The following is a 111,414-nucleotide window of genomic DNA, read 5'->3' as shown; positions in this document are numbered from 1 at the left end:
CTCGACAGGAAGTACTTGAGGAAGAAATTGGTCTCGGCGCGCGCGAGGTCATGCTGATAAAGCTGAATCGACGACAGCGCCAGCACCGCGATCATTGCGATAAGCAGGCGCACCGGCTTCCAGCGCCAGCCGAGCACGACGAACGTGGGCACCGCGCCGATCAGCACGGCCGTGTCGTACACGTCCATGTACGTGTGATAGCGATTCAGCGCGAAGCCCGCGCCCGCGACCATCGCGAGGGCGAAAAGCCAGTCGACGAGCGTGAGGCGGCGCAGAAAGGGACGGTCGTCGAACGCGGCGACATCGGGCAACCCGACGGGCGCCGGACGCTCCGCCTTGACGGATGCGTGGGAGGAGGTTTGAGAGAGGTCCATGATCTTACCGTGTCGAAACTTCCGAGCGCGTGGCTTCGGATTGCGTTTGCGCCGTGGGTGCGCTGGATGTCGGGGACGGATCAACCGGTTCGGCCGGCTTCACGCCGAGCGCCGCGGCAATCTGCGCCCGCGTGCGCACGAACTCTTTTTCGAAATCGAACGTGCGGCGCGCCGTGGACATTGCCATCAGCACGCTCGCGCCGCCCTGACCCGAATCCTTGAGCCAGAACCAGAGGCGGCGTTCGCGCACGTAAAACATCGCGAAGATGCCGACCACCAGCAGAAGGCTGCCAAGATACACCAGATTTTTACCCGGCGCGCGCGTCAACTGGAATACCGAAGCTTGCACCTGCTTGAAGTTGTCCAGTTGCAGAAAGACCGGCGAGCCGTACAGAAAGCTGTCGGAAAGCGCGTTGATGGCCGACTGCACGAACGCGGAGCTCTTCTCATCCACTTTAGCCGCCGGAAAGCCGTTTTGCTCTCGGGAAATCTGCCATACGTCCCACATCGCGCCTTCCAGCATGCGCATCAGCAAGCCCGCCGCCTTTTCCTGCTCGCCCTTCGGCACGGATTTATCGATGAAAGTCGCGATGCCCTGAAAGCCGCCAATCACCTGAGGATTCGACACGGGCTTGCCCGTTTCGTCCGCGCCCGCGAAGAGGTTCAGCACGCGGATCGCGCTTTCTTCCAGATGCTTCTGCAACTCGCCGTTTTCCGCCGGCACCGAGCGCAACGCGAACCGGTGCGCCGCTTCGACGCGTGTCGCGGGCGTGGCGAGCGCGGCGCGCAAATCCATCCATTGCTTGACGGTACCCTGCTCGTCGGCGGGAATGCGCAGATAGCGGAAGGAATCGTTCGGGCTCAGGCGCATACCCGCGAGGAACATGCGCTGGCCGCTGACATCGACCGGCAGCATGTAGTTGCTGTACTCGCGCGCCTGGCCGTCCGTGCCGCGCACCTTGTATTGCACCGACGGGCCGATATTGCGCAGATCCGTCGGCTTCGAGGTTTTCGCGCCGGAGCCGAGACGCTCGTCGAACGCGTCGCGCAGCGTTTCCTTCTTGCCGACCCCGCGTGCATCCGGCGCACCGCTGCCATCGGTCATGTTTTCGACGTTGATCGCGCGGAAATCGGTGAATTCGATGGTTTCGCCCTGCGCGCCCGTGAACTGCGTGCCGATGGGCGCCGTGCCGCCGATCGCGCCGTTGAAGGGCGCGGTCTTCGCGCTGCCGCCGGTCATCGGCCAGGCGGTCATTTCGAGTTTCGAGCCGCCGTCCTGAAAGCTCGACTGATAAATCGAGATGCCGTCGTAGGTGAAGGGCTTGTTCACCTCGATGCGCGCCGGAATGCGCTTGCCGCTCTTATGATCGATCACGACGATATCGCTCGCGAAGAGCTTCGGCATGCCGGTCGAGTAGTAATCGACGATGAACTTGTTCAGTTCGATCGAAAACGGCAGATCCTGAATGATCGAGCCGTCCTGCTGATTGAGAATCGCCGTGCCGACGTACTGTCCTTCCGGCACCCACGCGTAGCCGCGGAAGGTGGGGTTCGACGTCGAGAGGCGATGCTCCGCCGGAATGTCGTTGATGACGGCGTTGCTGTTGATGGGCGTCTTGTTGAACATCCACATCTGCAGCTTGATGGGCAGATTGCTGTCGAGCAGCCCGCCGATACAGATCACGACGATCGCGATGTGCGCCGAGATATAGCCGATCTTCGTCATCGCGCCGCGTTTGCCCGCGATGAGCGTCGCGCCGTTATCCGTTTGCCGCGTGACGGTGCGGTAGCCCATTTTCACCGCGAGGCGTTCGAGGGTCGCCGCGGTCTGCGCGCGGTTGGCGGAAACCGTGAACTCGCCCTTGTGATGGAACGCGCGCAGGCCGCCTTCATGCACGCGATCCTTCCAGCTCTTGATGTCCGCGATCATCTTCGGACTGTTGCGGATGACGCACAGCGACACCGAAATCACGAGGAAGATCAGGATCAGCATGAACCACCACGCGCTATACACGGTGTAGATGCTGAGGCCGCGGAAGATGTCCGCCCAGAACGGGCCGAACTGATTCACGTAGTTGGGATACGGATCGTCCTGCGTGAGCACCGTGCCGATGATGCTCGCGATCGCCAGAATGACCAGCAGCGCAATGGCGAAGCGCATCGAACTGACGAGTTCGACGAAATGCCTGACGGCGCGGCGGCTCGACTTCGACTGCAAACCCGATGTGGTGACGCTCATTCAAACTCCGGCTGGACAGCAAAAAAGGGTGGAGACGCTAGCGGTCTTATCGACCGACGTCCCACCCTTTTCTTGTTTTCGCGCCGGTCTTCTCGGATCTTCCCGGGACCGGCTTCGTAGTATGGGCGATTCCCGCTTTCGTTGCAGGGAACCGCTGGACGCTGACTGCTGCGTTTTAATGCAAACCGGCGATGTAGTCGGCAACCGCCTTCATCTCCGCTTCATTCAGGCGCGAGGAAATCTGATGCATCGGCTCGCTGTTGGCGCGTTGCCCCGATGCGAAGGCGTTCAACTGCGCCACCGTGTAATCGCCCCACTGCCACGACAACCGCGGATACTGCACCGGAATGCCCATGCCCGTCGCGCCGTGACACGCGGCGCACGCCGGCACGCCCTTGTCCGCGATGCCGCCGCGATAGATCTTCTGCCCCAGCGCGACGTCGTTCTTGTCGCGCGCGTAGCCCTGCTTGGTTTTCTGCGACGCGAAGTACGCCGCGACGTTCACCATGTCCTGATCCGATAGCGCGCCCGCAATGCCCGCCATGATCGGATTGTTGCGCGCCGGCGCTTTCGCGCCCGGCTGCGTCTTGTAATCCTTCAATTGCTTGACGATGTACTCCGCGTGCTGGCCCGCCAGTTTCGGAAACGCCGCGCCGGCGCTGTTGCCGTCCGCCGCGTGACATGCCGCGCACACCTGAGTCGCGATGGCCTGCCCTCTCGCGACATCCGGCTTGGCCGGCTGCGCGGGCTCCGCCGCGTTCACTGACATCGATACCGCTAGTCCACCGAAACCCACACCGAAAGCCGCCGCTGCTCGAATCACCACCAGAGACCTGTACAGTCGGTTCATTCGCGTACCCTGTTTTTCGTCTTGTGAGAATGTGAGGTTCTGCAAAAAACGACGGCGATCGAACTTCGCCGCAAGATACCCGAACTCGCTGAACGAAGAGGCCCAAAAGATGCCTCTGAAAACTGTCTCGCTCCTGTCGATCAGAGTTAGCGCTTCAGCGCCTTACTCTGGTCCCATGCAAAGCTGTGGGTGCCGCCTGCGGCCTGGGTCTTGCGTGCCCGTGCTGATCTTTAAAAATCCGTCGTATTGTACAATAACCCGCTACACGCAAAGACGCCAGTCGGGGCATGCCCAGTATTCGCCGGGTTCTCAAGGCTTCTGGTATTCACCGCGCTTTTCCGCGGTTCACTCGATTGGGCCCGCCCATGTCATTCCTGCTTCACCAATCCCGCTTCTTCACCACCGTCAACCATCTGCGCGATCTGCCGCCTACGCCGCAGCCTGAAATCGCATTTGGCGGCCGCTCGAACGCGGGTAAATCGACGGCCATCAACATCCTGTGCAATCAGAAGCGGCTTGCTTTCGCGAGCAAGACGCCGGGCCGCACCCAGCACATCAATTACTTCTCCGTAGGGCCGCAGGACGCGCCCGTAGGCTATCTCGTCGATCTTCCCGGATACGGTTACGCCGAAGTGCCGGGTGCCGCGAAGGAACACTGGCAACGGCTGCTGTCGACGTATCTGCAAAGCCGCGCGCAACTGTGCGGCATGATCCTGATGATGGATTCGCGCAGGCCGTTGACCGACCTCGATCGCATCATGATCGACTGGTTCGCGCCGACCGGAAAACCGATTCACACGCTGCTCACCAAATGCGACAAATTGACGCGACAGGAGATGACCAACGCCCTGCGCGCGACGAAGAAATCGTTCGCGGAATACAAGGACGCGGGCTATCGCGGTGAACTGACCGTGCAGCTCTTTTCCGCACTCAAGCGCACGGGCATCGAAGAGGCGCACGAACTGATCGAAAGCTGGCTGATGCCCGCGGAAGCGAGCGAAAACGCGCAAGAGGACGCTGCGGAGTAAGCCGTCGCGACGGTGCTCCGGCATAAAAAAACCCGCCGCATGACGGCGGGTTAACAGCCTAATCGAATATCGACAGGCACCCGCTCAGGGAGGAGAAGCGGGGAGTTCGGCGGCAAGCGCCTCGCTCGATCGGTATGATATACCATTGTCTCAAAACGGTTTCAGACACGGCCAAGTGCTTGTTCCGCAAGACTTTATACATAGCTAAACCCGTTTTCGACGCCCCCTGGAAGACCACTCAACTCAGAGTCAAGACATGAGCTTCTATCCTCACCATCGCCCGCGCCGCATGCGCCGCGATGACTTCTCGCGCCGTCTGATGCGCGAAAACATCCTCACTACGAACGACCTCATTTACCCGGTGTTCATCGTCGAAGGGACGAATGTGCGCCAGAGCGTGCCGTCGATGCCCGGCGTCGAGCGCACGTCGGTCGATTTGCTGATGAAAGTCGCCGAACAATGCGTCGAGCTGGGCGTACCGGTGATCTCGCTCTTCCCCGCGATCGAGCCGTCGATCAAGACGCCCGATGGCCGCGAGGCGACCAATCCCGAAGGCCTGATTCCGCGCGCGGTGCGCGAGCTGAAGAAGAACTTTCCGACGCTCGGCGTGCTCACCGACGTCGCGCTCGATCCGTACACGAGCCACGGCCAGGACGGCGTGCTCGACGAAGAAGGCTACGTGAAGAACGACGAAACGAGCGAAATCCTCGTCGAGCAGGCGCGCACGCAGGCCGAGGCGGGCGTGGATATCGTCGCGCCTTCGGACATGATGGACGGCCGCATCGGCGCGATCCGCGAGATGCTCGAAAGCGAAAGCCACATTCACACGCGCATCATGGCGTACGCGGCGAAGTACGCGTCGGCGTTCTATGGCCCGTTCCGCGACGCCGTCGGCTCGGCCGCGAATCTCGGCAAGGGCAACAAGATGACGTATCAGATGGACCCGTCCAACTCCGATGAAGCGATGCGCGAAGTGCGCATGGATATCGAGGAAGGCGCGGACATGGTGATGGTCAAGCCGGGCATGCCGTATCTCGACATCGTGCGACGCGTGAAAGACGAGTTCCGCTTTCCGACGTATGCGTATCAGGTGAGCGGCGAGTACGCGATGATCAAGGCCGCGGCGCAGAACGGCTGGATCGATCACGACAAGGTGATGATGGAAGCGCTGCTCGCGTTCAAGCGCGCGGGCGCGGACGGCGTGCTGACCTACTTCGCGCTGGACGCAGCGCGGATTCTGCGGGCTTCCTGAGTTGTGTCGAAAGCGATGCTTCGGGGCATCGCTCTTTCTTATCCGTTCGACGGGCCGAGCTTTTCGAGGCTCTTCAAAAACGTATCCGCCGATTCATAGCCGACAACGCGCGCGACCTCGTTGCCCTGCGCATCGAAGAAGATGATGCCCGGCGGCCCGAATAACTTGAAGCGCTTGAGAAGCGCCTGATCGTCGGCGTTATTGGCGGTCACGTCCGCGCGCAGGAGATTGAGCTGCGCGAGACGCGCCTGTACGCGGGCGTCGGAGAACGTCAGCTTCTCCATTTCCTTGCAAGACACGCACCAGTCCGCGTAAAAATCGAGCATTGCCGGCTTTGCCGCGGCTTTGAGCGCGTTGTCCAGTTCGGCCGATGAGCGCACCGGCGCGAGTGTCGGTCCTTCGCTCTGCGTGGTCGTGGTTTGCGATCCGCTGCGCGCAGCCAGGACTGCCAGCGGTTTGAGCGGGTCCGTCGAGCCCGCCGCCAGCCCGACGAGCACCGTTGCGGCCCAGATCGCAAACGCGGCGCCGACGCCGCGTCCCAGGCGCTTCCAGATACCGCCCGACTGAGCCGCGCCCGACGAGAACAAACCGAGCGAAGCCGCCGCGATCAACAGCCACAAGGCCGCGAGCAACATTTGCGTGACGCCGCCGATCACCGGCCACACGATCCACAGCGCGGCCGCGAGCAAGGCCACGCCGAAGAACACTTTCACGCCGTCCATCCACGTGCCCGCGCGCGGTAGGACAGAACCCGCGCCCAATCCGATGACGAGCAAGGGCACGCCGAGCCCGATGCCCATTGCGAAGAGCGCCGCGCCACCGAGCACCGCGTTGCCGGTATGCGCGATAAACGCCAGCACCGCGAAGAGCGGCGCGGTCATGCACGCACCGACGACGAGCGCCGAGAGCGCGCCCATCACCGCGACCGCCGCGAACTTGCCGCCGCTGCGTTTTTGCGATGCCTCGTTGACGCCGCTTTGCCAGCGCTGCGGCAACGCGATATCGACGCCCGAAATCAGCGCGATGGCGAACGCAGCCAGCAACGTGCCGAACAAGCCGAGCACCCACGGATTCTGTAACCACGCGCCGAGGCTCTGCCCGACGAGCGCGGCGGCGATCCCGAGCACGGTGTACACGAGCGCCATGCCGATCACGTAGGACACGGACATTGCGAAGCCGCGCGCACGCGTCATGCGCGCGCCTTCGCCCACGATGATCGCGGAGAGGATCGGGATCATCGGATACGAGCATGGCAGCAGGCTCAACACCATGCCTGCGAGAAAATACAGTCCGACGACGGTCAGGAATCCGCCGCCTTCCAGCATCGACTGCGCGTAGTCCGCGCTCGTCGCGCGCTCGAACCAGGAAGCTTGCGAATCACGCGTCGGTGCGCTAGACACGCTCCCGGCCGCTTGGAGAGCGTCGCCGCGCACGCGGTACGTTTTCTCCATCGGCGGATAGCAGATACCGCCATCCGCGCAGCCTTGCGACGTCACCGAAAGCTCGAATGGCCCGTTGGCCTTCGTCACCGGAATGCGGATGATCAACTCCCCGCGATAGGTTTCGACGTCCTTATTGAACGTCTGATCGAAGTGCACTTTGCCCGCCGGCAGTTGCGCCGTGCCGAGGGTCGCGTCGCCGCTCTTCACCGCGAACGCAAAACGCTCGCGATACATGTAATAACCGTCCGCGATCTTGTAGCGCACGTCCACTTCGCCCGGCTTTTCCGTGGCGCTGAATTTGAACGCGACGTTGGGATCGAGGAAGTCGTCGGCCGCGTGCGCGGCGCCCGATAGCAGCGCGAACGCCGCGAGAAACAGAAGCGCGCCGAAAAACCGTCGCGCGACAAGACGAGAAAGCTCAAACATGAAGAGGACGCTGCGTTTCTGCGTTGACCCACTGACCGTAGGCGGGCGATGCGTGCACCTGCCAGACGAGAATTTCGGGCGTTTCATAGGGATGGCGAGCCTCGACGAAGCGCTGCAACTCATCGCAGCGCGCGACGCTCGTCTTGAAAAGCAACTGCACTTCCCGCGACGACTCCACCGCGCCCTTCCAGTGATAGTGCGACGACACCGCGCCGACGTTCGTCACGCACGCGGCGAGCCGTGCTTCGAGCGCGGCTTGCGCGAGCGCATCGGCTGCTGCGGCGTCGGGCAGCGTGGAGAGCATCAAAACGACGGGGACGTTCACTCGAAACTCCGGGAGATGCGACAGGCCAATTGCATATCGTAGCATCGGCCGCGGAGACGCACTTTTACGCTTCGATGCGCTGAAACGTCGCAGCCAGAAAGCAAAAAGGCCAAGCTTCGAGCCTGGCCTTTCTGCTAACAACCGAAAACGGAATTTATTCCGCTTCTTGCACTTCTTCCGTCTCTTCGACTTCCGGGCGATCCATCAACTGGACCAGCGCCATCGGCGCGTTGTCGCCGACGCGGAAACCGAACTTCAGGATGCTCAGGTAGCCACCCGGACGGTTCGCGTAGCGCGGGCCGAGAACGTCGAACAGCTTCGCGACGGAATCACGATCGCGCAGGCGGTTGAACGCCAGACGACGGTTCGCGAGCGACGGCTTCTTGCCCAGCGTGATGAGGGGCTCGACGACCTTACGCAGTTCCTTGGCCTTCGGCAGCGTCGTCTTGATGACTTCGTGCTCGATGAGCGAATTCGACATATTGCGGAGCATTGCCAGACGATGGCTGCTCGTGCGGTTCAGTTTCCGCAGACCGTGCTTATGACGCATTTTTCAGCTTCCTATAACGAGTTTAGAGCCAGCTCTTCTATTGCACCCTGATTCGGGGCACGGGCCGGTCGGAGAAAAAGCAAGACGCGGATTCTAAAGGAAAACCCGCGTCTTTGCCAGTAACGCTTTCGTTCTGCCGTATTACTTGTCGAGACCAGCCGGCGGCCAGTTTTCGAGCTTCATACCGAGCGTCAAACCGCGCGAAGCCAGCACTTCCTTGATTTCGTTCAGCGACTTGCGGCCCAGGTTCGGCGTCTTCAGCAGTTCGTTTTCGGTGCGCTGGATCAGATCGCCGATGTAGTAGATGTTCTCGGCCTTCAGGCAGTTCGCGGAACGAACCGTGAGTTCGAGATCGTCCACCGGGCGCAGCAGGATCGGATCGATCTGCGGCGCACGCGACGGCGCTTCCGCTGCCGCTTCCGTGCCTTCCAGCGCTGCGAACACCGACAACTGGTCGACCAGAATGCGAGCCGACTGGCGGATCGCTTCTTCCGGCGAAATGACGCCGTTGGTCTCGATGTTCATCACGAGCTTGTCGAGGTCGGTACGCTGTTCGACACGCGCGCTTTCCACGGCGTAGCTCACGCGGCGAACCGGCGAGAACGACGCATCCAGCACGATACGGCCGATGATCTTGGCCGACTCTTCACCATAACGACGCACGTTGCCCGGCACATAGCCGCGGCCCTTTTCGATCTTGATCTGAACGTCGAGCTTGCCGCCCTTCGACAGGTGCGCGACCACGTGTTCCGGATTGATGACCTCGCAGTCGTGTGCGAGCTCGATATCGCCGGCCGTGACAAGACCTTCGCCTTCCTTGCGCAGCGTCACCGTGACTTCGTCGCGGTTGTGCAGCTTGAAGACAACGCCCTTCAGGTTCAACAGCAGGTTGACCACATCCTCTTGCACACCGTCGAGCGTCGAGTATTCGTGCACGACGCCTGCGATCGTCACTTCGGTCGGCGCGTAGCCGATCATCGACGACAACAGCACGCGCCGAAGCGCGTTGCCCAAGGTGTGGCCATAGCCGCGTTCGAACGGCTCCATAACCACTTTCGCGTGGTTCTCACCAAGCGATTCAACTGCAATGATCTTGGGCTTCAACAAACTGGTTTGCATAGGTTTTCCTTTTCAATACCCTCGGCTCGTTACACCGATAAGGCTGACCGGTAACAACCTGAAAATAAACAGCCGAGGCCACCCCTTGCCACGAGCAATCAGGCTCCCCGGCTGTCCATCCATTACCGCCGCGAATTAACGCGAATACAATTCGACGATCAGGCTTTCGTTGATGTCGCCGGCGATGTCGCTACGCTCGGGCATCGACTTGAACGTGCCTTCGAACTTCTTCTCGTCGACCGACACCCAGCTCGGCATGCCGCCTTGCTGCGCCAGCGAGAGCGCTTCGACGATACGAGCCTGCTTGCGCGACTGTTCGCGCACGGACACGACGTCGCCCGACTTCACTTGCAGCGACGGGATGTTCGCGACCTGGCCGTTCACGAGGATCGACTTGTGGCTCACGAGCTGACGCGCTTCGGCGCGCGTCGAGCCGAAGCCCATGCGATACACGACGTTGTCGAGACGCGACTCAAGCAACTGCAGCAGGTTTTCGCCCGTCGGGCCCTTGCGGCGGTCGGCTTCAGCGAAGTAACGGCGGAACTGACGCTCCAACACGCCGTAGATACGCTTCACTTTCTGCTTTTCGCGCAACTGGGTACCGTAGTCGGACGTACGCGCGCCCGAGGTGCGGCCATGTTGGCCGGGCTTGCTGTCGAGCTTGCACTTGTCGGCGAGCGAGCGGCGAGCGCTCTTCAGGAACAGATCGGTGCCTTCACGGCGGGACAGTTTTGCTTTGGGACCGGTATAGCGTGCCACTTTGCATCCTTAAATATTGATCACGCAAACTTTCGTCTGCGCTAGTTCGAACCCTTTGGGCCGAACGGTGGGCTTAGTCAAAACTTCATAACGCACGAAACCCGCCGATACTCGCGCATCGACAGGAAACATGCGGCAAGCGTCGGCGTATTAGATACGACGGCGCTTCGGCGGACGGCAGCCGTTGTGCGGGACCGGCGTCACGTCGGAGATCGCGGTGATCTTGATGCCAAGACCATGCAGCGCGCGCACCGCCGATTCACGGCCAGGACCGGGGCCCTTGATCCGCACTTCGAGGTTCTTCACGCCGTATTCCATTGCCACGCGGCCAGCCGATTCGGCTGCCACCTGAGCTGCAAAAGGCGTCGACTTACGCGAGCCCTTGAAGCCCTGACCGCCCGAGGTCGCCCATGCCAGCGCGTTACCTTGACGATCGGTGATCGTGATAATGGTGTTGTTGAACGACGCGTGAACGTGAACCACGCCCTCGGCGACGTTCTTCTTGACCTTCTTGCGAACGCGTTGCGCCGCGGAGTTGTTCGAAGCCTTAGCCATTACGTTTTCCTGTAACTGTCAGTTCCGCTTACTTCTTCAGCGATTGCGCTGCACGACGCGGACCCTTACGCGTACGGGCATTCGTGCGCGTACGCTGGCCGCGCAGGGGCAAGCCCTTGCGATGGCGCATGCCGCGGTAGCAACCCAAGTCCATCAGGCGCTTAATGTTCATCGTCACTTCACGGCGCAGGTCGCCTTCGACGATGAACTTGCCCACTTCGTCACGCAGCTTTTCGAGGTCTGCGTCGGTGAGGTCCTTGACCTTCTTCGAAAATTCCACACCAGCAGCGGTGCAAATGCCGCGCGAGCGCGTGCGTCCGATGCCGAAGATTGCCGTCAGGCCGATCTCGGTATGCTGGTGATTCGGGATGTTAACCCCTGCGATACGAGCCATTGTTTTTCCTCAAACAAAAAGCGCAAGCAAAAGCGCGGCGTTCAGCCTTGACGCTGTTTGTGGCGCGGATCAGAGCTGCAAATCACGCGCACAACGCCCTTGCGCTTGATGATCTTGCAATTGCGGCAAATGCGCTTAACCGATGCCATCACTTTCATGATATTACCCTTTTTTCAAATCACTTCGCCCGGAACACGATCCGTGCACGAGACAGATCGTAAGGCGTCAATTCAACCGTAACCTTGTCGCCCGGCAGAATGCGGATGTAGTGCATCCGCATCTTTCCGGAAATATGCCCCAGGACGACATGGCCATTTTCCAATTTCACCCGGAAAGTAGCGTTGGGGAGGTTTTCGATGACCTCACCCTGCATCTGGATAACATCGTCTTTGGCCATGGTCCTAATTAACGCATCGGGACGTTGCCGCCCTTGAAGTTTGCCTTCTTGAGCAGCGACTCATACTGTTGCGACATAACGTACGACTGCACCTGAGCCATGAAGTCCATCGTGACGACGACAATGATCAGCAGCGACGTTCCACCAAAATAAAACGGCACGTTCCAACGCAACACCAGAAACTCAGGCAGCAGGCACACGAATACGATGTAGATCGCACCAGCCAGCGTCAGACGCGTGAGGATGCGGTCGATATACCGTGCAGTCTGATCGCCCGGACGGATACCCGGAACGAAAGCACCGCTCTTTTTCAAGTTGTCGGCTGTTTCCCGGCTGTTGAACACCAGTGCGGTGTAGAAGAAGCAGAAGAAAACAATCGCCAACGCATACAGCAACACGTACACGGGCTGGCCTGGCTTCAGCGCCTCGGCCACGTTGTGCAGCGTGTTTGCGAACCAGTTGGTGCGCGTACCCGAACTGAACCAGTTCAGGATCGTTGCCGGGAACAAGATGATCGACGACGCGAAGATCGGCGGAATCACACCCGACATGTTCAACTTCAGCGGCAGATGAGACGACTGTCCGCCGTAAATCTTGTTGCCGACCTGGCGCTTCGCATAGTTCACGAGGATCTTGCGCTGACCGCGTTCGATGAACACGACCAGATACGTGACCGCCGCGATCAACACGACGATGATGATCGCCGAGATGATGCTCATCGAGCCCGTGCGAACCAGCTCGAACAGACCGCCGATTGCGTTCGGGAAACCCGCCGCGATACCACCGAAGATGATGATCGAGATGCCGTTTCCGAGACCGCGCTCCGTGATCTGCTCACCGAGCCACATCAGGAACATCGTGCCCGTCACCAGCGTGACGACCGTCGTCAGGCGGAACACCATGCCGGGGTCCAGCACCAGAGCCGGCTGGTTTTCCAGCGCGACCGCGATACCGAAAGCCTGGAAGGTCGCCAGAACCACCGTGAAGATACGCGTGTACTGCGTAATCTTCCGCTGGCCCGCCTGTCCTTCCTTCTTCAGCGCTTCCATCTGCGGCGACACGATCGACAGCAACTGCATGATGATCGACGCCGAAATGTAGGGCATGATGCCCAGCGCAAAGATGGTGAACCGTGACAGCGCGCCACCCGAGAACATGTTGAACATGCCCAGGATGCCGCCCGACTGGCTTTGAAACAGCTTCGCCAGTTGATCCGGATCGATGCCGGGTACCGGAATATGCGCACCAATGCGGTAGACGATCAGCGCCAGCAGCAGGAACACTGCACGCCGACGCAGATCGCCGAATTTCGCCGCGCTTCGACCGGTTTTTGCGAGACTCGGGCTGTTAGCCAAGTACCTTCTCCGATGCTAGTGCTAGTAACGGCGAAGGCGCGTTACTCGGCGAACGAGCCGCCAGCGGCTTCGATTGCCTCGCGGGCGCCCTTCGTTGCCGTCAGGCCCTTCACCGTGACCTTGCGCGTGATCTCGCCGGTCTTGATGATCTTCGCGCTCTTGATGAGCTCGCCGACCAGACCCGCTTGCTTCAACGCCAACAGATCGATTTCGTCGACCGGCAGCTTCTCGAGATCAGCCAGACGCACTTCACCGACGAATTCCTTCGTCAGCGAGGTGAAGCCACGCTTCGGCAGACGACGCTGCAGAGGCATCTGACCGCCTTCGAAGCCGACCTTGTGAAAGCCGCCCGAACGCGATTTCTGACCCTTGTGGCCGCGGCCAGCGGTCTTGCCGAGGCCCGAACCGATACCGCGACCAACGCGACGCTTTGCGTGCTTCGCGCCTTCTGCCGGCTTCAGGTTATTCAATTCCATGTTCAACTCCTTGGATCCTTGGGTCGCGTTTAGGCGATGACCTTAACGAGGTACGAAACCTTGTTGATCATCCCGCGCACTGCCGGCGTGTCCTGCAGCTCGGAAACCGAGTTCAGGCGACGCAGGCCGAGGCCACGCACCGTAGCGCGGTGCGATTCGCGGGTCCCGATCAGGCTCTTGACGAGCTGAACCTTGACAGTTTTTTCAGACATGGTGCCCACCTTAGCCCAGAATGTCTTCGACGGACTTACCACGCTTCGCCGCGATGTCAGCCGGGGTCGACTGCTTGCGCAGACCGTCCAGCGTCGCACGAACGAGGTTGTACGGGTTCGTCGAACCGTGGCTCTTGGCCACAACGTTTTGCACGCCCATCACGTCGAACACTGCGCGCATCGGACCGCCAGCGATCACGCCGGTACCGTCCTTCGCCGGAGCGAGGAGGACCGCCGATGCGCCGTGCTTACCGTGCACTTCGTGTTGCAGCGTGCCGTTCTTCAGGGGCACCTTGAACATGTTGCGGCGGGCTTGTTCCATTGCCTTCTGAACGGCGACGGGAACTTCCTTCGCCTTGCCCTTGCCCATGCCGATACGGCCATCACCGTCGCCAACCACGGTCAGTGCGGCGAAGCCGAGAATACGGCCACCCTTCACGACCTTGGTCACGCGGTTGACCGAAATCATCTTTTCGCGCAGGCCGTCGTCGCGTTCGTCAGCCTGAACTTTCGCTTGCATCTTTGCCATGACGAATTCTTCCCTTAGAACTTGAGCCCGGCTTCACGCGCCGCATCAGCCAGCGCCTTCACGCGGCCGTGGTAGCGGAAACCCGAGCGGTCAAAGGCGACGGATTCGATGCCGGCAGCCTTGGCCTTTTCGGCGATACGCTTGCCGATCAGGGTCGCGGCATTGACGTTGCCGCCCTTACCCGACTTGTCGGCCAGTTCAGCGCGGACTTCGGCTTCCAGCGTCGAGGCGCTTGCCACGACCTTCGTGCCACATGCCGAGAACACTTGCGCGTAGATATGCGTATTCGTGCGATGCACGGCCAGACGCGGAACCTGCAGCTCAGCGATCTTGATACGCGTCTGACGAGCGCGGCGCAGGCGAGATTGAGTCTTATCCATGATTGCGCACCCTTACTTCTTCTTCGTTTCTTTGAGGATCACGACCTCGTCGGAATAACGCACGCCCTTGCCCTTGTACGGCTCAGGCGGACGATAGCCGCGCACTTCTGCTGCGGTCTGTCCGACTTTCTGCTTGTCGATCCCCTTGATCACGATTTCGGTTTGCGACGGAGTTTCAGCCTTGACGCCTTCCGGCATCTGGTGCACCACGGGGTGCGAGAAACCCAGCGACAGGTTCAGCTTGTCGCCTTGCGCTTGCGCACGATAACCAACGCCAACCAGCGTCAGCTTGCGCTCGAAACCCTTGGTGACGCCTTGCACCATGTTCGCCACCAGGGCGCGCATCGTGCCGGACATCGCGTTTGCTTCGCGGCTTTCGTCCGTCGGAGCCAGCTTCAGCGTGCCGTTCTCGTTCGTGACGCTGACCAGCTTGTTCGCCGGTTGCGAGATCGTGCCGAGCGGCCCTTTGACGGTGATGACGTCGCCCTTGATGGCCACTTCGGCGCCTTGCGGCAGCGCGATCGGGCTCTTACCTACTCGAGACATGTTTCTTCTCCTTAGGCGTTAAGCGACGTAGCAGATGACTTCGCCGCCGACGCCGTTCTGGCGCGCCTTGCGGTCGGTCATCACACCCTTCGGCGTCGAAACGATTGCAACGCCCAGGCCGTTCATGACCACGGGGATGTCGTTGCGACCGCGGTACACGCGCAAGCCAGGCTTCGAGACGCGTTCGAGGCGCTCGATGACCGGACGGCCGGCGTAGTACTTCAACGCGATGTTCAATTCGATCTTCGCGCCTTCAGCCTTCACCGCGAAATCGTCGATATAACCTTCGTCCTTCAAAACCTGCGCAATCGCAACCTTGACTTTCGACGAGGGCATAGTCACCGAAACCTTCTCGACCATCTGCGCATTGCGGATGCGAGTCAGCATATCGGCGATAGGATCACTCATGCTCATTTATGTTTCTCCTATTACCAGCTCGCCTTGGTGAGGCCAGGGATTTCGCCGCGGAACGCGATTTCACGAATCTTGCTACGCGCGAGTCCGAACTTGCGGAACGTGCCACGCGGGCGACCCGTGATCGCGCAGCGGTTACGCTTGCGAGTGGGGTTCGAGTTACGCGGCAGTTGTTGCAGCGCCAGACGTGCGAGGTAACGCTCTTCGTCGGACTTGCTTGCGTCGTCGATCACAGCCTTCAGCTCAGCACGCTTCGGAGCGTACTTGGCTGCCAGGCGCGCGCGCTTCTTTTCACGTTCGATCAGTGCCAGTTTAGCCACGGTAACCTCAGTTTCTGAACGGGAACTTGAAGCCGGCGAGCAGCGCCTTTGCTTCTTCGTCGGTCTTCGCGGTTGTCGTGATGCTGATGTTCAGCCCACGCAGCGCGTCGATCTTGTCGTAGTCGATTTCGGGGAAAATGATCTGCTCTTTCACACCGATGTTGTAGTTACCACGGCCGTCGAATGCCTTGCCCGATACGCCGCGGAAGTCGCGCACGCGAGGCAGCGCGACCGTCACGAAACGGTCCAGGAATTCGTACATGGCATTGCCACGCAGGGTAACCATCGTGCCAATCGGGTAGCCTTCGCGGATCTTGAAACCAGCGATTGCCTTACGCGACTTCGTGATAACCGGCTTCTGGCCGGCGATCTTCGTGAGGTCGCCAACAGCGTGCTCAAGAACCTTCTTGTCAGCGACGGCTTCGCCAAGACCCATGTTCAGGGTGATCTTGGTGAGACGCGGCACTTCCATGACCGACTTGTAACCGAACTTTTCAACCAGTTGCGGCACAACCTTTTCTTTATAAATCTCTTGCAGACGAGCCATTTTTTAACTCCGCGTCAGGCGTTCAACGTGGCGCCGGTCGACTTCAAGAAGCGAACCTTCTTGCCGTCTTCGACCTTGATGCCAACGCGCGATGCCTTGCCGTTCGCGTCGACCAATGCGACGTTCGAAATATGCAGCGGCATCGTTTTGGCTTCCACACCGCCCGTCGTACCCTTCATCGGGTTCGGCTTCACGTGCTTCTTGACGAGGTTGATGCCCTCGACAGTGACACGCTCTTCCGCAACGGCCAGCACGGTGCCGCGCTTGCCCTTGTCCTTGCCGGTGATGACGATGACTTCGTCACCCTTGCGAATCTTATTCATCGCGACTCCTTACAGCACTTCCGGCGCGAGCGAAACGATCTTCATGAATCGTTCGCTACGCAGTTCACGCGTCACCGGCCCGAAAATACGCGTGCCGATCGGCTCGAGCTTCGTATTCAGCAGTACGGCGGCATTGCCGTCGAACTTGATGAGCGAGCCATCTTGACGGCGCACGCCCTTGGCCGTACGAACGACCACGGCGTTGTAGATTTCGCCCTTTTTAACGCGTCCGCGCGGCGTCGCTTCCTTGACGGTCACCTTGATGATGTCGCCAATGCTTGCGTAACGACGCTTCGAGCCGCCGAGCACCTTGATGCACATGACTTCACGCGCACCCGTGTTGTCGGCCACTTCAAGCCGAGTTTCGGTCTGGATCATGGTTTATCTTTCCCAACTTAATCCGATTGCACCACCATGGCACAACCGGTCAGTCTTGGTCCCGTCAGCCAAATGGCTGCTTGGGTTAGAACAGGCAGCAATGGCAGACGAAACCCGCCATCGCAATCCGGTGAATCTGTCGACTCAGGCTGGCGCCCGAACCGGCTTCCCCCACCAATTTCGCCCGCGACGGGGCTCCCACAAAGAGGGAAGACCGAGATTATAACAAATAATCTCGGTCTTGCAAGCGAAACTTACTGCGACACTACTTACTGCATCGCCTTACTTCTACTTCGGCTTTAGATCACGCGAGCCGCTTCAACCAGCTTCGACACAACCCAGGCTTTCGTCTTCGAAATCGGACGGGTTTCCTGGATTTCGACGAGATCGCCTTCGTTGTACGTGTTCGCGTCATCGTGCGCGTGATACTTCTTCGAACGCACGACGTACTTGCCGTAGATCGGATGCTTCACGCGGTGCTCGACCAGCACGGTGACCGTCTTGTCCATCTTGTTGCTGACGACCTTGCCGACCAGCGTCCGCTTGAGCGAGGTTTTTACGCTATCGTTCATTTCTGGTTCGCCTTCTCGGTCATGACGGTGCGCACGCGCGCGATGTCGCGACGAACCTTCTTCAGCTGGCTCGTGTTCGTGAGCTGCTGGGTCGCGAGTTGCATGCGCAGGCCAAATTGCGCCTTGAGCAGGTCCGACAACTCCTTGTTGAGCGCGTCCTGGTCTTTCTGGCGAAGTTCAGTTGCCTTCATATTTACTCCTTAGGCGCCGAGCTGACGGACCACGAAGTTCGTCTTGAGCGGCAGTTTGGCTGCAGCCAGACGGAACGCTTCGCGCGCCAGTTCTTCGGTGACACCGTCCATTTCGTACAGCATCTTGCCCGGCTGAATCTCGGCGACGTAGTACTCAGGATTACCCTTGCCGTTACCCATACGCACTTCGGCCGGCTTTTGCGAAATCGGCTTGTCCGGGAAGATACGGATCCAGATCCGGCCGCCACGCTTGATGTGACGCGTCATTGCACGACGCGCCGCTTCGATTTGACGCGCGGTCAAACGGCCGCGACCGATAGCCTTCAGACCGTACTCACCGAACGACACTGCGTTGCCGCGCGTCGCCTTGCCGGTGTTACGACCCTTCTGCTCTTTGCGATACTTTCTGCGTTTCGGTTGCAGCATCGTTATTCTCCAGTCTTCGCGTCACCGCCACGGCGAGGACCGCCACGGCGTGCACCTGCCGGGCCACCGCCTTCACCATCGCGACGCGGACGGCGATCGCCACCCGGACGTGCGTTGCGGCGCGGACGCTTTTCTTCCGCCACTTCTTCCACGACCGGCGCTTCGTTACGGCCGAGGGTGTCGCCCTTATAGACCCACACCTTCACGCCGATGATGCCGTACGTCGTCTTCGCTTCCGAAGTCGCGTAGTCGATATCCGCACGCAGCGTATGGAGGGGCACGCGACCTTCGCGATACCACTCGGTACGAGCGATTTCGATACCGTTCAGGCGGCCCGCGCTCATGATCTTGATGCCTTGGGCGCCAAGACGCATCGCGTTCTGCATCGCACGCTTCATCGCGCGGCGGAACATGATCCGGCGCTCGAGCTGCTGCGTGATGGAGTCAGCGATCAGCTGAGCATCGGTTTCCGGCTTGCGGATTTCTTCGATGTTGACGTGAACCGGAACGCCCATGCGCTTTTGCAGCTCGGACTTCAGCAGTTCGATGTCTTCACCCTTCTTGCCGATGACGACGCCAGGACGCGAGCTGTAAATAGTGATGCGCGCGTTCTTCGCCGGACGCTCGATGACGACGCGACCGACCGAAGCGTTCTTCAGCTTCTTCTTCAGGTATTCACGGACACCGATGTCTTCCTGCAACATCGCCGCGAAATTGTTGTTGTTCGCGTACCAGCGCGAAGCCCAATTGCGGCTGACGGCCAAACGGAAGCCAGTCGGATGAATTTTCTGTCCCATCGTATGGCTCCTTAATTCCCGACCGTCACAGTGATGTGACAGGATTGCTTCTCGATGCGATTACCGCGACCCTTGGCGCGTGCGGTGAAACGCTTCAGCGAAGCAGCCTTGTCGACGTAGATGCTCTTGATCTTGAGCTCGTCGATATCGGCGCCTTCGTTGTGCTCCGCATTCGCGATCGCAGACAGCACGACCTTCTTGACGATACCCGCCGCCTTCTTCGGCGAGAACGTCAGAACGTTCAGCGCCTTGTCGACCGGCAAACCACGAATCTGGTCAGCCACAAGGCGCGTCTTCTGCGCCGAGATGCGGGCACCGCGATGAATTGCTTTCACTTCCATCTTGATTGCCCCTTATTTCTTGGCCTTCTTGTCGGCCGCGTGACCCTTGAACGTACGGGTCAGTGCGAACTCGCCAAGCTTGTGGCCGACCATGTTTTCCGTGACGTACACCGGAACGTGCTGACGGCCGTTATGGACGGCGATCGTCAGACCGATGAAGTCCGGCAGAATCGTCGAACGACGCGACCAGGTCTTGATCGGCTTCTTGTCACGCGTGGACGCAGCCGCCTCAACTTTCTTCAGCAAATGAGCGTCGCAGAACGGACCTTTTTTAGCAGAACGTGTCATTGCCTACTCCTTAACGCTTGTGACGGCGCTGGACGATCATGGTCGTCGTGCGCTTGTTGCTGCGGGTGCGATAGCCCTTCGTCGGCGTGCCCCACGGGCTCACCGGATCGCGACCTGCTGCCGTCTTACCTTCACCACCGCCGTGCGGGTGATCGACCGGGTTCATTGCAACGCCGCGCACCGTCGGACGGATACCGCGCCAGCGGTTCGCGCCAGCCTTACCGATTTGACGGAGGCTGTGCTCTTCGTTACCCACTTCGCCGATCGTCGCGCGGCACTCGACGTGCACGCGGCGGATTTCGCCCGAGCGCAGACGCACTTGAGCGTAGACGCCTTCGCGAGCCAGCAGCATGGCGGACGTACCAGCCGAACGCGCCATTTGCGCGCCCTTGCCCGGCAGCATTTCGATGCAGTGGATCGTCGTACCGACCGGGATGTTGCGGATCGGCAGGGTGTTACCCGCGCGGATCGGCGCTTCCGAACCGGACATGAGCTGCGTACCGACCGTCACGCCCTTCGGCGCGATGATGTAGCGGCGCTCGCCATCTGCGTACAGAACCAGCGCGATGTTCGCGCTACGGTTCGGGTCGTATTCGAGACGCTCGACCTTTGCCGGGATGCCGTCCTTGTTGCGACGGAAATCGACGATACGATAGTGCTGCTTGTGACCACCACCCTGGTGACGCGTGGTGATGCGGCCGTTGTTGTTACGGCCCGCCGACTTGGATTGCGTGTCGAGCAGCGCTGCGTGCGGCTTGCCCTTGTGCAGATCCTTGTTGACGATCTTGACCATCGCGCGGCGACCCGGCGAGGTCGGCTTAACTTTCACGATTGCCATGATTACTTGGCCTCCGCTTCAAAGTTGATTTCCTGGCCGGGCTTCAGGCAGACGTACGCCTTTTTCACGTCCTTGCGCTTGCCGTTGAAGCGGCCAAAGCGCTTTGCTTTGCCCTTCGTGACGAGCACGTTGACGGAATTGACTTCGACCTTGAACAGCAGCTCGACAGCAGCCTTGACTTCCTGCTTCGTGGCGTCCGGTGCGACTTCGAACACAACTTGTTCGTTCTTGTCGGCAACCAGCGTCGCCTTTTCGGAGATCACCGGCGCGAGCAGAACTTGCATCAAACGATGATCGTTTTTGCGGATTTCGCTCATGACAGCAACTCCTCGATCTGAGCAACCGCAGCCTTCGTGATCAGCACTTTCTTGAAGTAGATCAGCGAGAGCGGGTCGGCGTAACGCGGCTCGACAACCGCCACGTGGGCCAGGTTGCGCGACGCGAGGTACAGGTTCTCATCGACCGTATCGGTGATCACCAACACGGAGTCGAGGCCCATTGCCTTGAATTTTTCGGCCAACAGCTTGGTCTTCGGAGCTTCGAGCACGAAGTCTTCGACAACAGCGATGCGGCCTTCGCGAGCCAACTGCGAGAAGATCGAGCGGAGACCCGCGCGATGCATCTTCTTGTTGACCTTGTGCGAGAAGTTTTCTTCCGGCGAATTCGGGAAAATGCGACCACCGCCACGCCACAACGGGCTCGACGACATACCGGCACGAGCGCGACCCGTACCCTTCTGACGCCACGGCTTCTTGGTGGTGTGCTTGACCTGCTCGCGATCCTTCTGAGCGCGGTTGCCGCTGCGTGCATTCGCCTGATAGGCGACGACGACCTGGTGAATCAGGGCTTCGTTGTAATCGCGACCGAACACGACGTCCGATGCGTTCACGCCAGCGCCTTCCTGACCATTGGCATTCAGGAGCTTAAGTTCCATTATTTCGCTCCTTTCACAGCACGCGTCTTGACGGCCGGGGTCACGAAGACCTTGCCGCCCTTCGCACCCGGAACAGCACCGCGGACGAGCAGCAGATTGCGCTCAGCGTCGATGCGGGCGATTTCGAGGTTTTGAACCGTAACGGTGTCATCGCCGAGGTGACCCGTCATGCGCTTGCCCGGGAAAACACGACCCGGATCCTGCGCCATACCGATCGAACCCGGAACGTTGTGCGAACGCGAGTTACCGTGCGATGCGCGGCCCGAAGCGAAGTTGTAGCGCTTGATGGTACCGGCGTAGCCCTTACCGATCGACGTGCCTTGCACATCGACCTTCTGGCCCACTTCGAAAATGTCCGTACCGATGACAGCGCCGTTCGACAGTTCACCTGCCTTGGCCGTATCGATATGGAATTCCTTGAGGATTTCACCGGCTTGAACGCCGGCTTTGGCGAGGTGACCCGCCAACGGCTTCGTCACGCGCGATGCGCGGCGAGCGCCGAATGCAACCTGAACGGCGGTATAACCATCCGTTTCAACGGTCTTGATCTGCGTCACGCGGTTGTCCGACACGTCCAGCACGGTGACGGGGATCGAATCCCCCTCAGGCGTGAAGATACGGGTCATGCCAACCTTGCGACCTACGAGTCCAAGGCTCATCGTTTTCTCCATTCCCAACTGCGATTGGTCGGGGCTGATTTACAAATGCCGGCTTCGTCACGAGAGACTGGGTCGGCTTTCTTGCGTCTTTTTCGTGCGCATAGGCGCGAAAAGCCTTGGAGTATAACAAGGCTTTTCGAATCATGCAAGCAATCAAAGACTTAGCTCCGTCTGCCGGCTTTGTTGCCGCCAGCGGACCTTTGGGACTTACTGCAGCTTGATCTCGACGTCCACGCCAGCCGGCAGGTCGAGCTTCATCAGCGCGTCGACGGTCTTGTCCGTCGGATCGACGATGTCCATCAGGCGCTGATGCGTACGGATTTCGAGCTGGTCGCGCGACGTCTTGTTGACGTGCGGCGAACGCAGGATGTCGAAACGCTGAATACGCGTCGGCAGCGGCACCGGGCCACGGACGATCGCGCCAGTCCGCTTCGCCGTATCGACGATCTCGGCTGCCGATTGATCGATCAGGCGATAGTCGAAAGCCTTCAGACGAATACGGATTTTCTGGTTCTGCATGACGATTCCTTAAAAGAGCGAGGCGGTCTTGCACCGCCGATTGGGCAAAAGAGCGTGGGTTCGGGCGCTTGCGGAGAGCGCACGCCCGAACCCGGTCGGGTGCTGCTACTTCAGATCGAGCGAATCCGAGATTTTACTCGATAATCTTCGCAACGACACCGGCGCCGACGGTACGGCCGCCTTCGCGAATTGCGAAGCGCAGACCTTCTTCCATGGCGATCGGGGCGATCAGCTTCACCGTGATCGACACGTTGTCGCCCGGCATCACCATTTCCTTGTCCTTCGGCAGCTCGATCGAGCCCGTCACGTCCGTCGTACGGAAGTAGAACTGCGGACGGTAGTTGTTGAAGAACGGCGTGTGACGGCCGCCTTCGTCCTTGCTCAGCACGTACACTTCAGCCGTGAAGTGCGTGTGCGGCGTGATCGAACCCGGCTTGGCCAGAACCTGGCCGCGCTCCACGTCTTCACGCTTCGTGCCGCGCAGCAGGATACCGACGTTGTCGCCCGCTTGACCTTGGTCCAGCAGCTTGCGGAACATTTCCACGCCCGTGCAGGTCGTCTTCACCGTCGGCTTGATACCGACGATTTCGATTTCCTCGCCGACCTTCACCAGGCCACGCTCGATACGACCCGTCACCACCGTGCCGCGACCCGAGATCGAGAACACGTCTTCCACCGGCATCAGGAACGAACCGTCAACAGCGCGCTCCGGCGTCGGGATGTACGTGTCCAGTGCGTCGGCCAGGTTCATGATCGCCACTTCGCCCAGCTCGCCCGTGTCGCCTTCCAGCGCCAGCTTCGCCGAACCCTTGATGATCGGGGTGTCGTCGCCCGGGAAGTCGTACTTCGACAGGAGTTCGCGCACTTCCATTTCGACGAGTTCGAGCAGTTCGGCGTCGTCCACCATGTCGCACTTGTTCAGGAACACGATGATGTACGGCACGCCGACCTGACGGGCCAACAGGATGTGTTCACGCGTTTGCGGCATCGGGCCGTCAGCGGCCGAGCACACCAGGATTGCGCCGTCCATCTGCGCTGCGCCCGTGATCATGTTCTTCACGTAGTCGGCGTGGCCCGGACAGTCGACGTGTGCGTAGTGGCGGTTAGCCGTTTCGTACTCGACGTGCGCGGTGTTGATGGTGATACCACGTGCCTTTTCTTCCGGCGCCGCGTCGATCTGGTCGTACGCCTTGGCTTCGCCGCCGAACTTCTTGGTCAGCACCGTCGTGATTGCTGCCGTCAGCGTGGTCTTGCCGTGGTCAACGTGACCGATCGTGCCCACGTTCACGTGCGGCTTGGTCCGCTCGAATTTACCTTTTGCCATGATTACCTTCTTTCAAAGTTTGGTTATCGGTTAAAGCTTGTGGCTTGCGCCGAATTACTTGCCCTTGGCGTTGATGATCGCCTCGGCGACGTTACGCGGAGCTTCAGCGTAGTGCTTGAACTCCATCGTGTACGTTGCACGGCCTTGCGTGGCCGAACGCAGCGACGTCGAGTAGCCGAACATTTCCGACAGCGGAACTTCCGCACGGACGATCTTGCCACCGCCGATCATGTCTTCCATGCCCTGGACGATACCGCGACGGCTGGACAGATCGCCCATCACGTTGCCCATATAGTCTTCAGGCGTTTCGACTTCCACAGCCATCATCGGTTCGAGGATGACCGGGCTTGCCTTGCGCATTGCTTCCTTGAAGGCCATCGAGCCGGCCATACGGAACGCATTTTCGTTCGAGTCCACGTCGTGGTACGAACCGAACGTCAGGTGAACCTTCACGTCGACGACCGGAAAGCCAGCCAGCACGCCCGACTTCAGCGTTTCCTGGATACCCTTGTCCACTGCCGGGATGTACTCGCGCGGGATCACGCCGCCCTTGATTTCGTCCAGGAACTCGTAACCCTTGCCCTGCTCGTTCGGCTCGAGCGTGATGACCGCGTGACCGTACTGGCCGCGACCACCCGACTGCTTGACGAACTTGCCGTCAACGTCCGCAGCCGTACCGCGGATCGTTTCGCGGTACGCAACCTGCGGCTTGCCGACAGTTGCTTCCACGCCGAATTCGCGCTTCATACGGTCCACCAGAATTTCCAGGTGGAGCTCGCCCATGCCCGAAATAATGGTCTGGCCCGATTCTTCGTCAGTCTGAACGCGGAACGACGGATCTTCCTGTGCCAGGCGGTTCAGCGCCAGACCCATCTTTTCCTGGTCGGGCTTCGTCTTCGGCTCAACGGCCTGCGAAATAACCGGCTCCGGGAAAATCATGCGTTCGAGCACGATCGGGCTTTGCGGATCGCACAGCGTGTCGCCCGTGGTTGCTTCCTTCAGGCCAACGGCTGCAGCGATGTCACCCGCGCGCACTTCCTTGATTTCTTCGCGCTGGTTCGCGTGCATCTGCAGAATACGGCCCAGACGCTCCTTCTTGTCCTTGGTCGCATTCAGGATGGTGTCGCCCGAATTGACGATGCCCGAGTACACGCGGAAGAAGATCAGCTGGCCGACGAACGGGTCGGTCATGATCTTGAACGCGAGCGCCGCGAACTTTTCGTCGTCGGCTGCGCGACGCTCACCCTTCTCGCCGCTTTCGAGTTCACCCGTAACCGGGGGAATGTCGACCGGCGACGGCAGGAAGTCGATCACGGCGTCGAGCATGCGCTGCACGCCCTTGTTCTTGAACGCGGTGCCGCACAGCATCGGCTGGATTTCGCACGCGATGGTCCGGTCGCGGATCGCCTTGACGATTTCCGCTTCCGACAGCTCTTCGCCGCCGAGGTACTTTTCCATCAGCTCTTCGCTGGCTTCGGCAGCCGACTCGATCATCTTTTCGCGCCACTCGTTGCACGTATCGACGAGTTCAGCCGGGATGTCGACGTAGTCGAACTTCGTGCCTTGCGACGCTTCGTCCCAAATGATCGCTTTCATCTTCAGGAGGTCGACGACGCCCTTGAAGTTTTCTTCCGCGCCGATCGGCACCACGACCGGAACCGGGTTCGCCTTCAGGCGGTTCTTCAGCTGGTCGTAGACCTTGAAGAAGTTCGCGCCGGTACGGTCCATCTTGTTGACGAACGCGAGACGGGGAACCTTGTACTTGTTCGCCTGACGCCACACCGTTTCCGACTGCGGCTGCACGCCGCCCACTGCGCAATAAACCATGCATGCGCCGTCGAGAACGCGCATCGAGCGTTCCACTTCGATCGTGAAGTCGACGTGTCCCGGGGTGTCGATAATGTTGATGCGGTGCTCGGGATAGTTGCCGCCCATGCCCTTCCAGAAGGCCGTGGTAGCAGCCGACGTGATGGTGATGCCGCGCTCTTGCTCCTGCTCCATCCAGTCCATCGTTGCTGCGCCGTCGTGAACTTCACCAATCTTGTGGTTCACGCCCGTGTAGAACAGGATGCGCTCGGTCGTCGTCGTTTTGCCGGCGTCGATGTGAGCGCTGATACCGATATTGCGGTAGCGCTCGATAGGTGTCTTGCGAGCCACTTTGGATCCTTTTTCGGTCGACGCGCCGGCGAACTGCCGGCCGCGCCCTAACACAAACGGGCGAGGCGCCAAAACTAGCGCACCCGCCCTGATTTTCCGTTTGCCCGGTGAGCGGGAGCTTAGAAACGGAAGTGCGAGAATGCCTTGTTGGCTTCTGCCATGCGGTGAACTTCGTCGCGCTTCTTCATTGCGCCACCACGGCCTTCCGCCGCTTCCTGCAGTTCACCTGCGAGACGCAGGGCCATCGACTTTTCGCTGCGCTTCTTCGCGGCTTCACGCAACCAACGCATCGCCAATGCCATACGACGCGACGGACGCACTTCGACCGGAACCTGATAGTTGGCACCACCAACGCGACGGCTCTTCACTTCGACCACCGGCTTCACGTTGTTGAGCGCAACCGTGAACACTTCCAGCGGGTCCTTGCCACCCTTGGTCTGGATCTGTTCAAAAGCGCCGTACACGATACGCTCGGCAACCGACTTCTTGCCGGAGAGCATCAGCACGTTCATGAACTTGGCTACATCTACGTTGCCGAACTTCGGATCCGGCAACACTTCCCGCTTGGGGACTTCGCGACGACGCGGCATGATTCTTCCTTTGCTTGTTCAGTTGGAGCGTCTTCTGCTCCGCGGTCACCAACTAACCCGATCCACATCTATTCGACTAAACCAGCTTGGCCGGGTGACCACTTACTCGATGACACCGGCATTTCCGGCACCACCGCCTTAACCGCCTTGCGGCGACCTGATTCTTCTACAGCGAACTGGCAGCTTACTTGCCAGCCTTGGCACGCTTCGCACCGTACTTCGAGCGAGCTTGCTTACGGTCCTTGACGCCCTGCGTATCCAGCGAGCCGCGAACCATGTGGTAACGCACACCCGGCAAGTCCTTCACACGGCCGCCGCGAATCAGCACGACCGAGTGTTCTTGCAGGTTGTGGCCTTCACCACCGATGTACGAAATGACTTCGAAGCCGTTCGTCAGGCGAACCTTGGCGACCTTACGGAGTGCCGAGTTCGGCTTCTTCGGCGTCGTCGTGTACACGCGGGTGCACACGCCGCGACGCTGCGGGCAGTCCTGCAGGGCCGGCGACTTGCTCTTCGTCGTTTCCGACGCGCGGCCTTTGCGAACCAGTTGATTGATGGTTGGCATCGTTTATTCCTGAAATTGAACAAAATCCACGCAGTTCTCTCGGGCAAAGCGAAAAGAACTGCGCGTTTGACGATTCTCGCCGATGGATTTCGCTTTCCGTACCCGACACTAGGCCGAGTCCGAATGCGGACCAAGAACGAGAACCAAGCATGATATTCCGAAAATCGCAATCGGGTCAATACGTTGCGACGATTTCGACGAGTTTTCGCCGCGCGGCGTCAATCCGATCCGACGACATCGAGCAATTCATCGCCGAAGCGTTCGAGCTTGCGCACGCCGATACCGGGGATATGGCGCAGATCGTCGATGGTATCGGGATCGCTACGCGCGATTTCCGCGAGGGTGGCATCGTGGAAGATGACATACGCCGGCACGCCGTCGCTTTTCGCAGTTTCGGCACGCCACGCGCGAAGCCGCTCCCAGCGGGACTTTTCGCGCGTCGACATGCCCGCGGTCGGATCGGCGCGTTCGCCCGTGCGACTCGAAGACGACCGGGCCCGCGTTGGCTTCACGTACTTGCGCAGCGTCACGCGCTCTTCGCCTTTGAGCACCGGCTTGCTGGCGTCGGTCAGTACGAGCGAGCCGAAGCCCTCGTGATCGACCGCGAGAAAGCCGAACGCGACGAGTTGCCGAAACACCGCACGCCATTCAGGTTCGGACAGCGCCGCCCCTACACCGAAGGTAGAAATCTTTTCGTGGCCGCGTTGCAGCACTTTTTCGCTGCGCGTGCCGCGAAGAATATCGATGAGATGACCCGCGCCAAAATGGAATCCGCTCGCCCTTTGCGCCCGATAGACGCACGACAGCGCCATCTGCGCCTCGCGCGTGGCATCGAAGGAAGCGGGCGGCTCCAGACACGTATCGCAATTGCCGCACGGCGTGCTGGTCTCGCCGAAGTACGCGAGCAGGCGCACGCGGCGGCATGACGCGACTTCACACAGGCCGAGCAACGCATCGAGCTTGCCGGTCTGCACGCGCTTGTGCGCGTCGTCCGCTTCGGACTCGTCGATCATCTTGCGCTGCTGAACGACGTCGCCCAGCCCATAGGCCATCCACGCGTTCGCCGGCAGACCGTCACGGCCTGCGCGCCCGGTTTCCTGATAGTAGCCCTCGACGCTCTTCGGCAAATCCAGATGCGCGACGAAGCGCACATCCGGCTTGTCGATGCCCATGCCGAAGGCGATCGTCGCGCACATGACGATGCCTTCCTCGCGCTGGAACATTTCCTGGTGCTTCTGGCGCGTCTCGAATTCCATGCCCGCGTGATAAGGCAGCGCGCGGACGCCCTGCCCCTTGAGCCAGTCCGCGGTCTCCTCGACCTTGCGGCGCGACAGGCAATAGACGACGCCCGCATCGGTCGTGCCGTCCTTGTTCGTGTGTTCCGCGCGGATGAAATCGAGCAACTGCGAGCGCGCGTTGTCCTTCTCGACGATTCGATAGCGGATATTCGGCCGGTCGAAGCTCGAAACGAAGATGCGCGCGTCGTCGAGCGCCAAGCGATGCACGATTTCATCGCGCGTGATTGCATCCGCGGTCGCCGTGAGCGCGATGCGCGGCACGTTCGGAAAGCGCTCGTGCAGCACCGAAAGCTGAATGTATTCGGGGCGAAAATCGTGACCCCATTGGGACACGCAATGCGCTTCGTCGATCGCGAAGAGCCCGACCGGCGAGCTGTCGAGTAAATCCAGGAAGCGCGGCGTCATCAGCCGCTCGGGCGCGACGTACAGCAGATCGATTTCGCCATTGCGCAACGCGCGTTCGGTCGCGGCGGCTTCGGCGCCGGAGAGCGTCGAATTGAGGTACGCGGCGCGCACGCCGACTTCCGTCAGTGCGGCGACCTGATCCTGCATCAGTGCGATCAGCGGCGACACGACGATTCCCGCGCCAAGCCCCGCCTCGCGCCGCACGAGCGACGGTATCTGATAGCACAGCGACTTGCCGCCGCCCGTTGGCATGAGAACGAGCGAATCGCCGCCGCCCGCGACGTGCTCGACGATCTCCGCCTGTTGTCCGCGAAACGCGGGATAGCCGAAGATTTCGTTGAGTATTTCGAGCGACCGGGACATGGAGAAAGCGCGCACTGCGACGTGGGAGATAACGAATTCTACCAACGCATTCGCGTGCAAAAGCGGCGTTAGCCATTCGGACGAGGGCGGCGGCGAAACGTACAGGCGAAAAAAAACCGCCCAGCCGAAGCTGAGCGGTTCGATGCTGCTACGAGCGAAGAACGCTTACTCGTTGGTGTGCGGCTGCTGCTGCTCCGCTGCCGGGGTTTCCGGCGTACCGAAATCGAATGCCTCTTCGGCAGCGATCTGGTCGAAGCGTTCGCGATCCGACGATTCCTTCGCCTTGCGCGCCTTGTGGAACGCGAGACCCGTACCGGCCGGAATCAGGCGGCCGACGATCACGTTTTCCTTCAGGCCACGCAGATCGTCGCGCTTGCCCATGATCGCCGCTTCGGTCAGCACGCGAGTCGTTTCCTGGAACGACGCCGCCGAGATGAACGAATCGGTCGAGAGCGATGCCTTCGTGATACCGAGCAGCACGTTTTCGTACGTCGCCGGGCGCTTGTCGTCCGCGGTCATGCTGTCGTTTTCGTCCAGCATGTCCGAACGCTCGACCTGCTCGCCCGGAATGAAGCGCGTATCGCCGTTATCGACGATCTGCACACGACGCAACATCTGACGCACGATGACTTCGATGTGCTTGTCGTTGATCTTCACGCCCTGCAGACGGTACACGTCCTGCACTTCGTCCACGATGTAGCGCGACAGCGCCTCGATACCCTGCAGACGCAGGATGTCGTGCGGATCCGCCGGGCCGTCCACGATCATTTCGCCCTTGTTGACGACCTGACCATCGTGCACCAGCACCTGCTTTTCCTTCGCGATCAGGAACTCGTGCTGATTGCCTTCGAGGTCCGTGATGACGAGACGCTGCTTGCCCTTCGTGTCCTTACCGAACGACGTCGTGCCCGTGACTTCCGCGAGAATACCCGCGTCCTTCGGCGAGCGCGCTTCGAACAGTTCGGCCACGCGCGGCAGACCGCCGGTAATGTCACGCGTCTTCTGCGCTTCAACCGGGATACGTGCCAGCACTTCACCGACCTGCACTTGCTGACCATCCTTCACGGTGATCAGTGCGCCGACCTGGAAGCCGATCTGCACCGAATGCTCGGTGTTCGGGATCTTCACTTCCTCGCCGTTCGCGTCGAGCAGCTTCACCTGCGGACGCACGCTCTTGCCGGCCTGCGAACCACGACGCTTCGCATCGATCACGACGAGCGTCGAAAGACCGGTCACGTCGTCGATCTGCTTGGCGACCGTCACGCCCTCCTCGACGTTTTCGAACTTCACCGTACCGCCCCACTCGGTGATGATCGGACGCGTCAGCGGATCCCATTGCGCCAGTTGCGCACCGGCCTTGATCTGCGCGCCGTCGAGCTGTAGCAGCGTCGCGCCGTACGGCACTTTGTGACGCTCACGCTCGCGACCGAAGTCGTCCGCGATGATCGCTTCGCCCGAACGCGAGATGACGACCTGCTCGCCCTTCGCGTTGGTGACGTAACGCATCGTGGCCGTGAAGCGCACGGTACCGTTCGACTTCGCTTCCACCGTCGAAGCAACCGCCGCACGCGATGCCGCACCACCGATGTGGAAGGTACGCATCGTCAGCTGCGTGCCCGGCTCACCGATCGACTGAGCAGCGATCACGCCGACTGCCTCACCGACGTTCACGCGCGAACCGCGGCCGAGATCGCGGCCGTAGCACGCGGCGCACAGGCCATAACGCGTTTCGCACGTCAGCGGCGTGCGCACGCGCACTTCGTCGATGCCGAGGGCTTCGATCCTTTCCACCGCGTCTTCGTCGAGCAGATCGCCGGACGCGTACAGCGTTTCCTGCGTTTCCGGATTGACGACGTCCGCCACCGCGACGCGGCCGAGAATACGGTCACGCAGCGCTTCGACGACTTCACCGCCTTCGACCAGCGCCTTCATCGCCACGCCGTTCGACGTACCGCAATCATCTTCGACGACGACCAGATCTTGCGTCACGTCGACGAGACGACGCGTCAGGTAACCCGAGTTCGCGGTCTTCAACGCCGTATCCGCCAGACCCTTACGAGCGCCGTGCGTCGAGATGAAGTACTGCAACACGTTCAGGCCTTCGCGGAAGTTCGCGGTAATCGGCGTTTCGATAATCGAACCGTCCGGCTTCGCCATCAGGCCGCGCATACCGGCCAGCTGACGAATCTGCACCGCGGAACCGCGAGCGCCCGAGTCGGCCATCATGTAGATGGAGTTGAACGACTCTTGCTTCGTCTCGTTACCGTCGCGGTCGACGACCGGTTCGGTTGCGAGCTGCTCCATCATCGCCTTGCCGACCGCTTCCGACGTCGCCGACCAGATGTCGACCACGTTGTTGTAGCGTTCCTGCGCGGTGACGAGACCCGACATGTACTGACGGTCGTACTCCTTCACCTTCTTCGCGGCGTCGCCGACGATCGTTTCTTTCTGCGGCGGCACGAGCATGTCGTCCACGCAGATCGAGATGCCGGCGCGCGTGGCGAGACGGAAACCCATCTGCATCAGCTGGTCGGCGAAGATCACCGTTTCGCGCAGGCCGCACTTGCGGAACGCCGTGTTGATCAGCTGCGAAATCTGCTTCTTCTTCAGCGGCTTGTTCAGCACCGTGAACGGCAGACCCGGCGGCAGAATCTCCGACAGGATCGAACGGCCGACGGTCGTCGCGTACAGCGAGATCTTCGGCACGAACTTCGGCGCGCCTTCGCTCTGGTCTTCGTTCGCCACCATTTCGGTGATACGCACGTTGACGCGCGAAGCCAGCTCGACTTCCTTGTTCTCGTACGCGCGGATGACTTCCGACACGCCCGTGAACGTCATGCCTTCGCCCTTGCCGTTGATCGCTTCACGCGACGCGTAGTATAGGCCCAGCACGATATCCTGCGACGGCACGATCGACGGATCGCCGTTAGCCGGGAACAGGACGTTGTTCGACGCCAGCATCAGCGTGCGCGCTTCCATCTGCGCTTCGAGCGACAGCGGCACGTGAACGGCCATCTGGTCGCCGTCGAAGTCGGCGTTGAACGCCGCGCAGACGAGCGGGTGCAGCTGAATCGCCTTACCTTCGATCAGCACCGGCTCGAAAGCCTGAATGCCGAGACGGTGCAGCGTCGGCGCGCGGTTCAGCATGACCGGATGTTCGCGAATGACTTCTTCGAGAATGTCCCACACCACCGGCGTCTGGTTCTCGACTTCCTTCTTCGCCGCCTTGATGGTCGTCGCGACGCCCATCACTTCCAGCTTGTTGAAGATGAACGGCTTGAACAGTTCGAGCGCCATCAGCTTCGGCAGACCGCACTGATGCAGCTTGAGCGTCGGGCCGACCACGATCACCGAACGGCCCGAGTAGTCCACGCGCTTACCGAGCAGGTTCTGACGGAAACGACCGCCCTTACCCTTGATCATGTCGGCGAGCGACTTCAGCGGACGCTTGTTCGCGCCGGTCATCGCCTTGCCGCGACGGCCGTTGTCGAGCAGCGAATCGACGGCTTCCTGCAGCATCCGCTTTTCGTTGCGGACGATGATTTCAGGCGCCTTCAGTTCGAGCAGACGCTTCAACCGGTTGTTACGGTTGATCACGCGGCGATACAGGTCGTTCAGGTCCGACGTCGCGAAACGGCCGCCGTCCAGCGGCACGAGCGGACGCAGTTCCGGCGGCAGCACCGGCAGCACTTCGAGCACCATCCAGTCCGGCTTGATGCCCGAACGCTGGAAGGCCTCGAGCACCTTCAGGCGCTTTGCGTACTTCTTGATCTTCGCTTCCGAACCCGTGTTCTTGAGTTCGGTGCGCAGCATCTCGACCTGTTCGTCGATGTTGATCGCGCGCAGCAGTTCGCGCACGCCTTCCGCGCCCATTTCGGCACGGAATTCGTCACCGTACTCTTCGACCTTGTTGTAGTAATCCTCTTCCGTCATGATCTGCCGCGCTTTCAGCGGCGTCATGCCCGGATCGATGACCACATAGGCTTCGAAGTACAGCACGCGCTCGATGTCGCGCAGCGTCATGTCGAGCACCATGCCCAGACGCGACGGCAGCGACTTCAGGAACCAGATGTGCGCGACCGGCGACGCGAGCTCGATGTGACCCATCCGCTCACGACGCACCTTCGCCAGCGTCACTTCGACGCCGCACTTTTCGCAGATCACGCCACGATGCTTCAGGCGCTTGTACTTGCCGCAAAGGCATTCGTAGTCCTTGATCGGACCAAAAATCTTCGCGCAGAACAGACCATCCCGCTCCGGCTTGAACGTGCGGTAGTTGATGGTCTCCGGCTTCTTCACTTCGCCGAACGACCAAGAGCGAATCTTGTCGGGCGACGCGAGGCCGATCTTGATCGCATCAAAAACTTCTTCTTGTTGGACTTGCTTGAATAGATCGAGCAGAGCTTTCATTGCTTTCTCTCCGTAGTCCGATTAGTTGCGGTCCAGATCGATATCAATACCGAGCGAGCGGATTTCCTTCACCAACACGTTGAAGGATTCCGGCATGCCCGCGTCGATGACGTGATCGCCCTTGACGAGGTTCTCATACACCTTCGTCCGGCCGGTGACGTCGTCCGACTTGACCGTCAGCATTTCTTGCAGCACATACGATGCGCCGTACGCTTCCAGCGCCCACACTTCCATCTCACCGAAGCGCTGGCCGCCGAACTGCGCCTTACCACCCAGCGGCTGCTGCGTGACGAGCGAGTACGGGCCGGTCGAACGCGCGTGCATCTTGTCGTCGACCAAGTGGTGCAGCTTCAGGTAGTGCATGTAGCCGACCGTGACCTTGCGCTCGAACGGTTCGCCCGTGCGGCCATCGTGCAGTTGAACCTGATTCTTCGACGGGTTCATGCCGAGGTTCGTGGCGATATCGTCCGGGTACGCCAGATCCAGCGCGCGGCCCATTTCCTCTTCGGTCGCACCGTCGAACACCGGCGTGGCGAACGGCACGCCTTCGCGCAGATTCTTCGCGAGTTCGAGGATCTCGTCGTCGGAGAAGCTGTCCAGCTCTTCCTTGCGGCCGGACTCGTTGTAGATCTGCGTCAGGAACATGCGCAGTTCTTCGATCTTCGTCTGACGCTGCAGCATTTCGCCGATGCGCCAGCCCAGACCCTTCGCGGCCCAGCCCAGATGCACTTCGAGAATCTGACCCACGTTCATCCGCGACGGCACGCCGAGCGGATTCAGCACGACGTCGGCCGGACGGCCATCGGCCATGTACGGCATGTCTTCGATCGGCACGATCTTCGACACGACACCCTTGTTGCCGTGACGGCCCGCCATCTTGTCGCCAGGCTGCAGACGACGCTTGACCGCGAGATACACCTTGACCATCTTCAGCACGCCCGGCGGCAGTTCGTCGCCTTGCGTGAGCTTCTTGCGCTTCTCTTCGAACGCGAGGTCGAACTGGTGACGCTTCTGCTCGATCGAATCCTTGATCGCTTCCAGCTGTGCCGCCGCTTCTTCGTCCGCGAGGCGGATGTCGAACCAGTGGTAGTGGTCGAGATCTTCGAGGTACGCGAGGTCGATTGCCGTGCCCTTCGCGAGCTTCTTCGGACCGCCGTTCGCGACCTTGCCGTTCAGCATACGTGCGAGACGCGAGAACGCGTCGCCTTCCACAATACGCAACTGGTCGTTCAAATCGAGGCGATAACGCTTCAGTTCATCGTCGATGATCTGTTGCGCGCGCTTGTCACGCGTGATGCCTTCGCGCGTGAACACTTGCACGTCGATGACCGTGCCGCTCATGCCCGACGGCACGCGCAACGACGTGTCCTTCACGTCCGATGCCTTCTCGCCGAAGATCGCGCGCAGCAGCTTTTCTTCCGGCGTCAGCTGGGTTTCGCCCTTCGGCGTGACCTTACCGACGAGCACGTCGCCCGCTTCGACTTCCGCGCCGATGTACACGATGCCCGACTCGTCCAGACGGCCAAGCTGCACTTCCGCGAGGTTCGAGATATCGCGCGTGATTTCTTCCGGTCCGAGCTTCGTGTCGCGCGCAACGACATTCAGTTCTTCGATGTGGATCGACGTGTAGCGATCGTCCGCAACGACCTTCTCCGAGATCAGGATCGAGTCTTCGAAGTTGTAGCCGTTCCACGGCATGAACGCGACCAGCATGTTCTGGCCGAGCGCGAGTTCGCCCAGATCGGTCGATGCGCCGTCAGCCAGCACGTCGCCACGCGCGACCTTGTCGCCGACCTTCGCGATCGGACGCTGGTTGATGTTCGTGTTCTGGTTCGAACGCGTGTACTTGATCAGGTTGTAGATGTCCACGCCGACATCGCCGGCCACGGCTTCATCGTCATTCACGCGAATCACGATACGGCCCGCGTCGACGTAGTCCACGACACCGCCACGCAGCGCCTGAACCGTCGTGCCCGAGTCGACCGCAACCGTGCGCTCGATGCCCGTACCGACAACCGGCTTTTCCGGACGCAGGCAAGGCACGGCCTGACGCTGCATGTTCGAGCCCATCAACGCGCGGTTCGCGTCGTCGTGTTCGAGGAACGGAATCAGCGATGCGGCCACCGACACGATCTGCGACGGCGCCACGTCCATGTACTGGATGCGGTCCGGCGTGACCATCAGCGTTTCGCCCGCTTCACGCGACGATACGAGTTCGTCGGTCAGCGTGCCGTCTTCGGCCACCGCGGCGTTCGCCTGCGCGATCACATAGCGGCCTTCTTCGATTGCCGACAGATAGTCGATCTGGTCGGTCACCTTGCTGTCCACGACCTTGCGGTACGGCGTTTCGAGGAAGCCGTATTCGTTCAGGTGCGCGTAGAGCGCGAGCGAGTTGATCAGACCGATGTTCGGCCCTTCCGGCGTTTCGATCGGGCACACGCGGCCATAGTGCGTCGGATGCACGTCGCGGACTTCGAAGCCCGCGCGCTCGCGCGTCAGACCGCCCGGGCCCAGTGCGGACACGCGACGCTTGTGCGTGATTTCCGACAGCGGGTTGGTCTGGTCCATGAACTGCGAAAGCTGCGACGAACCGAAGAACTCGCGGATCGCCGACGAAATCGGCTTCGAGTTGATCAGGTCGTGCGGCATCAGGTTTTCGCTTTCGGCCTGGCCGAGGCGTTCCTTCACCGCGCGTTCGACGCGCACGAGACCGGCGCGGAACTGGTTCTCCGCGAGTTCGCCGACGCAACGCACGCGACGATTGCCGAGGTGGTCGATATCGTCCACTTCGCCCTTGCCGTTGCGCAACTCGACGAGGATCTTGATGGTTGCGAGGATGTCGTCGTCCTGCAGCGTCATCGGTCCGATGATTTCATCGCGACCCACGCGGCGGTTGAACTTCATACGGCCGACCTTCGACAGGTCGTACGCGTCTTCGCTGTAGAACAGACGGTTGAACAGCGCCTCGACCGCTTCTTCGGTCGGCGGCTCGCCCGGACGCATCATGCGATAGATCGCGATGCGCGCGGCCATCTTGTCGGCGGTTTCGTCGATACGCAGCGTCGACGAGATGTACGGACCCTGATCCAGATCGTTCGTGTACAGCGTCTGGATGTCCTTGACCTTCGCCTCGCGCAGCTTTTCGAGAACCGTTTCGGTGATTTCCTCGTTGGCGTTCGCGATCACTTCGCCGGTTTCCGGATCGATCACGTTCTTCGCCAGCACGCGGCCGAGCAGGTACTCCTCGGGCACCGAGATGAACTTCGTCTTGGCGTTTTCGAGGTCGCGAATGTGCTTCGCGTTGATGCGCTTGTCCTTCGTCACGATGACGTTGCCATCGCGATCCTGAATGTCAAAGCGCGCGACTTCACCGCGCAGACGCTCCGGAACGAATTCCATCTGCGCGCCTTCGCTCATCAGGCCGAAGTTGTCGAACACGAAGAAGTTCGCGAGGATCTGCTCCGGCGTCATGCCGATGGCCTTCAGCAGAATCGTGACCGGCATCTTGCGACGACGGTCGACGCGGAAGTACAGCACGTCCTTAGGATCGAACTCGAAATCGAGCCACGAACCACGGTAAGGGATGATGCGCGCCGAGAACAGCAGCTTGCCCGAGCTGTGCGTCTTGCCCTTGTCGTGCTCGAAGAACACGCCAGGCGAACGGTGCAACTGCGACACGATCACGCGCTCGGTGCCGTTGATGACGAACGAACCCGTCGGCGTCATGAGCGGAATTTCGCCCATGTACACTTCTTGTTCCTTCACTTCCTTGACGACCGGCTTGCTCGGCGATTCCTTGTCGAGCAGAACCAGGCGCACTTTCGCGCGCAGCGCCGAGCAGTACGTCAGGCCACGCTGCTGACATTCCTTGATGTTGAACGCGGGCGGCGACAGCATGTAGCTGACGAACTCGAGCCGCGCGAAGCCGTTGTGCGAGACAATCGGGAAAACTGAGCTGAACGCAGCCTGCAAGCCTTCTGCCTTGCGCTGCGAAGAAGACGTGTCTGCTTGCAGAAACGTCTGGAATGATTCAAGCTGGGTCGCCAGCAAGAAGGGAACTTGGTGAACGATGGGGCGCTTCGCGAAACTCTTGCGAATACGCTTCTTCTCGGTGAAGGAATATTGCATACGATCTCCGAATCACGGCGGGCGTTACCGAGGCGGGATACCTCGATGTCACGACCCGGTGTTCACCGACTGAGACCCGCGCACGTGTCCGGGGAGGACGCGCGAGTCTAGAAGCTTGGTGGTTGGCCGCTACCAACCGCTGGCTGACGGCAGCGGATGCCTGTGTTTCCCGCTACCCGACCAAACTTGCCTTCTGCAGTCGCTTCAGAAGACAAAGAGAACTGCCGGAAATTCATACCGATACGACCGTTCTCTTTGGCTTCTGCAGGGACGTTTATGCTTGCTCGCAAGCATCAAAACTGCATCCCCACAAAGCACAAAAAGGCCGGCGGTGAAAAACCGCCAGCCTTCGCATAGCGCAACGCGACTTACTTGATTTCAGCCTTCGCGCCAGCGTCTTCCAGCTTCTTCTTGGCTTCTTCAGCAGCAGCCTTGGGCACCGCTTCCTTGATGGGCTTCGGTGCGCCATCGACCAGGTCCTTCGCTTCCTTCAGGCCGAGACCCGTCAGTTCACGAACAGCCTTAATCACGGAAACCTTGTTCGCGCCTGCTTCGAGCAGGTTCACGGTGAACTCGGTTTGCTCTTCGACAGCAGCTGCAGCGCCGCCGCCGGCCGGGCCAGCGACTGCAACAGCAGCAGCCGACACGCCGAACTTCTCTTCGAACGCCTTGACCAGCTCGTTCAGTTCCAGAACGGACATCGAGCCAACGGCTTCGAGGATGTCTTCTTTTGCGATTGCCATGTGAAATACTCCTAGATTGAATTCGGATCGAGCTAGCGATCTAGCTTTGCCTACGTTAAGCGACTAGCGCCCAAGCGCGACCGTTACGCAGCTTCGCTCTGCTTCTTTTCAGCCAGCGCGGCCAGAGCGCGCGCAAAGCCAGAAACAGGCGCCTGCATGACGAACAGCAGCTTGGAGAGCAGTTCTTCGCGGCTCGGGATGTTGGCCAGCGCTTGCACGCCTGCCTTGTCCATCACTTTGCCTTCGTAGGAACCAGCCTTGATGATCAACTTGTCATTGCCCTTACCGAAGTCGTTGACGACCTTGGCAGCGGCAATGGCATCTTCCGAGATGCCGTAGATCAGAGGACCGGTCATCTGCTCAGCCAGCGGAGCGAACGGCGTACCTTCGACGGCGCGACGCGCCAGCGTGTTCTTCAACACGCGCAGATACACCTGTTGCTCACGCGCTTTCGCGCGCAGCTTGGTCAGATCGCCAACCGTGATCCCACGATACTCAGCGAGCACCATCGTCTGAGCCTTCGCGACTTGCGCGGCGACTTCAGCGACGACTGCCTGCTTATCTTCTTTGTTCAGTGGCACGGTTAAACCTCCAGATTCGATGCATTCGGGCCACAAACCCTTGTGCACCACGTTCAACAACGGCGTCCGACTGTTAGGAGTATCTCGATCGATTGGTGAACCGTCTCGCGACGCTCGACAACCGACTTCAACCACTACAAAACTGTTTCGGGTTCGCCATCTGCGTTGGCTTGAATTAAGGCAGCGCCTGCCTGCTGCACTACCACCAACGGTCTTTGACAACCGGTTGCTCGACCGAACTGCAATCTCGCAACCGCCCAAAGCCCTTTTAGTAGCGCGATCTTCCGACCGCGCCCAGAATGCTTACTGTTGCGCGAGCGTGGATTGATCCACGCGAACGCCGACACCCATCGTGCTCGACACAGCGATCTTGCGCAGGTACACGCCCTTGCTCGTCGCCGGCTTCGCCTTTTGCAGTGCATCGATCAGCGCGGCCAGATTCTGGCGCAGCGATGCCGACTCGAACGACGCACGACCGATCGTGCCGTGGATGATACCCGCTTTGTCGACGCGGAACTGCACCTGACCAGCCTTCGCGTTCTTCACTGCTTGCGCGACGTCCGGCGTAACGGTACCGACCTTCGGGTTCGGCATCAGGCCGCGCGGGCCGAGGATCTGACCCAACGTACCGACGACACGCATCGTGTCCGGCGACGCGATCACGACGTCGAAGTTCAGATTGCCGGCCTTGACTTGCTCGGCCAGGTCTTCCATACCGACCACGTCCGCACCAGCGGCGCGAGCTTGTTCAGCCTTGTCGCCTTGCGCAAACACGGCCACGCGAACCGACTTGCCCGTGCCTGCCGGCAGAACGACCGAACCGCGAACCACTTGATCCGACTTCTTCGCGTCGATGCCGAGTTGCACTGCCACGTCGATCGACTCGTCGAACTTCGCGCTCGCGCATTCCTTCACGAGAGTCAGTGCGTCTTCGATCGCGTACAGCTTTTGACGATCGACCTTGGTCGCGAATGCCTGAAGGCGCTTAGAAACCTTAGCCATTTACACGCCCTCCACAGTGATGCCCATCGAACGCGCGCTGCCGGCGATCGTACGCACGGCTGCATCCAGGTCGGCTGCCGTGAGATCCGGCATCTTGGTCTTCGCGATTTCTTCCGCTTGAGCGCGGGTGATATTGCCGACCTTGTCGGTATGCGGCTTGCTCGAACCCTTTTGCACTGCGGCTGCCTTCTTGATCAGAACGGTAGCCGGCGGCGTCTTCATGATGAACGTGAAGCTCTTGTCCGCGAATGCCGTAATGACGACCGGCACCGGCAGACCCGGCTCCATGCCCTGAGTCTGCGCGTTGAACGCCTTGCAGAACTCCATGATGTTCAGGCCACGCTGGCCCAGTGCCGGACCAACCGGCGGCGACGGGTTGGCTTTACCTGCAGGAATCTGCAGCTTGATAAAGCCGATGATTTTCTTTGCCATGTTGAAAACCTCTGCTGAACGCGTGAGCGTTCGGTGAGTGATAGCGCGCGTTCGACGTTGCCGGCTACTGACGCTCCTCAACGGTCATGACGCGGACCGTAAGCGCGAATCGCGCGATGACTCGAAAGCCACGCGCGATGTGTTCGTTTAAAGCTTTTCGACCTGACCGAACTCTAGTTCGACCGGCGTCGAGCGCCCGAAGATCGTGACGGAGACGCGAACTCGGGATTTCTCGTAGTTCACCTCTTCGACGTTGCCGTTGAAGTCGGTGAACGGGCCTTCCTTCACGCGGACCATCTCGCCCACCTCGAAAAGCGTCTTCGGCCGCGGCTTCTCGACGCCTTCCTGCATCTGCGACATGATCTTTTCGACTTCACGTGGCGAGATGGGGCTCGGGCGATTGCGTGCACCACCGACGAAACCGGTCACTTTGGCCGTGTTCTTGACCAAGTGCCACGTCTCGTCCGTCATTTCCATTTCGACCAGGACGTAGCCCGGGAAGAAACGACGCTCGGTGACCGACTTATGACCACCCTTTACTTCAACCACTTCTTCGGTCGGCACGAGAATCTGACCGAATTGATCTTGCATGCCTGCGCGTTCGATGCGCTCCTGAAGCGCACGTTGCACGCTCTTCTCCATGCCGGAGTAGGCGTGCACCACGTACCAACGCTTTCCACTCGGGGTGGTCGGAGTATCGCTCATATCATTTCCAACCCAGAATCGCCGAGAAAATCACCCATTCGATTGACTTATCGCTAAGCCAAAGAAAAATGGCCATGATCAAAACAAACGCGAAGACCACCAAGGTCGTTTGCGTGGCCTCTTTGCGAGTCGGCCAGACAACCTTGCGGACTTCTTTGTATGAGTCTTTGGCAAAAGCAATGAAACCTTTGCCCGGCGCAGAGAGAAGGCCGACTGCGACACCCGCGATGACACCAACAGCAAGCGCTGCGCCGCGGACGTACCATTCTTGGCCAGAGAGCCAGAAGAATCCAACGAACCCGGCCAAGACCAACAATACGCCCGCTACCAACATCAACTTGTCGCCGGAAGTATTAACAGTTTCGACGGAAGGATTCGCCATAACACCTTAAACACAGCGCCACTTGGCGCAAGAATTTTGGCAGGGGCAGAGGGAATCGAACCCCCAACCTTCGGTTTTGGAGACCGACGCTCTGCCAGTTGAGCTATACCCCTAAACCATTTGGGGTCGACGGACTTCGCCGACCCCGAAACCTCAAACTACCGAGAAGATATCTGGCTCTTACTCGATAATCTTCGCAACGACACCGGCGCCGACGGTACGGCCGCCTTCGCGAATTGCGAAGCGCAGACCTTCTTCCATGGCGATCGGGGCGATCAGCTTCACCGTGATCGACACGTTGTCGCCCGGCATCACCATTTCCTTGTCCTTCGGCAGCTCGATCGAGCCCGTCACGTCCGTCGTACGGAAGTAGAACTGCGGACGGTAGTTGTTGAAGAACGGCGTGTGACGGCCGCCTTCGTCCTTGCTCAGCACGTACACTTCAGCCGTGAAGTGCGTGTGCGGCGTGATCGAACCCGGCTTGGCCAGAACCTGGCCGCGCTCCACGTCTTCACGCTTCGTGCCGCGCAGCAGGATACCGACGTTGTCGCCCGCTTGACCTTGGTCCAGCAGCTTGCGGAACATTTCCACGCCCGTGCAGGTCGTCTTCACCGTCGGCTTGATACCGACGATTTCGATTTCCTCGCCGACCTTCACCAGGCCACGCTCGATACGACCCGTCACCACCGTGCCGCGACCCGAGATCGAGAACACGTCTTCCACCGGCATCAGGAACGAACCGTCAACAGCGCGCTCCGGCGTCGGGATGTACGTGTCCAGTGCGTCGGCCAGGTTCATGATCGCCACTTCGCCCAGCTCGCCCGTGTCGCCTTCCAGCGCCAGCTTCGCCGAACCCTTGATGATCGGGGTGTCGTCGCCCGGGAAGTCGTACTTCGACAGGAGTTCGCGCACTTCCATTTCGACGAGTTCGAGCAGTTCGGCGTCGTCCACCATGTCGCACTTGTTCAGGAACACGATGATGTACGGCACGCCGACCTGACGGGCCAACAGGATGTGTTCACGCGTTTGCGGCATCGGGCCGTCAGCGGCCGAGCACACCAGGATTGCGCCGTCCATCTGCGCTGCGCCCGTGATCATGTTCTTCACGTAGTCGGCGTGGCCCGGACAGTCGACGTGTGCGTAGTGGCGGTTAGCCGTTTCGTACTCGACGTGCGCGGTGTTGATGGTGATACCACGTGCCTTTTCTTCCGGCGCCGCGTCGATCTGGTCGTACGCCTTGGCTTCGCCGCCGAACTTCTTGGTCAGCACCGTCGTGATTGCTGCCGTCAGCGTGGTCTTGCCGTGGTCAACGTGACCGATCGTGCCCACGTTCACGTGCGGCTTGGTCCGCTCGAATTTACCTTTGGCCATTTTCGACTCCTAACAGGATTTTCGCACCTTGCGCCGCGCGCAACTTACTAGACTGATACAACTGGTGCCCATGGGCAGGATCGAACTGCCGACCTCTCCCTTACCAAGGGAGTGCTCTACCACTGAGCCACATGGGCACTACAAAACCGGCACTGGAGCGGGCGAAGGGAATCGAACCCTCGTCATAAGCTTGGAAGGCTTCTGCTCTACCATTGAGCTACACCCGCGAGGGTTGGATTCCCTTACCGCTTAAATTCTGGTGGAGGAGGTTGGATTCGAACCAACGTAGGCGTAAGCCAACAGATTTACAGTCTGCCCCCTTTAGCCACTCGGGCACCCCTCCGCAGAGAACTATCGATTATGGGGTAACAACACGCCGTTGTCAAGCGTTTCTTGCGACCCGAGGCAACCGAGGCTCTCACCTATAGTGAGAGAAATGCAAAAAGCCCCATCTGAAGATCAGACGGGGCTTTTGCATCTCATAGAGAGGAGCCTGACGATTACCTACTTTCACACGGGGATCCGCACTATCATCGGCGTGGAGTCGTTTCACGGTCCTGTTCGGGATGGGAAGGGGTGGTACCGACTCGCTATGGTCATCAGGCATGACTTGTTGCTGTGTCGTCTTGGGGACGCGACAGCCAATCTGGGAAGAAGTAGCAGTGTTTGGGGTGGTGATCGTGGCACAACGATACTCAACCAGGAAGACACACTGGTTATAGGATCAAGCCTTACGGGCAATTAGTATCAGTTAGCTCAATGCATTACTGCACTTACACACCTGACCTATCAACGTCCTGGTCTGGAACGACCCTTCAAGGGGCTCGAAGCCCCGGGGATATCTCATCTTAAGGCGAGTTTCCCGCTTAGATGCTTTCAGCGGTTATCTCTTCCGAACATAGCTACCCGGCGATGCGACTGGCGTCACAACCGGTACACCAGAGGTTCGTCCACTCCGGTCCTCTCGTACTAGGAGCAGCCCCCTTCAAATATCCAACGCCCACGGCAGATAGGGACCAAACTGTCTCACGACGTTTTAAACCCAGCTCACGTACCTCTTTAAATGGCGAACAGCCATACCCTTGGGACCGGCTACAGCCCCAGGATGAGATGAGCCGACATCGAGGTGCCAAACACCGCCGTCGATATGAACTCTTGGGCGGTATCAGCCTGTTATCCCCAGAGTACCTTTTATCCGTTGAGCGATGGCCCTTCCATACAGAACCACCGGATCACTATGACCTGCTTTCGCACCTGCTCGACTTGTCGGTCTCGCAGTTAAGCACGCTTATGCCATTGCACTATCAGCACGATTTCCGACCGTACCTAGCGTACCTTCGTACTCCTCCGTTACACTTTGGGAGAGACCGCCCCAGTCAAACTGCCTACCATGCACTGTCCCCGATCCGGATCACGGACCAAGGTTAGAACCTCAAACAAACCAGGGTGGTATTTCAAGGACGGCTCCACCAAGACTAGCGTCCTGGTTTCATAGCCTCCCACCTATCCTACACAGATCGGTTCAAAGTCCAATGCAAAGCTACAGTAAAGGTTCATGGGGTCTTTCCGTCTAGCCGCGGGAGATTGCATCATCACAAACACTTCAACTTCGCTGAGTCTCGGGAGGAGACAGTGTGGCCATCGTTACGCCATTCGTGCAGGTCGGAACTTACCCGACAAGGAATTTCGCTACCTTAGGACCGTTATAGTTACGGCCGCCGTTTACCGGGACTTCAATCAAGAGCTTGCACCCCATCATTTAATCTTCCGGCACCGGGCAGGCGTCACACCCTATACGTCCACTTTCGTGTTTGCAGAGTGCTGTGTTTTTATTAAACAGTCGCAGCCACCAGTTTATTGCAACCCTTTCACCCTCCTGGCGCAGGCCAGTCAAGCTACAAGGGCGTACCTTATCCCGAAGTTACGGTACCAATTTGCCGAGTTCCTTCTCCCGAGTTCTCTCAAGCGCCTTAGAATACTCATCTCGCCCACCTGTGTCGGTTTGCGGTACGGTCACTATTAGACTGAAGCTTAGAGGCTTTTCTTGGAACCACTTCCAATTGCTTCGCTTCCGAAGAAGCTCGCGCCACACCCTTGAATTACGTGCCCGGATTTGCCTAAGCACCTTCTCCAATGCAGCGACCGGGACTTCCAACACCCGGACAACCTTCCGCGATCCGTCCCCATCGCATCTAACAATGGTGCAGGAATATTGACCTGCTTCCCATCAGCTACGCATTTCTGCCTCGCCTTAGGGGCCGACTCACCCTACGCCGATGAACGTTGCGTAGGAAACCTTGGGCTTACGGCGAGGGGGCTTTTCACCCCCTTTATCGCTACTCATGTCAGCATTCGCACTTCCGATACCTCCAGCATGCCTTTCGACACACCTTCGCAGGCTTACGGAACGCTCTCCTACCACACGCACTTACGTGCGCATCCGCAGCTTCGGTGACTGGCTTGAGCCCCGTTACATCTTCCGCGCAGGACGACTCGATCAGTGAGCTATTACGCTTTCTTTAAAGGGTGGCTGCTTCTAAGCCAACCTCCTGACTGTTTTAGCCTTCCCACTTCGTTTCCCACTTAGCCAATCTTTGGGACCTTAGCTGGCGGTCTGGGTTGTTTCCCTCTTGACACCGGACGTTAGCACCCGATGTCTGTCTCCCGTGATTGCACTCTTCGGTATTCGGAGTTTGCTATGGCGTAGTAATCCGCAATGGACCCCACAACCATGACAGTGCTCTACCCCGAAGGTGATACACGAGGCACTACCTAAATAGTTTTCGGAGAGAACCAGCTATTTCCAAGTTTGTTTAGCCTTTCACCCCTATCCACAGCTCATCCCCTAACTTTTCAACGTTAGTGGGTTCGGTCCTCCAGTACGTGTTACCGCACCTTCAACCTGGCCATGGATAGATCACTTGGTTTCGGGTCTACGCCCAGCAACTGATCGCCCTATTCGGACTCGCTTTCGCTACGCCTGCCTTAATCAGTTAAGCTCGCTACTGAACGTAAGTCGCTGACCCATTATACAAAAGGTACGCCGTCACCCCTTGCGAGGCTCCGACTGTTTGTATGCATGCGGTTTCAGGATCTATTTCACTCCCCTCCCGGGGTTCTTTTCGCCTTTCCCTCACGGTACTGGTTCACTATCGGTCGATCACGAGTATTTAGCCTTGGAGGATGGTCCCCCCATCTTCAGACAGGATTTCACGTGTCCCGCCCTACTTGTCGTACCCCTAGTTCTTCCATCCTATTTTCGTCTACAGGGCTATCACCTGCTATGGCCGCACTTTCCAGAGCGTTCGACTAATACGATAGATAAAGAGTACAGGCTGGTCCCATTTCGCTCGCCACTACTTTGGGAATCTCGGTTGATTTCTGTTCCTGCGGTTACTTAGATGTTTCAGTTCACCGCGTTCGCTCCACGCAACCTATGTATTCAGTTGCGGGTGACCCATACGGGCCGGGTTTCCCCATTCGGATATCGGAGGATCAAAGCTCGTTTGCCAGCTCCCCTCCGCTTTTCGCAGGCTACCGCGTCCTTCATCGCCTGTGATCGCCAAGGCATCCACCACATGCACTTGTTCGCTTGACCCTATAACGAGTGTGTCTCTCGACTCACCACGTCATAGGCTGAGTATTCGCGTTGTGCCGTATTCCAAAGCAATCTTTCGATCACCTTTTCATACTTGATACAATCACTACCCTGACTACCCGACTCGCACCCATCTCTAAGTGCTTTTAGATAGTCTCTTTACTACTTCTTCCAGATTGTTAAAGAACGTTTAGCCGACAGGATCACTTCAACTCCTGCAGCATCAACTGGCTTCAATCGCCAATGCTTAATGTTCACGCTTAGTGAACACTAGGCATTGAGGATTGGTGGAGGATGACGGGATCGAACCGACGACCCCCTGCTTGCAAAGCAGGTGCTCTCCCAGCTGAGCTAATCCCCCAAGTCTCTCGAGTCTGCTCGATCATCCGATCGACTCATCCTGACCGTGGTGGGTCTGGATGGATTCGAACCATCGACCCCCGCCTTATCAAGACGGTGCTCTAACCGACTGAGCTACAGACCCAAAGCCTGTCTTAAACAACAGCCGATAAGCGTGAGCGCTTAACTTTAAGTGCGAAGCTCGAGAAAGGAGGTGATCCAGCCGCACCTTCCGATACGGCTACCTTGTTACGACTTCACCCCAGTCATGAATCCCACCGTGGTAAGCGCCCTCCTTGCGGTTAGGCTACCTACTTCTGGTGAAACCCACTCCCATGGTGTGACGGGCGGTGTGTACAAGACCCGGGAACGTATTCACCGCGGCATGCTGATCCGCGATTACTAGCGATTCCAGCTTCACGCAGTCGAGTTGCAGACTGCGATCCGGACTACGATCGGTTTTCTGGGATTGGCTCCACCTCGCGGCTTGGCAACCCCTCTGTTCCGACCATTGTATGACGTGTGAAGCCCTACCCATAAGGGCCATGAGGACTTGACGTCATCCCCACCTTCCTCCGGTTTGTCACCGGCAGTCTCCTTAGAGTGCTCTTGCGTAGCAACTAAGGACAAGGGTTGCGCTCGTTGCGGGACTTAACCCAACATCTCACGACACGAGCTGACGACAGCCATGCAGCACCTGTGCGCCGGTTCTCTTTCGAGCACCCCCACCTTTCAGCAGGGTTCCGACCATGTCAAGGGTAGGTAAGGTTTTTCGCGTTGCATCGAATTAATCCACATCATCCACCGCTTGTGCGGGTCCCCGTCAATTCCTTTGAGTTTTAATCTTGCGACCGTACTCCCCAGGCGGTCAACTTCACGCGTTAGCTACGTTACTAAGGAAATGAATCCCCAACAACTAGTTGACATCGTTTAGGGCGTGGACTACCAGGGTATCTAATCCTGTTTGCTCCCCACGCTTTCGTGCATGAGCGTCAGTATTGGCCCAGGGGGCTGCCTTCGCCATCGGTATTCCTCCACATCTCTACGCATTTCACTGCTACACGTGGAATTCTACCCCCCTCTGCCATACTCAAAGCCTGCCAGTCACCAATGCAGTTCCCAGGTTAAGCCCGGGGATTTCACATCGGTCTTAACAGACCGCCTGCGCACGCTTTACGCCCAGTAATTCCGATTAACGCTCGCACCCTACGTATTACCGCGGCTGCTGGCACGTAGTTAGCCGGTGCTTATTCTTCCGGTACCGTCATCCTCCATCCATATTAGGGACGAAGTTTTCTTTCCGGACAAAAGTGCTTTACAACCCGAAGGCCTTCTTCACACACGCGGCATTGCTGGATCAGGGTTGCCCCCATTGTCCAAAATTCCCCACTGCTGCCTCCCGTAGGAGTCTGGGCCGTGTCTCAGTCCCAGTGTGGCTGGTCGTCCTCTCAGACCAGCTACAGATCGTCGCCTTGGTAGGCCTTTACCCCACCAACTAGCTAATCTGCCATCGGCCGCCCCTATAGCGCGAGGTCCGAAGATCCCCCGCTTTCTCCCTTAGGTCGTATGCGGTATTAATCCGGCTTTCGCCGGGCTATCCCCCACTACAGGACACGTTCCGATGTATTACTCACCCGTTCGCCACTCGCCACCAGGGTTGCCCCCGTGCTGCCGTTCGACTTGCATGTGTAAGGCATGCCGCCAGCGTTCAATCTGAGCCAGGATCAAACTCTTCAGTTCAAACCTGTTACTGTTTTCGGTTCCGTTAAGAACCGGTCGCTCACTCAACGTACTGACGATGATTATTCTGTCCTAGAACAGAAAAACCTTCCTCTGATACTTCGTGTGAGACTCTTGATACTTTTGCTATGACTGATCCCGAAAGACCAGCCGCACTCGCTATCAAGCGCCCACACTTATCGGCTGTTAGTTTTTAAAGAGCACATCGCAAGACCCTCTACTTCGCTACCGTCTTGCGTCGCTGCGTTGTCTGCAGCAGAGAAATGAGATTATGAAGAATCTTTTTCTCCTTGTCAACACTATTTTTTCGCTTTCGCATCAAAATTTGCCGACTTTGGAGGCCGTCCATTTCGCTCGACAGCCCTCGCCTTGCGACGAGGGGCCGAATATTAGGCCAAGCAAACGCAAATGACAAGCCGTTAGAGCAAACTTTTTTCGCGGCGCGTCACTGCCCCTGTTTTGCCGCTCCGGCAACGAGCTCCATCGGCACCGCGGCGGCCATGGCCGCGTAGCCCGCGTCGCTCGGATGGATGTGATCGCCACTGTCGTACCGACGCAGAAGCGCGCCCGGACGCGCCGGATCGCGCAGGGCCTGATCGAAGTCGATCACGCCGTCGAACGCGCGGCTCGTGCGGATCGATTCGTTGACGGCGGTGCGGATCGCTTCGCGCTCGGGCGGCAGCGAGGCCGGCGTCAGTGTCGCGCCGTAGATCTTGACGCCGCGCTGATGCGCCTGCGCGATCAGCCGCTGATACCCGCGCACCAGCGCATCGGCGTTCACCTCGGTATGCGGCGCGTCACAATCGAGGCCAGCGTGCGGGGGCATCGCCATGAAGTTGATGTCGTTAATGCCGATCAGCACGATCACCGCGCGCACGCCCGGCTGGCGCAGCGCGTCCCGCTCGAAGCGCGTCGCGAGCGCCTCGCCGTAACAGGGCGAATTGCTCAGCAGTCGATTGCCGCTGATGCCCGCATTCACCACGCTGATTTTGCCGCCGCTCTTGCGCGCGACCTGCGTCGCGAGCGCATCGGGCCAGCGGCGGTTGGCGTTCAGCGAGGAACGCATGCCATCCGTGATCGAATCGCCGATGGCGACCACCGCATGCGCCGACGCACTATCCACCGCGACGTTGGTGATCCACGCATATTGCGTGAACCGCGTGCGGAACGCCCCGGCGGACGTATCGTCGGTGTGATCGCCCGGTGTCGAGATGTAGTTCACCTGGCTCGACACGCGATGCCAGGCCACGAGCCTCTGATTCCGCCCCATGAACATGCTGACGGCCACGGGCTCGCGCGCGTCGACGTCGAAATCGACCGGATCGCTCGTGGCTTGCGCCCCGGGCGCGACCGTCACACTCTTGCGGCCGCCGAACGCCACGGGCCGCGCGCTACCGGCGCGGATCGCGGCGGCGCTGCCTCCGACCGCGCGCGCCACGCTCATCGATTCGACGACCAGCGGCTCCGTGCCATACAGGTTGCTGATCCGCAGTCGCATGCGCTTGCCGTCCAGTTGCGGGTAAATCAACTGGCGGACGGTGCGGCCCGCGACCTCCGGCGCGCGATACAGCGGCGGCAAGTTCGCGAGTTGCGGAATCGACTGGAGCGCGGTACCCCACGCGCTGATCCAATGCTCGTTCGCGGGCGGCGCCTCAGCGGTTTCGGCTGCGAACGCGTGCGGCGCGAAATTGACCTGTGCGACAAGCGCAGCCGCGCAGATCGCGGCGAAAACTCGGAGTTTCATTCGGCGATGGCGTTCGGAAAAAGATCGATTGTGCCTGAAGTGTCATCGGCGCCGCACGACCTCCTCTGGAAAATGCACACGGGCCAACGACGCGCCCCCGATTGGCCTCACAATGCTGCCAGTTCACCTTCCGCCGGCCGCGACGACTCGCGCACCGAGCATCGAATCAGGCATCTATATAGATATGCAATCGAAAAGCACCGCACCGCTGCAACTGACCTGGGACGAAGACGACGAAAGCCGCTCCGCCCGCTGGCGATCGGAGAGCGGGAACCCGCCGCCAAAGCGCGTCGTGATCGGGCACGATCAGATGACGGCCGATCACGCCTACCGGCTTGCATGCGAAGGCACGGCGATTCTCTGGCGTGGCGACTTCCAGAACGCCCGTCAGTTGTTGCAGGCGATGGCGCGCCGCATCGACAACAAGCCGCGCAAGGCGAAGAAGGCGACGACCGAGCCGTCGCCCATCGATGCGTTCAATCTCCACCGTCTCGCGCAATCCCAGCGCGGACGCACGCTCGCCATGCTCGTGCTGCCGCTCGATGAGGAATACGCCATCCCACTGCGCCGCGCGCCGAACGTGCGGCAGGCGTGCGAAGAGGCTTACGGACCGCCCTCGGATGACGCATCGGTCGTGTCATTGCGCGAAGTCCTGGGCCTGGTCGGGGCGCACGAGTGGCGCAAGAAAGGCGTCGATATCGACGCGGTGGGCGGGAAGATCCATCCTTACTACGGTGTTTTCTCGCCGGTACGGGGCGAATATATCGATCTCGTCGCGAATCAGCCGTTGCCGGCGCGCGACCTGGCGTTCGACATCGGAACCGGGACGGGTGTGCTCGCCGCCGTGCTGGCGCGGCGCGGCGTCGAGCGCGTCGTCGCCACCGACGTCGATGCGCGCGCGCTCGCCTGCGCGCGGGAAAACATCGAACAGCTCGCGCTCGGCCGTCAGGTCAAGGTCGTCGAAGCGGACATGTTCCCCGAAGGCCGCGCGCCGTTGATCGTCTGCAATCCGCCGTGGCTGCCGGCACGGCCCAGCGCGGCGATCGAGCATGCCATCTACGACCCGGAGAGCCGCATGCTGCGCGGCTTCCTCGACGGACTCGCCGCGCATCTGACGCCGGGCGGCGAAGGCTGGCTCATCCTGTCGGATTTCGCGGAGCATCTCGGCCTGCGCACGCGCGCCCAGTTGCAGGAATGGATCGACAAAGCCGGCCTGAAGGTGGATGGGCGCATCGACATCAAGCCGCGTCATTCGAAAGCGCTCGACAAGACCGACCCGCTCCACGCGGCGCGATCGAAGGAAGTGACTTCGTTGTGGCGCCTCGTCGTCGCGTGATGCTTCAGGCGCGCTCGGCGAGCCACGCGAGCGCGCCTTCACCCGCGACCAGCCCGCTCGCGAAACACGCGGTCAGCAGATAGCCGCCCGTCGGCGCTTCCCAGTCGAGCATCTCGCCCGCGCAGAACACGCCGGGCAGCGCGCCGAGCATCGAGCGCGCGTCGAGCGCCTCGAATTCGACGCCGCCCGCGCTACTGATGACTTCCGCGATCGGCCGCGGGCGCAGCAAACGCAGCGGCAGCGCCTTGATGCGCGCGGCGAGCGTGTCGAGGTCGGCGAATTCATCCTTGCTCAGGCACTCGCGCAGCAAACCCGCTTTCACGCCCGTCAGATGCAGGCGGCTTTGCAGATGGCTCGAAATCGAGCGCGCGCCACGCGGATGCAGCACTTCGTCGCGCACGCGCCCGGCGGAAATCTGCGGCGCGAGATCGAGTTCGATGACTACGCCCGCCCCGTCGCTCTCGGCGATCCGATCGCGAATCGGCGCCGACAGCGCGTAGATCAGGCTGCCCTCGATGCCGTGCTCCGTGATCAGACATTCGCCGATGCGCCAGTCGCGCGCACCGTCCGCCCGCGGCACGCCGATCGCGACGGATTTGAGCGGCTCTCCGGCGAACCGGCTGCGGAAATGCGCGCTCCAGTCGGCGTCGAAACCGCAATTCGACGGCGCGAAGGGCCGCACGGGCACGCCGCGCGCCGCGAGAACGGGTAGCGCTGCGCCGTCCGACCCGAGTTGCGGCCAGCTTGCACCGCCGAGCGCGAGCACGATCGCGTCGTGCCGAACCTCTTTTTCGCCCGCTGGCGTCGCGAAACGCGATATCGACGCTGCCTCGTTCGCCCAGCTGAGCCAGCGATGCCGCATATGAAACGTCACGCCCGACGCCCGCAGCCGGTGCAGCCACGCGCGCAGCATCGGCGCGGCTTTCATGTCGGTGGGAAAGACGCGCCCCGAACTGCCGACGAAAGTTTCGACGCCCAGTCCATGCACCCAGTCGCGCAACGCGCCCGCGCCGAATCGCGCGAGCAGCGGCGCGATGTCCGCGCTGCGTGCGCCGTAACGCGCCAGAAACGCGTCGGCGTGCTCGGAGTGCGTGAGATTCATGCCGCCCTTGCCGGCCATCAGAAATTTGCGGCCGACCGAAGGCATCGCGTCGAACACGTCCACGCGCGCGCCCCCCGCCGAGAGCGCCTCCGCGGCCATGAGCCCGGCCGGCCCGCCACCGACGACCGCGACATTCACCGACCCGATGTTTTCAACTGACGACATGCCCGATTACCCCAAAAAAGCGGAGCGCCATTGTCGCATCGCGCGCGCGGGCGCTGAAAAGGACCGTAGACGCGGCGTAAGTCATTAAATAACAAAAAAGAATTTGGTCGGCCGCGCCTGTGCCAGTACGATCCGGCGATTCGTTGCCTCAACAACTTTTTACTGATTCGTCCGATCATGTCAGTTTCTATCGCGCCCGAACGCGCTTCCGCCCGGCCCGCCGCCAGCGATTCGCGCCCCGTCATCAAAAGCGCCGCCGATGTTTCCGGTCTCGTCAATCGCGGCGCCGCGATCGGCAGCGATGCGCGCGTCGTTGTCGCCATCGCGCTCGGCGGCATTTTCCTCGATGCCTACGACCTCGGCGCGCTCGCGTTCGGCATGAAGGACATCGCCCGCGAATTCTCGCTCACGCCGACAGGCTCCGGCTTCGTCGCCTCGGCGATCACGTTCGGCGCGATCATCGGCGCGTTTCTCGGCGGCTATCTCACCGACAAGGTCGGCCGTTATCGCGTCTTCATGGCCGACATGTTCTTTTTCGTCGTCGCGGCCATCGCCTGCGCGCTTGCGCCCAACGCGTGGGTGCTGGGCGGTGCGCGTTTCGTGATGGGCCTGGGCGTCGGCATCGACTTGCCCGTCGCGATGGCCTTCCTTGCGGAATTCTCGCGCCTGCAAGGCCGCGGCAACAAAGCGGCGCGCGTCGCGATGTGGTGTCCGGTCTGGTACGCCGCGATCAGCGTGTCGTACCTATTGGTGCTCGGTCTGTACGCGGTTCTGCCCGAACATAACGCCGGCTGGCTCTGGCGGCTGATTCTCGGCTTCGGCGCGGTGCCGGCGATTGCGATCATCGCGATTCGCAGCCGCTACATGAGCGAATCGCCGGTCTGGGCGGCGAATCAGGGCGATCTCAAGGGCGCGGCCGCGATCCTCAAGCGCTCGTACGGTATCGATGCCCGCGTCGACGAAACCGCCGTCGCCGCGCCCAAGGCGCGCAGCGCGACGTGGAGCAACTACGGTGCGCTGCTGCGCGGCGTCTATTTGCGCCGCACCGTGCTCGCGACCGTCATTGCGATCGCGTCGTCGTTTGCGTATAACGCCGTCGCGTTCGGCCTGCCGGTCATCATCTCGAGCTTTCTCGCGCAGTCCATGCTGACGACAATTCTTGCCTCGCTCGCGCTGAATCTGTGCTTCGCGTTCGCGGGCGGGCTGTTTTCAGTGCGCACGGTGCCGAAGTACGGCGCGTGGAAGCTGTCGGTCGTCGGCTACGCGTTTCAACTGACGGCGCTGATCGGGCTTGCGATTGTCGGAAAGCCGTCGACGGGCGCGGAAGTGGTCATCGCCATCGCCTTTCTCGCCGCGTTCCTGCTCGGGCAAGGCGTCGGGCCGGGTTCGCACAGCATGACGTTCGCGTCGCTGAGCTATCCGACTTCGCTGCGCGGCGTCGGCGTCGGCTTCAATCAAACGCTGATGCGCGCCAGCTCGACGGTTTCGCTGTTCCTGTTCCCGGTGCTGTCGGCGGCGCTCGGCACGAAAGTGTTCTGGATCATCGCCGTCGCGCCGCTCGCGGGACTGGTCGCACTGCTCGCCATGCGCTGGGAGCCGTCGGGCTACGACGTCGATGCGGAAGATTTCGCCGCGCAACAGCCGCGCTGAGCGCTTCCCTTTTCTCTGACACCCGCATCCGGAGCGGCGGCGAGCAATCGCCGCCGCTCTTTTCGCTTTTTCGCCGTCCGGCACGCCGCCCCCGTCTGCACTAGATTGAGATAGCGCGCGCATCTCGCGCGGCCAGTCCGCGTCTTATGCGGAATTACCCGAGTACGTCTCAAAAACTCATTTACCGACCGTCCGGTCGGTTTATAATCGCCGGACAGCGACTATCCAAGAGCGAGTGCCGCCATGTACACCCAATCCCTCGACCTCCCGAGTCCCACACCCGCAGCCGAGGCGTCCCCATCCGCGGCCTCGCCCGAGCAAGCGCGTTTCGACGCGGTCATGCAGGCCGACGGCAAGATCGAAGCGCAGGACTGGATGCCCGAGGCGTATCGCAAGACGCTGGTGCGCCAGATTTCGCAGCACGCGCATTCGGAGATCATCGGCATGCAGCCCGAGGGCAACTGGATCAGCCGTGCGCCGAGCCTCAAGCGCAAGGCGATTCTGCTTGCAAAAGTGCAGGACGAAGGCGGCCACGGCCTCTATCTCTACAGCGCGGCCGAAACGCTCGGCGTCTCGCGCGATCAACTGGTCGCGGCGCTGCACGCGGGCAAGGCCAAGTATTCGAGCATCTTCAACTATCCGACGCCCACCTGGGCCGATGTCGGCGTGATCGGCTGGCTGGTCGATGGCGCGGCGATCATGAATCAAATCCCGCTGTGCCGCTGCACTTACGGTCCGTATGCGCGCGCCATGATCCGCATCTGCAAGGAAGAGTCGTTCCATCAGCGCCAGGGCTTCGACGCCTTGCTCGCGATGATGAAAGGCACGCAGGCGCAAAAGGATCTGGTGCAGCAGGCGGTGAACCGCTGGTGGTGGCCGGTGCTGATGATGTTCGGCCCGAGCGACAAGGACTCGATCCACAGCGGCCAGTCCTTCGCGTGGGGCATCAAGCGCATTTCGAACGACGACCTGCGCCAGAAGTTCGTCGATGCCACTGTCGAGCAGGCGAAGATTCTGGGCGTCACGCTGCCCGATCCGGATCTGAAGTGGAACGCGGCGCGCAACGCGCACGACTACGGCGAGATCGACTGGGAAGAATTCTGGCGCGTGGTCAACGGCGACGGCCCCTGCAACAAGGAACGCCTCGCCACGCGCGTCAAGGCGCACGACGAGGGCGCATGGGTGCGCGAAGCCGCGCTTGCCTATGCGGAAAAACAGAAGGCGCGCGCACATCGCGAAGCGGCGTAATTCAGGAGACGAGAGAGATGAACAAGGAATGGCCGATCTGGGAAGTGTTCGTGCGCAGCAAGCAGGGACTGGATCACAAGCATTGCGGCAGCCTGCACGCACCGGATGCGGGCGCGGCGTTGCGCATGGCGCGCGACGTGTACACGCGCCGTCAGGAAGGCGTGAGCATCTGGGTGGTGCCGTCGGCGGCGATCACCGCATCGGACCCGGCGGACAAGGGCGAACTGTTCGAGCCGGCGGTCGACAAGATCTACCGGCATCCGACGTTCTTCGTGCTGCCCGATGAAATCAATCATATGTGAGGCGCGATTCATGACACACGCGCATCAACATCTCGCTTACGTCCTGCGACTGGCCGACAACGCGCTGATCCTCGGCCAGCGCAATGCCGAATGGTGCAGCCACGGCCCGGCGCTGGAAGAAGACATCGCGCTCGCGAACATCAGTCTCGATCTGATCGGTCAGGCGCGGCTGCTTTATACGCACGCAGCAACGCTCGAAGGTTCGAATAAAACCGAAGACGATTACGCGTACTTTCGCACCGAGCGCGAGTTCGGCAACTACACGATCGCGGAGCTGCCGCACTTCGGCCCGCTCGCGGGCACGGCGCGCAGCGGGCGCGATTACGCGGTGACGATCGTGCGCAACTTCCTGTACTCCGCGCTGATGGCGCAAGTATGGACGGCGCTGCAAACCTCGAACGATGCGCAACTCGCGGCGATCGCGGCGAAGTCGATCAAGGAGACGCGCTATCACCTGCATCACGCGCACGACTGGCTGGTGCGTCTGGGCGATGGCACGGAGGAATCGCATCGGCGCACGCAGGCGGCGCTCGATTACCTGATGCCGTACACGCACGAATTCTTCGCGACCGATGACATCGAGCGCGCGGTGGCCGAAGCCGGCATCGCGCCGCTCGCGAGCGACTTCGAACCGGCGTGGCGCGAGCAGGTGCAAGCCGCGCTCGACGAGGCGACGCTCACCGCGCCCGCCGCAGTCAAGCACGTGAGCACGGGCAAGCTCGGCGAGCACTCGGAGCACATGGGTTATCTGCTGGCGGAGATGCAGAGTCTTGCGCGTCAGCATCCGGGCGCGAGCTGGTAAATGAATACGGCACACGCAAACACGACGATCGAGCGCGCGTGGTCGGTGCTCGAAGCGGTGCCCGATCCGGAGATCCCGGTGGTCTCGATTCGCGAACTGGGCATTCTGCGCGACGTGCGTCACGGCGCCGATGGCGTGCTCGAAGTGGTGATCACGCCGACGTACTCGGGGTGTCCGGCGATGTCGCAGATCGCGGAGGATATCGCGCAGGCAATCGACAGCGCCGCGCTCGGCGCGCATCGCATCGAAGCGGTGCTGGCGCCCGCGTGGACCACCGACTGGATCACGGACGAAGCGCGCGAGAAGCTGCGCCGCTATGGCATCGCGCCGCCGGCGGGCGCTTGTAGCAACGCGAACGTGCCAGCGGAAAAACCGATCCGCTTCGTGCCGCGCAAGCGAGAAGTCGTCGCCTGCCCGCACTGCGGCTCGACGCACACCGAGACGCTGGCGCAATTCGGCTCGACGGCGTGCAAGGCGCTGTATCGCTGCATCGATTGCCGCGAGCCGTTCGATTACTTCAAGCCGTACTGAACCGACTTCACATCATCGACATCATGGCGACTCCGCAATTCCATCCGCTGCGTATCCGCGACGTGCGTCCCGAAACCGCCGATGCGGTCACTGTTTCGTTCGACGTGCCGCCCGCGCTGCGCGACGCATTTCGCTTCACGCAAGGTCAGTTCGTGACGCTCAAGACGCATATCGACGGCGAGGAAACGCGCCGTTCGTATTCGATCTGCGTGGGCGTGACCGACTACGATCGCGACGGCGAATTGCGCATCGGCATCAAGCGCGTGCGCGGCGGGCGCTTCTCGAACTTCGCGTTCGACACCTTGCAGCCGGGCCACGAAATCGATGTGATGACGCCCGACGGACGTTTCTTCACGCATCTGAACGCGGATCACGCGAAGCATTACGTGGCGTTCTCGGGCGGCTCGGGCATCACGCCGGTGCTGGCGATCATCAAGACGACGCTCGACATGGAGCCGACGAGCCGCTTCACGCTCGTGTACGGCAATCGCAGCGTGGACGCGATCATGTTCGCCGAGGAGCTCGAAGATCTGAAGAACCGGTATATGGACCGGTTCTCGCTGTATCACGTGTTGTCCGATGATTTGCAGGACGTCGAGTTGTTCAACGGCGTGCTGGATCAGGCGAAGTGCAAGGCGTTTCTGGAGACCTTGCTCTCGCCCGAGGAAATCGACGAAGCGTTCATCTGCGGCCCCGGCCCGATGATGGATGCGGCCGAAGCGGCATTGAAGGACTCGGGCGTGGCGCCCAAGCAGATTCACGTCGAGCGCTTCGGTTCGCCGCTGCCGCAAGCGGGCGCGCCGACGGTCGAGATCACGGAGAACACGCCGGCGGCGGATCTGGAACTGATCATCGACGGCAAGAAGCGCAAGCTGCGTCTGCCGTATGAAGGCGTGAGCGTGCTCGATGTGGGTCTCAAAGCGGGCCTCGCGTTGCCGTATGCGTGCAAGGGTGGCGTGTGCTGCACGTGCCGCGCGAAAGTGCTCGAAGGCGAAGTGAAGATGGAGAAGAACTACACGCTCGAACAGCATGAGATCGATGACGGTTTCGTGCTGACGTGTCAGTGTCATCCGGTGAGCGAGCGTGTGGTCGTGAGTTTCGACGAGCGCTAGGTCACAGCCGGTCGTCATTCGATTCGCGTAAACTAGGACCGCCCGACCGAGCGGTCCTTTTGTCTTTCCGGCATCCCGACACCGATGAACATGATTCACGTCACGAATGGCGATTGCGCGGCCCAATCCCTCACGGAAGCGCTGCGACGCGCGGAACGCGACGAGCGCGTCATCGCGCTGCGCGACGATCTCGCCGTCGGCCCGATCAGGGATATCGACGAATCGCCGCTTGCACGCGCGGCGTTCTGGCGACAGGTGCTGAACAGCGCGATCGACTTCGAGGACGAACTCGAAGAACAGCAGGCGCTCTTTGGCCGCCTCGCGCGCGGCGATGGCCAGCTCGTCGTGTGGCACGGTCAGAGCGCGGCGGATCAACTGACCTTGCGGCGCGTTGCCTATCATCTGCGCAACGCGCCGCAGCGCCTGAACGAAGCAAAACTCACGCACGACGATCTCACGATCGCCAGCGACGAGAGCAGTCCGGAACGCGTCGGCCGCGCCGACCGCGCGACAGCCGTCGGCATGTTCTCGCCGAAGCAACTGCTCGCGAAACTGCCGACCGCGGCGCCGATCTCGGTGCTGCGCATCAGCCGGCTCGCGCTCGAATGGCAGGAAGCGAAGCACGCCAGCGCCGACACGCGCCGCCTGCGCGACAACATGCTCGTCTCCGGAACCTGGCTCGATGTCGATGAAGCGCTGCTCGATCTCGCCGGCCCCGAATGGAGGCCTGCGCGCCAGATAGCAGGCGCCGCGATGGGTCAGCGCTTCGACTTCATGCTCTCCGATTCCATCGCTTTTTGGCGTTGCCGCGAACTCGTCACGGCCGGACGGCTTAAAATTCGCGGCACGCCGTCCGAGATCAGTCAGGCCGAGCTACGCCGCTGAATTTATAAGAACGCATACTACGAACACATGGCCCGTACCAAAGCGCCCGACCACGAGACGCAACGCGAACAGATTCTCGAACTCGCCGCCACGAAATTCGCGCAGACGAGCTATCCCAGCACCTCGATGGCCGATCTCGCCGCGGCGAGCGGCACGTCGAAAGCGCGGCTCTATCACTATTACGAGAGCAAGGAGGCGATCCTTTTCGATCTCCTCGACCGCTACACGAAGCGACTGATGCTGATCATCGCGGAAGTGGAAGGCGCAAGCCAGCGGCGCGGACTGGGCGAGCGCGAATCGTTCGCCGATCTCGTGCGCGCGTTTCTCGCGGAGTACGAGACCTCGCACAGCCGGCACGTCGCGCTGCTCAACGACGTGAAATATCTGGAGGAAGCGCAGCGCGCGATCATTCTCGACCGGCAGCGCGACATCGTGGCCGCGTTCGCGCGTCAACTCGCGCGCGCTTATCCGAAGCGGGCGACGAAGGACAACCAGACCGCGCTCACGATGATGGTGTTCGGCATGATCAACTGGACGTTCACGTGGCTCAAGCCGGGCGGCAAGCTCGGCTACGGCGAGTTCGCCGAGCAGGTCGTCGACATGATCGAAAACGGCCTAAAGGACTAATTTGATGCAGCACAACAAACCGGCCGGTCGGTGTTTCGTTGTGTTTTCGCAATTTTCATAATCCGTTGATTTTTATAGATTCTAATCGTTTTCATTAGCTGTTTAGAACGTGCGATCTAGTGCTTTTTAGGGGTTTTCCCGTACTCGTTTCTCCGTAATCGGCTAAAATTCGTTTTGCTTTGCAGCATGCTGCATGACGAATGAAGGAGGAACAACCGTGGAACTGACCATCAACCGCACTGCCGAGCAGATCGTCGCGAGCGATCTACCGCTCAAAGACGCGCGTATGCCGGTTCTCGTCCGTGAACTGTCGTCGGCAGATCGCGAACGTCTCCTCACGCACTTCCTCGCACTCGACGAAGACGACCGCCTTCTGCGTTTCGGGCAAGTCGTGCCAGATCACGTCATCGAGAACTATGTGCGCAATCTCAATTTCTCGAACGACAAGGTCTTCGGCGTGTTCGGCAGCGCGCTGGAACTGATCGGCGTCGGCCATCTGGCGTATCTTCCCGCGGAAGGCGACAAGCGCACCGCCGAATTCGGCGTCTCCGTGCTCGAAAGCGCGCGTGGCCGCGGCATCGGTTCGAAGCTGTTCGAACGCGCCGCCATGCGCAGCCGCAACACGCACGTCTCCGTGCTGTACATGCACTGCCTGTCGCGCAATTCGACGATGATGCATATCGCGAAGAAGTCCGGCATGAAGATCGAATACGCGTACGGCGAAGCAGACGCTTATCTCTCGCTCACGCCTGCGGATCAAAGCAGCATCATGGCCGAGTTGCTCCAGGAGCAGGCCGCCGTGTTCGATTACGCGATCAAGCGCCAAGCGCACCGCGCGTCGCAGGTTTTCCAGGCGTTCATGCCGACGGCAGACGCCGCGTAATCCTCTTTGCAGTGAGCATCTAGAAGGGCGGCATCGACCGCCCTTTTCCATTTCTAGCGCAGCGGCAGAACCGTCGTTTCCTTGATGCGTTCGAGCGAAAAACTCGACCGCACATCGATCACCGAAGGATGATGCAGCAGCTCGTCCTGCACGAAACGCGAAAAATCATCCATGTCGCGCACCTGCACGCGCAGCAGAAAATCCATTTCGCCGGTCATCGCGTCGCAGGCGACGACCTCAGGCCACGAACGCACCGCTTCGCGAAACAGGTCGCCGTGCGTCGGCGCTTTCGGCGTGCCGGCCACGACCTGCGTGCCGCCGCGCTTCTCCAGACGCACGTTGATGTACGCAAGCAGGCCGAGTCCCAGCTTTTTCGCGTCGAGTAGCGCGACGTAGCCGCGAATCACGCCCATTTCCTCCAGACGTCGGATGCGCCGCAGACACGGACTCGGCGAGAGATTCACGCGATCCGCGATCTCCTGATTCGACAGTCGCCCATTCTCCTGAAGAATCGCAAGTATTCTTCGATCGATCGCGTCCAGTTCCGGCTCGGCCATTTTCTTGCTCCGTAAAGCGTCATTTTGGCAGCTTCGTGCCGAATCTTAGGAACGCGCGATTTGTTTCGCAAGTTTTTGCCAGCGCCACCTGTCTAAACTATCTCCACGTCGCGCAATCAGCGCCGCATTCATATCAGGAGACACGCATGACCGCATCGACTTGGGAAAATCCCGTCGGCACCGATGGTTTCGAGTTCATCGAATACACCGCGCCCGATCCCGTCGCGCTCGGCAAACTGTTCGAGCAAATGGGCTTCACGGCGATCGCGAAGCACCGTCACAAGGACGTGACGCTGTATCGCCAGGGCGAGATCAACTTCATCATCAATGCGGAGCCGGATTCGTTCGCACAGCGCTTTGCGCGCCTCCACGGACCGTCGATCTGCGCCATCGCGTTCCGCGTCGCCGATGCGGCAAAGGCCTACCAGCGCGCGCTCGAACTCGGCGCGTGGGGCTTCGACAACAAGACCGGCCCGATGGAGCTGAACATCCCGGCGATCAAAGGCATCGGCGATTCGCTGATTTACTTCGTCGACCGCTGGCGCGGCAAGAACGGCGCGGAGCCGGGCAGCATCGGCGACATCAGCATTTACGACGTCGACTTCGAGCCGATTCCGGGCGCGGAGCAGAATCCGGTCGGTCACGGCCTGACCTATATCGACCACCTGACGCACAACGTGCACCGGGGCCGCATGGTCGAATGGGCGGAGTTCTACGAGCGGCTCTTCAATTTCCGCGAAGTCCGGTATTTCGATATCGAAGGCAAGGTGACGGCGGTGAAGTCGAAAGCGATGACCTCGCCGTGCGGCAAGATCCGCATTCCGATCAACGAGGAAGGCTCGGAAAACGCAGGGCAGATTCAGGAATATCTGGACGCGTATCACGGCGAGGGCATTCAGCACATCGCGCTCGGCTCGAACGACATCTACACCACGGTCGACGGCCTGCGCGGCGCGAAAATCGCCCTGCTCGACACTATCGATACGTATTACGAACTCGTGGATCGCCGCGTGCCGGGCCACGTCGAATCGGTCGCGGAACTGAAAAAGCGCAAGATTTTGATCGACGGCACCAAGGACGAAATCCTGCTGCAGATCTTCACGGAGAACCAGATCGGGCCAATCTTCTTCGAGATCATCCAGCGCAAGGGCAATCAGGGCTTCGGCGAAGGCAATTTCAAGGCGCTCTTCGAATCGATCGAACTGGATCAGATGCGCCGCGGCGTGCTGAAAGACACGACGGCCAACTGACGCCGGCGGCGGCCATAAAAAAAGGGACATGCGGCGCATGTCCCTTTTTCGTTTCCGGCAGCCGATGTGCGAAACACGGCCGCGATGACGGGGTCAGCCCGCCGTCTCGTCGTCGCTGCTTTCCGATTCGCGGCGCTTCTGAGCGCCAGCCTGAACGGACTGAACGCGCACTTGCGCGACCTGTGCAACCGACGACGCCCCGAACGGCGTCGCATTATTCGCTCGTGCGCCGCCCACCGGCGCGTTGATGGCAAAAAAAGCCGCCGAAACCATCAGAACACTCTGGATGTGGCGTTGTTTCATCGTTATCTCCTTCTAACTACGTGCGTACAGCCTGCTTTCGGGAGCCAAACGCGCAAAAGAGAACAGCGCGGGGTTTCCCGGAAGCGCCATTTTAGACAGCCGTGAGCGCGAGGGTTCCGCAAACCGGTCGAATTTACACGCTGTAACAAAACCCTCTCGATGACGGTCAAATCATCAAGGAATTAACGCAAAGCATCGGCAAGTGAGGAATTTTTAACGGGTATTTACCAGTGTCTGAAACAGGGTTGCACCGGCAAACTTAGAATCCCGGCCAAGCGTTCACAAGACGCGTCGGCCCGAGAAATGCTTTGGTGATCCCAAAATCCCGGGTGGAGGAGTACACATAATGAACGCCCCGCTAGACGCACAACAAAGAGCTTCCCTAGAAGCCGCGCTGAAATCCGTCACGCTCGACGACAAATACACGCTCGAACGCGGCCGCGCCTATATGAGCGGCATCCAGGCCCTGGTGCGCCTGCCGATGCTCCAGCAAGAGCGCGACAAGGCCGCCGGGCTCAACACCGCCGGATTCATCTCCGGCTATCGCGGTTCTCCCCTCGGTGGTCTCGACCAGTCGCTCTGGAAGGCGAAGAAACATCTCGCCGGGCATCAGGTCGTATTTCAACCGGGCGTGAACGAAGATCTCGCCGCCACCGCCGTGTGGGGCTCGCAACAAGTCAACCTGTACCCGAGCGCCAAATACGACGGCGTGTTCTCGATGTGGTACGGGAAAGGCCCGGGCGTCGACCGTTCGGGCGATGTCTTCAAGCACGGCAATTCCGCGGGATCGGCTGCGCACGGCGGCGTTCTGGTGCTCGCCGGCGACGACCACGCCGCGAAGTCATCGACGCTCGCGCATCAGTCCGAGCATCTGTTCAAGGCGTGCGGCCTGCCGGTGCTATTCCCGTCGAATGTGCAGGAATACCTCGACTTCGGCCTGCACGGCTGGGCGATGAGCCGCTATTCCGGCCTCTGGGTCGCAATGAAGTGCGTGACCGATGTCGTCGAGTCGTCGGCCTCCGTGGATATCGATCCGCATCGCACGAAGATCGTGATTCCGACCGATTTCGCGATGCCCGAAGGCGGCCTGAACATTCGCTGGCCCGATCCGCCGCTCGTGCAGGAAGCGCGTCTGCTCGATTACAAGTGGTACGCCGCGCTCGCCTATGTGCGCGCGAACAAGCTGGATCGCGTGGAGATCGATTCGCCGCACGCGCGCTTCGGCATCATGACCGGCGGCAAGGCGTATCTCGACGTGCGTCAGGCGCTCACCGATCTCGGCCTCGACGACGCGACGTGCTCGCAAATCGGCATTCGTCTCTACAAGGTCGGCTGCGTGTGGCCGCTCGAAGCGCAGGGCGCGCAGGAATTCGCGCGCGGACTGGAAGAAATTCTGGTGGTCGAGGAAAAGCGCCAGATTCTCGAATACGCGATCAAGGAAGAGCTGTACAACTGGCCGGATACCGAGCGTCCGCGCGTTTTCGGAAAGTTCGACGAAAAGGACGGCAAAGGCGGCGAATGGTCCGTGCCGATGGGCAACTGGCTGCTTCCCGCGCACTACGAGCTGTCGCCGGCGATCATCGCGAAGGCGATCGCGACGCGTCTCGACAAGTTCGATTTGCCCGCCGACGTGCGCGCGCGCATCGGCGCGCGACTCGCCGTGATCGACGCGAAGGAGAAAGCGCTCGCCCGGCCGCGCGTCGAGGCGGAGCGCAAACCGTGGTTCTGCTCGGGCTGTCCGCACAATACATCGACGAACGTGCCGGAAGGCTCGCGCGCGATGGCGGGCATCGGCTGTCACTACATGACGGTGTGGATGGACCGCAGCACGAGCACATTCAGCCAGATGGGCGGCGAAGGCGTCGCGTGGGTGGGCCAGTCGCCGTTCTCGAACGACAAGCACGTCTTTGCCAATCTCGGCGACGGCACGTACTTTCACTCCGGCCTGCTCGCGATCCGTGCGGCGATCGCGGCGAAGGTGAACATCACCTACAAGATTCTTTATAACGACGCGGTCGCGATGACAGGCGGCCAGCCCGTCGATGGCGTGCTGACCGTGCCGCAGATCACGCATCAACTGGCGGCCGAAGGCGCGGCGAAGATCGTCATCGTGACGGACCAGCCTGAAAAGTACGATGCGAATGTCGGGCTCGCGCCGGGGATCGAAGTGCATCATCGCGACGAACTCGACGACATTCAGCGCCAGTTGCGCGAAATTTCCGGCACGTCGATCCTGATCTACGACCAGACTTGCGCCACCGAAAAGCGCCGGCGCAGGAAGCGCGGCGCGTTCCCCGATCCGGCAAAACGCGTCGTCATCAACGAGGCGGTGTGCGAAGGCTGCGGGGATTGCTCGGTGAAGTCGAATTGCCTGTCGGTCGAGCCGCTCGACACCGAGTACGGCACGAAGCGGCAGATCAACCAGTCGACATGCAACAAGGACTACTCGTGCCTGAACGGCTTCTGCCCGAGTTTTGTCACCGTGGAAGGCGGGCAACTGAAGAAGCCTAAGGCGACGAGCGTTTCCGGCGACGCCATGCCCGCCGTGCCGATGCCGGAGCTTCCCGAAATCGGACGGCCGTATGGCGTGCTGGTGACGGGCGTCGGCGGGACGGGCGTGGTGACGATCGGCGCGCTGCTCGGCATGGCGGCGCATCTGGAGCAGAAAGGCGTCACGGTGCTCGATGTCACCGGCCTCGCGCAGAAAGGCGGCGCCGTGATGAGCCACGTGCAGATCGCGAACCGCCCGGCCGATATCCACGCGACGCGCATCGCGATGGGCGAGGCGGATCTCGTCATCGGCTGCGATGCGATCGTCACCGCGAGCAACGAATGCGGCTCGCGGATGCAGCCGGATCACACGCGCGTCGTCGTGAACAGCGCGCAGACGCCGACCGCCGAGTTCATCAAGAACCCGAACTGGAGCTTTCCGGGCGCGAGCGCCGAAGCCGACATTCGCACGGCAGCGGGCGAGCATGTCGCGCTCGTCGATGCGAACCGTTTTGCCGTCGCGCTGATGGGCGACGCGATCTACACGAATCCGTTCGTGCTGGGCTTCGCGTGGCAGAAGGGCTGGGTGCCGCTGCGGCATGAATCGCTGGTCCGCGCGATCGAGCTGAACAACGTGCAGGTCGAGAAGAATCTGGCGGCGTTCGAGTGGGGACGGCGGGCGGCGCACGACCTCTCCAGCGTGACGCGGCTTGCTCACGGCACGCAGGAGGCGGCGGCGAGCAAGGTCATCGCGCTGCATACGCCGAAAGCGCTCGACGCCATGATCGACAAGCGGCTCGACTATCTCGCGCGGTATCAGAACGCGGCGTACGCGGCGCGTTATGGGCGGCTGGTTGCGTCGGTGCGCACTGCCGAGGCGGAACTCGGCGCTGGCGAGTATGCGATGACCGAAGCCGTCGCGAAGAACCTGCACAAGCTGATGGCCTACAAGGATGAATACGAGGTCGCGCGTTTGTATGCCGATCCGGCGTTCATCGAAAAGGTGCGCGCGAGCTTTGAAGGCGACTGGAAGATCAAGATGCATCTTGCGCCGCCTTCCTTGTCGAAGAAGGACGCGCATGGGCATCTCGTCAAGAAGCAATACGGGCCGTGGATGATGTCCGCGATGCGCGTGCTGGCACGGTTCAAGTTCCTGCGCGGCACGGCGCTCGATCCGTTCGGGCGGACGGAAGAGCGGAAGATGGAGCGAGCGTTGATCGACGAGTACGAGGCGCTGGTGCGTGAGTTGATCGGCGGGCTGACGGCTCAGAAGCTGCCGCTCGCAATCGAACTCGCGAGTCTGCCGGACTCGATGCGCGGGTACGGGCACATTAAGGAAAACAACGTGAAGGCGGCGAAGCTGAAGTGGGAAAAGCTGCTGGCGCGGTGGCGGAGCAATGAAGGCGGGGAGAAACGGGCGGTGGCCTGATAACGTTGCGCTCGATTTTAGAAAGGCGATTCGCGAAAACGAATCGCCTTTTTTTATGCCCCGCGCCAGGCTGATGAAGCAGCAAGAAACGGACTGTTCCTGTCTGGCGATCAGGTTAGCCTGATTGCGCGGTGAAATCGTTCATCGCCAGACGGCGTCTCGCCATGCTGCCGTTGCTCGCGTTTCATCCGCTCGTTGCCCGGCGCGGCGATGGGCTGCGGCCCGAACTGCTTGCGTTGCTGTCGCGTTGCCCGGAAAGGAACGTGGGCCTGAGCGCACGTTTCGAGATCGAAGAAACCTGTCTCCCCCGCAACGTCGAACCGGACGCCCCTTCGAGGCAAGCCGCGCCCAAATAAAAACGGCGATCCAGTTTCCCGGATCGCCGTTCTGCTTTCAGCAATGAACCTTACTTCGCCTTCGCCACACCCGCATTGGCGCTCGCCACCGCCGTCATATTGATGATCCGCCGCACGGTCGCCGCGGGCGTCAGAATATGCACCGGCCGTGCAGCGCCGAGCAGGAACGGCCCGACCGTCACGCCCTCGCCGCTCACCATCTTGAGCAGGTTGTACGTGATGTTCGCCGCTTCCACGTTCGGCATGATCAGCAGATTCGCTTCGCCATGCAGCGTCGTGCCGGGGAACGCCGCCTTTCGCACCGTTTCCGACAACGCCGCGTCGCCGTGCATTTCACCGTCGATCTCGAGATGCGGCGCACGCTCCGCGATCAGCTTCCGCGCCTCGGCCATGCGCTTGCTCGATGCGCTCGGCACGCTGCCGAAGTTCGAATTCGACACGAGCGCAACCTTCGGCTGAATCCCGAAACGCTCGATCTCGCGCGCCGCGAGAATCGTCATGTCGGCGAGCTGCTCGGGCGTCGGCGTCTCGTTGACGTACGTGTCGCTGATGAACAGATTGCGCCCTTGCAGCATCAGCAGATTCATCGCGGCGAAGTTCTTCGCATCGGCCGATTTGCCGAGCACCTGATCGACGAACTTCAGATGATCCTGATACGTGTCGATCAAACCGCAGATCATGCCGTCGGCATCGCCGAGATGGACGAGAATCGCGCCGATCAGCGTATTGAATTTGCGCAGCGCGGCCTTCGCGCTTTCAGGCGTCACGCCCTCGCGCGCGGCGATTTCGTGATATGCCTGCCAGCTCTTCTGATAGCGCGGATCGTCTTCCGGATTCACGACTTCGAAATCGACGCCCGGCTTCAGCTTCGAGCCCATCTTCTGCAGACGCATTTCAACAACAGCCGGCCGCCCGATGATGATCGGCTTCGCGATCTTCTCCAGCAGCACGAACTGCGCGGCGCGCAGCACGCGCTCGTCCTCGCCTTCCGCGAACGCGATGCGCGCAGGCGCCGCCTTCGCCGCCGCGAACACCGGACGCATCACCATGCCCGTGCGATACACCGTCGCGCCGAGCGTCTCGCGATACGCGTCCATGTCCTTGATCGGACGCGTCGCCACGCCCGAATCCATCGCGGCTTGCGCGACGGCCGGCGCGATCTTGATGATCAGACGCGGATCGAACGGCTTCGGAATCAGATACTCCGGACCGAATTCCAGCGAATGACCTTCGTAGGCCTTCGCGACTTCATCGCCCTGATCGGTTTCTTCCGCGAGCTCCGCGATCGCGCGCACGCACGCGAGCTTCATCTCTTCGGTGATGGTGGTCGCGCCGACATCCAGCGCGCCGCGGAAGATGAAGGGGAAGCACAGCACGTTGTTGACCTGATTCGGATAGTCCGAACGGCCCGTGGCGATGATTGCGTCCGGTCGCACGCGCTTTGCCTCTTCCGGGCGGATTTCCGGCTCCGGATTCGCGAGCGCGAGAATCAGCGGCTTGTCGGCCATCGTCGTGACCATCTCGGCCTTCAGCACGCCCGCGCTCGAACAGCCGAGGAACACGTCGCAGCCGTGCATCGCATCGCCGAGCGTGCGCGCGTCGGTGCTCGCCTGATAACGCTCCTTCGATGCATCCAGATTGCCGCGCCCTTCGTAGATCACGCCTTTCGAATCGACCACCAGCGTGTTCGACTTCTTCAGGCCGAGGTGGACCAGCAGATCCAGACACGCGATGGCCGCCGCGCCCGCGCCGGAGCACACGAGCTTGATTTCGTCCAGCTTCTTGCCGACGACTTTCAGCCCGTTGAGAATCGCCGCCGATGCGATGATCGCCGTGCCATGCTGATCGTCATGGAAAACGGGGATCTTCATGCGCTCGCGCAGCTTCTTCTCGATATAGAAGCATTCCGGCGCCTTGATGTCTTCCAGATTGATGCCGCCGAGCGTGGGTTCGAGCATCGCGATCGCATCGACGAGCTTGTCCGGATCGGTTTCGGCCAACTCGATATCGAACACGTCGATGCCCGCGAACTTCTTGAAGAGACACCCCTTGCCTTCCATGACCGGCTTCGCGGCGAGCGGCCCGATGTTGCCGAGCCCGAGCACGGCCGTGCCGTTCGTCACGACGCCCACGAGGTTCGCGCGCGACGTGTATTTCTGCGCATCGAGCGGTTCGTCGTAGATCGCCATGCACGCGGCCGCGACACCCGGCGAATACGCGAGCGAGAGATCGAGCTGGTTGGAAAGGGGCTTCGTCGGCGTGACCGAAATCTTGCCGGGACGGGGATTCTGGTGATACGCGAGGGCGCTTTGCTTCAGTTGTTCGTCCATGATTGACCTGAGACGTTTGGGAATTTTTTAACAGGGTTCACACTGCCGTCGACCGTGCTGCATGAATGCGGAAATGTGAATCGATGGACCATGTTTCGGTTGCTCGGAGCGTCGGATAAACGCGGCGTGCCGCTCGCACGGATGTCGCGAGCGGACGGAGCTTGGTTTTTTTGGGACGTCCAGTGTACACCGGGCACGAGAAATGACGCGATGCAACGTTTCAGCGCAATTTCGTCCGATGACTGGGCGGTCAGTCGAGCTCGACGCCGCGTTTTTCGGGGATGAGAAATAGCGTCGCGACGACGTCGAGCAGATAGATCGACGCGAGAAACGCCAGCGCGACCGCGAACGAATAACGTGCCGCCAGCGCCCCGACCGCGACCGGCCCGAGGCCGCCCACGGCGCGCCCGATATTGAACAGCACGTTTTGAGCGGTCGCGCGCGCTTCCGTCGGGTAGATTTCGGAGATCAACGCGCCGTAGCCGCCGAGCATGCCGTTCACGAACACGCCCATTACCGCGCCGCCGACGAGAAGCGCCGCCGGGCTCGTCAGATTCGAATAGACGAAGACCATCGCGACCGCGCCGAACTGATAGACGAGAAACGCCGGTTTGCGCCCGAAGCGATCGGCGGCGAGACCGAACAGCCAGATGCCGAGCGCCATGCCGAGCACGGTCACGGCGGTCCACAGCCCGGATTTCGTGAGCGAATAGCCGAAGGTTTTCGAGAGATAGGTCGGCAGCCAGATCATCAAGCCGTAGTAGCCGAAGTTCTGCACGGAGCACAGGATCATGACGCCGAGGCTCGCGCGCGCGGTGCGGGCGTCGTCGAAGAGCCGTTTCAGCGGGATGTCGCGTCGTCCCGCGGCCGCCCGGCGCTGCGTGAAGAGCGCGGGTTCGGCCACGCGCCGCCGCACGAAAAACGATGCGACCGCCGGCAGCAGGCCGACCGCGAACATCCCGCGCCAGCCGATGAGCGGCAGCAGCAGCGGCGTGATCAGCGCGGCGGCGAGCACGCCCAGTTGCCAGCCGAGACCCACGTATGACGACACGCGCGCCCGCATCCGCGCGGGCCACGCCTCCGCGACGAGCGCCATGCCGATGCCGAATTCCCCGCCCAGCCCGATCCCGGCGATGGTGCGATAGATCAGCAGATCGCCGTAGCCTTGCGCGAGCGCGCACATGCCCGTGAAGACGGCGAACACGAGGATCGTCCAGGTGAGCACGCGCACGCGGCCGAAGGCGTCCGACAGCATGCCGAACACGACGCCGCCCGCGACCGCACCGGCGAGCGTCCACGTGACGAGTGCGCCGGACTGCGCGGGCGTGAGATGCAGGTCGGCGGCAATCGCCGGCAGCATGAAACCGAGGATGAGCAGATCGAATCCGTCCATCGCGTAGCCGAGCACCGACGCGAGAAGCGCTTGCAGCGCGTGACGGGACGGAGGCGCGGAATCGGCGGCGGCAGAGCGGGAAACGGAGGTCATCGGAAAGAGACGGCGGGTTCGCGGGCAACGCGCGAGTTTACGCGCTTTCACGACATCGAAACAAAACCGTCTCGGCGTCGGGTAAAATGTCGGGCTGCGCTGCGCAGGAAACACCAGAACGCCGTCAAAACGCGGCTCGTTTTGCATCGAACCCTGCGCCAAAGGCCCTCGCGGCCGCCTCCCGCTTTTGCAAGCGCCACACAAGTCCAAGGATTCGCCCATGACAGGCTTCGATCGCCAGACGATCTCCGACACCACCGCCAAGATGCTGCTCGAAGTGCAGGCGGTGCACTTCAACGCGGAAAAACCGTACATCTTCACGTCCGGCTGGGCGAGCCCGGTGTATATCGACTGCCGCAAGCTGATCTCCTACCCGCGCGTTCGCCGCGGCCTGATGGAGATGGCCGAAGCCACGATTCTGCGCGACGTCGGCTACGAGCAGATCGACGCGGTCGCGGGCGGCGAGACGGCGGGCATTCCGTTCGCGGCGTGGATCGCCGACCGTCTGATGGTGCCGATGCAATACGTTCGCAAGAAGCCGAAGGGTTTCGGGCGCAACGCGCAGATCGAAGGCCTCCTGACCGAAGGCCAGCGCGTGCTGCTGGTGGAAGACCTGACCACCGACAGCCGCAGCAAGATCAACTTCATCAACGCGCTGCGCACGGCGGGCGCGACGGTGAACCACTGCTTCGTGCTCTTCCACTACAACATCTTCAAGGAAAGCGTGTCGGTGCTGAAGGACATCGACGTCGATCTGCACGCGCTCGCCACGTGGTGGGACGTGCTGCGCGTCGCCAAGGAACAGGGCTATTTCGAGACGAAGACGCTCGACGAAGTCGAGAAATTCCTGCACGCGCCGGCCGAATGGTCCGCTGCGCATGGCGGCGCGACGGCTGCACCGCAATAAGCAATTACGCCTCGAAGCAATTACAAGAAAAGAGCCGCTGTTTCAAAACAGCGGCTCTTTTTATTTGGCGCGTCAAAATGCGGCTACAGTGAATTCGGATTGGGAAGCGAACCGTCGAGTGAACCGTCGCCCGAATAAGCCGAGAGATTCATCAAGCCGTTGCTCTGCGCATATTGAAACAATTCGGAATCGCGCTCAATTCCGAGTTTTCTCATTGCCGTGTTTTTTTGCGTGCTGATTGTTTTGATACTGCGCCGCAATTGCCCCGCAATTTCCGTGATGGTCATGCCCGAGACGAAGAGCCGCACGACTTCGAGTTCCCGCTTGGACAGGATCACGCTGCGCTGCTGCCCGTTCGCGCCGAGGCCCATGCTGTCGAGCGCGCCTTTCACGGACGGGCCGAGATACTCCTGCCCGCGCATGACATGCTGGATCGCCCAGCCGATATGATTCATGTCGTCGGCCTTGTTGATGATGGACATCACGCCGACCTCGCGCAAACGTTTGAGCAATGCCGGATTTTCGAGCATGGTCAGCACCACGAGCTTCACCCGCGGAAACTGTCGTCCGATATAGCCCAGCAAGGGCATGCCGTCGCCGTAGGAACCGCCGGGCATGGCCAGATCGGTGACGAGGACGTCGCAAGCCTCTTTCTGAAGCAGCTGGATCAGTTCGGTCGACTGGCGCGCCTGACCGACCACGTCGACCTCCGGAAACTTGCTGAGCGCCTGTGTCGCGCCGAAGAGAATTACCGGGTGGTCGTCGGCGATGATGACTTTTATTCGCTGGCTCATTACTTCCTCCTGAATATCGGTCGATTAGTTGCCGCGCGAATCTGCGTCGAATTACTCATTTTTACATTCAATAAAGTCAGAAGTCATCGCCGTCAAGGCGCTGCGTTACGTCCGAACCGAAGCGGGGATGAAGCGCCATCGGTTAAGTCTCAAGGAATTGAAGCTTTAATGCTTTGTTGCAATGTTAAACTGCAACCCGACGCGAAGCGCATCACTGAGACAAAAAACATCGTTGCAGCCAGCGAAACACTGCTATATCGCGCGACGATACTGACAGGAGTTCAGCCCATGCGCCTCACCGGTCGACGCGTGAGTTCGAGTGGTCAAGTCGCAGCAGTACTGTTCATCGCCGTCGCGGCGGCAGTCTTCTCCCCTCCGCGCGAGGCCGTGGCCGATCCGGCCTTCGCCGTTTCCAGCGCGGATCTCGCGCCGGGCAAAATCGTCGGGCGCGATCTGCTCTACGACCAGTCCGACTGCAAGGGCGGCAACCGCTCGCCGCAGATTTCATGGCGCGGCGCGCCCGCGAACACCCGCAGCTTCGCCGTCACGATCTTCGACCCCGACGCGCCCGGACGCGGCTGGTGGCATTGGGCCGTCGCCGGCATCCCGGTGAGCACGGATCATCTGCCGAACAACGCGAGCGCCTCGGGCGCACTGCGCAAGCTCGGCGCGATCGAGGCACGCAACGACTGGGACACGGACGGCTACGCCGGCCCGTGCCCGCCGCCCGGCAAGCCGCATCGCTATATCGTGACCGTCTACGCGCTCAACAGCGCCGACCTGCGGCTGCGTCAGGGTACGCCCGCGCTGATGTTCGAGCACGAAATCCGCACTTTGACGATCGCCAGCGCGCAAATGACCTTCACGTACGGCCGGTGAGGTCTCTCCGCGAGCGGCCCGAAGCGTGCGGTCGCGCCGGTCGGTCAAAAATTGTCTTTGCTAGACTGACCGGACCGTCCGCAAGGCGCGCCTCGGGCGTGTGCCGCGCGCGCACGGAAGACTCGGGGACACCATGCCGAACATCATCATCGTTTATCACAGCGGCTACGGCCATACGAAGAAGGTCGCGGAAGCCGTGCTCGGCGGCGCCGTCGACGCGGGCGCGAGCGTCAGGCTGATCGCCGTCGCCGATATCGACGACAACGCCTGGGCCGATCTCGACGCCGCCGACGCCATCGTTTTCGGCGCGCCGACCTACATGGGCGGCCCGTCAGCCGACTTCAAAAAGTTCGCCGATGCGAGCTCGAAGCCCTGGTTTGCGCAGAAATGGAAAGACAAGATCGCCGCTGGATTCACCAACTCCGCGCACATGAACGGCGACAAATTCCTGACGATCTCGTATTTCGTCACGCTGGCGATGCAGCACGGCATGGTCTGGGTCGGGACGGGCATGATGCCGTCGAACACGAAGGCGGCCACGCGCAACGACCTGAACTTCGTCGGCGGCTTTACTGGCCTGCTCACGCAGTCGCCCGCGGATGCCTCGCCGGACGAAGCGCCGCCGCCGGGCGACCTGGAGACGGCGAAGGTATTCGGCGCGCGCATCGCCGAGGTGACGGCGCGCTGGGTCGCTGCTTCAGCGGGCGGCGCAAACGGCGGACATGATCCCGTCCCGGAATCGCCTTAAAATAGCGGTTTTGCGGCGAGCGCCCGCACGAACCAGCGAGATCGAGATGACCACGAAAGTATTCGTCGACGGACAGGAAGGCACCACCGGCCTGAAGATTTTTGAATATCTGTCGCAGCGCCGTGACATCGAAGTGCTGCGCATCGAGGAAGCGAAGCGCAAGGACATCGAGGAGCGCCGCCGGCTCATCAACGCGTCGGACGTGACGTTCCTGTGTCTGCCGGATGTCGCCTCGCGCGAATCCGTCTCGCTCGTCGATCCCGGCAACACGCGCACGGTGATGATCGACGCCAGCACCGCGTTCCGCACGCAGGACGACTGGGCGTACGGCCTGCCCGAACTGTCGCGCGCGCAACGCGAGCGCCTGCGCACGGCGAAGCGCATCGCGGTGCCGGGCTGCCATGCGTCGGCGTTCGTGCTGTCGGTGCAGCCGCTCGTCGCGGGCGGTCTCGTTCCCGCCGATTTCCACGCGCACGCTTATTCGATCACCGGTTACAGCGGCGGCGGCAAGAAGATGATCGCGGAGTACGAAGCGGGCGGCGACGAAAAGCTCATGAGCCCGCGCCCGTACGCGCTCGGCCTGACGCACAAGCATCTGCCGGAAATGTCGGTGCGCACCGGCCTCGCGCGCGCGCCGATCTTCACGCCGATCGTCGGTCCGTTCCTGAAGGGCCTCGCGGTCACGACTTACTTCTCGCCCGACCAGCTCAAGCGCCCGGCCAAGCCGCAGGACGCGCGCGACATGCTCGCGGAGTTCTACAACAACGAGCCGTTCGTTCGCGTGATGCCCTTCGATGCCGAAAGCAATCTCGACGCCGGCTTCTTCGACGTTCAGGCGTGCAACGACACGAATCGTGTCGATATCTTCGTGTTCGGCAATGAAGAGCGCTTCGTGACGGTCGCGCGTCTGGACAATCTCGGCAAGGGTGCGTCGGGTGCGGCGATTCAGTGCATGAACCTCGCGATCGGCGCGGACGAAGACGCGGGTCTCGCACGCTAAGGCGCGAAAGCAACCCCAGAATGGCCGGCCTGCTTCACTGCGGGCCGGCTTTTTTATGTCTTTCGCTGCACCGCGGAATCGAAACGTTCAGACGAAAAAAAGCCCGCCAATGCTGGCGGGCTGAATCCATATCAGTGGAGACATGGAGGAGACAGGAGTAAATATACCAATAATTTTGGTGCGTTGCAACATCCGGCGTTGCGGCAGGCTGACGCACGGCGTGAGCGAAGAAATCAGGGCTGCATCATCGACAGAATGAAGTGCAGCTGATCCGCCGAGATCGGCTTGACCAGATGCACGTCGAAGCCGGCGGCCTGCGTCATGTCGCGATGTTGCGGCTGGCCCCATCCCGTGAGCGCGACCAGCATCATCGCGTGGCCGTTCGGCAGGCGGCGCAGCTCGCGGGCTGCCGCCAGACCATCGACGATCGGCATGCCGAGATCGAGGATCACCACGTCGGGATCGAACTGCCCGGCGACTTCGACCGCCTGCGCGCCGTTCGCCGCGAGCGCCACTTCGTGGCCCATGCCGTTCAGCAGATTCGCTAGGCCGGCGAGCGCATCGTCGTCGTCGTCGGCTATGAGGATGCGCTTGGTCACGATAGCCTCACCGGGAACCGTAAATCTCGAGTGTCAGCTTGTTCGATCCCGCCTGCGCCACGCTGATCTCCGTGCGCGCGCCGCGTGCGCCCAGATAGAAATGCTGGCGCGCGGGCGCATTCTGGTCGTGAGTCGCGTCCGGCAAACACGATGCGATGTCCGCCGCGACGCCTTGCAGCGCTTCGGCGCCGGAACCGCCGCGCGGCGTCCAGGTGCATCGATAGTTCGTCTGCGAAGCCGCGCATTTCACGTCGTCGCCATGGGACAGTGCGATGGCGCGGCCATCGATTGCGGACAGCGACGCGAAATTCGGCGCGGCAGCCACGATGCGCTTCAACGCGTCGCAAGGGTTCGGGGTGTCGTCGGCGTACGCGGGCGTCGTCGCCAGCGCGCCGGAAAGGGACGCGAGACACACCGCAAGCGCGGCGCGTCGGCCAGTCATCTGCATGGGGCGCCTCCTTTTAGCTGTTCTTTTTGATCTTGCGGCGAACCTTGGACGAGCGCTACTTTCCGCCCGCCGCTCGGGCTTGTCTGTTCGAAAGCGAATGAAGCGCTGCAAACGCAGCAAGTCATGCGCCCGTTCATGCAGACGTTTAGACGGGCGCGTTCAGTGCCGCACGAGCGCCATCATCGCGCCGAAGCCGACGAACACGCCGCCCGTCAGCCGGTTGAACGCCTGCGCGACGCTCGCGCTCTTGAGCTTGTCGCCGATGCGCGCGCCCAGTCCCGCATAGACCGCATACCAACTCACTTCGATGACGGCGAACGTCGATACGAGCACCGCGAACTGCGGCAACACCGGACGGCTCGCGTCGATGAACTGCGGCAGCAGCGCCGCCGCGAAGAGAATCGCCTTCGGATTGCTGCTCGCGACGAGAAATCCGTTGCGAAAGAGCGTCGCGCGCTTCACCGACGGCGCGCCCGCGCTTTCATCGCGGACATCGATTGCGCTCGCCTTCGCGCGCCAGCTCTTCACGCCGAGCCAGACGAGATACGCCGCGCCGGTCAGACGCAGCGTGTCGAAGAGACGCGGCCACGCTTCGAGAAACACGCCAAGCCCCGCCGCCGATACCGACAGCATCACGATGAGCGCCGTGAGACAGCCGGCCATCGTGGCCGTCGAACGTTGGATGCCGTGGCGCGCGCTATGCGTCATCACGAGCAGCATGTTGGGACCGGGAATGGCGGACACGACGAAAACGGTGGCGACGAACAGCCACCAGAGATGCAGGCTCATTGCGGCGTGGCGGGGAGAATGGAGGGACTCGCATTATGCCGTCCGCCCGCGTCGATTCGGGCGGAACGGCGCTTTTCGCCACGACGCCAGTATGGAATCAGCGGCCCGCGCGGCGCGCCGCCACTTGCCCGAGCACGGCGAAATCCTTGTCGCCGTCGCCGTGAGCGAGGGCATCGACGAGGTTGTCGCGCACGACGCTCGCCACGGGCAGCGGCACGTTCACGGCATCGCCCGCGGCGATCGCGAGCCGCACGTCCTTGAGGCCCAGCCGCGCCTTGAACAGCGCGGGCTCATAGCGGCGCTCGGCGATCATCTTTCCATAGCCCTGATACACCGGGCCCGGAAACAGCGAATTCGTGATGACATCGAGCAAGGTCTGCGTCTCGATGCCGTGACCGCTCACGAGCGCCGCCGCTTCGCCAAAACTTTCTATCGCCGACGCCAGCATGAAATTCGCCGCGAGCTTGAGCACGTTCGCATGCTGCGGCTCGCTGCCGACGCGCCAGGTTTTCTGGCCGAGGACGTCGAGCACGGGCTGCACGCGGTCGATCGCCTCGCTCGCGCCCGCCGCGAGAATGTTGAGCTTGCCCGCCGCCGCGACGTCCGGCCGCCCGAGCACCGGCGCGGCCACATACGCCACGCCATGTTGCGCATGCAGTTCCGTCAGTTCGACGGCGAGCGCCGCCGAAATCGTCGCCATGTTGACGTGCACGAGCCCCTTCGGCGCGTGCTTGACGAGGCCGCCATCGACGAGCACGGAGCGCAGCGCGGCGTCGTCGGCGAGCATGGAGAACGCGGCGTCGCCGGCGAAGGCCTGCTCGGGCGTATCGACCACGGACGCGCCCTGATCCGCGAGCGCGCGCGTCTTGTCGCGCGAGCGGTTCCAGACGCGCACCGTATGTCCCGCCTTCAGCGCGTTGCTCGCCATCGCGCCGCCCATTTCGCCCAATCCGATGAAACCGATATCCATGCTCGCGTGCTCCTGTGCCGTGTCCGCCCGCCGCGCCGCCTCGGGGCGCGGCCCGAGCGCCAGTAGAGCACATCGGGACGAAGCGCGCAGGACCGCGCGATGCGATACTGCCTGCATGGTCAAGGCGCGCTTTCACTTTCATCGCGAACTGAACGATTTCCTCGCTCGATCCCAGCGCGGGCACACGTTCGCGTGTGCGTGCGCGAAGTCTTCGTCGACCAAGCACATGATCGAAGCGCTCGGCGTGCCGCACACGGAAGTCGAAGTGATCGTGCGCAACGGCGTTGCCACCGGCTTCGACACGCTGATCGAAGCAAACGATCTCATCGAGGTTTATCCCACGGGGCACGCGCCCGAAGGCATGGCGAACGGTGCGCTGCTGCTGCGCCCGCCGCTTCCCGCCGGTGGACTGCGCTTTATCGCGGATGCGCATCTCGGCGGGCTTGCGCAACTGCTGCGCCTGGCGGGCTTCGACACGCGTTACGACAACAATTTTCCCGACGAGGAAATCGAGCAGCTCGCGCAGGACGAAGCGCGCATCGTGCTCACGCGCGATCGCGAGTTGCTCAAACGCCGCAGCGTGCTGCGCGGCTGCTATGTGCGCGCGCTGCAGCCGGACGAACAGTTCCGCGAGGTGTCGGCGCGTTTCGATCTCGCGCCGCACGTCCGCGCGTTCCGTCTCTGCCTGATGTGCAACGCGCCTCTGCGCCCGGCCGGACCTGGCGATATCGACGGCCGCGTGCCCGAAGGCGTGCGCGAGCGGCACTCGCGCTTCGTCACCTGCGATGTGTGTCGCCGTGTGTTCTGGGAAGGCTCGCACTGGCGGCGCATGCGCGCGCACATCGACGCGCTGGCGGTTCCGTACAATACGGGCCTTCCCAATTAATTGATCGTCGCCCCGGAGCATCGCGTGAACAAATTCCAACTGGAACAGAACAAGGCCTTCAAACTCGCCAACGATTTGAAGCAAGGCGGCCGCGCGCGCGCAGGCGCGGCGGATGAGCAGAAAATCGACCGGCGCGAGCAGCGCAAGCAGGATCAGGCAAAAGGGCTCGTGCCGTTCGCCTGCAAGCTCGATGAAAAGCTCGTCAAGCAGTTGAAGGAACGCGCCGAAGCGCACGAAGGCGGGATGACGGAAGCGCTGGCGGAGTTGCTGGTGAAGGCGGGATTGGAGCGGTAGGCGTTATTTGTCGCCGTAGTGGCCGCGACAATGGACGATGACTAGAGTCTCATCCAGGACCTCGTAGACAAGCTGATTCTCTTCGTCAATCCAACGCGACCACAGCGCCCCGGTGCGTGGCTGCGGCTTGCCCGTGCCGGTGAACGGGCTTCTACTGCATTCTGTAACGAGGCGCGTTATTTTCTTGAAGGCTTTCGGATTTGACGCGCGCACAAGATGGTATTCGTCCCAGGCGGTCGGTGAGAACCGAATTTCGCGCACAATCATTCCGCCTGCTTCGTTCGCTTCACAAGACATGCCGCGTGCGCGGCACTCGCGAAGCTTTCTCACCGAGCGACGCGTTCAACCGCCCCGCCTCCCGCGCCTCATCATAATCACGCTCGATTAATTCAACCATCCTAACCATTTTCCGCCCTCGCACTCGCACAAACGACGGGCGAATTATCGCCGCCCCCGCCCGCGCTGCGCCACCTGTCCGAACGGAATAGGAATAAACGCCCTCACACGCTCCCCTCCTTCTCGATCACCAGAATCCGCGCCTCGCCGACCGGCTCCGCGAAATGTTCGTCGCCCGCCTGCGCATGGAAAATGTCGCCCGCGCGCAGCGTCAGCGTGCGCTCGCCGCCCTCGCCGCGCACATGCATGCGCACTTCGCCCTGCATCACGGCAAACACCTCCTCGCCGTCGTTCACGTGCCATTTGTACGGCTGGTCGGTCCAGTGCAGACGGCACGACGTGCCGTTCATCACGCAGATATCGAGCGCGCCCCATGCGCGCTCGGCCGTGAACTTGCCGCTTTCGATCACTTTCATTGGAATGCCGCCTATCGGATGAAATCGCGCGCTTCGTCGACGTCCGCGTGACGGGTCGAGGGAATCCACGCCACCGCGACCAACGAAAGCACGATGCCGCCCATCACATAGAAGGTGGGCGCGAGTTGCGATTCCGTGACGCGGATCAGCCACGTCACGATAAATTGCCCGAAGCCGCCGAAGATCATCACCGCGATGTTGTACGCGAGCGAGAGCCCCGTCGAGCGCACATGCGCCGGAAACAGCTCGGCGATGAGCGCGCCGAACGGCCCATAGTAGCCCGAGAGCGCGATCGACAGCAGCGCCTGCACGATGACGAGCCGCATCACGCTCGGCTCCGCCGCGAGCCACGCGAAAAGCGGATAAATGATGACGAGCGTGATCGCGAGCGACCACATCGTCAGCCCCTTGCGCCCGATGCGATCCGACCACGCGCCCGTGATCGGCGAAAGCACCGTCAACAAGAGATTGCCGACGATCAGCGCCGTGAACGACTGCCCGAACGGCAGCTTCAGTTGCTTGACGGCGAACGTCGGCAGATAGGCGATCAGCACGTACACCGTCACCGTCAGCGCGATCACCGAGCCGAGGCCGCACAGCACTTCGCGGCTATGCGTGCCGAACACTTCGCCGAGCGTCGCGCGGCGCGCGGTTTTCTTCGCGTGCAGGAACGCTTCGGTATCGGCCATGTTGCGGCGGATATACAGCCCGATCGGCCCGATGACCAGTCCGAGGATGAACGGCACGCGCCAGCCCCACGAATCGAGCGCCTCGGGCGAGAGGCCGCGCGAAATCGCCGCGCCGACGATCGCGCCGAGCAATAGCGAGGCCGCCTGGCTCGCCATCTGGAAGCTGCCGTAGAAACCGCGCTTCGAGAACGGCGCGGCTTCGATCAGAAGCGCCGTCGAACTGCCGAACTCGCCGCCCGCGGAGAAGCCCTGCAGAAGACGCGCGAACACGATGACGAGCGGCGCCCCGATGCCGATGGCGGAATACGGCGGCGCGATCGCGAGCAGGAGAATGCCGAGCGTCATCAGTCCGATGACGAGCGTGAGCGCCGCCTTGCGCCCCGCGCGATCCGCATAGAGACCGAGCACGATGCCGCCGACCGGCCGCATCACGAAGGCGACGCCGAAGGTCGCCGTGGTCAGAAGAACCGATGAGTAGTCGCTGTCGCTCGGAAAGAACAGCCGGGCGATGACCACCGTCATGAAGCCGAACACCGTGAAGTCGTACCACTCAAGCGCGTTGCCGATGACCGCCGCCGTCACGGCGCGCGGATTCAATGGTCTTCCTGGCATGCGTTCCCCTAAGTCATGGGTGTCGTGCTGGGCCGGCGATGTGATGTGTGCGAGCCCGCTCGTCTCCTCGTCCGCGCTTGACGTAAAGATTCACGCGCGCGGCTCTTTTTGCCTTGGCGAGTGTAAAGACGGATTTTCTCCTGAGCAAGCTAATTACAAGCGCAGGAACACACGCGAAGAAAAGCGCGCCGGGCCTTTCGGCCGGGCGCGCTTTCCGGATCATGCGGATGTTGCCGGCCTTGCCGGTCTTACGTCATGCCTTCTTCACATAGGCGCTGCACCAGCCCTTCGAAGCGACCTGCTTGCCGGGGAACATCGGGCACGGCGCGTAGGCGTCGGTGGCCTTGCCCTGATAGAACTGACAGTTGCCGCAATCCTGGCCGGCGGCGTACTTCGCGAACTTGGCCTTGTCGACCTTGCTCGCGTCTTCCTTGTAGCCGAGCGCTTGCGCGGTGGAATCGCTTTCGGAGACCTTGGGGGCGTCGGCAGCCAGCGCGACGCGCGATCCGAGCGCGAACGTCGAGGCGACGCCCACGCTGGTAATGAGAAACGTGCGACGTGATGTCTTCATGGTGACTCACTCCATGTTGTATTGGGGGATATGCGCCGTTCTTGGCGACGGCGATGTCCGAGCATATCAACCTGGAAGCGAGTCGACGACGTCAAATGTTAGAGATAAGCGGCGTTAGAAAGTCGCACGTAAGTTAGCGCGCCATGTCGGCGACGCGCTCCGCGATCGCCAGCGACGCGGTCAATCCCGGCGACTCGATGCCGAACAGATTCACGAGTCCCGGCACGCCGTGCGCCGACTTGCCCTGAATCATGAAATCCGCCGCCGCCTGCCCGGGCCCGGACAGCTTCGGACGGATGCCCGCGTAGGCGGGCTGCAACGCGTCGTCGGGCAGGCCCGGCCAGTACGCGCGGATCGCGGCGTAGAAGGACTCCGCGCGGCGCGGATCGACGTCATAGTTGAGCGCGGGCACCCATTCGACGTCCGGGCCGAACTTCGCCTGTCCGCCGAGATCGATCGTCAGATGCACGCCGAGGCCTGCTTCATTGGGCATCGGATAGATGAGCCGCTCGAACGGCGCGCGCCCGCTCACGCTGAAATAGTTGCCCTTCGCGAAGTAGAGCGGCGGCACGTGGCGGTCGTCGAGACCGCGAATGCTGCGCGCGATTTCGTTCGCATGCAGCCCCGCGCTGTTGATGAGATACGACGCGCGAAAGCGCGCCGGCGACTCGCCGCCCGTCTCGACGATGAAGCAGCCCTCGCGCGCGTCGATGGACGCGACCGGCGTATGGAACACGATGTTCGCGCCGTGCTTCTCGGCTTCGCCCTGCAGCGCGAGCATGTACTGATGACTGTCGACAATGCCCGTCAGCGGCGAATACACCGCCTCGACGCATTGTAGTTGCGGCTCCATCTCCGCCGCCTCCGCGCCGCTGATGCGCACGAGCCCCTTCACGCGATTCTCGGTGCCCTTCTGCTCCAGCGCCGCGAGTTGCGGCACCTGATTGCGCGCCGTGGCGACGAGCAGCTTGCCGCACTGCCGGTGCGGCACGTTATGCGCCTGACAGAACGCGTACAGCATGTCGCGCCCGCGCACGCACAGTTCCGCCTTCAGCGAGCCGCGCGGGTAATAGATGCCCGCGTGGATCACCTCGCTGTTGCGCGAACTCGTACCGATGCCGATGCCCTCGCCCGACTCCAGCACGATGACTTCGCGTCCGCGCATCGCAAGCGCCCGGGCGATCGCCAGTCCGATGACGCCCGCTCCGATTACCACACACTCGATCCGATCCATGTCTCTTCCCGCCGCAGATTTCTTCCCAATTATTTTACGTTCGGGACTGTTGCGAGATACACAACAAACGCACGCCGATTCCCTCGTTTTCCGGTGTAATTCAGAAAAAGGCAAGAATCTGGCCGCCAGATGTCAAAAATGACAGGTTTTGGCGGCTTTTTTGGCAATTTCGAAAACACGGCCTTTCAAAAACCGATGGCCTTTTTTCGCGAATTCCGGTCGAGTTGAATGTCGCGGGCCTCAACATGGTGCCTGCCGTCGATGCGCGCGTTGCCGAACGCGTTCAGCATCGCACGCCGCATGCCGCGCGGCGACGCCCGCGTGAGCGCGTCGAGCGGCGCATCGCCGAGCGTTTCCGGAAAGCGCGCGCCCCACGCGTGCGCATCGCGAATTTCGGCGTAAATCGCCTGCGCGATGCGGCGCGCGCCCTCGCGGTCCGGCGCCGGAATCTCATAGACGTTCATGCGGTTCAGCAGCGGCTCGGGAATCGCGCGCGCGTCGTTGGCGGTGGCGATCCACACGACGTTGCCCGCGTTGATCGGCACTTCGGCGAATTCGTCGATGAACGTCTGCGCCGTGTCGTGCTCCAGCAGCGCGTAGAGCGCGCCGAGCGGATCGTATTGCGCGTCGCCGGTGGCCTTGTCGATTTCATCGACGGTCATCACGGGGTTGGCGTAGCTGCCGTTCACGAGCGCGTCGAAGACCTTGCCCGGCTTGGCATTGCGCCATTGCGACGACGCCCCCGACAGAATCCAGCCCGCCGTCAGCGAACTCATCGCGACGTAATGACAGCTCGTACCGAGCAGCCGCGCCAGTTGCTTCGCGAAGTGCGTCTTGCCGATGCCCGGCTCGCCGAGCAGCAGCATCGGCATGAGTTCCAGGCGGTCGTCGGTTTCGAGACACAGCGCAATCTGCTTGCGGATATCGTCGAGCGGCTCCTCGAAATTCGGCAGCGTGGCCGCGAGGTCGTCGATCGACGGCATGCGGTTCGGCTTCACGCAAAAGCGCAGATTGCCTACCTTGAGCATCCTTTCGTACGTCGCGCGCAAGGCGTCGCTGGCGCCTTCGGACAGGTCGTTGAGCGCGGTTTCCACGTCGTCGAGACTGTAAACCTTGCTGAACGATGCCACCGCGAGTTCCTGTTTGATCACGGCCGTCGTCATGTCACACCCCGTCATTTTTTATGTCGACGAGTCCAGTGTATCGACGCCAAAAGGCCATGCAAGCGAGCAGTCGAACGCGTGTGCTGCTAACCGCACCAAGCCTTTCGCCGATAAAGTCGCGATCCGCGCGGGCCGGGTATCATCGTCGTGACCGATGCGGCGAGCAGGTTCGAAACATGCTGTTTCTTCTGCCGTGCTGAACCGGATGCGCGCCGCCGTGTCACACGAATTCGCCGGGAACGCCGATCCCGCGGCCGCTCGACAACGCGTGCCGCCATCCGAACAGTCCGCGCGCAGGAGTCGCCTTCAATGCACAACACGATACGAACCGCTTTTCTGAACGCCGCGCTCATCGCGGCCGCCTGTTTCGCCGCCGGCGCGCAGGCGCAAATCGCGCCGCCGCAACCCGTGAACTGGGAGTTGCAGGTCGTGCGCGACGGCCAGCAGATCGACTCGTTCGCCGCCACGACCAACGTCGGCCAGGCGCGCACCGATACGCACCACAACAAGGTCAAGAATCGCGTCGGCTGCGCCGATCAGCCCGCGGGGGACATCGACCTGCAACGCACGCTCACGGTCTCGCCGACGCACGCGAGCGCCGACGACATCACGCTCGCCATCGACGCGCAGGAAACCCTGCAGGACGACAGCACGCGCGTGTCGCCATCCGGCTGCAAGCTGCCGCCCGTGCCGCGCCAGGTGAGCGCGTCGCACCCGGGCATGGTGCTCAAGCCGGGCGAATGGCAGCAATGGCAGATCATCGAAAGCAATCCGTCGCTCGCCTACCGCGTGCGCGCGAGCCTCGGTGCGGCCACGGCGGCGCAATGATCATCGCGGTGGCATAGACTCAAAGTCCGCCGCTCGACACGAACAACGCATGCGAAACCCAGAACATCTTCCGCCCGGCCCCTCCTCCCGCTCGGCCACGCCCGATTTCACGGCGGTCAGCTGGAATCTGCACAAGGGCCGCTCGCCCCTCGGCCTGCGCGCCTGGAACGCGATGCAGCGGTGGGTCCAGACCACCAACGCCGACGTCTATTTCCTGCAGGAAGCGATGGCGCGGCGCATGCCGCAGCCGGTCCTTGCGAGCGGCTTCGGCAATCCGCTCAACGCGCCGCTCGACGATGTCTGGCATTGTCAGGCGACCGAAATCGCCACCGCGCTGGAATTGCAGATCGCCCTCGGGCCGAACGTGTTCAAGCCGTCCTGGCGGCACGGCAACGCGATCCTGTCGCCGCATCCGCTCGATCTTTCCGGGCGCTGGGACATCTCGGCGCATCGTTTCGAAAAGCGCGGTTTGCTGGTGGCGCGCGCAACGTTTTCCGGCCAGGCGATCACGCTTTTGTGCGCGCATCTCGCGCTCACGCGTCAGGCGCGGCTGCGTCAGATGAACTGGATCGCGCACTGGATCGCGAAGGAAGCGCCGGAAGGCCCGCTCGTGCTCGCGGGCGATTTCAACGACTGGCGCAACGATTCAGTGCCGCTTTTCGGCGAACTCGGCATGAGCGAAGTCGCGACGATGCTCGGCGAATCGGGCCGCACGTTTCCGGCGTTCTCGCCGGCGCTCGCGCTCGACAAGATGTTCGTGCGCGGCCTTCGGCCCGTCGAATGGCTCGTGCCGACGCAGGACACCGCCTGGCTGTCCGATCACCTGCCGTACATGGCGCGGCTGCGCGTGGAGTGAAGGCGCGCTTCAGGCGCGCGGCGCAGCGAGCAGCGCTTCGAGATCCGCAATGGAAACCGGCTTCGTCAGATGATGATCGAAGCCCGCGTCGAGCGTCTGCTGTCTGTCGGCGTCGCCGCCCCAGCCGGTCAGCGCCAGCAGCAGCGCGTGTCGGGACGCGTCGCGCTTTCTCAGCTCGCGCGCGACGTCGAGGCCGCTCATGCCGGGCAGGCCGATATCGAGCACGATCACATCGGGATTGAATTCGTCGATCGATGCGAGGGCGCGCGGCCCGTCGTGCTCCGTGCGCACTTCGTGGCCGAGCGCTTCCAGCAGCATCGAGAGCGCCAGCGCCGCATCGACGCTGTCGTCGACGAGCAGGACGCGCCGGCCTCGCGCCTCGCCGCCGCTGGCAACGGCTGTGGTGTTCATGCGATTCCCCGAATCGTCGCCGCGCAGGTGCGGGACGAAGCGGTGTTCCGGCCCTTGCGCGACTTTATTGAGATGACCTGGGAAATGTAGCACAGCGTCCGTGCGTGCCAGAAAATGAGCCGGCAATCACGGCGCGCAAGGCTCTGCTATCGTGAATGCTTCATTTGCCGTTCGTGCCTCACCGCCATGTTCGATCTCTTCGACGACATTCCCAAGCCCGACATCGTGTGGCATCCGGACTGGATCGACGCCGACGAAGCGTCCGATCTGATGGGCGCGCTCATCGACGAAGTGCGCTGGCAGCAGGACACGATGACCACGCCCGGCGGCCGCGTGTCGCTGCCGCGCCTGACCGCGTGGCAAGGCGAGCCGGACGCGGTGTACGTGTATTCCGGCATCCGCAACGTGCCGCAGCCGTGGACGCCCGCCGTCGCGCAACTCCGCGAGCGCGCGCAAACCGCCTGCGACGCGCGCTTCAACAGCGTGCTGCTGAACCGCTATCGCGGCGGCCTCGACAGCATGGGCTGGCACGCCGACAAGGAGCGCGAGCTTGGACCCGAGCCGGTGATCGCATCGGTGAGCCTCGGCACGACGCGCACTTTCGAGTTCCGTCACGCGCGCACGCACGCGACGCACGCGCTCGCCCTCACGCACGGCAGCCTGCTCGTGATGCGCGGACGCACGCAGCAGGAATGGGTGCATCGCGTGCCGAAGGAGCCGGGCATGACCGGCGAGCGCATCAATCTCACGTTTCGCTGGGTCGATGCGTCCAAGCGCAAATAGAACCGCTCAAGGCCGCCGGGCGACGAAATCGATCTCCACGAGCGCATCGTGCGCGAGTCCCGTCACGCCGACGCAGGTCCGCGCGGGCAGCGGCTTCGGCAGAAAGTACGATTTATACACCGCGTTCATCGCATCGTAATCGCGCTTGAATTCCGTCAGGAAGATGCGCACGCTGACCACGTTGTCGAGCGTCAGACCGACGCCGTTCAACACGAGAATCAGGTTGTCCATCACGCGGCGCGTCTGCGCTGCGACGCCTTCGGGCAGCGGCGCGCCGTCGTCGTTCGGATCGGTCGGCATCTGGCCGGTCAGGAACACCCAGCCGTCGGCTTCGGCCGCGTGCGAGAAAGGGCCGACGGGCGTCGGCGCGGCATCGACCATCGTGAATTTGGGCAACTGGCTCACTTCGTCTCCTCGTTGTGCGTTGGTAAGAATGGCACCGGCACGTTAGCGCGCCAAAATTGCGCGCGTGTTTCGGCCTCGTGCGAAGACGGCGGGCTTTTAGATAACCGCGTCGGCGGCAGGCGCCTTCACGCGGTTGCGGCCCGCGACCTTCGCGGCATAGAGCAGGCCGTCGGCGCGCGCCATCAGTGCGGCGAGCGGCTCGCGTCCGTCCCATGCCGCGATGCCCGCGCTGAAGGTGTAATGCAGCACGCCGCCGGGCACGCCGCACGGCGTCGCTTCGACCGTGCGGCGCAAGCGCTCGACGAGCGCCGTGACGTCCTCGATGCGCGCCGCCGAGCAGAACAGACAGAACTCTTCGCCGCCGATTCGCCCGAACGCGTCGTCATCGCGAATGCGCGCCTGCACGATCGAGGCGAAATGGCGCAGCACCTCGTCGCCTGCCGCGTGGCCGTAGCGGTCGTTCACGCGCTTGAAATGATCGACGTCGACGACCGCGACGTACTCGCGCGCGCCCGTCTGCGAAGCGCGCGAGAGACGTTGCGCCGCCGCCGCGAGCAGCGCCTTGCGCGACAGCGCGCCGGTGAGATCGTCGAAGCGCGCGAGGCGTTCGAGACGCTGCGCGAGCCGGTCGTGCGCCATCATCACGAGCCCGATGCACAGCGAGGGCAGCACGAGAATGCCGAGCGCGAGAAACGTGATCTGCATCGGCCCTGGCTGCAACAGCGCGGCCTGCGCGGGTGGCTGCACGACATAGATCGCACCGCGGATCGTATGGCCGAGCGCGCCGAGCGCGGCGGCGCCGGCGACGAACAGATAGTTGTAGCGCGGCCGCTCCTTCGGGCGCTCGATCAGCACGCGCCCGGCGATCGCGAGATCGCACGCCGCATGAAACGCCGACACGATCACCACGCGCACGTGCGCATCGGGCACGGCGTAGGTGAAATAGACGATGCCCGCCATCACGCCGAGCCACATGATCCAGCCGGTCCAGCGCTGCGCGGGACGCATGCGGACATCGAAGAAATCGTTGCAGCCTTCGTAGATGAGCAGGATCGTCGCGGCAAGCAACTGGTTCGCGGCGACGACGCCGAGCCACGCGGGCACGATGCTCTGCACCGCGAAGAGCACGAGCGAGACGATCGCGAGCACGTTCGCCCAGAGCCAGCGCGGCACGCCGTCGATCGCGTGCGAACGCAGCGAAATCAGCACCAGTATCGAGAGAATGCTCGATAGCGCGGTGACGACGAGAATGCTGACTGGACTGAACATCGCTGAAAGTGAAGGGGATGCCGTTCGTGCCGAACGAAGACCGCGACGTGCGCCTGAGTGGCGAGAGAGGCACGCGTATCCACGCCGCCAGCGTATTTACGGCACGAACGGCCGCACCTTGAACGCGCCCCTGTGCGGCACTCGATCGCATCGCCTGCGCGATACAGGCGTCCGAAAAACAAAAAACGCGGCGCAGCCTGCCGGCTCGCCGCGTTTTCCAGCAATGCGCAGTCCAGATGAACCGCCGTTGAACCGTTACCAGCCGTGACGGTCGCGCCAGCGTTCCTCGCGGCGCATCTCGTGGCGCCAGCGACGCTCGCGCCATTCGTGACGCCGCCATTCGCGCTCGCGCCAGCCGTCGTGACGATAGCCGTAGCCGCGATAGCCGCCGCCGTCGCCGTAACCACCGCCATAACCGTAATAGCCGACCGGCGCGGGTTGCGCATAGACCGGCACGCCGACGCCCACCGCCACATCGACGTGTGCATTCGCCGATGCCGATATCGCCAGTGCGGCCAATCCCGCCATCCCGATGAACGTGCCCAGCAGTTTCTTTTTCATGCCGCTTCTCCCTGCACGCGAGTGCTCCGTGAGTCAGGTGAAGTCTAAAAAGCGGTGCCGGATACAGGTGCAACGGGTCTGCCAGAAAGGTAACGTCAGGTAACGGTCAGGTCGAGCGAATGCGCGTCACCGCACACGCTTGCCCGTTTCGTCGATGACGACCTCGCCGTCTTCCTTCGTGAACGGTCCTTTCTGCGCTTCGGGCAGAAGATCGAGCACGAGCTCCGACGGGCGGCACAGCCGCGCGCCCTTCGGCGCATCGACGAACGGCCGGTTGATGAGAATCGGATGCGCGAGCATCGCGTCGATGAGCTGATCGTCGGTCAGGCCCGGATCGTCGAGGCCGAGTTCGGCGTACGGCGTGCCCTTTTCGCGCAGCGCTTCGCGCACCGAGAGACCCGCGCGCGCGATCAGCGCGACGAGCGCTTCGCGGCTCGGCGGATGCGTCAGATATTCGATCACGGTCGGTTCGATGCCGGCGTTGCGAATCAGCGCGAGCGTGTTGCGCGAGGTTCCGCACTTCGGGTTGTGGTAGATGGTGACGGTCATGGTCGCGAGGTCCTTGCGGTCTGAAACGGAAAATACACGCCTCGCATTCTAGAACCGAAGCGCCGATGACGTGGCCGCCAGCCTCGCGCCACGCCCTCGCCCCCTTGCATGGCGCGGGTTGAAATGACCTGTTCATTCGCGCGCCGGCGGCCTATAACGAAGTGTGCAGCGCGGCATGCGTCTTCTGCGGACCGCGGGTCCGAAACGGTCTTTCCGCCGGCAAGCGCACCGGCGCTCCGTCTGCATCGCATCGGCGAGATGCCGTGCGCGAAACGCATACGAACGAGTTCGGGACACCGGCAGCTCAACGCAGCGAAGCCGGAAACCGGCGCCGATGTCCATCCGGACGGCGCGCCACGCATGGCGAACGAAGCAGACGTGGCACGTTCCGTGCGGATCGACGATCCGAATCAGCGAACAGCGTTACGCGGTGTTCACGCGAGCGCGCCTTCCGATCAAGGAGTCGACATGAAATCACGTATCGCCGTGGCGGCGCTCGCCGCTTCGTTGCTCACCGCCGCAGGCCTCGCCTCGGCGCAGCAAACCTACTATCGAACCGCGCAGGTACCGGGTCAGACGACCGCCGATACCTGGACCGACCCCAGCGCGCCTCAGCAAAGCGCCATGCAGGGCCAGCCGGGCGACACCTCCTATGGTGGCGCCCCGATGACCCGCGGCGAAACCGGCATGACCATGGGCAGCATGGACAGCGCATCGTCCAAGCCCTGCGTGCGCGGGCCGCAATGCAATATCTTCTTCGGCAACTGAGCACGGCGAACGAAGCTTCCAAAGCTGCGCTAGCATAGGTGCACGACACGGCGCGTCCGCTCGAAACGAGCGGCGCGCCTTCCCTTTTTACGGAACCGCCGACATGCACCGCGACGAATTTCTCGCACTTCTTTCGAGCGAAGGTTTCCACGAAGTCGCCACGGTCTCGCGCGATCCGAACGGTTCGCTCGATGTCCACGCGCATCCGTTCGAAGCCAAGGCGCTGATTTTGGAAGGCGACGTCACGATCCGCACCGGCGACGACGCGAGCACGTATCGCGCGGGCGACATCTTCCATCTCGCGACGAACATCGAGCATTCGGAGCAGTACGGGCCGCAAGGCGTCAGCTATCTGGTCGGCCGCAAGTAGATGGCGACCGCCAAGAGCAAAACCGGCCGCATAAGCGTCGGCATCGGCGGATGGACGTTCGAGCCGTGGCGCGGCACGTTCTATCCGGAAGGCCTAGCGCAGAAGCGCGAGCTCGAATACGCAAGCCGCGCGCTCACCAGCATCGAAGTGAATGGGACGTTTTACGGCTCGCAAAAGCCCGAGACGTTCGTCAAATGGCGCGACGAAGCCCCCGATGACTTCGTGTTCTCACTGAAGGCGCCGCGCTACGCCACCAATCGCCGCGTGCTCGCCGACGCGGGCGATACGATCGAGCGTTTTTTCGGCAGCGGCGTACTTGAACTGAAAGACAAGCTCGGCCCGATCAACTGGCAATTCGCGGCGACGAAAAAGTTCGATCCGGAAGACTTCGAACGCTTTCTCGAACTGCTGCCCGCGAAAGTCGAAGGACGCGCGATCCGGCACGCGGTCGAAGTGCGGCACGAGAGTTTCTGCGATCCGGCGTTCATCGCGCTGGCGCGCAAGTATCGCGTGGCGATCGTGATGGCGGGCGATTCGAAATATCCGCAGATCGCCGATGTGACCGCGCCGTTCGTCTACGCGCGCATCATGGGCACGACGGACAAGCAAGCGAAAGGCTATGCGAAGACGGCGCTCGACCGCTGGGCCGAGCGCGCGCGAGCCTGGGCCACGGGCGGCTCGCCCGACGACGTGCAGACGTTCGGCAAGGCTGCGCCGAAAGCGGCATCGCGCGATGTGTTCGTCTATGTCATCAGCGGCTTCAAGGAGCGCAATCCGGCTGCTGCGATCGCGCTCATCGAGCGATTGAAGGACTAACGCACGAGACACGGCTTCTTGTTGTCGAACTTCCAGTTCGGGATCAGGTATTGCATCGCGACGCCGTCATCGCGCGCGCCGAGGCCGTGCTTCTGATACAGCGCGTGCGCCTTCTCGAGTTCGTCCATATCGAGCTCGACGCCCAGGCCCGGCACTTCCGGCACCTTCACCTTGCCGCCGACGATCTGCAACGGATCGCGCGTGAGACGCTGACCGTCCTGCCAGATCCAGTGCGTATCGATCGCGGTGATCTTGCCCGGCGCGGCGGCGGCGACGTGCGTGAACATCGCGAGCGAAATATCGAAGTGATTGTTCGAGTGCGAACCCCACGTGAGGCCCCAGTCGTTGCACATCTGCGCGACGCGCACCGAACCTTGCATCGTCCAGAAATGCGGATCGGCGAGTGGGATGTCGACCGATTGCAGCTGGATCGCGTGGCCCATCTGGCGCCAGTCGGTCGCGATCATGTTGGTCGCGGTCGGCAGGCCCGTCGCGCGGCGGAATTCGGCCATCACTTCGCGGCCCGAATAGCCGTTTTCCGCGCCGCACGGATCTTCCGCGTAGGCGAGCACGTCGTGCTTGTCGCGGCACAGGCGGATCGCTTCGGCGAGCGACCACGCGCCGTTCGGATCGAGCGTCACGCGCGCTTGCGGGAAGCGTTCGGCCAATGCCGTCACCGCCTCGATTTCCGCATCGCCGGCGAGCACGCCGCCTTTCAGCTTGAAGTCGTTGAAGCCGTAGCGCGCCTGCGCCGCTTCCGCGAGACGCACGACCGCTTCCGGCGTCAGCGCGACTTCGGTGCGCACGCGTTCCCAGTCGTCCTTGCCCTCCGCGCCCGATGCGTACGGCAGATCCGTCTTGTTGCGATCGCCGACGTAGAACAGATAGCCGAGCATTTCGACTTCATCGCGCTGCTGGCCTTCGCCGAGCAACGCCGCGACGGGCACGCCGAGATGCTGGCCGAGCAAATCGAGCAGCGCCGCTTCGAGCGCGGTGACGGCGTGGATCGTCGTGCGCAGATCGAAGGTTTGCAGGCCGCGGCCGCCCGCGTCGCGATCCGCGAACGCGGTGCGCACGCGGTTCAGGATCGCCTGCAGGTTGCCGATGGATTGTCCGACGACATACGCGCGCGCATCGTCGATGGTCTTGCGGATGTTCTCGCCGCCCGGCACTTCGCCGACGCCCGTGTTACCCGCGCTGTCCTTCAGGATCACGATGTTGCGCGTGAAGAACGGGCCGTGCGCGCCCGAGAGATTCATGAGCATGCTGTCGCGGCCGGCGACCGGCACGACGCGCAATTCGGTGACTTTGGGAGTGGCGTTCGGTTTGACTGCGTTCGTGGACATGAGCGTGATCCTTGACCTTGAGAGAGGGAAGCGTATTAGTGCGCGCTTTGATGCGCGGCGTGACCGTTCGGCGTGCGGTCCGAGCGGCGATTGCGCGTGAAGAAGACCGCGCCCGCCGCGATCAGCGAGGCGACGCCGAGACCGTACAAGCCGCCCGACACCGAGCCCGTGTGTTGTTGAAGATAGCCGAAAGTGGCGGGCGCGAAGAAGCCGCCCAGATTTCCGACCGAGTTGATCAGCGCGATGACGCCCGCCGCGACGCGCGCATCGAGATAGCCTTGCGGAATCGGCCAGAACAGCGACGACGCCGCCTTGAAGCCGATCGCCGAGAAACAGATGGCGACGAACGAAAGCACGGGATTGCCGGTCGTCGACGCGAACAGGCCGCATGCCGCAATCACGAGCGCCACGGCGACCCACGCCTGCTGGAAGCGCCAGCGCGCGGAGAGCACCGCGAAGCAGTACATCGCGACGATCGCGATCATCCACGGAATCGTGTTGTAGAGGCCGACCTGGAAATCGGTGAGGCCGCCCATCTTGCGGATGATCGTCGGCAGCCAGAACGTCGCCGCGTAGATCGTGAGCTGGATCGCGAAGTACATGAAGCAGAACAGCAGGATCTGCGGATCCTTCAGCAGTTTGACCGCAGGCACGTGGCGGCCGGTCGCCGCCTCGCGCTCGGCCTGCTCCGATGCGATCGCGTTTTGCAGCGCGCGCTGCTCGCCTGCGGAAAGCCAGTGCGCGTCGCTGATGCGCGATTTCAGCAGCATCCAGCTCACGCCGCACAGGAACACAGAGAACGCGCCTTCGATCAGGAACATCCACTGCCAGCCGTGCAGGCCGAGACCGCGAATCGAGAGCAGCGCGCCCGTGATCGGGCCTGAAAGAATCGATGCGAACGCCGAGCCGCCGAGGAAAATCGCGATTGCCTTGCCGCGCTCCTTCTGCGGCAGCCATTGCGTGAAGTAATAGACCACGCCCGGAAAGAAGCCCGCTTCCGCGATGCCGAGCAAAAAGCGCAGCACGTAGAACGAGGTTTCGTTCTGCACGAACGCCATCATCGCCGCGACGATGCCCCACGTCCCCATGATCCGCGTGAGCCACGCGCGCGCGCCGTACTTCTGCATCAGTACGTTCGACGGGACTTCGAACAGCGCATAGCCGATGAAGAACAGGCCGCTGCCCAGACCGTACGCCGCGGCGCCGATGCCCAGATCGGTCTGCAGATGCGAACTCACGAAACCGACGTTCACGCGATCGATGTAGTTCGCGATGAACATGATGAGGAACAAGGGCAGCACATGGCGCTTGACCTTGGCGCTGGCCGATTCGAGCAGATCGCCGGCTGGGCTCGTGGAAGCTGTATTCAAGGGATGTCTCCGGTTCGTACGATGTGGTACGTTGTCTGATGACATTGTATTGCCAAGCGCCGATCTAGCCAATAACGTGTTTACCCTCTAACGATCAAACGCTTATCAGGCGGTACTTCACGCTGATTTTTCCGCTTTTTGAGTCGTATCGCGACGATTCGAACTAAGACGTCCGATGACTAGAACGAGCGCGCGCTCCGGAAGCGACAAAGCCGGCTCGCGCCGGCTTTGTCGGTCCTGCCTGCACTGCCCTCGGAAATCAGCTTTTCAAATGGATGCGTTTGAACGGCCCGGCAAGCAGCCCGTAGGCGAGCATCGCCGCAATGCCGTGCGCGCCTACGAACCACAACGCGCGATCGAACGAACCGGTGCTCGCGACCACGAAGCCGATGACCATCGGCGTCACGATGCCCGCCGTATTGCCGATGCCGTTGAACACGCCGCCCGACAGCCCCGTCATTTCCCGCGGCGCGACATCCGACAGCACGGCCCAGCCGATCGCGGCGAGCCCCTTGCCGAAAAACGCGAGCGACATGATGACGACGATCGCCGTATTGGTCGACGCAAGCGGCGCGGCCATGATGGCAGTCGCGAGCAGCATGCCAATCATGAACGGCGTCTTGCGCGCGAGCGAGACCGGCACGCCGCGCCGGATCAGAAAGTCCGACAGCAAGCCGCCGAGTATGCCGCCCGAGAATCCGCAGATCGCGGGCAGCGCGGCGACCAAGCCCACCGTCATCACGTTCATGCCGCGTTCCTTGATCAGATAGATCGGGAACCACGTGATGAAAAAGTACGTGAGCGCCGTGATGCAGTACTGGCCGATGTAAATCGCCCAGAGCATGCGGCTCGTGAAGAGCGTCGAGAGTTCGCGGCGCGTGAAGCGGCGGCGGCTCGTCGCGACCGTCGCGTCGAGACTGACGAGCGCGCCGTTGCTCGCGATGTAGTCGTATTCCGCCCGGCCCATGCGTTTGTGCGACTTCGGATCGTCCATCACGGCGAACCACACGACCGCGACGACGAGACCGAGCCCGCCCATGAAGAAGAACACGTGATGCCAGCCGAGCGCATGCGTGAGCCACGCCATCAGCGGCGTGAAGACCACGACTGCCAGATATTGCGCCGAGTTGAAGAGCGCGCTCGCGGTGCCGCGTTCGTTGGTCGGAAACCAGGTCGCGACGACGCGCGCGTTCGCGGGAAAGGCCGGCGATTCGACCAGCCCGAGCATGAAGCGCATCACGAAGAGCGCGGCGGTCGCGGACGCGGCCGTCGAAAAGAGCGATACCGTGCCCTGGCTCAGCGTGAAGATCGACCACAACGCGATGCTCGCGCCATACACGCGTTTCGCGCCGTAGCGGTCGAGCAGCCAGCCGCCTGGAATCTGGCCGAGCGCGTAGGCCCAGCCGAACGCGGAAAACACAATGCCGAGCGCGGACGCCGACAAGCCGAGATCCTTCGAAACGAACGTGCCCGCAATGGACAAGGTCGCGCGGTCCGCGTAGTTCAGCACGGTCACGAAGAAAATCAGCGCGAGAATCGCGTAGCGGAAATGTCCGACTTTCGCGAGACTGGCGCTCGCGGCGGACGTGGCGATATCGAGGTTCTTCAAGTGTCTCCTCCCAGATCTCGTCGGGATGGTTGTGATGTCGGGCGACGCCGTTCTGTCAGGGCGTCACGCTGGTTTCGGGCCGCTCGCCCGCAAAGCTCGACGCGAGGCTCGCGAGCACGATGTCGCCCATCGCGGCGCGGGTCTGCACGGTCGCGCTCGCGCGATGCGGCTGCAGCACGACGTTCTTCAGCGCGAACAGTTCGGCGGGCACATTCGGCTCGTCGACGAACACGTCGAGGCCCGCGCCCGCGACGCGCTTCTCTTCGAGCGCCCGCACGAGATCCGCTTCGTTGACGAGCTTGCCTCGCGCAACGTTGATGAGATAACCGTCGGGACCGAGCGCATCGAGCACGGCGGCGTCGACGATACCTTCCGCGTTGTCCGCCGACGCCGCGAGAATCAGCGCATCGGAATCGCGCGCGAGCTCGCGCAGATCGGCGACGAAGCGGTAGCGCACGTCCGGCATCTCGCGCAAATCGGTGTACGCGACGGGACAGCCGAACGCCGCCGCGCGCGACGCGATCGCACGCCCCACGCGTCCCAAACCGACGATGCCCACCTTCATGCCGCTGAACTTGCGCGCGAGCGGCAGGCCGCTTTTGCCCCATTCGCCGTCACGCACGTAGGCGTCGCCGACGCACAGGCCGCGGCACGCGGAAATCAGCAGGCCGATGGCGAGATCGGCGACGTCGTCGGTGAGCACGCCGGGCGTCGTCGAGACGTGGATGCCGCGCGCGCGGGCGTGTTCCAGATCGACCGCATCGGTGCCGATGCCGTTGACCGCGACGATCTTCAGCGCAGCAAGCGCATCGATCAGTTCATTCGTGATGCCGGTCGCGCCGCCCGTCACCACGCCGCCGATGCGCTCGGCGTGTTCGCGCAGGAAAGCGGCTTTGTCGGCGTGCTCGTACCAGCGATGCACGGTGTAGCGGGCGCTCAGCTCGCGATCGAGCGACGGGAGCACGGGATTGATCAGTAGCACATCGAACATTCGGATTTCCTGGAGGTGATCGGCTTATCTCGGAAATCAGTATATTCACGCGATCGATTGAGGTCTAAGCTATATTCCGCATCGATCAATACCTAAATTGACATGATCATCGAGCTGAATCATCTGCGCTGTTTTGTGGCCGTGGCGGAGGAATTGCACTTCGGGCGCGCCGCCGCGCGGCTTTTCATGACGCAGCCGCCGCTGTCGCGGCAGATCCAGTTGCTCGAACAGGCGCTCGACGCCGTGCTCTTCGAGCGCAACAGCCGCAGCGTGAAGCTGACCGCCGCGGGCCGCGCTTACTACGCGGACGCCGTGCGCATTCTGCGGCTCTCGGCGCAGGCGGCGGATTCGGCGCGGCGCGTCGCGCGCGGCGACGCCGGCCAGGTGACGATGGGATTTACCGCCGTGTCGGGCTATCACCTCGTGCCGGGCTTCATTGCGGCCGCGCGCGACGCCTTGCCGGGCATCAGAATCGTGTTGAAGGAGATGGTGTCGCTTCAGCAGATGAAAGCGCTGGAGTCGCGCGAGATCGACCTCGGCATCATGCGGGCGCAGTTCTTCATGCATGGCATCGAGTTTCAGCGCATCGCGCGCGAGCCGCTGCAGTTGGCGGTTCCGTCGGCGCATCCGCTTGCGAAGCGCCGGGCCATTGCCGCGAAGGATCTCGACGGCCAGCCCTTCGTCATGTATTCGCACGACGGCGGCAAGTACTTTCACGACCGCATCGCCGGCCTGCTCGCGGCAAGCGGCGTGCAGGCGGATTACGTCCAGAGCATCGACCAGACGCACACGATCGTCGCGCTGGTGCGCGCGGGCATCGGCGTGGCGATCGTGCCGGCGTCGGCGCGGGAATTGTGCTTCGAGGAAGTCGTGTTCCGGCCGCTATGGACGCAGGACGCGCACGCGGACATCGATCTCGCGTGGAGCGTGGAGCAGACGGACCCGGCGGTAGAGAACGTGCGGCGCTTCGCGATCGAGCATTTCGCGCGGATCGCGAAGCCTGCGCCGCAGACGGGTTGATACGACGCTGCCGGCATGGCGCCGGCCGCGCTTACTTCTTCTCCTGCCCGATCTCGTGGTTCGCCATGATTTCGAGCGCGCGCACCATGCCCGAGTGATCCCACGCCTTGCCGCCATTCGCCGCGCACGCATTGAACAACTGCATGCAGGTCGCGGTGTTCGGCAGCGCGACGCCGAGCGATTGCGCCGTCGCGAGCGCCAGATTCAAATCCTTCTGATGCAGCTCGATGCGAAAGCCCGGATTGAACGTGCGCTTGGTCATGCGCTCGCCGTGCACTTCGAGAATGCGCGACGAGGCGAAGCCGCCCATCAGCGCGGTGCGGACTTTTTCCGCATCGACGCCGGCCTTCGACGCGAGCAGCAGCGCCTCGCCGACCGCTTCGATGGTCGCCGCGACGATCACCTGATTCGCGACCTTGCAGACCTGTCCCGCGCCGACTTCGCCGATCAGCGAGATGTTCTTGCCCATCATGTCGAAGAGCGGCTTGACCTTGTCGAACGTGGCTTGCGCGCCGCCGACCATGATCGTGAGCGATGCGGCTTTCGCGCCGACTTCGCCGCCGGACACCGGCGCGTCGAGATAATCCGCGCCCTTCTCGCGCACCTTGGCCGCGAACTCGCGCGTGGCGATCGGCGAAATAGAGCTCATGTCGACGACGATCTGCCCGCTCTTCAGCTTGCTCGCGACGCCGTTCTCGCCGAACAGCACGCGCTCGACGTCCGGTGTGTCCGGCACCATGATGAAGATCACGTCGGCCTTTTCGGCGACGGCGGCGGGCGAATCGCACGCCGTGGCGCCCGCGCCCGTGAGCTCGGCGGACACGCCGCTGCGCGTGAACGCCGCGAGCTGGATGCCGTTCTTGAGAAGATTGGCCGCCATGGGATTGCCCATGATGCCCAGTCCGATAAAGCCTGCCTTTTGCATGTATCGCTCCTTGATGTCGATTTTCGATGTCGGCCCGGTGAGCGTGGCGCTCATGCCGGGATGAAATGTTTCTTCACGGCCTGCGCGGCGTTTCTCAGCATGCCGAGATCGGCGCACACCGCGACCATCGTGCTGCCGAGCGCGAGATAGCGCTCCGCGTCGTCCTGAACCGGCGCGAGAATGCCGCTTGCCTTGCCCGCTGCGTGCGCGCGCTCGAACACATGCGCGATGGCGGCCTGCACCTCCGGGTGATTCGCGTTACCGAGATGGCCGTACCCGGCGGCGAGATCCGACGGGCCGACGAACAGCGCATCCACGCCTTCGACCGCGATGATCTCGTCGATGGCTTCGACCGCCGCGCGGCTTTCGATCTGCACCGCGACGCTGATATTGTCGTTCGCCACCTTGAAGTAGTCCGCCACCGTGCCGTAGCGGTTCCCGCGATGCCCGACCGATACGCCGCGAATACCCTGAGGAGGATAGCGCGTTGCGGCGACTGCGCGCTCGGCGTCGGCGGCGCTGTCGACGAACGGAATCAGGAAATTCACGAAGCCGGAGTCGAGCAGTTTTTTGATCGCGATGGGATCGTTCGACTGCGGGCGCACGACGGGCGCGCTCGGGCTGTCTTTCAGCGCCATCAGTTGCGGGATGAGCGTGAGCGCGTCGTTGGGCGCGTGCTCGGCGTCGAGCAGCATCCAGTCGAAGCCGACCACGCCCACGAGCTCGGTCACGATCGGGCTCGCCAGCGACATCCAGCAGCCGATCAGCCTCTTGCGCTCGCGCAGCGACGTTCGGAAAGAATTGGGCAGCGGTTGATACGGTGACGATGACGGCATGAAGCCTCCCTGTGACGACGGCGATCTGAGTGAAAGCGGTACGTCCGGTGGTTCATGTCATCGGACGTCTTAACACAGAGTACTTCGAATTTAGGCGTATACGACAGCGGAGTATACCCGTACTTTCTTTATTTTCAGCTACTTCGCTCTCTATTGATGTCGTCGTACTTATACGATGTCTTATTTCTTGACTTGCTTCATGCGCCGGGAATGGGCGAATTGACGAAAGTGGCCGCCGACAGGAAGATGCGTTGTCGGACATCCGCAGTCGCCTTCGATCGTAGGCGATGCGAAGACGTCCGACAACATAACCACAATCAGAAGAGATCGAGATGGCCAGCCTCACCGATAAAGTCGTCGCCACCCTGTTCGAGGATATCGAACGCGGCGTTTTGCGTCCCGGCGACAAGATTCCGACCGAAGTCGCGCTGATGAAGCAGTTGTCGGTGAGCCGTTCGGTCGTGCGCGAGGCCGTGTCGCGGCTGCAGGCGGCGAACGTGGTCGAGACGCGGCACGGCGTGGGCACCTTCATTCGCGCGCCGGAGGATCGCGAGGCGATGCGTCTGCCGGATGCCGATTTGTCGAGTCTGCTCGACATCATGGCGATCATCGAGTTTCGCATCGACCTGGAAGGCGCGGCTGCTGCGCTGGCTGCCGGACGGCGCACGGACGCGCATCTCAAGCAGATCGCGGCGGCGCTGGAACGCTTCGAGCAGCAAGTGGAGAGCGGCAGCACCGACGTGCTTCAGCATGACGTCGAATTTCATTTGCAGATTGCGCGGGCGAGCGGCAACCGATATTTCTACGACGTGCTGAGCCAGATGGGACGTGGCGTCAGTCCGCGGACGCGGCTCGGCAAGGCGGAGATTGCGGAACTGGATCAGATCGGGCGGTTGCGCAACGTGCTCGCGGAGCACAAAGCGATCTATCAGGCGATCGTGCGGCAAGATCCCGACGACGCGCGCGCCGCGATGCGCATGCATCTGAGCAACAGCCGTGAACGATTGAGGCAGGTGCATGGCGCTGCCTGAATCTTGAACACTGCACCCACGTTGCTTGAGTAAACAAAAGAGTTCGTATGTATACGTGGTAGTAGTTAACAAGCTTGCCGCAAATCAGTGGATAACCGGCGATGCGCGTTTTACGTCAGAGGTTTACCGATCGAACAAGTCCGGTATGGCGCGACCCGTTTCGAATTGAGTCTGGGACAACTTTGGCGTCGCTGAGGGAAACGTTGAGTTGTTCAGAAAGCGCCAACAGTTAACGCAGAGAGGTGCCAACAAGGTTGTCCACAGGCGTCAGGTCATTCGCGATTGATTGGCGAGCACGGCTTTTGTTATGTTGTCGAGTGTTGAGCGGGCGATGGGGAAGTCGGCGGTGAAGTTTCGGAAGCCAGGATGCCGGCGGAGGCTGCGCGATTAACCGGCAAATTCATTCCGATTGAGTCTAGATTTGAGCCTCAATATGCAAATCCATGCCGGTTAAATCGGCCGCTACGCCACAGACGGCTCAAACAAAAAGCGCCTCCGAAGAGGTAATGCCGTTCAGTTAATGTCTTTTCTAAGGTACCGGACGGAGTAACGTGAAGGGCGGGATTTGACGACCCGGTCGCATATGCGCCCGGGTCGTTTTTTATTCGGAAGAGACTTGAGCCGCTCGCGCAGGCGCCGAAGGCATGCAGGCAACTTTGCATAGGCCGGTGTGAGGGCGGCCCACATGAGTTCATGCTGGATGGTATGGAGGGCGCGCACGAAGCTGATGTCGGTCGGTGCGAGTTTGGCCTCCCATGCGGCGCTGGCGATCTCACGGCGAATCAGGTTGTAGGCGATCAACGCCCCCCATATCTCCTGATACACGCCTTCGACGGTGCGGCTGCGCAAAGTCAACTCCGAACCCAGCATCGATTGCTTGAGCTCCCCGTAACTGGTCTCGATCTGCCAGCGGCGCTCGTAGCAGGCAACGATATCGGCGGGTTTGAAGCGTCGGCGATCCCCGAGCGAAGTCAACAGCACGCGTTCGCGTCCACGCGCGTCGATCGTTCGGATCGCCCGCGCATTCCAGAATTCGGGCAAAGCCGGACACTTCTTGCGTGCCTGCGGCGAGACGCGCATGCGCACGGTCGCATCGTCAGCGGTACCCGAGACCACTTCCCAGCAGGTATTCGCTTTGGCCGGAATCAGGAAGTGACGATTGGAGGCGTTCATCGTCAGACCACACAGGATTTCTGCAGCCAGAAAGCCCTTGTCGAACACCGTCAGCGAGTCTGGCGGAATCTGCGGCAGCAGGCTTTTGGCGTACATCATTTCGTTAGTGTCGTAGCGACCGAAATTGATATCGGCGACCAGATGCGTCGGAATCGCCGTGAGCGTCACGGCGCGTACCTGCGGATAACTGGCTACCTTGCCACTGGCATAACCTTGCGCGCCAAAGTGCTCACGGTTGGCCGCACTGTCGGGTACGCGCAACGTGGTGCCGTCCATCGCCCAAAGACTTAATCCCTTGAACGCATGGTGGGCCGCGTCCTGAGTCGTCCACGCCCGTGCCGTCTGCTCGAACAGCCATGCCATCGGCGCCTCGCCAACCCGTTGGCGTGCCTGCGCCACGGCGCTCTTGCTGACAAATGGCGCGGCCTCGTCGGGCAAGGCCAGATCGAGACTGTCGAGTACTTCGCTGATTGACCAGTGCCGGTACATCGCCAGCGCAATCACCAGCCACACCACCTGCTCAGCCGGCAGCCGACGGCGCCGGATGCTCGCCGTGCCAGTTGCCTGGACCGCACGTTTGATCCACTCGTAGGGCAGATGCTCAGCCAACCGTCGCAGATCGGTCGGCTCCTGAGCTTCGATTACGAAGGTGAGGTGGTTGGCAAGCATCGCGTCGAAAAGTTAACAGCTCGGCGCAACGTTTACAACTACTTCCCGCACCAAAATAAAATGCCGTCCAGTCGCTTAACTGAACGGCATTACCTCCGAAGAGGCGCTTTTCTAAAAGACCAGCAATCCCCCGCGATCCCTCACTCCACCGTCACCGACTTCGCCAGATTCCGCGGCTTATCCACGTCCGTCCCACGCGCGCACGCCGTGTGATACGCGAGCAATTGCAGCGGCACCACGTGCAGGATCGGCGACAGCGCACCATAGTGCTCCGGCATGCGGATCACATGAATGCCGTCCTCGCTGACGATGCGCGTATCCGCATCGGCGAACACATACAGCTCGCCGCCCCGCGCGCGCACTTCCTGCATGTTCGACTTCAGCTTTTCGAGCAGCGTGTCGTTCGGCGCGACGGTCACGACCGGCATCGCTTCGGTCACGAGCGCGAGCGGCCCGTGCTTCAGTTCGCCCGCCGGATACGCTTCGGCGTGGATGTACGAGATTTCCTTCAGCTTCAACGCGCCTTCCAGCGCGATCGGATAATGCAGCCCGCGGCCGAGGAACAGCGCGTTTTCCTTGCGCGCGAACTCCTCCGACCACGCGATGATCTGCGGCTCCAGCGCGAGCACGCTGTTCAGCGCCGCCGGCAAGTGCCGCAACTGCGTGAAGTACGCGGCTTCCTGCTTGGCATTCACATGACCGCGCATCTTCGCGAGCGTCACCGCGAGCACAAACAGGCCGACGAGCTGCGTCGTGAACGCCTTCGTAGATGCCACGCCGATCTCCGTGCCCGCGTGCGTGAGAAACGCGAACTCGGTCTGGCGCACCATCGCGCTCGTCGCGACGTTGCACACGGCGAGCGTGTGCTTGTGGCCGAGCGATTGCGCGTGCTTCAGCGCGGCGAGCGTGTCGGCGGTTTCGCCCGACTGCGAGATCGTGACGACGAGCGCCTTCGGATTCGGCACCGACTCGCGATAGCGATACTCGCTCGCGATCTCGACCTGCGTCGGAATCTTCGCGATCGATTCGAGCCAGTATTTCGCCGTCAGACCCGAGTAATAGCTCGTGCCGCACGCGAGGATCAGGATGCTGTCGATGTTCGCGAACGCGTCGCGCGCGTTGTCGCCAAAAAGGCTCGGATCGAATTGATCGGCCTGCGGGATCGTGTCGGTGATCGCGCGCGGCTGCTCGAAAATTTCCTTCTGCATGAAGTGACGATACGGCCCGAGTTCGACCGCGCCGCCGTATGCCGTCACCACGCGCACTTCGCGCTCGGCGGGCAGGCCTTCGCGATCGACGATCTTCACGCCGTCCAGCGCGATCTCGACCACATCGCCCTCTTCGAGGAACGCGAAGCGGTCGGTGCTGCCCGCGAGCGCGAGCGCATCGGACGCGAGGAAGTTCTCGCCCTCGCCCACACCGACGACGAGCGGCGAACCCTGACGCGCGCCCACCACCGTATGCGGCTGGTTCCGGTGCATCACCGCGATCGCATAGGCGCCGTGCAACTGCTTCACCGCCTCGCGCACGGTCTGGAACAGGTCGCCGCGATACATGCTGTGAATCAGATGCGCGATGACTTCCGTGTCCGTCTGCGACACGAACTCATAGCCTTTGTCCTTCAGCATCGCGCGCAATGACTCGTAGTTCTCGATGATGCCGTTATGCACGAGCGCCACCGTGTCGCGCGAGAAGATCGGGTGCGCGTTGTCCGTGACGGGCGCGCCGTGCGTCGCCCAGCGCGTATGCGCGATGCCGGTCATGCCGCCGAGGTTCGAATCGCGCACTTGCGCGTCGAGATCGGACACGCGCGCGACGCTGCGCGCGCGGCGCGGCTCGCCGTTGCTCAGAACGGCCACGCCGCACGAGTCGTAGCCGCGATACTCGAGGCGGCGCAGACCTTCGACCAGCACCGAGACGATGTTACGTTGCGCTACCGCGCCGACAATTCCGCACATGGCGTTTATCCTTTGAAACTTGCTTTCGAAAGCGCGGCACTGAGCGCCGCGCGCGTTGGGCTGAATCTATCCGACAGCCTTACGACTTCTTCTTCACCGGGCGCTTGTAGCCCGTCTTGCTCACCTGGGTCTTTTCGTTGAGCACCAATTCGTCTTCCTCGACATCCTTCCATACCGTCGTGCCCGCCGCGATCGTCACGCCGCGCCCGACGCGCACCGGCGCCACGAGCTGCGTATCCGAGCCGATGAACACGTCGTCGCCGATGACCGTGCGATGCTTGTTCGCGCCGTCGTAGTTGCAGGTGATCGTGCCGGCGCCCACGTTCACGCGCGCGCCGATATCCGAGTCGCCGATATACGTGAGATGGTTCGCCTTCGAGCCGTGTCCGAGCACCGCGTTCTTCACTTCGACGAAGTTGCCGACATGCGCTTCGTCCGAAAGCTTCGTGCCGGGGCGCAGCCGCGCGTACGGCCCGAGCACGACATTCGCGCCCGCCGATGCGCCTTCGATATGCGTGTAGGCGTCGATACGCGTGCCCGCGCCGATCGTGGCGTCGCGGATCACGCAGTTCGGGCCGATCGTCACGTTGTCGGCGAGCGTCACGCGTCCTTCGAACACGCAATTCACGTCGATCGAGACGTCCGCGCCGCATTCGAGCGTGCCGCGCACGTCGATGCGCGCCGGGTCCATCAGCGTGACGCCCGCGTCGAGCAGCGCATTCGCCACGTTGCGTTGATGAATACGCTCCAGTTCCGCGAGCTGAATCTTGCTGTTCACGCCGAGCGTTTCCCATTCGGCGTCCGGCTGCGCGGTCACGACTTCCACGCCCGAATCGATGGCGCGCTCGACCACGTCGGTCAGATAGAACTCGCCCTGGGCGTTATCGTTCTTCAGCGACGCGAGCCACGTTTCGAGCGTGCGCGTCGGCGTGATGACGATGCCGGTGTTGATTTCCGCGATGCGGCGCTCTTCTTCGCTCGCATCCTTCTGCTCGACGATCTTCTTCACCTTGCCGGCGGCGTCGCGCACGATGCGCCCGTAGCCCGTCGGATCGCCGACCGTGACCGTCAGCACGCCGTAACGCTCCGGGCCCGCGGCATCGATCAGGCGCTTGAGCGAGCTCGCGCGCGTGAGCGGCACGTCGCCGTAGAGCACGAGCGTCGGAACCGAAGGATCCAGAAGCGGCAGCGCCTGCTGCACGGCGTGTCCCGTGCCGAGCTGCCGGTCCTGCAGCGCGAACTGCACGTCGGGCGCGCCGACCGCCTCGCGCACCTTGTCCGCACCGTGCCCGACGACGACGACGAGCCGCGTCGGCGACAGCGAGCGCGCCGTATCGAGGACGTGCGCGAGCAGCGGCTTGCCCGCCAGTGGATGAAGCACTTTCGGCAGAGCGGAGCGCATGCGCTTGCCCATGCCGGCAGCCAGAATCACGATGTTCATCGCAGGAAGCCTTGCTGGTATGACGAGCCGCCAATATAACAAACGGCTCCGTGACGCAGTGCGGCGTAAACCACGCTGCGCCTTAGTGAATAAAGGTCACAGATCGTCGAACTGCACAATTGAAACCGTGCCGGCCGAACCTGACGGTTCGCTTGCACACGGTTCCTCGTCGAAGGCGATATCGCCCTGCGGGTCCGCTTCGCCCGTCGCGCGCAGGCCGGCGAACGGAAACAGCTTGCTGTCCATCAAATGCGACGGCACCACGTTCGACAGCGCGTTGAACATGTTCTCGATGCGTCCGGGAAAACGCTTGTCCCATTCGCGGATCAACGCTTTCATCTCGGCGCGCTTCAGGTTCGGCTGGCTGCCGCACAGGTTGCACGGAATGATCGGGAATTCGCGCAGTTCGGCGTACTTTTCCAGATCCGTCTCTTTTACGTAGGCGAGCGGACGAATTACTACATTTTTGCCGTCGTCGGACTGCAGCTTGGGCGGCATGCCCTTCAGCTTGCCGCCGTAGAACATGTTGAGCAAAAGCGTTTGCAGAATGTCGTCGCGATGATGCCCGAGCGCGATCTTGGTCGCGCCGAGTTCGCCCGCCACGCGATAGAGAATGCCGCGGCGCAGGCGCGAGCACAGCGAACACGTGGTCTTGCCTTCGGGCACGAGCCGCTTGACGATGCTGTACGTGTCCTGATTTTCGATGTGAAACGGAATATCGAGCTTGCTCAGATAATCGGGCAGCACGTGTTCCGGAAAGCCAGGCTGTTTCTGATCGAGATTCACGGCGACGATATCGAAATCGATCGGCGCGCGCTCGCGCAGGCGCATCAGGATCTCGAGCATCGCGTAACTGTCTTTGCCGCCCGACAGGCACACCATGACCTTGTCGCCTTGCTCGATCATGTTGAAGTCGCCGATCGCCTCGCCGACCTGCCGCGCGATGCGCTTGAACAGCTTGTTGTTCTCGTACGCTTCCTTCTGCTGGCGGCGGGTCAATGCCTCGCGCGCGGGCTTTTCGTCCGCTACGGCTTCCACTGCGTCACGCGCGTTCATGCTCGTTCCTCTTTGATGCGAAAGACTTCGACGCCCACCGCGTCGCAGTCGGGATAAACATCGGGCTTTTCCGTCGATACGGCCACCGCGCGCACGTTCGGATGCGCAAGCAGCGCGGCGGCGACGTCGTCGCACAGCGTTTCCTGCAAATGGATGTGGCCCTGCTTCACGCGCGCGGCGATGGTCGAGCGCATGAAGTCGTAATCGACGACTTCGGACAACTTGTCCTCGACGGGCGTCGACAGCGCGAGCGGCACGAACAGCTCGACATTGATCACGACGCGTTGCTCGCCGCGCTTTTCGAAGTCATGCACGCCGATGTTGATGCGCACTTCGTAGTTGCGCAGAAAAAGCCGCCGGCAATCGGTCAGCCGGGGATGCGAAAGAGCGGCAAGCATGTTGGTTTCCGTGTTCAGTAAGCGCGTTTCATGGCTTTTGCGCGCCGATCATGTACATCACGTCGCGCGGGCTCGGCACGAGATGCTGGCCGCCATCGACGACGAGCGTCGTGCCCGTCACGCCGTGCGCGTTCGCGAGATAGCACGCGGCCTGCGCGACGTCATCGACCGTCGATGCGCGGTTGAGCGGCGTCACGCGATGCGCCGACTCGAACGACGCGGGCGTCTGTCCCGTGGATATCAGCGTCAAACCCGGCGCGAGCCCGGCCACGCGCAGCTTCGGCCCGAGCGCCTGCGCGAGCGCGACGGTGGCGTTTTCGAGCGCGGCTTTGGTCAGCGTGTACGACAGGTAATCCGGATTCATGTTGTACAGCTTCTGATCCAGCACGTTGATGACGACGCCGCGCAATGCGTCGTCTTCGGCGGCGGCCTCGGGCGTGATTTCGTGCAGCATGCGCGCGAGCGTGAGCGGCGCGGCGACGTTGACGGCGGTCATTTCCAGCAGCTTCGCGTAACCGAAATCGCTGGCCGTGTCTTCGTCGAAGCGCGACGCGCAGTTCACGACGCAGTTCAGCCCGCCGAACGCCTCGACGCACGCCGGCACGAGCCGAGCGACTTCCGCTTCGACGGCGAGATCCGCCTTCAGCGCAATCGCGCGCCGCCCGAGCGACTCGATATCCGCGACGGTGGCGTGCGCCTCGTGTTCCGACGCGCCGTAGTGCACGGCCACATCCCAGCCCTGCCGCGCGAATTCCAGCACGACGCCGCGCCCGATGCGCTTCGCCGCGCCCGTCACCAGCACGGCGCGGCGGTGCGAAACGGAAGCGGAAGACGGCGAGTTAGCGGAAGAAAACGGCTTGGAGACGCTCATTTACAATACTGGGATGAATTCGAATGCCAGACAAACCGATAGTTTACCTGTTCCCGGCGCCGACGCCCTTGCGCAGTCGGAAGCGCTGACAGACCTGATTCGCGGGCGCATCGCCGCGGCGGGCGGCTGGCTGCCGTTCGACCGCTACATGGACCTCGCGCTCTACGCGCCCGGCCTCGGCTACTACAGCGGCGGAGCGATGAAATTCGGCCGCCGCGCCGAAGACGGCAGCGATTTCGTCACCGCGCCCGAACTGTCCCCGCTTTTCGCGAAAACGCTCGCGCGCCCTGTCGCGCAGGCCTTGCAGCAAAGCGGCACGCGGCAACTGATGGAATTCGGCGCGGGCACCGGCAAGCTGGCGGCGGCCCTTTTGACCGCGCTCGCCGATCTCGACGTCGTTTTCGACAGCTATGCGATCGTCGATCTTTCCGGCGAATTGCGTGCGCGCCAGCGCGAGACCATCGAAAAGCACGCGCCGGCGCTCGCCGCGAAGGTGAAATGGCTCGACGCGCTGCCCGATGCCTTCGAAGGCGTCGTGATCGGCAACGAGGTGCTCGACGCGATGCCGGTGCGCCTCGTCGTGCGCAAGCTCGGCGCGTGGCACGAGCGCGGCGTCGTGGCGCTCAACGACCGCTTTGCCTTCGACGACCGGCCGATCGCGCTAGATGCGCAGGTCGAAGTGATCGATGCCGCCATCGACGAAGCCAATGACGAGCCGTTCGCGGAATACGTCACCGAAACGCACGAGGCGGCACTCGCTTTCACGAAGACGGTGTGCACGATGCTGACGCGCGGTGCGGCGTTTTTCATCGACTATGGTTTTCCGCGACGTGAGTTCTATCATGCGCAGCGCGCAACGGGGACGCTGATGTGTCACTACCGGCATCGCGCGCATGCCGACCCGTTTTTGTATCCGGGATTGCAGGACATCACGGCGCACGTCGAATTTACGGGGATCGCGGAAGCGGGCGTGGAAACGGGCGCCGATTTGCTCGGCTTTACGTCTCAGGCGCGCTTTCTGATGAATGCCGGCATCACCGATGTGTTGAGCGATCTCGATCCGGCCGATGTGAAGCGCTTTTTGCCGGCGGCGAATGCGGTGCAGAAGCTGCTTTCCGAAGCCGAGATGGGCGAGTTGTTCAAGGTGATCGCGTTTTCGCGTGGCATTCCGGGTACCCTTGATGCGTTCGCCGTCGGCGACCGTTCTCATACTTTGTGATTTTCTTCGATCATGATTCGCTGGCTGTTGACTACTTTCATCGCGCTCGCGATTCTTTCTGGGTCGATGCCCTGGCTTAGGAAGATTGGCATCGGGCGGTTGCCTGGCGACTTCACTCTGCGGATATTTGGGAAGGAATATTCGTTTCCTTTTATGTCGACGTTGTTGTTGTCGGTTTTGCTTTCTTTGATTGCTCGGGTGTTTTGACTGGTTTTTTGTTTCGCCGGATCCCGTTTTGTTGTTGGTTTATTAGCACTGCCCCTCCCCGGGGCGGGGGTAACTTTCTTTGCTGCTGCAAAGAAAGTCACCAAAGAAAGCAGCTTTGTCACCGCCCGCGGTCACACGCACGTTGGCCACTCTTCTCCTCCTAGGCGGCACTCGCCTAAAGAGTGCCCCCATAGGCCCAATCGGGCTTGGATCGCGCACGGTCTGTCACATCGCGCCACTTAATTTATTGGTACAGCCATTTCAAGCTCCGGCCCGCTTCGCGGCCGACGGGTGAATCGGGTTTGCGTGCGCGCTCGTCTTCCGTTGGTTTCCCTCGCATACCCAGCGGCAGCGCGAAGCGCTGTGCCGAAGCTATTTCGTGCTGAACCAGCGCGCTTTGCGCACTGGCTTGTCAGACCGTGCGCGATCCAAGCCCGAAGGGTCTTGTGAGGGCGACACTTAGGCGAGTGCCACTGTGGGCTGGCAAGCATGGCCAAACTGCGTGTGACCGCGGGCGGTGACAAAGCTGCTTTCTTTGGTGACTTTCTTTGCAGCAGCAAAGAAAGTTACCCCCGCCCCGGGGAGGGGCAGTGCTAATAGACCACCACGATTACGGGATCCGGCGGCAAAAAAACCCTCACCCACCAAGCGCGCCCCTCACCGCGCTTACCCTCGCATCATGCACCGCATCCTTAATCCTCGAAGGCTGATCGGCAAACTGTTGCGCCACCGCCCCCGCATCGACAGCCCGCGCAGCGACCAAAGCCTCCCGCAACCGCTCAGCCTGCGGATAAGGCTGCTGCTCCA

The 111,414-nt window shown here is 61.9% G+C and carries 114 protein-coding genes, 6 tRNA genes and 3 rRNA genes (2 of these 123 running past the window's edge); 31 read left to right on the top strand and 92 right to left on the bottom strand.

Annotated features, from left to right (window positions below):
* From ccsB to LY284_RS14500, 3 genes are all read right to left on the bottom strand, one after another.
* On the bottom strand, nucleotides 1–374 hold the 5' end (the start) of the coding sequence (gene ccsB / locus LY284_RS14510) for a c-type cytochrome biogenesis protein CcsB (protein WP_045451299.1). It extends 832 nt beyond the left edge of the window; only the first 374 of its 1,206 coding nucleotides appear in the window; its start codon is at nucleotides 372–374; its stop codon lies beyond the left edge, outside the window.
* 4 nt (nucleotides 375–378) lie between these two features.
* A complete protein-coding gene (locus tag LY284_RS14505) occupies nucleotides 379–2,613 on the bottom strand; it encodes a cytochrome c biogenesis protein ResB (RefSeq protein ID WP_233386867.1) in 2,235 nt (744 codons plus the stop codon).
* A gap of 175 nt (nucleotides 2,614–2,788) precedes the next feature.
* Nucleotides 2,789–3,463, bottom strand: coding sequence for a cytochrome c (locus LY284_RS14500; RefSeq protein WP_041730717.1), 675 nt, complete (start codon nucleotides 3,461–3,463; stop codon nucleotides 2,789–2,791).
* Nucleotides 3,464–3,828: 365 nt separating this feature from the next.
* On the opposite strand from LY284_RS14500, the gene yihA reads away from it, so the two are divergent.
* Both yihA and hemB read left to right on the top strand, forming a co-directional pair.
* Nucleotides 3,829–4,491, top strand: coding sequence for a ribosome biogenesis GTP-binding protein YihA/YsxC (gene yihA / locus LY284_RS14495; RefSeq protein WP_014192463.1), 663 nt, complete (start codon nucleotides 3,829–3,831; stop codon nucleotides 4,489–4,491).
* 256 nt (nucleotides 4,492–4,747) lie between these two features.
* A complete protein-coding gene (gene hemB, locus LY284_RS14490; protein ID WP_045451304.1) occupies nucleotides 4,748–5,743 on the top strand; it encodes a porphobilinogen synthase in 996 nt (331 codons plus the stop codon).
* A gap of 38 nt (nucleotides 5,744–5,781) precedes the next feature.
* Here hemB and dsbD read toward each other — a convergent pair whose 3' ends face one another.
* The 55 genes from dsbD to LY284_RS14215 form a co-directional block, all read right to left on the bottom strand.
* Nucleotides 5,782–7,611, bottom strand: a complete 1,830-nt coding sequence (gene dsbD, locus LY284_RS14485) for a protein-disulfide reductase DsbD (RefSeq protein ID WP_233386865.1) — start codon at nucleotides 7,609–7,611, stop codon at nucleotides 5,782–5,784.
* Nucleotides 7,604–7,936: a divalent-cation tolerance protein CutA gene (gene cutA / locus LY284_RS14480; RefSeq protein WP_014192466.1), complete on the bottom strand. Its 333-nt coding sequence runs from the start codon at nucleotides 7,934–7,936 to the stop codon at nucleotides 7,604–7,606. Before cutA ends, dsbD begins: the two co-directional genes overlap by 8 nt.
* A gap of 154 nt (nucleotides 7,937–8,090) precedes the next feature.
* Nucleotides 8,091–8,486 carry a 50S ribosomal protein L17 gene (gene rplQ / locus LY284_RS14475; RefSeq protein WP_008344047.1) on the bottom strand — a complete coding sequence of 132 codons (396 nt, stop codon included), beginning with the start codon at nucleotides 8,484–8,486 and terminating at the stop codon, nucleotides 8,091–8,093.
* A gap of 141 nt (nucleotides 8,487–8,627) precedes the next feature.
* Nucleotides 8,628–9,605: a DNA-directed RNA polymerase subunit alpha gene (locus LY284_RS14470; RefSeq protein WP_014192467.1), complete on the bottom strand. Its 978-nt coding sequence runs from the start codon at nucleotides 9,603–9,605 to the stop codon at nucleotides 8,628–8,630.
* Between the two features lie 135 nt (nucleotides 9,606–9,740).
* A complete protein-coding gene (gene rpsD / locus LY284_RS14465; RefSeq protein WP_014192468.1) occupies nucleotides 9,741–10,364 on the bottom strand; it encodes a 30S ribosomal protein S4 in 624 nt (207 codons plus the stop codon).
* 150 nt (nucleotides 10,365–10,514) lie between these two features.
* Nucleotides 10,515–10,919, bottom strand: a complete 405-nt coding sequence (gene rpsK / locus LY284_RS14460; RefSeq protein WP_006052224.1) for a 30S ribosomal protein S11 — start codon at nucleotides 10,917–10,919, stop codon at nucleotides 10,515–10,517.
* Nucleotides 10,920–10,947: 28 nt separating this feature from the next.
* Nucleotides 10,948–11,313, bottom strand: a complete 366-nt coding sequence (gene rpsM / locus LY284_RS14455) for a 30S ribosomal protein S13 (protein WP_008344037.1) — start codon at nucleotides 11,311–11,313, stop codon at nucleotides 10,948–10,950.
* 41 nt (nucleotides 11,314–11,354) lie between these two features.
* Nucleotides 11,355–11,471 carry a 50S ribosomal protein L36 gene (gene rpmJ, locus LY284_RS14450; protein ID WP_004199844.1) on the bottom strand — a complete coding sequence of 39 codons (117 nt, stop codon included), beginning with the start codon at nucleotides 11,469–11,471 and terminating at the stop codon, nucleotides 11,355–11,357.
* 20 nt (nucleotides 11,472–11,491) lie between these two features.
* Nucleotides 11,492–11,710: a translation initiation factor IF-1 gene (infA, locus tag LY284_RS14445; RefSeq protein ID WP_004521905.1), complete on the bottom strand. Its 219-nt coding sequence runs from the start codon at nucleotides 11,708–11,710 to the stop codon at nucleotides 11,492–11,494.
* An 8-nt stretch (nucleotides 11,711–11,718) separates the two neighbouring features.
* A complete protein-coding gene (gene secY / locus LY284_RS14440; protein WP_008343935.1) occupies nucleotides 11,719–13,065 on the bottom strand; it encodes a preprotein translocase subunit SecY in 1,347 nt (448 codons plus the stop codon).
* 41 nt (nucleotides 13,066–13,106) lie between these two features.
* Nucleotides 13,107–13,541, bottom strand: coding sequence for a 50S ribosomal protein L15 (gene rplO / locus LY284_RS14435; protein ID WP_008343934.1), 435 nt, complete (start codon nucleotides 13,539–13,541; stop codon nucleotides 13,107–13,109).
* Nucleotides 13,542–13,570: 29 nt separating this feature from the next.
* Nucleotides 13,571–13,753, bottom strand: coding sequence for a 50S ribosomal protein L30 (rpmD, locus tag LY284_RS14430; protein WP_006400644.1), 183 nt, complete (start codon nucleotides 13,751–13,753; stop codon nucleotides 13,571–13,573).
* A gap of 10 nt (nucleotides 13,754–13,763) precedes the next feature.
* Nucleotides 13,764–14,282, bottom strand: coding sequence for a 30S ribosomal protein S5 (rpsE, locus tag LY284_RS14425; RefSeq protein WP_008343875.1), 519 nt, complete (start codon nucleotides 14,280–14,282; stop codon nucleotides 13,764–13,766).
* A 14-nt stretch (nucleotides 14,283–14,296) separates the two neighbouring features.
* A complete protein-coding gene (gene rplR / locus LY284_RS14420) occupies nucleotides 14,297–14,662 on the bottom strand; it encodes a 50S ribosomal protein L18 (protein ID WP_008343872.1) in 366 nt (121 codons plus the stop codon).
* A 12-nt stretch (nucleotides 14,663–14,674) separates the two neighbouring features.
* Nucleotides 14,675–15,208, bottom strand: a complete 534-nt coding sequence (rplF, locus tag LY284_RS14415; RefSeq protein WP_014192471.1) for a 50S ribosomal protein L6 — start codon at nucleotides 15,206–15,208, stop codon at nucleotides 14,675–14,677.
* 18 nt (nucleotides 15,209–15,226) lie between these two features.
* Nucleotides 15,227–15,622 carry a 30S ribosomal protein S8 gene (rpsH, locus tag LY284_RS14410; protein WP_014192472.1) on the bottom strand — a complete coding sequence of 132 codons (396 nt, stop codon included), beginning with the start codon at nucleotides 15,620–15,622 and terminating at the stop codon, nucleotides 15,227–15,229.
* 14 nt (nucleotides 15,623–15,636) lie between these two features.
* Nucleotides 15,637–15,942: a 30S ribosomal protein S14 gene (gene rpsN, locus LY284_RS14405; RefSeq protein WP_014192473.1), complete on the bottom strand. Its 306-nt coding sequence runs from the start codon at nucleotides 15,940–15,942 to the stop codon at nucleotides 15,637–15,639.
* Between the two features lie 7 nt (nucleotides 15,943–15,949).
* Complete coding sequence (rplE, locus tag LY284_RS14400; protein WP_014192474.1) at nucleotides 15,950–16,489, bottom strand: 50S ribosomal protein L5; 540 nt, start codon at nucleotides 16,487–16,489, stop codon at nucleotides 15,950–15,952.
* Nucleotides 16,490–16,503: 14 nt separating this feature from the next.
* Nucleotides 16,504–16,812 carry a 50S ribosomal protein L24 gene (rplX, locus tag LY284_RS14395; protein WP_045451318.1) on the bottom strand — a complete coding sequence of 103 codons (309 nt, stop codon included), beginning with the start codon at nucleotides 16,810–16,812 and terminating at the stop codon, nucleotides 16,504–16,506.
* A gap of 9 nt (nucleotides 16,813–16,821) precedes the next feature.
* Complete coding sequence (gene rplN / locus LY284_RS14390) at nucleotides 16,822–17,190, bottom strand: 50S ribosomal protein L14 (RefSeq protein WP_006998478.1); 369 nt, start codon at nucleotides 17,188–17,190, stop codon at nucleotides 16,822–16,824.
* A gap of 299 nt (nucleotides 17,191–17,489) precedes the next feature.
* Complete coding sequence (rpsQ, locus tag LY284_RS14385) at nucleotides 17,490–17,762, bottom strand: 30S ribosomal protein S17 (RefSeq protein WP_008343854.1); 273 nt, start codon at nucleotides 17,760–17,762, stop codon at nucleotides 17,490–17,492.
* The gene (rpmC, locus tag LY284_RS14380; protein ID WP_014192476.1) at nucleotides 17,759–17,953 is read right to left on the bottom strand and encodes a 50S ribosomal protein L29; all 195 of its coding nucleotides are present in this window, start codon (nucleotides 17,951–17,953) and stop codon (nucleotides 17,759–17,761) included. Before rpmC ends, rpsQ begins: the two co-directional genes overlap by 4 nt.
* A gap of 9 nt (nucleotides 17,954–17,962) precedes the next feature.
* Nucleotides 17,963–18,379, bottom strand: a complete 417-nt coding sequence (gene rplP, locus LY284_RS14375) for a 50S ribosomal protein L16 (RefSeq protein ID WP_014192477.1) — start codon at nucleotides 18,377–18,379, stop codon at nucleotides 17,963–17,965.
* A gap of 2 nt (nucleotides 18,380–18,381) precedes the next feature.
* Entirely contained in the window at nucleotides 18,382–19,176 is a 795-nt protein-coding gene (gene rpsC, locus LY284_RS14370; RefSeq protein WP_014192478.1) for a 30S ribosomal protein S3, read from the bottom strand.
* An 11-nt stretch (nucleotides 19,177–19,187) separates the two neighbouring features.
* A complete protein-coding gene (rplV, locus tag LY284_RS14365) occupies nucleotides 19,188–19,517 on the bottom strand; it encodes a 50S ribosomal protein L22 (protein WP_004199272.1) in 330 nt (109 codons plus the stop codon).
* Nucleotides 19,518–19,529: 12 nt separating this feature from the next.
* Nucleotides 19,530–19,805: a 30S ribosomal protein S19 gene (gene rpsS, locus LY284_RS14360; protein WP_008343850.1), complete on the bottom strand. Its 276-nt coding sequence runs from the start codon at nucleotides 19,803–19,805 to the stop codon at nucleotides 19,530–19,532.
* 10 nt (nucleotides 19,806–19,815) lie between these two features.
* Nucleotides 19,816–20,643, bottom strand: coding sequence for a 50S ribosomal protein L2 (gene rplB, locus LY284_RS14355; protein ID WP_014192479.1), 828 nt, complete (start codon nucleotides 20,641–20,643; stop codon nucleotides 19,816–19,818).
* A gap of 2 nt (nucleotides 20,644–20,645) precedes the next feature.
* The gene (gene rplW / locus LY284_RS14350; RefSeq protein ID WP_008343846.1) at nucleotides 20,646–20,960 is read right to left on the bottom strand and encodes a 50S ribosomal protein L23; all 315 of its coding nucleotides are present in this window, start codon (nucleotides 20,958–20,960) and stop codon (nucleotides 20,646–20,648) included.
* Nucleotides 20,957–21,577 (bottom strand): 50S ribosomal protein L4, encoded by a 621-nt coding sequence (gene rplD, locus LY284_RS14345; protein WP_008343845.1) that lies wholly within the window; start codon nucleotides 21,575–21,577, stop codon nucleotides 20,957–20,959. The genes rplW and rplD overlap by 4 nt, the downstream gene beginning before the upstream one ends.
* Nucleotides 21,577–22,236: a 50S ribosomal protein L3 gene (gene rplC / locus LY284_RS14340; protein ID WP_014192480.1), complete on the bottom strand. Its 660-nt coding sequence runs from the start codon at nucleotides 22,234–22,236 to the stop codon at nucleotides 21,577–21,579. Before rplC ends, rplD begins: the two co-directional genes overlap by 1 nt.
* Nucleotides 22,237–22,443: 207 nt before the next feature.
* Nucleotides 22,444–22,755: a 30S ribosomal protein S10 gene (gene rpsJ / locus LY284_RS14335; RefSeq protein ID WP_006998489.1), complete on the bottom strand. Its 312-nt coding sequence runs from the start codon at nucleotides 22,753–22,755 to the stop codon at nucleotides 22,444–22,446.
* Between the two features lie 133 nt (nucleotides 22,756–22,888).
* Nucleotides 22,889–24,079, bottom strand: a complete 1,191-nt coding sequence (gene tuf, locus LY284_RS14330; RefSeq protein WP_014192481.1) for an elongation factor Tu — start codon at nucleotides 24,077–24,079, stop codon at nucleotides 22,889–22,891.
* Between the two features lie 54 nt (nucleotides 24,080–24,133).
* On the bottom strand, nucleotides 24,134–26,236 hold the full coding sequence (fusA, locus tag LY284_RS14325; protein WP_045452234.1) for an elongation factor G: 2,103 nt from the start codon (nucleotides 26,234–26,236) through the stop codon (nucleotides 24,134–24,136).
* Between the two features lie 119 nt (nucleotides 26,237–26,355).
* Nucleotides 26,356–26,826, bottom strand: coding sequence for a 30S ribosomal protein S7 (rpsG, locus tag LY284_RS14320; RefSeq protein WP_008343817.1), 471 nt, complete (start codon nucleotides 26,824–26,826; stop codon nucleotides 26,356–26,358).
* A 184-nt stretch (nucleotides 26,827–27,010) separates the two neighbouring features.
* A complete protein-coding gene (gene rpsL, locus LY284_RS14315) occupies nucleotides 27,011–27,391 on the bottom strand; it encodes a 30S ribosomal protein S12 (protein WP_006998493.1) in 381 nt (126 codons plus the stop codon).
* Between the two features lie 218 nt (nucleotides 27,392–27,609).
* Entirely contained in the window at nucleotides 27,610–29,457 is a 1,848-nt protein-coding gene (gene recQ / locus LY284_RS14310; RefSeq protein ID WP_014192483.1) for a DNA helicase RecQ, read from the bottom strand.
* 165 nt (nucleotides 29,458–29,622) lie between these two features.
* On the bottom strand, nucleotides 29,623–33,867 hold the full coding sequence (rpoC, locus tag LY284_RS14305; RefSeq protein ID WP_014192484.1) for a DNA-directed RNA polymerase subunit beta': 4,245 nt from the start codon (nucleotides 33,865–33,867) through the stop codon (nucleotides 29,623–29,625).
* A 21-nt stretch (nucleotides 33,868–33,888) separates the two neighbouring features.
* Nucleotides 33,889–37,995 (bottom strand): DNA-directed RNA polymerase subunit beta, encoded by a 4,107-nt coding sequence (rpoB, locus tag LY284_RS14300; RefSeq protein ID WP_014192485.1) that lies wholly within the window; start codon nucleotides 37,993–37,995, stop codon nucleotides 33,889–33,891.
* A 368-nt stretch (nucleotides 37,996–38,363) separates the two neighbouring features.
* The gene (gene rplL, locus LY284_RS14295) at nucleotides 38,364–38,738 is read right to left on the bottom strand and encodes a 50S ribosomal protein L7/L12 (protein WP_014192486.1); all 375 of its coding nucleotides are present in this window, start codon (nucleotides 38,736–38,738) and stop codon (nucleotides 38,364–38,366) included.
* A gap of 83 nt (nucleotides 38,739–38,821) precedes the next feature.
* Complete coding sequence (gene rplJ / locus LY284_RS14290; RefSeq protein ID WP_014192487.1) at nucleotides 38,822–39,319, bottom strand: 50S ribosomal protein L10; 498 nt, start codon at nucleotides 39,317–39,319, stop codon at nucleotides 38,822–38,824.
* A gap of 303 nt (nucleotides 39,320–39,622) precedes the next feature.
* Nucleotides 39,623–40,321 (bottom strand): 50S ribosomal protein L1, encoded by a 699-nt coding sequence (rplA, locus tag LY284_RS14285; protein WP_014192488.1) that lies wholly within the window; start codon nucleotides 40,319–40,321, stop codon nucleotides 39,623–39,625.
* Complete coding sequence (rplK, locus tag LY284_RS14280) at nucleotides 40,322–40,753, bottom strand: 50S ribosomal protein L11 (protein ID WP_008343796.1); 432 nt, start codon at nucleotides 40,751–40,753, stop codon at nucleotides 40,322–40,324.
* A 147-nt stretch (nucleotides 40,754–40,900) separates the two neighbouring features.
* The gene (gene nusG / locus LY284_RS14275) at nucleotides 40,901–41,458 is read right to left on the bottom strand and encodes a transcription termination/antitermination protein NusG (RefSeq protein ID WP_053568889.1); all 558 of its coding nucleotides are present in this window, start codon (nucleotides 41,456–41,458) and stop codon (nucleotides 40,901–40,903) included.
* A 1-nt stretch (nucleotide 41,459) separates the two neighbouring features.
* The gene (secE, locus tag LY284_RS14270; RefSeq protein ID WP_008343790.1) at nucleotides 41,460–41,840 is read right to left on the bottom strand and encodes a preprotein translocase subunit SecE; all 381 of its coding nucleotides are present in this window, start codon (nucleotides 41,838–41,840) and stop codon (nucleotides 41,460–41,462) included.
* 37 nt (nucleotides 41,841–41,877) lie between these two features.
* Nucleotides 41,878–41,953 (bottom strand) — tRNA-Trp (locus LY284_RS14265).
* Nucleotides 41,954–42,020: 67 nt separating this feature from the next.
* On the bottom strand, nucleotides 42,021–43,211 hold the full coding sequence (gene tuf, locus LY284_RS14260) for an elongation factor Tu (protein ID WP_014192481.1): 1,191 nt from the start codon (nucleotides 43,209–43,211) through the stop codon (nucleotides 42,021–42,023).
* A 62-nt stretch (nucleotides 43,212–43,273) separates the two neighbouring features.
* Nucleotides 43,274–43,348 (bottom strand) — tRNA-Thr (locus LY284_RS14255).
* Between the two features lie 16 nt (nucleotides 43,349–43,364).
* Nucleotides 43,365–43,438: transfer RNA gene (locus LY284_RS14250), tRNA-Gly, on the bottom strand.
* 30 nt (nucleotides 43,439–43,468) lie between these two features.
* A tRNA-Tyr gene (locus LY284_RS14245) sits at nucleotides 43,469–43,554 on the bottom strand.
* A 148-nt stretch (nucleotides 43,555–43,702) separates the two neighbouring features.
* Nucleotides 43,703–43,815: ribosomal RNA gene (rrf, locus tag LY284_RS14240) — 5S ribosomal RNA — on the bottom strand.
* 116 nt (nucleotides 43,816–43,931) lie between these two features.
* Nucleotides 43,932–46,809 (bottom strand): 23S ribosomal RNA (locus LY284_RS14235).
* A gap of 285 nt (nucleotides 46,810–47,094) precedes the next feature.
* Nucleotides 47,095–47,170: transfer RNA gene (locus tag LY284_RS14230), tRNA-Ala, on the bottom strand.
* Between the two features lie 46 nt (nucleotides 47,171–47,216).
* A tRNA-Ile gene (locus tag LY284_RS14225) sits at nucleotides 47,217–47,293 on the bottom strand.
* A gap of 62 nt (nucleotides 47,294–47,355) precedes the next feature.
* Nucleotides 47,356–48,888: ribosomal RNA gene (locus LY284_RS14220) — 16S ribosomal RNA — on the bottom strand.
* Together the 16S, 23S and 5S rRNA genes with 5 tRNA genes alongside form the textbook arrangement of a ribosomal RNA operon.
* Before the next feature lie 445 nt (nucleotides 48,889–49,333).
* Complete coding sequence (locus LY284_RS14215) at nucleotides 49,334–50,632, bottom strand: SGNH/GDSL hydrolase family protein (RefSeq protein ID WP_233386857.1); 1,299 nt, start codon at nucleotides 50,630–50,632, stop codon at nucleotides 49,334–49,336.
* A 184-nt stretch (nucleotides 50,633–50,816) separates the two neighbouring features.
* Here LY284_RS14215 and LY284_RS14210 point away from each other — a divergent pair, with 184 nt between their 5' ends.
* Nucleotides 50,817–51,968 (top strand): class I SAM-dependent methyltransferase, encoded by a 1,152-nt coding sequence (locus LY284_RS14210; RefSeq protein WP_233386855.1) that lies wholly within the window; start codon nucleotides 50,817–50,819, stop codon nucleotides 51,966–51,968.
* Between the two features lie 4 nt (nucleotides 51,969–51,972).
* Here the strand turns inward: LY284_RS14210 and LY284_RS14205 are convergent, their stop codons facing one another.
* On the bottom strand, nucleotides 51,973–53,235 hold the full coding sequence (locus LY284_RS14205; protein WP_233386853.1) for a TIGR03862 family flavoprotein: 1,263 nt from the start codon (nucleotides 53,233–53,235) through the stop codon (nucleotides 51,973–51,975).
* Between the two features lie 177 nt (nucleotides 53,236–53,412).
* Between LY284_RS14205 and LY284_RS14200 the strand changes: the two genes are divergently transcribed.
* The 9 genes from LY284_RS14200 to LY284_RS14160 all read left to right on the top strand — a co-directional run bounded on the left by LY284_RS14200 (nucleotide 53,413) and on the right by LY284_RS14160 (nucleotide 61,275).
* Entirely contained in the window at nucleotides 53,413–54,885 is a 1,473-nt protein-coding gene (locus LY284_RS14200; protein ID WP_233386850.1) for an MFS transporter, read from the top strand.
* Between the two features lie 243 nt (nucleotides 54,886–55,128).
* Nucleotides 55,129–56,133 carry a 1,2-phenylacetyl-CoA epoxidase subunit PaaA gene (gene paaA / locus LY284_RS14195; protein ID WP_045451352.1) on the top strand — a complete coding sequence of 335 codons (1,005 nt, stop codon included), beginning with the start codon at nucleotides 55,129–55,131 and terminating at the stop codon, nucleotides 56,131–56,133.
* 17 nt (nucleotides 56,134–56,150) lie between these two features.
* Nucleotides 56,151–56,435: a 1,2-phenylacetyl-CoA epoxidase subunit PaaB gene (gene paaB / locus LY284_RS14190; RefSeq protein WP_233386847.1), complete on the top strand. Its 285-nt coding sequence runs from the start codon at nucleotides 56,151–56,153 to the stop codon at nucleotides 56,433–56,435.
* Nucleotides 56,436–56,445: 10 nt separating this feature from the next.
* Nucleotides 56,446–57,237, top strand: a complete 792-nt coding sequence (gene paaC, locus LY284_RS14185; protein WP_233386839.1) for a 1,2-phenylacetyl-CoA epoxidase subunit PaaC — start codon at nucleotides 56,446–56,448, stop codon at nucleotides 57,235–57,237.
* Nucleotides 57,238–57,768: a 1,2-phenylacetyl-CoA epoxidase subunit PaaD gene (gene paaD, locus LY284_RS14180; protein ID WP_233386828.1), complete on the top strand. Its 531-nt coding sequence runs from the start codon at nucleotides 57,238–57,240 to the stop codon at nucleotides 57,766–57,768. It abuts the gene before it with no gap.
* A gap of 23 nt (nucleotides 57,769–57,791) precedes the next feature.
* The gene (paaE, locus tag LY284_RS14175) at nucleotides 57,792–58,880 is read left to right on the top strand and encodes a 1,2-phenylacetyl-CoA epoxidase subunit PaaE (RefSeq protein ID WP_045450644.1); all 1,089 of its coding nucleotides are present in this window, start codon (nucleotides 57,792–57,794) and stop codon (nucleotides 58,878–58,880) included.
* Between the two features lie 84 nt (nucleotides 58,881–58,964).
* Nucleotides 58,965–59,765, top strand: coding sequence for a DUF1835 domain-containing protein (locus tag LY284_RS14170; RefSeq protein WP_233386821.1), 801 nt, complete (start codon nucleotides 58,965–58,967; stop codon nucleotides 59,763–59,765).
* A 27-nt stretch (nucleotides 59,766–59,792) separates the two neighbouring features.
* Entirely contained in the window at nucleotides 59,793–60,392 is a 600-nt protein-coding gene (locus LY284_RS14165) for a TetR/AcrR family transcriptional regulator (RefSeq protein ID WP_045451363.1), read from the top strand.
* A 286-nt stretch (nucleotides 60,393–60,678) separates the two neighbouring features.
* A complete protein-coding gene (locus tag LY284_RS14160; RefSeq protein ID WP_175582487.1) occupies nucleotides 60,679–61,275 on the top strand; it encodes a GNAT family N-acetyltransferase in 597 nt (198 codons plus the stop codon).
* Between the two features lie 53 nt (nucleotides 61,276–61,328).
* Here LY284_RS14160 and LY284_RS14155 read toward each other — a convergent pair whose 3' ends face one another.
* Nucleotides 61,329–61,832, bottom strand: coding sequence for an Lrp/AsnC family transcriptional regulator (locus LY284_RS14155; RefSeq protein ID WP_045451366.1), 504 nt, complete (start codon nucleotides 61,830–61,832; stop codon nucleotides 61,329–61,331).
* 146 nt (nucleotides 61,833–61,978) lie between these two features.
* On the opposite strand from LY284_RS14155, the gene hppD reads away from it, so the two are divergent.
* Nucleotides 61,979–63,082, top strand: coding sequence for a 4-hydroxyphenylpyruvate dioxygenase (hppD, locus tag LY284_RS14150; RefSeq protein ID WP_014192502.1), 1,104 nt, complete (start codon nucleotides 61,979–61,981; stop codon nucleotides 63,080–63,082).
* Nucleotides 63,083–63,175: 93 nt separating this feature from the next.
* Here the strand turns inward: hppD and LY284_RS14145 are convergent, their stop codons facing one another.
* Entirely contained in the window at nucleotides 63,176–63,385 is a 210-nt protein-coding gene (locus LY284_RS14145) for a hypothetical protein (protein WP_233386811.1), read from the bottom strand.
* A gap of 346 nt (nucleotides 63,386–63,731) precedes the next feature.
* Here LY284_RS14145 and LY284_RS14140 point away from each other — a divergent pair, with 346 nt between their 5' ends.
* Together LY284_RS14140 and LY284_RS14135 are read left to right on the top strand one after the other, a co-directional pair.
* Nucleotides 63,732–67,304 carry an indolepyruvate ferredoxin oxidoreductase family protein gene (locus LY284_RS14140; protein WP_233386809.1) on the top strand — a complete coding sequence of 1,191 codons (3,573 nt, stop codon included), beginning with the start codon at nucleotides 63,732–63,734 and terminating at the stop codon, nucleotides 67,302–67,304.
* A gap of 131 nt (nucleotides 67,305–67,435) precedes the next feature.
* Nucleotides 67,436–67,660: a hypothetical protein gene (locus tag LY284_RS14135; protein ID WP_233386807.1), complete on the top strand. Its 225-nt coding sequence runs from the start codon at nucleotides 67,436–67,438 to the stop codon at nucleotides 67,658–67,660.
* 50 nt (nucleotides 67,661–67,710) lie between these two features.
* Here LY284_RS14135 and LY284_RS14130 read toward each other — a convergent pair whose 3' ends face one another.
* Both LY284_RS14130 and LY284_RS14125 read right to left on the bottom strand, forming a co-directional pair.
* The gene (locus LY284_RS14130; protein ID WP_045451378.1) at nucleotides 67,711–69,990 is read right to left on the bottom strand and encodes an NADP-dependent malic enzyme; all 2,280 of its coding nucleotides are present in this window, start codon (nucleotides 69,988–69,990) and stop codon (nucleotides 67,711–67,713) included.
* Nucleotides 69,991–70,240: 250 nt separating this feature from the next.
* The gene (locus LY284_RS14125; protein WP_045452236.1) at nucleotides 70,241–71,476 is read right to left on the bottom strand and encodes an MFS transporter; all 1,236 of its coding nucleotides are present in this window, start codon (nucleotides 71,474–71,476) and stop codon (nucleotides 70,241–70,243) included.
* 220 nt (nucleotides 71,477–71,696) lie between these two features.
* Here LY284_RS14125 and LY284_RS14120 point away from each other — a divergent pair, with 220 nt between their 5' ends.
* Nucleotides 71,697–72,383 (top strand): orotate phosphoribosyltransferase, encoded by a 687-nt coding sequence (locus LY284_RS14120; RefSeq protein ID WP_008352701.1) that lies wholly within the window; start codon nucleotides 71,697–71,699, stop codon nucleotides 72,381–72,383.
* Between the two features lie 83 nt (nucleotides 72,384–72,466).
* Here LY284_RS14120 and LY284_RS14115 read toward each other — a convergent pair whose 3' ends face one another.
* Nucleotides 72,467–73,177, bottom strand: a complete 711-nt coding sequence (locus LY284_RS14115; protein ID WP_014192506.1) for a response regulator — start codon at nucleotides 73,175–73,177, stop codon at nucleotides 72,467–72,469.
* Between the two features lie 288 nt (nucleotides 73,178–73,465).
* On the opposite strand from LY284_RS14115, the gene LY284_RS14110 reads away from it, so the two are divergent.
* The 3 genes from LY284_RS14110 (at nucleotide 73,466) to argC (ending at nucleotide 75,804) form a co-directional block, all read left to right on the top strand.
* Nucleotides 73,466–74,056 (top strand): YbhB/YbcL family Raf kinase inhibitor-like protein, encoded by a 591-nt coding sequence (locus tag LY284_RS14110; RefSeq protein WP_014192507.1) that lies wholly within the window; start codon nucleotides 73,466–73,468, stop codon nucleotides 74,054–74,056.
* Nucleotides 74,057–74,189: 133 nt separating this feature from the next.
* The gene (locus tag LY284_RS14105; RefSeq protein ID WP_014192508.1) at nucleotides 74,190–74,804 is read left to right on the top strand and encodes a flavodoxin family protein; all 615 of its coding nucleotides are present in this window, start codon (nucleotides 74,190–74,192) and stop codon (nucleotides 74,802–74,804) included.
* 46 nt (nucleotides 74,805–74,850) lie between these two features.
* Nucleotides 74,851–75,804 (top strand): N-acetyl-gamma-glutamyl-phosphate reductase, encoded by a 954-nt coding sequence (gene argC, locus LY284_RS14100; RefSeq protein ID WP_014192509.1) that lies wholly within the window; start codon nucleotides 74,851–74,853, stop codon nucleotides 75,802–75,804.
* A gap of 233 nt (nucleotides 75,805–76,037) precedes the next feature.
* Here argC and LY284_RS14095 read toward each other — a convergent pair whose 3' ends face one another.
* The 4 genes from LY284_RS14095 to LY284_RS14080 form a co-directional block, all read right to left on the bottom strand.
* Complete coding sequence (locus tag LY284_RS14095) at nucleotides 76,038–76,403, bottom strand: response regulator (protein WP_014192510.1); 366 nt, start codon at nucleotides 76,401–76,403, stop codon at nucleotides 76,038–76,040.
* Nucleotides 76,404–76,410: 7 nt separating this feature from the next.
* Nucleotides 76,411–76,851, bottom strand: a complete 441-nt coding sequence (locus LY284_RS14090) for a hypothetical protein (RefSeq protein ID WP_045451382.1) — start codon at nucleotides 76,849–76,851, stop codon at nucleotides 76,411–76,413.
* Nucleotides 76,852–77,010: 159 nt separating this feature from the next.
* A complete protein-coding gene (locus LY284_RS14085; protein WP_045451385.1) occupies nucleotides 77,011–77,640 on the bottom strand; it encodes a LysE family translocator in 630 nt (209 codons plus the stop codon).
* Between the two features lie 97 nt (nucleotides 77,641–77,737).
* Nucleotides 77,738–78,610 (bottom strand): NAD(P)-dependent oxidoreductase, encoded by an 873-nt coding sequence (locus tag LY284_RS14080; RefSeq protein ID WP_045452239.1) that lies wholly within the window; start codon nucleotides 78,608–78,610, stop codon nucleotides 77,738–77,740.
* Nucleotides 78,611–78,725: 115 nt separating this feature from the next.
* On the opposite strand from LY284_RS14080, the gene LY284_RS14075 reads away from it, so the two are divergent.
* Together LY284_RS14075 and LY284_RS14070 are read left to right on the top strand one after the other, a co-directional pair.
* Complete coding sequence (locus LY284_RS14075; protein ID WP_014192514.1) at nucleotides 78,726–79,496, top strand: Mut7-C RNAse domain-containing protein; 771 nt, start codon at nucleotides 78,726–78,728, stop codon at nucleotides 79,494–79,496.
* Between the two features lie 24 nt (nucleotides 79,497–79,520).
* Nucleotides 79,521–79,790 carry a hypothetical protein gene (locus LY284_RS14070; protein ID WP_041731172.1) on the top strand — a complete coding sequence of 90 codons (270 nt, stop codon included), beginning with the start codon at nucleotides 79,521–79,523 and terminating at the stop codon, nucleotides 79,788–79,790.
* Nucleotides 79,791–79,793: 3 nt separating this feature from the next.
* On the opposite strand, the gene LY284_RS14065 is transcribed toward LY284_RS14070, so the two are convergent.
* The 6 genes from LY284_RS14065 to LY284_RS14040 form a co-directional block, all read right to left on the bottom strand.
* A complete protein-coding gene (locus tag LY284_RS14065) occupies nucleotides 79,794–80,057 on the bottom strand; it encodes a Txe/YoeB family addiction module toxin (protein ID WP_233386805.1) in 264 nt (87 codons plus the stop codon).
* 233 nt (nucleotides 80,058–80,290) lie between these two features.
* On the bottom strand, nucleotides 80,291–80,602 hold the full coding sequence (locus tag LY284_RS14060) for a cupin domain-containing protein (protein ID WP_045451388.1): 312 nt from the start codon (nucleotides 80,600–80,602) through the stop codon (nucleotides 80,291–80,293).
* Nucleotides 80,603–80,613: 11 nt separating this feature from the next.
* On the bottom strand, nucleotides 80,614–81,903 hold the full coding sequence (locus LY284_RS14055; RefSeq protein ID WP_014192517.1) for an MFS transporter: 1,290 nt from the start codon (nucleotides 81,901–81,903) through the stop codon (nucleotides 80,614–80,616).
* 253 nt (nucleotides 81,904–82,156) lie between these two features.
* Nucleotides 82,157–82,474: a high-potential iron-sulfur protein gene (locus tag LY284_RS14050; RefSeq protein WP_045451390.1), complete on the bottom strand. Its 318-nt coding sequence runs from the start codon at nucleotides 82,472–82,474 to the stop codon at nucleotides 82,157–82,159.
* Nucleotides 82,475–82,607: 133 nt separating this feature from the next.
* Nucleotides 82,608–83,708, bottom strand: a complete 1,101-nt coding sequence (locus tag LY284_RS14045) for an NAD(P)/FAD-dependent oxidoreductase (protein WP_014192519.1) — start codon at nucleotides 83,706–83,708, stop codon at nucleotides 82,608–82,610.
* Between the two features lie 185 nt (nucleotides 83,709–83,893).
* Nucleotides 83,894–84,871 carry an AAA family ATPase gene (locus tag LY284_RS14040; RefSeq protein WP_045451396.1) on the bottom strand — a complete coding sequence of 326 codons (978 nt, stop codon included), beginning with the start codon at nucleotides 84,869–84,871 and terminating at the stop codon, nucleotides 83,894–83,896.
* 309 nt (nucleotides 84,872–85,180) lie between these two features.
* Between LY284_RS14040 and LY284_RS14035 the strand changes: the two genes are divergently transcribed.
* Both LY284_RS14035 and LY284_RS14030 read left to right on the top strand, forming a co-directional pair.
* Nucleotides 85,181–85,699, top strand: coding sequence for a hypothetical protein (locus LY284_RS14035; protein WP_014192521.1), 519 nt, complete (start codon nucleotides 85,181–85,183; stop codon nucleotides 85,697–85,699).
* A 49-nt stretch (nucleotides 85,700–85,748) separates the two neighbouring features.
* Nucleotides 85,749–86,555: an endonuclease/exonuclease/phosphatase family protein gene (locus LY284_RS14030; protein WP_014192522.1), complete on the top strand. Its 807-nt coding sequence runs from the start codon at nucleotides 85,749–85,751 to the stop codon at nucleotides 86,553–86,555.
* A 9-nt stretch (nucleotides 86,556–86,564) separates the two neighbouring features.
* Here LY284_RS14030 and LY284_RS14025 read toward each other — a convergent pair whose 3' ends face one another.
* On the bottom strand, nucleotides 86,565–86,966 hold the full coding sequence (locus LY284_RS14025) for a response regulator (RefSeq protein ID WP_041730728.1): 402 nt from the start codon (nucleotides 86,964–86,966) through the stop codon (nucleotides 86,565–86,567).
* Between the two features lie 186 nt (nucleotides 86,967–87,152).
* On the opposite strand from LY284_RS14025, the gene LY284_RS14020 reads away from it, so the two are divergent.
* Nucleotides 87,153–87,749, top strand: a complete 597-nt coding sequence (locus LY284_RS14020; RefSeq protein ID WP_014192524.1) for an alpha-ketoglutarate-dependent dioxygenase AlkB — start codon at nucleotides 87,153–87,155, stop codon at nucleotides 87,747–87,749.
* Nucleotides 87,750–87,755: 6 nt separating this feature from the next.
* Here LY284_RS14020 and LY284_RS14015 read toward each other — a convergent pair whose 3' ends face one another.
* The 4 genes from LY284_RS14015 to arsC form a co-directional block, all read right to left on the bottom strand.
* A complete protein-coding gene (locus LY284_RS14015; RefSeq protein ID WP_014192525.1) occupies nucleotides 87,756–88,154 on the bottom strand; it encodes a RidA family protein in 399 nt (132 codons plus the stop codon).
* Nucleotides 88,155–88,250: 96 nt separating this feature from the next.
* Nucleotides 88,251–89,423 (bottom strand): GGDEF domain-containing protein, encoded by a 1,173-nt coding sequence (locus LY284_RS14010; RefSeq protein WP_014192526.1) that lies wholly within the window; start codon nucleotides 89,421–89,423, stop codon nucleotides 88,251–88,253.
* Nucleotides 89,424–89,678: 255 nt separating this feature from the next.
* Entirely contained in the window at nucleotides 89,679–89,984 is a 306-nt protein-coding gene (locus LY284_RS14005) for a hypothetical protein (RefSeq protein WP_014192527.1), read from the bottom strand.
* Between the two features lie 126 nt (nucleotides 89,985–90,110).
* The gene (gene arsC / locus LY284_RS14000; RefSeq protein ID WP_014192528.1) at nucleotides 90,111–90,533 is read right to left on the bottom strand and encodes an arsenate reductase (glutaredoxin); all 423 of its coding nucleotides are present in this window, start codon (nucleotides 90,531–90,533) and stop codon (nucleotides 90,111–90,113) included.
* Nucleotides 90,534–91,001: 468 nt separating this feature from the next.
* Here arsC and LY284_RS13995 point away from each other — a divergent pair, with 468 nt between their 5' ends.
* From LY284_RS13995 to LY284_RS13985, 3 genes are all read left to right on the top strand, one after another.
* Entirely contained in the window at nucleotides 91,002–91,301 is a 300-nt protein-coding gene (locus LY284_RS13995) for a hypothetical protein (RefSeq protein ID WP_144403914.1), read from the top strand.
* A gap of 103 nt (nucleotides 91,302–91,404) precedes the next feature.
* On the top strand, nucleotides 91,405–91,671 hold the full coding sequence (locus LY284_RS13990) for a cupin domain-containing protein (protein WP_014192530.1): 267 nt from the start codon (nucleotides 91,405–91,407) through the stop codon (nucleotides 91,669–91,671).
* On the top strand, nucleotides 91,672–92,487 hold the full coding sequence (locus LY284_RS13985; RefSeq protein WP_014192531.1) for a DUF72 domain-containing protein: 816 nt from the start codon (nucleotides 91,672–91,674) through the stop codon (nucleotides 92,485–92,487). It begins immediately after the preceding gene.
* Here LY284_RS13985 and gudD read toward each other — a convergent pair.
* From gudD to LY284_RS13965, 4 genes are all read right to left on the bottom strand, one after another.
* Complete coding sequence (gene gudD / locus LY284_RS13980) at nucleotides 92,484–93,833, bottom strand: glucarate dehydratase (protein ID WP_014192532.1); 1,350 nt, start codon at nucleotides 93,831–93,833, stop codon at nucleotides 92,484–92,486. The two genes, LY284_RS13985 and gudD, sit on opposite strands and share 4 nt — an antisense overlap.
* Before the next feature lie 35 nt (nucleotides 93,834–93,868).
* Nucleotides 93,869–95,203, bottom strand: coding sequence for an MFS transporter (locus tag LY284_RS13975; protein ID WP_014192533.1), 1,335 nt, complete (start codon nucleotides 95,201–95,203; stop codon nucleotides 93,869–93,871).
* 259 nt (nucleotides 95,204–95,462) lie between these two features.
* Entirely contained in the window at nucleotides 95,463–96,812 is a 1,350-nt protein-coding gene (locus LY284_RS13970) for an MFS transporter (RefSeq protein ID WP_014192534.1), read from the bottom strand.
* 55 nt (nucleotides 96,813–96,867) lie between these two features.
* Nucleotides 96,868–97,803 (bottom strand): 2-hydroxyacid dehydrogenase, encoded by a 936-nt coding sequence (locus tag LY284_RS13965; RefSeq protein ID WP_041730732.1) that lies wholly within the window; start codon nucleotides 97,801–97,803, stop codon nucleotides 96,868–96,870.
* 102 nt (nucleotides 97,804–97,905) lie between these two features.
* Here LY284_RS13965 and LY284_RS13960 point away from each other — a divergent pair, with 102 nt between their 5' ends.
* Nucleotides 97,906–98,823: a LysR family transcriptional regulator gene (locus LY284_RS13960; protein WP_014192536.1), complete on the top strand. Its 918-nt coding sequence runs from the start codon at nucleotides 97,906–97,908 to the stop codon at nucleotides 98,821–98,823.
* A 31-nt stretch (nucleotides 98,824–98,854) separates the two neighbouring features.
* On the opposite strand, the gene LY284_RS13955 is transcribed toward LY284_RS13960, so the two are convergent.
* Both LY284_RS13955 and garL read right to left on the bottom strand, forming a co-directional pair.
* Entirely contained in the window at nucleotides 98,855–99,802 is a 948-nt protein-coding gene (locus tag LY284_RS13955; protein ID WP_144403915.1) for a 2-hydroxy-3-oxopropionate reductase, read from the bottom strand.
* Entirely contained in the window at nucleotides 99,799–100,584 is a 786-nt protein-coding gene (gene garL, locus LY284_RS13950; protein ID WP_014192538.1) for a 2-dehydro-3-deoxyglucarate aldolase, read from the bottom strand. Before garL ends, LY284_RS13955 begins: the two co-directional genes overlap by 4 nt.
* Before the next feature lie 332 nt (nucleotides 100,585–100,916).
* Here garL and LY284_RS13945 point away from each other — a divergent pair, with 332 nt between their 5' ends.
* Nucleotides 100,917–101,615: a FadR/GntR family transcriptional regulator gene (locus tag LY284_RS13945; protein ID WP_014192539.1), complete on the top strand. Its 699-nt coding sequence runs from the start codon at nucleotides 100,917–100,919 to the stop codon at nucleotides 101,613–101,615.
* Nucleotides 101,616–102,128: 513 nt separating this feature from the next.
* Here LY284_RS13945 and LY284_RS13940 read toward each other — a convergent pair.
* The 6 genes from LY284_RS13940 to LY284_RS13915 all read right to left on the bottom strand — a co-directional run bounded on the left by LY284_RS13940 (nucleotide 102,129) and on the right by LY284_RS13915 (nucleotide 109,181).
* The gene (locus tag LY284_RS13940; RefSeq protein WP_233386802.1) at nucleotides 102,129–103,457 is read right to left on the bottom strand and encodes an IS4 family transposase; all 1,329 of its coding nucleotides are present in this window, start codon (nucleotides 103,455–103,457) and stop codon (nucleotides 102,129–102,131) included.
* A gap of 140 nt (nucleotides 103,458–103,597) precedes the next feature.
* Nucleotides 103,598–105,415, bottom strand: coding sequence for a glutamine--fructose-6-phosphate transaminase (isomerizing) (gene glmS, locus LY284_RS13935; protein ID WP_014192581.1), 1,818 nt, complete (start codon nucleotides 105,413–105,415; stop codon nucleotides 103,598–103,600).
* 79 nt (nucleotides 105,416–105,494) lie between these two features.
* The gene (glmU, locus tag LY284_RS13930; RefSeq protein WP_014192582.1) at nucleotides 105,495–106,856 is read right to left on the bottom strand and encodes a bifunctional UDP-N-acetylglucosamine diphosphorylase/glucosamine-1-phosphate N-acetyltransferase GlmU; all 1,362 of its coding nucleotides are present in this window, start codon (nucleotides 106,854–106,856) and stop codon (nucleotides 105,495–105,497) included.
* 96 nt (nucleotides 106,857–106,952) lie between these two features.
* Nucleotides 106,953–107,912 (bottom strand): tRNA 2-thiocytidine(32) synthetase TtcA, encoded by a 960-nt coding sequence (gene ttcA, locus LY284_RS13925; RefSeq protein ID WP_041730803.1) that lies wholly within the window; start codon nucleotides 107,910–107,912, stop codon nucleotides 106,953–106,955.
* Nucleotides 107,909–108,310 carry a dihydroneopterin aldolase gene (locus tag LY284_RS13920; protein WP_014192584.1) on the bottom strand — a complete coding sequence of 134 codons (402 nt, stop codon included), beginning with the start codon at nucleotides 108,308–108,310 and terminating at the stop codon, nucleotides 107,909–107,911. Before LY284_RS13920 ends, ttcA begins: the two co-directional genes overlap by 4 nt.
* Before the next feature lie 28 nt (nucleotides 108,311–108,338).
* A complete protein-coding gene (locus tag LY284_RS13915; protein WP_014192585.1) occupies nucleotides 108,339–109,181 on the bottom strand; it encodes an SDR family oxidoreductase in 843 nt (280 codons plus the stop codon).
* Between the two features lie 13 nt (nucleotides 109,182–109,194).
* Between LY284_RS13915 and LY284_RS13910 the strand changes: the two genes are divergently transcribed.
* Nucleotides 109,195–110,400 carry a class I SAM-dependent methyltransferase gene (locus tag LY284_RS13910; protein ID WP_014192586.1) on the top strand — a complete coding sequence of 402 codons (1,206 nt, stop codon included), beginning with the start codon at nucleotides 109,195–109,197 and terminating at the stop codon, nucleotides 110,398–110,400.
* Between the two features lie 12 nt (nucleotides 110,401–110,412).
* On the top strand, nucleotides 110,413–110,607 hold the full coding sequence (locus tag LY284_RS13905) for a DUF2905 domain-containing protein (protein WP_041730806.1): 195 nt from the start codon (nucleotides 110,413–110,415) through the stop codon (nucleotides 110,605–110,607).
* A gap of 637 nt (nucleotides 110,608–111,244) precedes the next feature.
* Here the strand turns inward: LY284_RS13905 and LY284_RS13900 are convergent.
* Nucleotides 111,245–111,414 carry the final stretch of a multifunctional CCA addition/repair protein gene (locus LY284_RS13900; RefSeq protein ID WP_233386800.1) on the bottom strand. 1,066 nt of this gene lie beyond the right edge of the window, so 170 of the gene's 1,236 nt are visible here — the last part of the coding sequence; its start codon lies off the right edge, out of view; the stop codon is at nucleotides 111,245–111,247.

Source organism: Caballeronia sp. PC1 (assembly GCF_021353155.1).
GTDB classification, from domain to species: domain Bacteria; phylum Pseudomonadota; class Gammaproteobacteria; order Burkholderiales; family Burkholderiaceae; genus Caballeronia; species Caballeronia cordobensis.
Note: the sequence above shows the minus strand (reverse complement) of the source record. Positions and strands in the feature narration are given on the sequence as shown.

What these genes read in the sequence shown, in the direction of transcription:
- LY284_RS14505 (WP_233386867.1), bottom strand. Translation starts at nt 2,613, where the DNA reads ATGAGCGTCACCACATCGGGTTTGCAGTCGAAGTCGAGCCGCCGCGCC.
- LY284_RS14500 (WP_041730717.1), bottom strand. Translation starts at nt 3,463, where the DNA reads ATGAACCGACTGTACAGGTCTCTGGTGGTGATTCGAGCAGCGGCGGCT.
- yihA (WP_014192463.1), top strand. Translation starts at nt 3,829, where the DNA reads ATGTCATTCCTGCTTCACCAATCCCGCTTCTTCACCACCGTCAACCAT.
- hemB (WP_045451304.1), top strand. Translation starts at nt 4,748, where the DNA reads ATGAGCTTCTATCCTCACCATCGCCCGCGCCGCATGCGCCGCGATGAC.
- dsbD (WP_233386865.1), bottom strand. Translation starts at nt 7,611, where the DNA reads ATGTTTGAGCTTTCTCGTCTTGTCGCGCGACGGTTTTTCGGCGCGCTT.
- rplQ (WP_008344047.1), bottom strand. Translation starts at nt 8,486, where the DNA reads ATGCGTCATAAGCACGGTCTGCGGAAACTGAACCGCACGAGCAGCCAT.
- LY284_RS14470 (WP_014192467.1), bottom strand. Translation starts at nt 9,605, where the DNA reads ATGCAAACCAGTTTGTTGAAGCCCAAGATCATTGCAGTTGAATCGCTT.
- rpsK (WP_006052224.1), bottom strand. Translation starts at nt 10,919, where the DNA reads ATGGCTAAGGCTTCGAACAACTCCGCGGCGCAACGCGTTCGCAAGAAG.
- rpsM (WP_008344037.1), bottom strand. Translation starts at nt 11,313, where the DNA reads ATGGCTCGTATCGCAGGGGTTAACATCCCGAATCACCAGCATACCGAG.
- rpmJ (WP_004199844.1), bottom strand. Translation starts at nt 11,471, where the DNA reads ATGAAAGTGATGGCATCGGTTAAGCGCATTTGCCGCAATTGCAAGATC.
- infA (WP_004521905.1), bottom strand. Translation starts at nt 11,710, where the DNA reads ATGGCCAAAGACGATGTTATCCAGATGCAGGGTGAGGTCATCGAAAAC.
- rplO (WP_008343934.1), bottom strand. Translation starts at nt 13,541, where the DNA reads ATGGAATTGAATAACCTGAAGCCGGCAGAAGGCGCGAAGCACGCAAAG.
- rpmD (WP_006400644.1), bottom strand. Translation starts at nt 13,753, where the DNA reads ATGTCTGAAAAAACTGTCAAGGTTCAGCTCGTCAAGAGCCTGATCGGG.
- rpsE (WP_008343875.1), bottom strand. Translation starts at nt 14,282, where the DNA reads ATGGCAAAGATGCAAGCGAAAGTTCAGGCTGACGAACGCGACGACGGC.
- rplR (WP_008343872.1), bottom strand. Translation starts at nt 14,662, where the DNA reads ATGGATAAGACTCAATCTCGCCTGCGCCGCGCTCGTCAGACGCGTATC.
- rplF (WP_014192471.1), bottom strand. Translation starts at nt 15,208, where the DNA reads ATGTCTCGAGTAGGTAAGAGCCCGATCGCGCTGCCGCAAGGCGCCGAA.
- rpsH (WP_014192472.1), bottom strand. Translation starts at nt 15,622, where the DNA reads ATGAGCATGAGTGATCCTATCGCCGATATGCTGACTCGCATCCGCAAT.
- rplE (WP_014192474.1), bottom strand. Translation starts at nt 16,489, where the DNA reads ATGGCTCGTCTGCAAGAGATTTATAAAGAAAAGGTTGTGCCGCAACTG.
- rplX (WP_045451318.1), bottom strand. Translation starts at nt 16,812, where the DNA reads ATGAATAAGATTCGCAAGGGTGACGAAGTCATCGTCATCACCGGCAAG.
- rplN (WP_006998478.1), bottom strand. Translation starts at nt 17,190, where the DNA reads ATGATCCAGACCGAAACTCGGCTTGAAGTGGCCGACAACACGGGTGCG.
- rpsQ (WP_008343854.1), bottom strand. Translation starts at nt 17,762, where the DNA reads ATGAACGATAGCGTAAAAACCTCGCTCAAGCGGACGCTGGTCGGCAAG.
- rpmC (WP_014192476.1), bottom strand. Translation starts at nt 17,953, where the DNA reads ATGAAGGCAACTGAACTTCGCCAGAAAGACCAGGACGCGCTCAACAAG.
- rplP (WP_014192477.1), bottom strand. Translation starts at nt 18,379, where the DNA reads ATGCTGCAACCGAAACGCAGAAAGTATCGCAAAGAGCAGAAGGGTCGT.
- rpsC (WP_014192478.1), bottom strand. Translation starts at nt 19,176, where the DNA reads ATGGGACAGAAAATTCATCCGACTGGCTTCCGTTTGGCCGTCAGCCGC.
- rplV (WP_004199272.1), bottom strand. Translation starts at nt 19,517, where the DNA reads ATGGAAGTGAAAGCAATTCATCGCGGTGCCCGCATCTCGGCGCAGAAG.
- rpsS (WP_008343850.1), bottom strand. Translation starts at nt 19,805, where the DNA reads ATGACACGTTCTGCTAAAAAAGGTCCGTTCTGCGACGCTCATTTGCTG.
- rplB (WP_014192479.1), bottom strand. Translation starts at nt 20,643, where the DNA reads ATGGCAATCGTGAAAGTTAAGCCGACCTCGCCGGGTCGCCGCGCGATG.
- rplW (WP_008343846.1), bottom strand. Translation starts at nt 20,960, where the DNA reads ATGAGCGAAATCCGCAAAAACGATCATCGTTTGATGCAAGTTCTGCTC.
- rplD (WP_008343845.1), bottom strand. Translation starts at nt 21,577, where the DNA reads ATGGAACTTAAGCTCCTGAATGCCAATGGTCAGGAAGGCGCTGGCGTG.
- rplC (WP_014192480.1), bottom strand. Translation starts at nt 22,236, where the DNA reads ATGAGCCTTGGACTCGTAGGTCGCAAGGTTGGCATGACCCGTATCTTC.
- rpsJ (WP_006998489.1), bottom strand. Translation starts at nt 22,755, where the DNA reads ATGCAGAACCAGAAAATCCGTATTCGTCTGAAGGCTTTCGACTATCGC.
- tuf (WP_014192481.1), bottom strand. Translation starts at nt 24,079, where the DNA reads ATGGCAAAAGGTAAATTCGAGCGGACCAAGCCGCACGTGAACGTGGGC.
- rpsG (WP_008343817.1), bottom strand. Translation starts at nt 26,826, where the DNA reads ATGCCGCGTCGTCGCGAAGTCCCCAAGCGGGAAGTGTTGCCGGATCCG.
- rpsL (WP_006998493.1), bottom strand. Translation starts at nt 27,391, where the DNA reads ATGCCAACCATCAATCAACTGGTTCGCAAAGGCCGCGCGTCGGAAACG.
- recQ (WP_014192483.1), bottom strand. Translation starts at nt 29,457, where the DNA reads ATGTCCCGGTCGCTCGAAATACTCAACGAAATCTTCGGCTATCCCGCG.
- rpoC (WP_014192484.1), bottom strand. Translation starts at nt 33,867, where the DNA reads ATGAAAGCTCTGCTCGATCTATTCAAGCAAGTCCAACAAGAAGAAGTT.
- rpoB (WP_014192485.1), bottom strand. Translation starts at nt 37,995, where the DNA reads ATGCAATATTCCTTCACCGAGAAGAAGCGTATTCGCAAGAGTTTCGCG.
- rplL (WP_014192486.1), bottom strand. Translation starts at nt 38,738, where the DNA reads ATGGCAATCGCAAAAGAAGACATCCTCGAAGCCGTTGGCTCGATGTCC.
- rplA (WP_014192488.1), bottom strand. Translation starts at nt 40,321, where the DNA reads ATGGCTAAGGTTTCTAAGCGCCTTCAGGCATTCGCGACCAAGGTCGAT.
- rplK (WP_008343796.1), bottom strand. Translation starts at nt 40,753, where the DNA reads ATGGCAAAGAAAATCATCGGCTTTATCAAGCTGCAGATTCCTGCAGGT.
- nusG (WP_053568889.1), bottom strand. Translation starts at nt 41,458, where the DNA reads ATGAGCGATACTCCGACCACCCCGAGTGGAAAGCGTTGGTACGTGGTG.
- secE (WP_008343790.1), bottom strand. Translation starts at nt 41,840, where the DNA reads ATGGCGAATCCTTCCGTCGAAACTGTTAATACTTCCGGCGACAAGTTG.
- tuf (WP_014192481.1), bottom strand. Translation starts at nt 43,211, where the DNA reads ATGGCCAAAGGTAAATTCGAGCGGACCAAGCCGCACGTGAACGTGGGC.
- LY284_RS14215 (WP_233386857.1), bottom strand. Translation starts at nt 50,632, where the DNA reads ATGAAACTCCGAGTTTTCGCCGCGATCTGCGCGGCTGCGCTTGTCGCA.
- LY284_RS14210 (WP_233386855.1), top strand. Translation starts at nt 50,817, where the DNA reads ATGCAATCGAAAAGCACCGCACCGCTGCAACTGACCTGGGACGAAGAC.
- LY284_RS14205 (WP_233386853.1), bottom strand. Translation starts at nt 53,235, where the DNA reads ATGTCGTCAGTTGAAAACATCGGGTCGGTGAATGTCGCGGTCGTCGGT.
- LY284_RS14200 (WP_233386850.1), top strand. Translation starts at nt 53,413, where the DNA reads ATGTCAGTTTCTATCGCGCCCGAACGCGCTTCCGCCCGGCCCGCCGCC.
- paaA (WP_045451352.1), top strand. Translation starts at nt 55,129, where the DNA reads ATGTACACCCAATCCCTCGACCTCCCGAGTCCCACACCCGCAGCCGAG.
- paaB (WP_233386847.1), top strand. Translation starts at nt 56,151, where the DNA reads ATGAACAAGGAATGGCCGATCTGGGAAGTGTTCGTGCGCAGCAAGCAG.
- paaC (WP_233386839.1), top strand. Translation starts at nt 56,446, where the DNA reads ATGACACACGCGCATCAACATCTCGCTTACGTCCTGCGACTGGCCGAC.
- paaD (WP_233386828.1), top strand. Translation starts at nt 57,238, where the DNA reads ATGAATACGGCACACGCAAACACGACGATCGAGCGCGCGTGGTCGGTG.
- paaE (WP_045450644.1), top strand. Translation starts at nt 57,792, where the DNA reads ATGGCGACTCCGCAATTCCATCCGCTGCGTATCCGCGACGTGCGTCCC.
- LY284_RS14170 (WP_233386821.1), top strand. Translation starts at nt 58,965, where the DNA reads ATGAACATGATTCACGTCACGAATGGCGATTGCGCGGCCCAATCCCTC.
- LY284_RS14165 (WP_045451363.1), top strand. Translation starts at nt 59,793, where the DNA reads ATGGCCCGTACCAAAGCGCCCGACCACGAGACGCAACGCGAACAGATT.
- LY284_RS14160 (WP_175582487.1), top strand. Translation starts at nt 60,679, where the DNA reads ATGCCGGTTCTCGTCCGTGAACTGTCGTCGGCAGATCGCGAACGTCTC.
- LY284_RS14155 (WP_045451366.1), bottom strand. Translation starts at nt 61,832, where the DNA reads ATGGCCGAGCCGGAACTGGACGCGATCGATCGAAGAATACTTGCGATT.
- hppD (WP_014192502.1), top strand. Translation starts at nt 61,979, where the DNA reads ATGACCGCATCGACTTGGGAAAATCCCGTCGGCACCGATGGTTTCGAG.
- LY284_RS14145 (WP_233386811.1), bottom strand. Translation starts at nt 63,385, where the DNA reads ATGAAACAACGCCACATCCAGAGTGTTCTGATGGTTTCGGCGGCTTTT.
- LY284_RS14140 (WP_233386809.1), top strand. Translation starts at nt 63,732, where the DNA reads ATGAACGCCCCGCTAGACGCACAACAAAGAGCTTCCCTAGAAGCCGCG.
- LY284_RS14130 (WP_045451378.1), bottom strand. Translation starts at nt 69,990, where the DNA reads ATGGACGAACAACTGAAGCAAAGCGCCCTCGCGTATCACCAGAATCCC.
- LY284_RS14125 (WP_045452236.1), bottom strand. Translation starts at nt 71,476, where the DNA reads ATGACCTCCGTTTCCCGCTCTGCCGCCGCCGATTCCGCGCCTCCGTCC.
- LY284_RS14120 (WP_008352701.1), top strand. Translation starts at nt 71,697, where the DNA reads ATGACAGGCTTCGATCGCCAGACGATCTCCGACACCACCGCCAAGATG.
- LY284_RS14115 (WP_014192506.1), bottom strand. Translation starts at nt 73,177, where the DNA reads ATGAGCCAGCGAATAAAAGTCATCATCGCCGACGACCACCCGGTAATT.
- LY284_RS14110 (WP_014192507.1), top strand. Translation starts at nt 73,466, where the DNA reads ATGCGCCTCACCGGTCGACGCGTGAGTTCGAGTGGTCAAGTCGCAGCA.
- LY284_RS14105 (WP_014192508.1), top strand. Translation starts at nt 74,190, where the DNA reads ATGCCGAACATCATCATCGTTTATCACAGCGGCTACGGCCATACGAAG.
- argC (WP_014192509.1), top strand. Translation starts at nt 74,851, where the DNA reads ATGACCACGAAAGTATTCGTCGACGGACAGGAAGGCACCACCGGCCTG.
- LY284_RS14090 (WP_045451382.1), bottom strand. Translation starts at nt 76,851, where the DNA reads ATGCAGATGACTGGCCGACGCGCCGCGCTTGCGGTGTGTCTCGCGTCC.
- LY284_RS14085 (WP_045451385.1), bottom strand. Translation starts at nt 77,640, where the DNA reads ATGAGCCTGCATCTCTGGTGGCTGTTCGTCGCCACCGTTTTCGTCGTG.
- LY284_RS14080 (WP_045452239.1), bottom strand. Translation starts at nt 78,610, where the DNA reads ATGGATATCGGTTTCATCGGATTGGGCGAAATGGGCGGCGCGATGGCG.
- LY284_RS14075 (WP_014192514.1), top strand. Translation starts at nt 78,726, where the DNA reads ATGGTCAAGGCGCGCTTTCACTTTCATCGCGAACTGAACGATTTCCTC.
- LY284_RS14065 (WP_233386805.1), bottom strand. Translation starts at nt 80,057, where the DNA reads ATGATTGTGCGCGAAATTCGGTTCTCACCGACCGCCTGGGACGAATAC.
- LY284_RS14060 (WP_045451388.1), bottom strand. Translation starts at nt 80,602, where the DNA reads ATGAAAGTGATCGAAAGCGGCAAGTTCACGGCCGAGCGCGCATGGGGC.
- LY284_RS14055 (WP_014192517.1), bottom strand. Translation starts at nt 81,903, where the DNA reads ATGCCAGGAAGACCATTGAATCCGCGCGCCGTGACGGCGGCGGTCATC.
- LY284_RS14050 (WP_045451390.1), bottom strand. Translation starts at nt 82,474, where the DNA reads ATGAAGACATCACGTCGCACGTTTCTCATTACCAGCGTGGGCGTCGCC.
- LY284_RS14045 (WP_014192519.1), bottom strand. Translation starts at nt 83,708, where the DNA reads ATGGATCGGATCGAGTGTGTGGTAATCGGAGCGGGCGTCATCGGACTG.
- LY284_RS14040 (WP_045451396.1), bottom strand. Translation starts at nt 84,871, where the DNA reads ATGACGACGGCCGTGATCAAACAGGAACTCGCGGTGGCATCGTTCAGC.
- LY284_RS14035 (WP_014192521.1), top strand. Translation starts at nt 85,181, where the DNA reads ATGCACAACACGATACGAACCGCTTTTCTGAACGCCGCGCTCATCGCG.
- LY284_RS14030 (WP_014192522.1), top strand. Translation starts at nt 85,749, where the DNA reads ATGCGAAACCCAGAACATCTTCCGCCCGGCCCCTCCTCCCGCTCGGCC.
- LY284_RS14025 (WP_041730728.1), bottom strand. Translation starts at nt 86,966, where the DNA reads ATGAACACCACAGCCGTTGCCAGCGGCGGCGAGGCGCGAGGCCGGCGC.
- LY284_RS14020 (WP_014192524.1), top strand. Translation starts at nt 87,153, where the DNA reads ATGTTCGATCTCTTCGACGACATTCCCAAGCCCGACATCGTGTGGCAT.
- LY284_RS14010 (WP_014192526.1), bottom strand. Translation starts at nt 89,423, where the DNA reads ATGTTCAGTCCAGTCAGCATTCTCGTCGTCACCGCGCTATCGAGCATT.
- LY284_RS14005 (WP_014192527.1), bottom strand. Translation starts at nt 89,984, where the DNA reads ATGAAAAAGAAACTGCTGGGCACGTTCATCGGGATGGCGGGATTGGCC.
- arsC (WP_014192528.1), bottom strand. Translation starts at nt 90,533, where the DNA reads ATGACCGTCACCATCTACCACAACCCGAAGTGCGGAACCTCGCGCAAC.
- LY284_RS13995 (WP_144403914.1), top strand. Translation starts at nt 91,002, where the DNA reads ATGAAATCACGTATCGCCGTGGCGGCGCTCGCCGCTTCGTTGCTCACC.
- LY284_RS13990 (WP_014192530.1), top strand. Translation starts at nt 91,405, where the DNA reads ATGCACCGCGACGAATTTCTCGCACTTCTTTCGAGCGAAGGTTTCCAC.
- LY284_RS13985 (WP_014192531.1), top strand. Translation starts at nt 91,672, where the DNA reads ATGGCGACCGCCAAGAGCAAAACCGGCCGCATAAGCGTCGGCATCGGC.
- gudD (WP_014192532.1), bottom strand. Translation starts at nt 93,833, where the DNA reads ATGTCCACGAACGCAGTCAAACCGAACGCCACTCCCAAAGTCACCGAA.
- LY284_RS13965 (WP_041730732.1), bottom strand. Translation starts at nt 97,803, where the DNA reads ATGTTCGATGTGCTACTGATCAATCCCGTGCTCCCGTCGCTCGATCGC.
- LY284_RS13960 (WP_014192536.1), top strand. Translation starts at nt 97,906, where the DNA reads ATGATCATCGAGCTGAATCATCTGCGCTGTTTTGTGGCCGTGGCGGAG.
- LY284_RS13955 (WP_144403915.1), bottom strand. Translation starts at nt 99,802, where the DNA reads ATGAGCGCCACGCTCACCGGGCCGACATCGAAAATCGACATCAAGGAG.
- garL (WP_014192538.1), bottom strand. Translation starts at nt 100,584, where the DNA reads ATGCCGTCATCGTCACCGTATCAACCGCTGCCCAATTCTTTCCGAACG.
- LY284_RS13945 (WP_014192539.1), top strand. Translation starts at nt 100,917, where the DNA reads ATGGCCAGCCTCACCGATAAAGTCGTCGCCACCCTGTTCGAGGATATC.
- LY284_RS13940 (WP_233386802.1), bottom strand. Translation starts at nt 103,457, where the DNA reads ATGCTTGCCAACCACCTCACCTTCGTAATCGAAGCTCAGGAGCCGACC.
- glmS (WP_014192581.1), bottom strand. Translation starts at nt 105,415, where the DNA reads ATGTGCGGAATTGTCGGCGCGGTAGCGCAACGTAACATCGTCTCGGTG.
- glmU (WP_014192582.1), bottom strand. Translation starts at nt 106,856, where the DNA reads ATGAACATCGTGATTCTGGCTGCCGGCATGGGCAAGCGCATGCGCTCC.
- ttcA (WP_041730803.1), bottom strand. Translation starts at nt 107,912, where the DNA reads ATGAACGCGCGTGACGCAGTGGAAGCCGTAGCGGACGAAAAGCCCGCG.
- LY284_RS13920 (WP_014192584.1), bottom strand. Translation starts at nt 108,310, where the DNA reads ATGCTTGCCGCTCTTTCGCATCCCCGGCTGACCGATTGCCGGCGGCTT.
- LY284_RS13915 (WP_014192585.1), bottom strand. Translation starts at nt 109,181, where the DNA reads ATGAGCGTCTCCAAGCCGTTTTCTTCCGCTAACTCGCCGTCTTCCGCT.
- LY284_RS13910 (WP_014192586.1), top strand. Translation starts at nt 109,195, where the DNA reads ATGAATTCGAATGCCAGACAAACCGATAGTTTACCTGTTCCCGGCGCC.
- LY284_RS13905 (WP_041730806.1), top strand. Translation starts at nt 110,413, where the DNA reads ATGATTCGCTGGCTGTTGACTACTTTCATCGCGCTCGCGATTCTTTCT.